Genomic DNA, 111,642 nt, shown 5'->3' on the forward strand with positions numbered 1-111,642 from the left:
ACTGGAGCGGGAGAAGAGTCTCGAACTCTCGACCTCAACCTTGGCAAGGTTGCGCTCTACCAACTGAGCTACTCCCGCGTCATCAACAACAGGCCAGCATTATAGAGGGATTACAGGGGCTGTCAACGGGCAATATCTGGTCTTTTGCAAAATATTTGGGGTCAGACCCTTTGGGACTCGGCGTCCCCGTCTGACCCCAGCTCTTGCGTTTGGGCTAAACACTTCAATGCAAGTTGCCGGCCTTTTCCTTGATCAGGGGCCATGCCAGGCGCAAATAATAAAACATCGACCACACCGTCAGCACGCAGGCGATCCACAGCAGCTTTTCGCCCCACACATGGGTATCGATCGCGCCGAAGATCACTTCGTGGTACAGCAGCAAGGGAATGGCCGTCATTTGCGCGGCCGTCTTGATCTTGCCGATCGAGCTGACAGCCACCGATTTCGAGGCGCCGATCTGCGCCATCCATTCGCGCAAGGCGGAAATCGTGATTTCGCGGCCGATGATGATGAAGGCCAGCACGGCATTGACACGATCCAGCTGCACCAGCACCAGCAAGGCGCCCGCCACCATCAACTTGTCGGCGACCGGGTCGAGGAAGGCGCCGAAGGCCGACGTCTGGTTCCAGCGCCGCGCAAGAAAGCCATCGAACCAGTCGGTGACGGCGGCAACAATGAAGACCAGGGTGGCGACCAGGTTCTGGTCGCCGTGCAGCAGCATCGATGGCGGCAGGTAAAACACGCCGACGACGAGCGGGATCAGGGCCACGCGCAGCCAGGTCAGGAGGATGGGAATATTAAAAGGCATAGGAAAGCAATCGGCCGACGGGTAAATTGAACATGAGGAAAGCGCCACTAGTCTACATGGCCCCAGGGTATTAGCCTAGTCCGGTTGCGGCAGCGCCGGGCCAGGCCATTTATTCATCAATGCAGCTGCTTGTAGATTTCTTCCGCCAGCTGCGTGGAAATCCCCTCCACCGACATCAGGTCCTCGACGCTGGCGTCGACCACGCCGCGCAAGCCGCCAAAGCGCGACAGCAGTTTCTGGCGGCGCTTGGCGCCGATGCCTTCAATCTCTTCCAGGCGCGAGGTCTGGCGCGTCTTGGCGCGCTTGGCGCGCATGCCGGTAATGGCAAAACGGTGCGCCTCGTCGCGGATCTGCGCGATCAGCATCAGGGCCGCCGATTCCTTGCCCAGTTCCTGCGGCGCGCGGCCATCGACGAACAGCAGGGTTTCCAGGCCCACCTTGCGCCCTTCCCCCTTGGCCACGCCGACGATCAGGCTGATATCGAGTCCCAGTTCGGCGAACACCTGGCGCGCCATTTCGATCTGTCCCTTGCCGCCGTCGATCAGCACCACGTCGGGCATCACGCCGTCGCCATTCGCCACCTTTTCGTAGCGGCGCATCAGGACCTGGCGCATGGCCGCGTAATCGTCGCCGGGCGTGATGTCGTTGATGTTGTAGCGCCGGTATTCGCCGTTCTGCATGGCGTGGTGGTGGAACACCACGCACGACGCCTGTGTCGCCTCGCCCTGCGTGTGGCTGATGTCGAAGCATTCCACGCGCAGGCTGTCGAGGTCTTCCGTTTCCAGGCGCAGGGCCTCGGCCAGCGCGCGCGTGCGCGACTGCTGCGAGCCCTGCTCGGACAGCAGGCGCGCCAGCGAAATCTCGGCGCCCTTCTGCGCCATCTCCAGCCACTGGCGGCGCTGCCCCTGCGGCTGGAAGATCAGGTTGATGCGGTGGCCGCACTGTTCCATCAGCGCCACCATCAGGGCCGGCTGGTCGAATTCGATATTCAGGATCAGGGTGCCGGGGATGAATTTTTCCGTGTAGTGCTGGGCCAGGAAGGCAGCCAGCACTTCCACCTCGATGGCTTCCTCGGCAATCGCCGCCGCATCGCTGAGCTGGCTGGGGAAATAGGCGCGGTCGCCCAGGTGGCGTCCGCCGCGCACCATGGCCAGGTTGACGCAGGCGCGCCCGCCCTGCACCAGCACGGCGAGGATGTCGACGTCGGCGTCGCCCGTCGTTTCCATGCTTTGCTGGTGCAGCACGCGCGACAGCGAGGCGATCTGGTTGCGCACCACCACGGCCTGCTCGAATTTCAGCTCGGCGGCAAACGCGTGCATCTTCTTTTCCAGGTCGGCCAGCACTTCGCTCTGGCGCCCGCGCAGGAAGCGCGCCGCGTTCTCCACGTCGTTTTTATACTCTTCCTTGCTGATCAGGTCCACGCAGGGCGCGCTGCAGCGGCCGATCTGGTGCAGCAGGCACGGCCGCGTGCGGTTCGCGTAGACGCTGTCCTCGCAGGTGCGGATGAGAAAAACCTTTTGCAGGATCTGCATCGATTCCTTGACGGCCCAGGAACTGGGAAACGGTCCGAAATACTGGTTTTTCTTGTCCACCGCGCCCCGGTAATACACCATGCGCGGCGCATCGCCGTTGGTGATTTTCAGATACGGATACGATTTATCATCGCGGAACAGGATGTTGTAGCGCGGCTGCAGCGCCTTGATCAGGTTGTTTTCCAGGATCAGCGCTTCCGCCTCGCTGTGCGTGACGGTCGTTTCCAGGCGCGCGATGCGCTCGACCATCATGGCGATGCGGGGACTGGCCAGGTTTTTCTGGAAATAGCTGGAGACGCGCTTTTTCAGGTCGCGCGCCTTGCCGACATACAAGACCTTGTCGGCGGCGTCGAAATAACGGTACACGCCGGGCAGGTTCGGCAGCTTGGCGACGGTGGCCAGCACCTGCGCGCGCGGGTCGGGTGGCGTTTCCGTGGAATTGAGGTCGGGTATTGCTTCGGTCATTGCTGGCTCTTAAATGGGGTCAGACCCGCCGGGTCTGACCCCGGCATCTGCCTGTTCCACGATCACGAACGCGACCGCATAGTCTTCTTCGTCGCTGATCGTCACTTGCGCGCTCAGGCGGTGCTGCGCCATGAATTCCGCCAGCACGCCGCTGCAGACGATCATCGGCTTGCCGCTGGGGTGGTTCAGCATCTGCGCGGCGGGCCACGTCATCGGCATGCGCAGGCCCAGGCCGATCGCCTTGGAAAACGCTTCCTTGGCGGCGAAGCGGGTGGCGAGAAAACGCACGCCGCGCACGGCGTTCTTGGCGCTGCGGGCGCGGAACTTGTCCAGCTCCTGCGGCCCCAGTATTTTCCTGGCGAAACGCTCGCCATGACGGGCCAGCGCCGCCTCGATGCGCGGGATCTTGCAGATATCGGTGCCGATGCCGTAGATCATGCTGCGCTCCCTTGTCAGGCGCGGTGGCCGATGCGTGTCGCCACCATGATGGCCTTCATTTCGCGCACGGCGTTTTCCCAGCCGACAAACACGGCATGCGCGACGATGGCGTGGCCGATATTGAGTTCAGCGATATCGGGAATCGCGGCGATCGCCTGCACATTGGTGTAATGCAAGCCGTGGCCCGCGTTGACTTTCAAGCCGCGGCCCACGCCGAACAGCACGCCCGCCTTGATGCGCTCCAGTTCCGCCAATTGCTCGGCGCCTTCGGTATCCGCATAGCGGCCCGTGTGCAGCTCGATCACCGGTGCGCCCAGTTCGGCGGCGGCGGCGATCTGCTGCTCGTCGGCATCGATGAACAGGCTCACGCGGATGCCCTCGCCTTGCAATTGTTTGACGGCCGCCTGCACTTCCTTGAAGTAGCGCACCACGTCGAGGCCGCCTTCCGTCGTCACTTCCGTGCGTTTTTCCGGCACCAGGCAGACGTCCGCCGGCCGGATGCGGCAGGCGAAGTCGAGCATTTCCTGCGTCACGGCCGCTTCCAAATTCATGCGCGTGAGCAATTGCGGCGCGATGGCGATCACGTCCGCATCCTTGATGTGGCGGCGGTCTTCGCGCAAATGCAGGGTGATGGCGTCCGCGCCCGCCTGTTCGGCCAGCAGGGCCGCGCGGATCGGGTCAGGATAGGCGGTGCCGCGCGCATTGCGCAAGGTGGCCACGTGGTCGATGTTGACGCCCAGGTCGATGACGGGGCCGGAAGGCTGCAAAAAGCTCATAAAGTGGTATCCATAGTGTGCCGCAGTCACCCAACAACTACAGCTGCATTAAATCGATCAGTATCTGGCGCGTATTCAAGGTGGCGCCGCCCAGCTGATGGGCCAGCAAAAAACGCATCAGCAGCTTGCTTTGCGCCTGCGTGGCCGCATCCGCATATTCTTCGCGCTCCATGTCGAGCAGGGTCTTGCCCGTGATCTTGGGCCAGACATCGGCGGCGCGGGCCGGGCGCGGCCCCCGCTCCGGGTCCACCACGTACACCTGCCCCGCCTCGACGGCCTGGCGCGTGCCCGTGCAGCGCGTCAGGTCCGCCGCCACGCCCGTTTCCTTGAGCAGGGCGCGCTCGAACTTGCGCAGCACGATGGGCGCCGGCTCATTGTGCGCCAGTTGATTCAAGGTGGCAACGTAGTGGTCGAACAGGACGGGGTGCGGATCGTCGCGCGCCAGCAGTTTCACCAGCAATTCGTTCAGATAAAAACCGCACAGCAAGGCCGTCTTTTCCAGCGGCAGCATGCCGCCCACCCATTCGGCGCCCGTCAAAATGCGCAGCTCGGATTTACCCGTCCAACCCGCTTGCAGGGGCTGGAAGGTCTGCAGCACGCCGCGCAACTGCGAATGGGGCCGCTTGGCGCCCTTGGCGACGAGCGCGATGCGGCCGTACTCGCGCGTAAACACGTCAACGATGAGGCTGGTTTCTTTATGCGGATAGCTGTGCAGCACGAAGGCTGGCTGGCCCGTGATGCGGCCGTCGCGCCCGGGCGGACGGCTGCGCCGTGGCGGCGCCGACGCGGGCGGTGCGGAAGGTGCGGCCGGCGGCGCGATGGCCGCCGGCGCGGGAACGACGACTGTGGCTGGCGCAGGATCGTGCAGCGCTGGCGTGGTGGTGCTCATGCGTGTGGCGTCGCCCCCGGGTTGCGGATTACTCGTAGCCGTAGGCGCGCAAGCCCGCCTCGTTGTCGGCCCAGCCCGATTTGACCTTGACCCAGATCTCCAGGTACACGGGGCCGCCGAACAGTTTTTCCATGTCCAGGCGGGCCTGGGTGGACACTTCCTTCAGGCGCGCGCCCTTGTTGCCGATAATCATGGACTTGTGCGTGTCGCGCTCGACGAGGATGGCGGCAAACACGCGGCGCAGATCGCCTTCCTGCTCGAATTTCTCGATCAGCACGGTGCTCGTGTACGGCAGTTCGTCGCCCACAAAACGGAACAGTTTTTCGCGCACGATTTCCGAGGCGAGGAATTTTTCGCTGCGGTCCGTGATGTCGTCGGGGCCAAAGATGGGCTGGTTTTCAGGCAAGAAGCGCTTGATCTCGTTCTGCAAGCCTTCCAGCTGGAAATGCAGCTTGGCGGACACGGGCACGATGGCGGCGAAGTCGCGCATGGCGGCGATCTTTTGCGCGAACGGCAGCAGCACGGCCTTGTCCTTGACGCGGTCGGATTTATTGATGACGAGGATGCACGGCACTTCCTTCGGCAGCAAATCCATCACTTGCTGGTCGGCCGGGCCGAACGTGCCCGCCTCGATCACGTACAAAATCACGTCCGAGGAAATCAGGGTGTTCGTGACGGTCTTGTTCAGCGTCTTGTTCAGCGCGTTCGAATGGCGCGTCTGGAAGCCCGGCGTATCGACGTAGATGAATTGCGCGTCCGGCACCGTCTGGATGCCCGTGATGCGGTGGCGCGTGGTCTGCGCCTTGCGCGAAGTGATGCTGACCTTCGCGCCGATCAGCACGTTCATCAGGGTCGATTTGCCCACGTTGGGGCGGCCCACGATGGCGATATAGCCACAGCGGAAGTTGTCGGGCATTTTGGTGGCTGTCATGCTAGTGTCGATTCTGTGTAGTGTGAGCGGCGATCGCCGGGCCAGCCGGGGCTGCCGCGTCGTCGCTCTGGATGGTGGCAATGCCGGCCAGCTTGAGCTGGGCGGCGCGCGGTTTGGGCTTGCGGCTGGCGGCAGGCGACTTCAACAGTGCCTGCTCGGCCACGTCCAGCGCCAGTTTGGCGGCGGCTTGCTCACCGGCGCGGCGGCTTCCGCCACGGCCGTAAACCTGGATATTCAATTTCGGCACCAGGCATTCGATCTCGAATTCCTGGCTGTGGGCGGCGCCGTGGGTGGCCACCACGTTGTACTGTGGCAGCGAAATTTTCTTGCTTTGCAAAAACTCCTGCAGCAGGGTCTTGGCATCCTTGCCCAGCGTCTGCGGGTCGACCGAGTCGAGGATGGGAATGTAGAAGGCGCGGATCACCGTGCTGGCGGCGTCGAAACCCGTGTCGAGGAAAATGGCGCCCAGCAAGGCTTCCAGGGTGTCGGCCAGGATCGATGGACGGCGGAAGCCGCCCGATTTCAATTCACCTTCGCCCAGGCGCAAAAATTGCGACAATTCCAGCTTTTGCGCGATTTCATACAGCGACTGCTGCTTCACCAGATTGGCGCGCAGGCGCGACAGGTCGCCCTCGTCGATGGCCTTGAAGCGTTCGTACAGGATGGAAGCGACCACGCAGTTCAGGATGGAGTCGCCGAGAAATTCCAGCCGCTCATTATGCAAACTGCTGTGGCTACGATGCGTCAAGGCTTGCTGCAACAGGCCAGCATCCTGGAACGTATAGCCTAAACGGGTTTGCAATAGCTGAAGATTCATTGTTGTTTCTGTATCATCTGAGTAATTCGGCTGGCCGCCGCGCGGGGAATCGGCGCGGCAACCATGGGCTGGCCTTGTAAGGACCAGGCCGGCTTGTTGCTTAGTGTATGCCGCCCACGCGCTTCGGATTGCTGAAGTTCATCCACACCAGGAAGGCCTTGCCGACGATGTTTTCGTTCGGCACGAAGCCCCAGTAGCGGCTGTCCGCGCTATTGTCGCGGTTATCACCCATCATGAAATAGTTACCTGGCGGCACCACGCACGTAAAACCGTCTTCGTTATAGTTGCAGGCGTCCTTGTGGGGGAAATCCTTCACTTCACGCAAGTTCAAGGTCGGAGCAGGTTCGTCGTTGAGGATGCGGTGGCTCACGCCCGTCAGGTTTTCTTCCAGCTGCTTGTGGTAGACGGTGCTTTCATCGTCCAGGTAATCGTCCAGCGGCGTGTACTGCACTTCCTTGCCGTTGACCGTCAAGCGCTTGTTTTCATAGGTGATTTTATCACCGGGCACGCCGATCACGCGCTTGATATAATCTTGCGACATATCCTTCGGGTACTTGAACACCATCACGTCGCCGCGCTGCGGGTCGTTCACTTCGATGATGCGCTTGTTGAGGATCGGCAGGCGGATGCCATACGTGAACTTGTTCACCAGGATCAGATCGCCCACCAGCAAGGTCGGCACCATCGAGCTCGACGGGATCTTGAATGGCTCGTACAGGAACGAGCGCAGGCAGAACACGAGGGCGATGACGGGGAAGAAGCTGCCCGAATACTCGACCCAGGTCGGCTGGCGCAACAGGGCCGCCTCGATGGCGGCACGGCTGCCGCCCGCATCGGACTTGATGCCTTCGGCCGACAGCTTGGCCTGGCGCGCGTCAAATTCCGCCAGGGCGCGGTCGGCCGCCTTGCGGCGCTGCTTGGACAGGTAAAACACGTCCAGGCACCAGACCAGGCCCGTCAGCACCATCAGCACGAACAGGATTAAAGCGAAATTTCCTAAGATCACTTGCAGGTTCATTTATCGTCCACTTGTAAAATTGCCAGGAATGCTTCTTGCGGGATCTCCACGGAACCCACTTGCTTCATGCGCTTCTTACCCGCTTTTTGTTTTTCCAGCAATTTTTTCTTGCGGCTGATATCGCCGCCATAGCACTTCGCCAGCACGTTCTTGCGCAGGGCTTTCACGTTTTCGCGCGAGATGATGTTGGCGCCGATGGTGGCCTGGATGGCCACGTCGAACATCTGGCGCGGGATCAGTTCGCGCATCTTGGCGGCCACCTGGCGGCCACGGTACTGGCTGTTCGAGCGGTGGACGATGATGGCCAGCGCATCGACTTTTTCGCTGTTGATCAGCATGTCGACCTTGACCACGTCGGCCGCGCGGTATTCCTTGAACTCGTAGTCCATCGAGGCATAGCCGCGCGACGTCGATTTCAGGCGGTCGAAGAAGTCCAGCACGATCTCGGCCATCGGCATTTCATAGACCAGCTTGACCTGGCGGCCGTGGTAGCTCATGTCCATCTGGATGCCGCGCTTGGCGATGCACAGCGTGATCACGGAGCCCACGTATTCCTGCGGCATGTACAGGTTGACGGTGACGATCGGCTCGCGCACTTCCTCGATGCGCGACGGGTCCGGCATCTTCGACGGATTGTCGACGTTGATCAGGGTGCCATCGCGCTGGATCACTTCGTACACCACGGTCGGCGCCGTCGTGATCAGGTCCATGTCGAATTCGCGCTCCAGGCGCTCCTGCACGATTTCCATGTGCAGCAAGCCCAGGAAGCCGCAGCGGAAGCCGAAGCCCAGCGCCTGCGACACTTCCGGCTCGTACATCAGGGCCGCGTCATTGAGTTTCAGTTTTTCCAGCGAGTCGCGCAGCGCATCGTACTGGTTCGCTTCCACCGGGAACAGGCCGGCGAACACCTGCGGCTGCACTTCCTTGAAGCCTGGCAATGGCTCGGCGGCAGGACGATTGGCCAGGGTCACGGTATCGCCCACTTTCGCGGCCTTCAATTCCTTGATGCCGGCGATGATGAAGCCCACCTGGCCCGCGGACAGTTGCGGCAGGGATTGCGAACGGGGCGAGAACACGCCGATGTCTTCCACCAGTTGCACCGAATCGGTGGCCATCAGGCGAATCTTGTCCTTCGGCTTCAGGGTGCCGTTGACCACGCGCACCAGCATCACCACGCCCACGTAGGAGTCGTACCACGAGTCGACGATCAGCGCTTGCAGCGGCGCATCCGGGTCGCCCTTCGGCGGCGGCACCTTGGCGATCAAGGACTCCAGCACATCCTGCACGCCCAGTCCCGTCTTGGCCGAGCAATGCACGGCGTCGGTCGCGTCGATGCCGATCACGTCTTCGATTTCGGCAATGGCGTTCGGCGGATCGGCGTTCGGCAAGTCGATCTTGTTCAGCACGGGCACCACTTCCACGCCCAGGTCCAGCGCCGTGTAGCAGTTGGCGACCGTTTGCGCTTCCACGCCTTGCGAGGCGTCGACCACCAGCAGCGCGCCTTCGCAGGCGGACAGCGAGCGCGACACTTCATAGCTGAAGTCGACGTGGCCCGGCGTATCGATCAGGTTCAGATTGTAGATCTGGCCATCGCGCGCCTTGTAGTGCAGGGCCGCCGTTTGCGCCTTGATGGTAATGCCGCGCTCGCGCTCCAGATCCATCGAATCGAGCACCTGCGCCTCCATCTCGCGGTCGGACAAGCCGCCGCACAATTGAATGATGCGGTCAGCCAGGGTCGATTTACCGTGGTCAATATGGGCGATGATGGAGAAGTTGCGTATGTTATTCATTAACTAATATATGTGCGAGTGACAACACTGCTTTAACAGGAATCAAGGGGATCATGTCCGGGCCAAACAGGGCCAGAACCGGGCGCCCCACTCATGATGAAAAAAGCGCTCCGAGCAGGACATCTGCATGCCCAGGCGAGCGCTTTTGAAGCGACAGAAGCTGCTGCCTCGGACAGTAGCTTTTTCGACCTCCCCATTTTACCGGATTTCAGAGTAGAAAGCCCGTCTTATGAGGCCGGCGCCGGGGCAAGGCGACAATTTTGCCTGTTTTCAGCACCAGAATGGTGCAATGCAGTGTCAATATTGGCGGTTATGCTACACCAGGCAGTGCCGCACGGCCGCCTCATCGAGAAAATAATGGCATAGCTCCGGTTGCGCCAGGTCGCCGAACAGCACCGGCACCAGCTCGTCGAAACGCGCCAGCAGCGAGGCGTCGGGCGAGGCATCGATATCGATGACGTCCACCGTAAACGGTTTTCCGGGCGGCTGCAGCAGGAGCAAGGCGTCCAGCATGTCCTGGCATAAATGGCAATAACTGCGGGAATAGAGGGTAAAGTGCATGGCGGGCAGGATACCGCATCCCGGCTGTGGCCGGAATGCGGGAGGATCACATGGTTACTTCGCCGACGGACGCAGGGCCACGAATTGCGCCACGTCACCACGGCGCACCAGTACGGCCGATGGCTTCTTCGGATCGAGCTTGGCCACCAGCGCGTTGAATTGCTTGGCATCTTTCACGGCAACATTGTTCAGTTGCAAGATCACGTCGCCAGGCTGCAAGCCGGCCAGGGCCGCCACGCCATCGGCGTCGTCCACTTGCACGCCCGCATCGATCTTCAGCTCCTGCTTCTTGGCTGCCGGCACGTCGCTCACTTTCAGGCCCAGCGCGTTGACGGCTTGCGCTTCCGGCTCCTTGGCGCCCTTCTTGGCCGTCTTGTCGCCTTCCAGCTCGACGACGGTGACAGGAATATCCTGCTGCGCACCCTTGCGCCACACGGTGACGGTGGACTTGCCGTTGACGGCGGCGCCACCGACCAGGCGCGGCAGGTCGGACGAGCGCTCGATGGGCGTGCCGTTGAATTTCAGGATGATATCGCCCGGCTTGATGCCCGCCTTGTCGGCAGGACCATCGGGCTCCACCATCGACACTTGGGCGCCCTTGGCGTTCGGCAAGCCCAGCGATTGCGCCACTTCCTTGCTGACTTCGCCAATCTGCACGCCGATACGTCCGCGCACCACTTTACCCGTCTTCTTCAGCTGCTCGCCCACGCGCATGGCTTCATCGATGGGCACGGCAAACGAAATGCCGTTATAGGCGCCGGACAAGGTGGCGATCTGCGAGTTGATGCCGATCACTTCGCCGCGCATATTGATCAGCGGACCACCGGAGTTGCCAGGATTGACAGCCACATCGCTCTGGATCAGCGGCAGGTAGTCGCCCGTATCGCGCGACTTGGCGGAAATAATGCCGGCCGTCACCGTATTTTCCAGGTTGAACGGCGAGCCGATGGCGATCACCCACTCGCCCACGCGGATCTTGTTCGAGTCGCCGATGGTCAGGCGCGGCAGGTTGCCGCCTTCGATTTTCAGCAGGGCCACGTCGGTGCGCGCATCGGCGCCGATCACCTTGGCCTTGAATTCGCGCTTGTCCGTCAGGGTCACGTACACCTCATCGGCGCCATCGACCACGTGCGCATTGCTCAGCACGTAGCCATCGGCCGAAATGATGAAGCCGGAACCGACGCCGCGCTGCACTTCCTGTTCCTGCGGCACGGCACGGCGGCCACCGCGCGGCGCCTGCTGGCGTGGCGTCGGCATGGCGCCACCAAAGAAGCGGCGCAGGAATTCCTGCATTTCCTGCTCGTCCTGGCCACCCATGCCGACCCCGGGGCCGCCCATTTTCAGGCGCTCGGTGGTGCGGATGTTCACGACGGCGGGGCCGACGGCGTCGACCAGGTCCGAGAAGTCAGGCAGTTTCACGGCAGGCACGGCCGCATGCGCTTGCGGCGCCAGGCCCAGCATGGTCGGGGCGAAAAAGACGCCAGCCGTACCGAACAATAAGGCGGAAAGCGTCTTCACTGAAAACGTCTTGCTGGCGACACACATGTTTTTTTTCATGGAAAGGATCTTTTCGAATATATAAACGGATCAAAACGCGGATCAGGCGAGTGCTTGCGTGCATGCTTCGCCGTCATCACGACCATCCCGGGGCGGACACACCTGGGCGCACGCATGGCAAACCATGCAACAATATATCGCAAAAGCAAGATATTGCCTGCATCTAGTGTCAATCGTGCAGAAGGCCGGTGTCAAGAGCGGAAGGGGAAGGTTAAGCCTCGCGTAAGGCAGGAAAACGCTCAGCGGCGCTGCGCCAGCGGCCCCGCCTCCAGCGGCTCGGGCAAGCCCGGCGGGACGATACTGCCGGAAACGGCCGCCAGCGCGCCATCGGCCGGCGGTATCGGGACATCGGCCAGGCGGCTGGCCAGCCTCGCGTCAAAGGTGGCGCTCAGTTCATGGCCGCACTGCTCCGACCGCAAGGCGTCGCCGATGCGCCGGTAGGCTTCCCAGGCTTGCCGTCCCGTCTCCGTGTCGAGGGCTGCAAACGCCAGTTCGAGCTCACTGGCCGCCAGCTCGCCATCGGCCAGGGCGGAAATAATCTCGTGCAATCGTGTGTGCGTGTCCATGATAGGCCCTGCCATGTCAAGAGGATCGGTGCGGAAACCGGGCGCAGCCATGCCAAACCCCATACTCATCAGATTACCAGCGCTTGTCAATCGGCATGTCCAGCAAGGGCTTCAATTTCTCCGCGATCACTTCGCGCGCGCGAAAAATGCGGCTGCGCACGGTGCCGATGGGACATGCCATGATCTCCGATATTTCTTCGTAGCTCAGGCCCTCGATCTCGCGCAGCACGATGGCCGTCCGCAACTCGATGGGCAGCACATCCATGGCCGCATTGACGGTCGCCGCAATCTGCTTGCTGGCCAACACCGATTCGGGCGTATTGTTGTCGCGCAACTTGTTGCCATCGTCGAAGGACTCCGCCTGTTCGGCATCGGCATCGCTGGACGTGGCGGCACGCCGCCCCTGGGTGACGAGATAATTCTTGGCCGTATTGATGCCGATGCGGTACAACCAGGTATAGAAGGCGGCCTCGCCGCGAAAATGGCGCAATGCCCGGTACGCCTTGATAAAGGTTTCTTGCACCACATCCTCGGCCTCCGCCGGGTCATGCACCAGGCGCGACACCAGGCGCATCAAGCGACGCTGGTATTTCGATACCAGGACGTCAAATGCCCGCTTGTCGCCCGCCTGCACCCGCTCGACCAGCAACTGGTCATACTCGCGCTCTGTCCTCACGCCCGATGTCCCTGTAGTCATGCAGCGTGGGCGCCTGTATGGATATAGAGTTGGCCCGCTGCAAGAAGTTCAGTGTTCGTCCCACTTTTATTCTTCCTCTCCCCGCGCCGCGATGGCCCGGCACGCCACGGCCAGCGGACGGAAGCCGGCACAGCCACGCCCCCGCTGCGCCAGCACGGCCACCCGCCGTCCATCACCGTTCGCCAGGCACAGCACCAGCAGCGATGGCCACAAAGTGGAGCCTGGCAGCAAGCGCAAGTCGGGCGGCACTGGCGGCGCTGGCGGCGCCGGCGGCGCTGGCGGCGCCGGCGGCGCCCGCCCGGCCTGCCCCGCAACGGCGGCGGCAAGGTCGTCGGGCACCGCGCCACGCTCCAGATATACCGCCAGCCGCAACTGGCCAACAGGCGAAATATCAAGCGCCTGCGGCTTTCTGCGCGAGCGCAGCAAAAGCAGCAACAGCACGCCGCCAGCCGCACTCAGCGCTGCACCGGGACAGCCCAGCGCATAAGCGCCGACCAGCTGGCCGGGAGCAGGCGCACTGCGCCACAGCCCGCACAAGGGCCAGGCGGCCAGCACGGCACACAGGCCCAGCGCCGCTTGCAAACAGCGCAAACAGACAGGCGTGCGAATGACCACCGAGACAGCGATTGACATACAACATGGGGAAAAAAGGCGCGCCGGCAACATGCCGGGCAAATTCAGGCACCAACGAACGTTGGCGCCGAATCAGCGCTCACTACGGTTTGACCGCAGCGAGCGCTTGAAAGTTCCTGCTTATTTCGCTTTACCGAAAATCAGCGTGCCATTCGTTCCGCCGAAGCCGAACGAATTCTTCACTGCATAATCGATCTTCATTTCACGCGCCGTATTGGCACAGAAATCGAGATCGCAAGCCGGATCCTGGTTGAAGATGTTGATGGTCGGTGGCGACACCTGATGGTGTACTGCCAGGACCGTAAACACCGCTTCCAGACCGCCCGCGCCGCCCAGCAAATGGCCTGTCATCGACTTGGTCGAGTTGACAACCAGATTCTTGGCATGCTCGCCGAAGGTGCGTTTGATGCCCATCACTTCCGCCACGTCGCCTTGCGGGGTCGACGTGCCGTGCGCGTTCAGGTACTGAATCTGATCCGGGTTCAAGCCTGCGTTGTTGAGGGCCGCGATCACCGATTTGCTGCCGCCGCTACCATCTTCCAGCGGCGAGGTCATGTGATAAGCATCTGCGCTCATCCCGAAACCATGCACTTCGGCATAGATCTTGGCACCACGGGCCACCGCGTGCTCGTACTCTTCCAGCACCATGACGCCAGCGCCCTCGCCCAGCACGAAGCCGTCGCGGTCGGTATCCCACGGACGCGATGCCGTTGCCGGATCGTCGTTGCGGGTCGACAAGGCGCGTGCCGAGGCGAAACCGCCCAGGCCCAGCGGCGACACGGTCGATTCAGCACCACCGGCGATCATGACGTCGGCATCGCCGTATTCGATCATGCGCGCTGCGGCACCGATGCTGTGCAAACCGGTGGTACACGCCGTAACGATGGCCAGGTTCGGGCCCTTCAGACCATATTTGATCGAAAGGTTGCCAGAGATCATGTTAATGATCGAGGCAGGCACGAAAAATGGCGAGATACGGCGCGGACCGCGCTTTTCGTACTCGGACTTGGTTTCCTCGATCAGCGGCAAGCCACCGATACCGGAACCGATGATGACGCCGATACGCTCGGCGTTCTCTTCGGTGACTTCCAGACCGGAGTCCTGGATCGCCTGGATGCCCGCAGCCATGCCGTAATGGATAAAGGTATCCATGTGGCGGGCTTCCTTACCGGAGATGTAATCTTCGATATTGAAACCTTTGACTTCACCGGCAAAATGCGTGGTGAATGGCTGTGCATCAAACTTGGTAATCGTGGCAATGCCGGATTTACCTTCAATGATTGCGCCCCACGCCTCGGCAATAGTATTGCCGACAGGTGAAACGCAGCCCAGGCCGGTGACAACAACACGACGGTTTTTAGAACGGCTCAAGCGATTCTCCTGAAGTCGGTCAAACAGGCTTAGGCCTTGACGTGTGCGGTGGCGTAGTCGATCGCCTGTTGCACGGTGGTGATTTTTTCAGCTTGCTCGTCAGGGATTTCCATTTCGAATTCGTCTTCCAGGGCCATGACCAGTTCCACGGTGTCCAGGGAATCGGCGCCCAGGTCGTCGACGAAGGAGGATTCGATTTTGATGTCTGCTTCTGCAACGCCCAGTTGCTCAGCGACGATTTTCTTAACGCGTTGTTCGATATCCGACATGTTATGGCTCCAAAGTGTGTGTTACGGAAAGTGCGCGCATTTTATCAGGTTTGCGCGTCCGAATACTAATTTCGGCGTCTGCTGCTAATTCGGCCGAAGCTGCTGCTAAAAGATGCGATTATAGACAAAAACGGCCTGTGAATCATGCCACAAACGGCCGCCCCGTCTACCTCTCACATCAATTCATGTACATTCCGCCATTCACGTGCAGGGTCGTGCCCGTGATATAGGCCGCTTGCGGCGAGGCCAAAAAGGCCACGGCGGCCGCCACATCTTCCGGCTTGCCCAGACGCGACAGGGGAATTTGCGTCAACAGCGCCGCGTGCTGCTCTTCGCTGAGCGCCTTGGTCATGTCGGTATCGATGAAGCCTGGCGCGATGCAGTTCACGGTAATGTTGCGGCTGCCGATTTCACGCGCCAGCGCGCGGCTCATGCCTTCCACGCCGGCCTTGGCCGCCGCGTAATTCATCTGCCCCGGATTGCCCGATGAGGCAACCACCGACGTGATATTAATGATACGCCCAGTTTTGGCTTTCATCATGCCGCGCAGTACGGCGCGCGACAGGCGCCCGACGGCCGACAGGTTCGTCGAGATGACGCTATCCCACTCTTCATCCTTCATGCGCATGGCCAGCTGGTCTTGCGTGATGCCCGCATTGTTGACCAGGATCGACAGGCTGCCATAGGTTTTCTGCACTTCGTCGACGACTTGCGCGCAGCGCGCCGCATCGGTCACGTTCAATACCACGCCCTTGCCCGTCACGCCTTCGGCGGCCAGGTAATCGCTGATGGCTTGCGCGCCGCTTTCCGAGGTGGCGGTGCCGACCACGGTGGCACCCTGCTTGCCCAGTTCGGTGGCGATGGCGCGGCCGATGCCGCGCGAGGCGCCCGTCACCAGCACGACTTGATTTGCTAAATTCATGAGTATCCTTAAAGATGGCTGGCGGCAGGCAGCGCTGCCCTGCCGCTTGCTGTTTACTTGAGCTGCGTCAAAATGCGTTCCAGCGATGCCTGGTCGACGATGGCGTCGCCCACCAGCACCGGATCGATGCGCTTGGCCAGGCCCATCAGGACCTTGCCCGGGCCGCATTCGATCACTTGCGTGATGCCGTCGGCGGCCACTTTCTGCATGGTTTCCACCCAGCGCACGGGGCTGGCCGCCTGGCGCACCAGCGCATCCTTGATGCCGGCCACATCGTTGACGATGGCCACGTCGACGTTGTTGATCAGGGCGATCTGCGGTGCCGAGAAATTCAGGCCGGCCATGTAGTCGCGCAGGCGGTCCGACGCGGGCTTGAGCAGCGACGAGTGGAATGGCGCGGAAACGGGCAATTTCATGGCGCGCTTGGCGCCCTTGGCCTTGGCCAGTTCGCAGGCGCGCTCGACCGCGGCCGTGTGGCCGGCGATAACCACTTGCGCAGGCGCATTGAAGTTGACGGGCTCGACCACCAGGGCCGGGTTTTCCGCCGCCGCGTCGGCGCACGCGGCGCGCACGTCGTCATCCGACAGGCCCAGCACGACAGCCATCGTGCCCTGCCCGACGGGCACGGCTTCCTGCATCGCTTGCGCGCGGAAACGCACCAGCGGCACGGCATCCTTGAAGTCGATGACGCCGGCGGCCACCAGCGCCGAGTATTCACCCAGGCTGTGGCCGGCAACGACGCTCGGCACAGGGCCGCCCGCCGCCAGCCAGGCGCGGTAGAACGCCACGGCCGCCGTCAGCATCACGGGCTGGGTATTCGTGGTCAGGTCCAGCTCTTCCTTCGGGCCTGCGGCGATCAGCTTGCCCAGGTCGAATTGCAGGGCGTCCGACGCTTCGGCCACGGTCTGGGCCACCACCGGGTTGCCGGCGAAGCCGTCGAGCATCGCAATCGCTTGCGAGCCTTGGCCTGGGAAAACAAATGCAAATTGTGTCATGGTGACTCCGTTTTTTTAATAGTATTGCGGGATTACATGCGCGCCAGCACGGCGCCCCAGGTAAAGCCGCCGCCCACGCCTTCCATCATGACGTTGTCGCCCTTCTTGACCCGGCCATCGCGCACGGCGATGTCGAGCGCCAGCGGGATCGAGGCGGCCGAGGTGTTGCCATGCTGGTCCACCGTGACGACCATCTTCTCCAGCGGCAAGCCGAGTTTCTTGGCCGTGCTGTTCATGATGCGGATGTTCGCCTGGTGCGGGATCAGCCAGTCGATCTGGTCCGAGGTCATGTTGGCGTGCGCCAGCGCTTCGTGCGCCACTTTTTCCAGCACGGACACGGCCAGCTTGAACACGGCCGGGCCATCCATGTACAGGAAGGCGCTGCCAGCCAGCGCGCCGCCGGCCAGGCTGCCCGGCACGCTGAGGATGTCCGAGTGGCGGCCGTCCGCGTGCAGCTTGGTGGCCAGGATGCCGGGATCTTTCGACGCCGTCATGACGATGGCGCCGGCGCCGTCGCCGAACAGCACGCAGGTGCCGCGGTCGTCGAAATTGAGGATGCGCGAAAACACCTCGGCGCCGATCACCAGCACGTTTTTATGCATGCCCGACTGGATGAAGCTGTCGGCCGTGGCCACCGCATACACGAAGCCGCTGCAGACGGCTTGCACGTCGACGGCGGCGCAGTTATTCGTGATGCCCAGCTTGTTTTGCACGATGCAGGCGGTGCTGGGAAAGCTGCCGAAGAAATCGGGGGTCGAGCTAGCGACGATGATCAGGTCCAGGTCGTTGCCGTTCAGGCCGGCCATTTCCAGGGCCTTCTTGGCCGCTTCCACGCCCAGGTCCGAGGAATTTTGCGACGGCGCCGCGTAATGGCGCGCCGAGATGCCGCTGCGCGAGACGATCCATTCATCCGACGTCTCGATGCCCTTGGCGGCGAGCTGTTCTGTCAAATCCTGGTTGGTGACGCGCTTCTCCGGCAAGTAACTGCCGGTACCGATAATTTTGCTGTAGATTTTGCTAAAAACAGTCATGCAATTACCCGTCCACTAAATGGTAGAGCTTGTTGATGTAGGTTCGTCCGGTACTGGCGTGCGCGGCATCAGCTCGGCGATCAGGCTGGCCAGGTGCGCTTGCACGTCGTTTTTTGCCGCATCAAAGGCGCGGCGCAAGGCCCATTCGAAGGAATAGGCATCGGCGCTGCCATGGCTCTTGAAGACGAGACCACGCAAGCCCAGCAGGCTGGCGCCGTTATAACGCGAAGGATTCAAGCGGTTGCCGATGGCTTTCAGGGCCCCGCGGGCGATCAGCGCGCCCAGCATGGTAATCGGATTGCGCTTGAATTCGGAAGTGAGCACGTCTTTCATGAAGCGCGCCAGGCCCTCGATGGCCTTCAGGGTCACATTGCCGACAAAGCCGTCGCACACGACGATATCGGTGGTGCCCTTGAAGATATCGTTGCCTTCCACGTTGCCGTAGAAGCTCAGCGCGCCGCGCTCGTGATCGGCCTGCAGCAGCTTCGAGGTGAGCTTCACCACTTCATTGCCCTTGATGTCTTCCGTGCCCACGTTCAGCAAGCCGATCGTGGGACGTTCGATGCCTTCCATGGCGGACACGAGCACGGAACCCATGATGGCGAACTGGTGCAGGTGGTGCGGTTCGCAATCGACGTTGGCACCCAGGTCCAGCATGTAGGTCGGGCCGTTCTTTTGATTCGGCAAGATGCTGCAGATGGCCGGGCGGTCGACGCCGGACATGGTTTTCAATACATAGCGCGACACGGCCATCAGGGCTGCCGTATTACCGGCGGAGACGGAGGCTTGCGCCACGCCGCTCTTGACCTGTTCGATGGCCACGCGCATGGACGAATCCTTCTTGCGGCGCAGGGCCACTTCCAGGGGGTCGTCCATGGTAACTTGTTCGGAGGCATGCAGTACCGACAGGCGCGGATGCGTGTCGGCTTTATGTTTTTTCAGTTCGGCACGGATCACGTCTTCCAATCCAACAAGGATCAGTTCGGCTTCAGGCTCATGTTTTACGAAGGAAATTGCTGCGGGGATAGTGACTGAGGGACCATGATCTCCGCCCATGCAGTCGATAGAAATTTTGATTGTCATTTGGTTTGATTCAGTACCGCTGCGGGCTTGCGGCAAGATGTGAATCGGACTGGAGCATACCAAGGCGGCATAGGTCACCACAGCTCTGGCAAGCTTGATTCAAAATGACGGTGTGCAAGATGAATTGCAGCCGATAAAAAAGAAGAAGCGGCGCCACGCCGAATAACCACGTAACACCGCTTTCATCTTACCCAACAAAAACGTCGATTACTCGTCGTTTTTGGTCTTCAGCACTTTACGGCCACGATAGAAGCCGTTAGGGCTGATATGGTGACGCAGGTGGGTTTCGCCGGTAACTGGCTCGACGCTCAATTGCGGCGCGACCAGGAAGTCGTGCGAACGGTGCATGCCGCGCTTGGAAGGGGTTTTCTTGTTCTGTTGAACTGCCATGATGACTCCTAATACATAAGTTCTAAAATTTTAGCACATTCGATTAGCAAATACATGCGAATCGAGTATCCCAGCGGCAAAGACTACCCGAAAATAGCCCGGACCGACATCGTTTATTACAATTACATTTCACTACACTTGCCATACTCGATTACTACACGCGTTTGACACGTTCTTTACTGGAAGCATCAACAACCTGCTGCGCGTCCCGCTATCGCCCCGGCGGCGCTCCGTACTTTCGTACGCTTGCGCTACTCAAGACGATATCGGGCCGCTCGCTACGGTTTTTGAGACCCCCTACAAACTACCACTACTTAACTTATTCTGGCTTCAAGTCTTTCAGTGCCGCGAACGGCGACTTCTTTTCAGTCTTGAGAGCATCGAGCTGCGCCGTATCGGGGCAGACGTCGTGTTTGGGTACCTGCGGCAGGGCCAGCAAGGCTTCATCTTCGATCAGGGCCGCGGCATCCATGCTGCGGCTGCCGACGATCACGTCGATCGTTTCATCGTTGATGATTTCTTCGATCTCGTCCGCATGCTCGTCATCCTTGCCCAGCATCAAAACAGTCGAAGAATCAATCGCGTAAGCATACGGAGTCAGGCAGCGCTGGCAAACCAGCTGAACGGTGCCGTTGACCGACAAGGTCAGTTGTGGGTAGCCCAGCTTGCTGGTGCCGCCGACGACCTTCCAGGCGATGTCGCCGGAAGCATCTGCACAATCCTTGGTCAACCGGGTCATTTCAGCGACAGGAGTTACACCCTCGCGGCTCCCGCTGATACGACAAAAATCAAAGGCGTCGATCACAAAAGCATTCATTGGTAGAAAATTTCCCCGGAAAACCTGCGATAATAACAGGGTTTTTAGCACCGAGTCAAAGGCTAAGCATCTTTTTTGACGCCATTATTGCCCTATTCGTGACACATTCATCAACATCGCCATGCCGCATGGAGCCTCATGGCACAGGCCCGGTGCCCTGGAACCACGTGACATTCCGCCGATATCGACCAACGCGGCCATGCCGGCCGCCATCCACTACCGAATGATACCAACTTCCGCCCCATTGCGCTTGATTCTTGCATCAAGCTCCAGCTATCGCAAGGAACTGCTGCAACGCCTGCGCCTGCCTTTCGAGGTGGCCGTGCCCAACCTCGACGAAAGCCCCCTGCCCGGCGAAAGCCCCAGCGCCACGGCCCTGCGCCTGGCGCAAGCGAAGGCGCAAGCCGTACTCGACCGCTTCCCTGGCAGCCTTGTCATCGGCTCCGACCAGGTCGCCACGCTGGACGGCGCGCAGATCGGCAAGCCGGGCACCCATGAGAACGCGCTGCGCCAGCTGCAGACCATGCGCGGCCGCCAGACCGTGTTCCACACGACCCTGTGCCTGCTCGATGGGCGCCAGACGCCCGCCGTGGCGCAGGTGGAAGACGTGCAAACCCGCGTCACCGTGCGCGACTTGCCCGATGCCGAACTGGACGCCTACCTGCGCATCGAGCAGCCGTACGACTGCGCCGGCAGCGCCAAGAACGAAGGCCTGGGCATCGCCCTGCTCGAATGCATCGCCACCACCGACCCCACCGCCCTCACGGGCTTGCCGCTGATTGCCCTCACCGGCATGCTGCGCAAGGCGGGCGTGGCGTTTTTTAAAATTTAACATACCCCTGACGGCAACATCTGGGGTCAGACCCGAAGGGGCTGACCCCGGCAGTTTGACGTTGGGGTACTAACATGACTGACTAAAACCCATGACCGGCACCCTGTACCTGATCCCCAACCACCTCGGCCTGTCCGACGGCGCCATCGACCCGCTGGCCCGCATCATTCCCGAACAGGTGCGCCACCTGACGTCGCAGCTCGATTATTTCGTCGCGGAAAACGCCAAGACGGCGCGCGCCTTCCTGAAATTGATCGGCAACCAGCATCCGCTGGCCAGGCCGCTGCAGGAAATCACCATTTCCGAACTCAATGTGAATACCCCGGCGCAGGCGCTGGCCGGCTTGCTGGCACCGCTGCTGGCGGGACGCGACGCGGGCCTGGTGTCGGAAGCGGGCGTGCCCGCCGTGGCCGACCCCGGCGCCGACCTCGTGCGCCTGGCGCACCAGCACGGCATTAAAGTGCGCCCGCTGGTGGGGCCGTCGTCGATCCTGCTGGCCGTCATGGCCAGCGGCTTGAACGGCCAGAGCTTCGCCTTCAACGGCTACCTGCCCACGGACGCGGCCCTGCGCGCCAAGCGCCTCAAGGAACTGGAAAGCCGTTCGCGCAATGAAAAGCAAACCCAGCTGTTCATCGAAACGCCCTACCGCAACGCCGCCATGCTCGAAGCGCTGGTGGCGCAATGCGCGCCATCGACCCTGATCTGCGTGGCCACCGACCTGAGCCTGGACACGGAAAGCGTGCAGACGTGGAATGGCGGGCAGTGGAAGAAACAATTGGCCGCCGGCAAGGCGCCGGACTTCCACAAGAAACCGACCGTGTTCTTGCTGTTGGGACAGTAAACGACAAACGCCACGAACATACTGCCGTGGCGTTTACTTTGCTCAACTACGATAATTACGACACCTGACAAAACCGTAGCGAGCGGAAGGGAGAGGTGGCTAAGAAGCGCAACCGTACTCAGTACGGGGGCGCCGAGCCGGTGAGCATCGCAGGCCGCCTATACCGACGCGCAGCAGGTTTGGTCAGGTGTCGTCAGACTCGCCGTGTTCCGGTATTCTTCTGTCCGCCCTTGCCGGTTTCCAATACAAACTTCGCGCCATCGTCGCGGCCCAGCACCTTCACCAGGTAGGGCGTGACTTCGCGCAGCATCGGCTCCAGCGTGTACGGCGGGTTCAAAATGAACATGCCGCTGCTGTGCAAACCGAAGCCGTCCGGCGACGGGGTATTCACCGTCAACGTCACGTGCAGCCAGTCCGAGCTGGGCAGTTGCTTCAGCTTGTCGGCGAACTGGCGCGATTCCATGCGCTGCAGCACCGGATACCAGACGGCGTACATGCCCGACGGGAAGCGCACGAGGGCGTCGGCCAGGGTGTCCTTGACCTTGCGGTAATCCATCTTGTCTTCGTACGGCGGGTCGATCAGCACCAGCGCGCGGCGCGATGGCGGCGGCAGCAGGGCTTTCAGGCTCTGGAAGCCGTCCGCCTTGGTGATGATGACGCGCTTGCCGCGCACGGTCGGACGCTCGCCCTGGGCCAGCGCATGCGCCTCGACCTTGCGGAAGTTGTCGGCCAGGATTTTCGCGTCGGCCGGATGCAGCTCGAACAGGCGCAAACGGTCTTGCTCGCGGCTCACCTTGTCGGCGCAGTACGGCGAACCGGGGTAGTAGCGCATCTTGCCGCTCGGATTCATTTCCTTGATCAGCTTCATGTACTCGGCCAGCGAGGCCGGCAAGTCCGTGCGGTCCCACAGGGGCGCGATGCCCGTTTCGTACTCGGCATTTTTCGAGGCATAACCGCCGTCGAGCGCATACACGCCCGCGCCGGAATGGGTATCGATATAACTATAGGCGGTATCTTTTTGATTCAGGTACTGCAACAACTGAATCTGCACATAATGCTTCAACACATCGGCGTGATTACCCGCGTGAAAAGCGTGGCGGTAACTCAACATAAGCTGGCTAATTCCATAATAAAAATAAACAAAGGCGGGAGCGCTGACACCGGGCAGGGCTTGAAAACAGACGGGAGAAGTCAGGCTGCGGGGCCAGGAAACAGCATGGACCAGCGTAATCAGCGCGCAATTACCAGCATTATCCACCAGAAAGGTGTATTACATCAAAAAACACGGATAAACGAGCTCATGCATTCTCGGGACTCGGGCGGCCGGGCGCGGTAGAATACGCGCATCGGGCGCCTGGCGCCCACCAGCCCTACTAATGTATACGACATGCACAGCCTGACCCTCACGACCGATAACCGCGCCGACGTCGCGGCAGCCCTGGCCGGCCCGCGCTGGACCGTGGCCTGCCTGTGCGCGCTGTGGTGCGGCACTTGCGGCACCTACCGCGCCACGTTCGAGGAACTGGCCGCGCGCCACCCGGACACCGTCTTCGTCTGGATCGACATCGAAGACCAGGCCGACGTGGTGGGCGAGCTCGACATCGAAAACTTCCCCACCCTGCTGATCCAGCACGAGGACAACGTCGCCTTCTTCGGCACCGTGCTGCCCGATGGCGGCCTGGCGCACCGCATGGTGCAGGCGCAGCAGGCGCTCGGCGCCGAGGAGCTGGCGCGGCTGTCGACCAGCACGCAGGAACGCCGCGACTGGCAGCGCGACTGCAACCTGCGCAATATGCTCGCTGCCACGCTGGCGCAGTAATTCTCAGGCCAGGCGCAGCGGCAGGCTGCGCAGCCGTTTCCCCGTCAGCTTGAACACGGCGCTGGCCACGGCCGGCGCGATCGGCGGCGTGCCAGGTTCGCCCACGCCTTCCGGATGTGCGGCGCTGGCGATGATGATGGTGTCCACTTCGGGCGTTTGCCCCATGCGCAGCACGGGATAGTCGTGGAAGTTGCTCTGCTCGACTTTGCCCTCCTTGAAGGTGATCTCGCCGCCCAGCGCCGCCGACAGGCCGAACAGCACGGCCGACTCCATCTGCTGGGCGATGATGTTCGGATTGACAGCGATGCCGCAATCGATGGCGCACACCACGCGCTGCACGCGGATCTCGCCGTTTTCCACCGACACCTGCGCCACTTGCGCAACGATGCTGCCAAACGACTGGTGCAGGGCCACGCCGTGCGCATGGCCCGGCGGCGCAGTGCCCGCCTTCGCCACCGCCGCATCGAGCACGGCCAGGTGGCGCGGATGGTTGACCAGCATGGCGCGGCGGAAGGCCACGCCGTCCTGCCCCGCCGCGTGGGCCAGTTCGTCGATGAAGCCCTCCTTGAAAAACGCGTTGTGCGAATGCCCCACGGAGCGCCAGTAGCCGATGGGAACAACGCTGTCGGCGATCACGTGGGCGATGCGCTGGTTGGCGATTTCATACGGCATGTCGAATTCGCCTTCGGCCGTGGTCTTGTCCGGCCCCGCGCCGGGCAAGCCGAAATTGCGCTGTAAAAACTGGTGCGTGATGGAGCCGCTGACGGATTGATTGTCCCAGGAAGCGATGCGGCCGTGCTCATCGAGGCGGGCCGTAAAGCGCGCCAGCGCGGCGGGACGGTACATATCGTGCTGCGTGTCCTGCTCGCGCGTCCACACCAGCTGCACCGGCGCGCCGTCGCACTGCAGCGCGATGGCCACGGCTTGCGCGACCATGTCCACTTCCAGGCGGCGGCCAAAACCGCCACCGAGCAGCAGCACCTCGATCGCCACGTCCTGCGCATCGACGCCGGCCACCTTTGCCGCCACGTCGACGGCGATGCCGGGCGCCTGCGTCGACACCCACAGCCTCACCTTGCCGTTTTTCACCTGCGCGGTGCAGTTGACGGGTTCCATGGCGGCGTGCGCGAGGAAGGGCGCGCGGTACTCGGCGCTGACCTGGCGCAAGCCCTGCACCGCCTTGCCTTCCACCTCGCCGCGGCGGTAATACACATGACCCGCTTCGCCATCGAGCAGGCGGGCAAACTCCGCATAGACGTCGGCGCTGGACAAGCCCGCTTGCGGGCCGGCCCGCCATTGCGTCGGCAGGGCGGCGGCCGCCTGTTTCGCGCGCCAGTACGTGTCGGCCACGACGGCCACACAGGAAACACCGCGCCGGCCCAGCGCCGGCGTCAGGTCCGCCACCTTTTTCACGCCGGGCATGGCCAGCACGGGCGCCGCCTCGAACGAGGCCAGCGTATCGCCGAGGCGCGGCGGCAGGTGCAGGGCCGCGTACAGCATGCCGGGCGGGCGCGCATCGATGCCGAAACGCGCGCTGCCATTGACTTTGGCCGGCGTGTCGCGGCGCGGCGCGGGCTGGCCGATCAGTTTGAAGTCCTTGGGGGATTTGAGCACGGGCGTGCCCGGATCGATGCCGGCGGCGCGCCGCGCCAGGCTGGCGTAGCTGGCGCGCCGGCCGTCCGGGTGGAGCACGGCGCCGTTTTCCGTGCGGCATTGCGCGGCCGGCACCTGCCACTGCGCGGCGGCCGCTTGCAGCAGCATGGCGCGCGCGGACGCTCCCGCCTCGCGCATGGGGCCCCAGCCATCCTTCACGCTCGACGAGCCGCCCGTGACGACCACGCCCAGTTCGCGCGCCGCCTTGGCCACCGTCCATTGCGCCAGCGCTTTTAAGCGGCCCTGGTCATCGGGGTGGAAAGGCAGGCTGTCCTTGAGCATGGCGACATTGCCGAAGATCTTGTCCATCGGCGCCTGGATCAGCCGGACGCTGGCCAGCGGCACGTCGAGCTCCTCGGCCACCAGCATCGGCAGGGCCGTCTGCACGCCCTGCCCCATTTCGCTGCGCGGCATGGCCAGCAGCACCGTGCCGTCGGCCCGGATGGCCAGCCAGCCGTTCAGGGCCACGGCGCCATCGGCCAGTGGCAGCGGCGCGCTGCCGTGCAGGCGCTGGCGCGGCGGCAGCACGCCCCAGCCCAGCACCAGGGCGCCCACGCCGGCCACGCCCAGACCCAGGCCGCCGAGCAGGAAACGGCGGCGCGATGTGGTTTTTTCTACGGCCATGGGAACTCCCTTAGTCAATCAGTCATCGATCCAGCGCTCCAGCATATCCTGCGCCAGCACCGGACGGCTATAAAAATAACCCTGCGCCAGCTTGCAGCCGTGGCGCAGCAGGAACGCCGCCTGCTCTTCCGTCTCCACGCCCTCGGCGATCACCGACAATTGCATGCTCTTGCCCAGCTGGATGATGGCGATCGCGATGGCTTCGTCGTTGACGTCCGTCGAGATATCCTTGATGAAGGAGCGGTCGATCTTCAAGGTTTGCACGGGCAGCTGCTTCAGGTAGGCGAGCGAGGAATAGCCGGTGCCGAAATCGTCGATGGCCAGGCCCACGCCGATGGCGTGCAAGTCGTTGATGAAGCCCAGCGCGTCGCCCGTGTTCATGATCACCGATTCCGTCACCTCCAGCTGCAGCCGCTGCGGTTCGAGTCCCGTTTCCTTCAGGATATCGGCCACCATGCCGGCGATGCTGCCCCGTTCGAACTGCTTCACGGACAAGTTCACGGCCATCTTCGGCACCCGCAGGCCCTGCGCCTGCCAGCGCATCATCTGGCGGCACGCTTCGTCGAGCACCCATTTGCCCAGCTGGTTGATGAAGCCGCTGTCCTCGGCCAGCGGAATGAAGCGCGCCGGCGGCACCAGGCCCAGTTCCGGGTGGTTCCAGCGCACCAGCGCCTCGACGCCGACCAGGCGGCCCGTGTCGATTTCCACCTGCGGCTGGTAAGTGAGGAAGATCTCGTTCTTCTCGATCGAGCGGCGCAAAAAGGTTTCCAGGCGCAGGCGCTCGACGCCCTCGCCCGTCATCGACGGCGCATAGAAGCGGTAGCCATTGCGCCCGCGCGCCTTGGCCTGGTACATGGCCACGTCGGCGTTACGGATCAACATGTTCAAGTCCAGCGCATCGTCCGGATACAGGCTGATGCCCACGCTGCAGGTGACGAACAGCTCGTGGCCGGCCACCGTGAACGGCTGCTCGAACATCGTCACCAGCTTTTCCGCCACCTGCGTCGCGCCATACTCGCCATCGATGCGCTCGAGCAGCACGATGAATTCATCGCCGCCCAGGCGCGCCAGGGTATCGCCCTCGCGCAGGCGCGCCGTCAGCTGGCCCGCCACCTTTTGCAGCAATTCGTCGCCCACGTGGTGGCCCAGGGTATCGTTGACGTTCTTGAAGCGGTCCAGGTCGATGAACAGGATGGCCAGCTGCTCCTGGTCGCGCCCGGCGCGCAGCAAGGCGTGCTGCAGGCGGTCGTGGAACAGCAGCCGGTTCGGCAGCGCCGTCAGCGGATCGTGGTGCGCCATGTGGTCGAGCTTTTCCTGCGACTCCTTGATCAGCGTGATGTCGCTGAACACGCCCACGTAATGGGTGCTGCCGGCGCGCGTGTCGCGCACGGCGCTGATGGTCAGCCACTCCAGGTAGACTTCGCCGTTCTTGCGCTGGTTCCAGATCTCGCCGCGCCAGAAGCCCGATGCCGCCAGTTCATCCCACAGGGCCTGGTAGAACGCCGCGTCGTGGCGCGCCGAGCGCGTCAGCGACGCGTGCCGGCCCAGCGCCTCCGCTTCGCTGTAGCCCGTGATCTGGGTGAAGGCGGGATTGATGGTGACGATGATGCCGTCCGCGTCGACCACCATCACGCCGTCGGCGATGTGTTCCAGCACGGTGGCCGACAGGCGCAGCTTTTCCTCGGCCTCCTTGCGCGCCGTGATGTCGGCGTACACCCAGATGCTGCCCTCGTTGGGCCGCTGCGGATCGAGCGCGCAGCCGCTGACGAGCGCCCAGAACAGGCTGCCGTCGCGGCGCTTGTACTGGCGCTCCTCGCTGAAGTCGCCGCCCGTGGCCAGCGCCGGGTACTGGCGTTCGCCCGCTTCCTCGAAATCGTAGGGATTGGTAAACACGATGGCCGTCGACTTGCCCATCATGTCGCCGGGGCCGTAGCCGAACAGGTCTTCGCAGCGGCGGTTGACGGAAATGATGCGGCGGTGGCGCACGAACATCACGCCGAACATGACGTTGTCGAGAATCGCGCTTTGCTCGGTGAGCAGCGCCTCGATGCGCATTTCGTGGTGCTTGCGCTGGCTGATGTCGGCGATGATGCCGTCGACCCAGGTCACGCCGTGCTCGCCCGCCTGCGGCTGGCCATTCTCGGCCACCCAGCGCTCGGTGCCGAAGGCGTCGACGATGCGGTATTCCAGCGCGTACGGCTGCACGTCGCGCACGGCCTGCTTGACGGCGCGGCGGTGTTCGCGGCGGTCTTCCGGGCAGATCAGGTCGGCCCAGGCGTGCGTGGTGCCGCGCATGAACTGGCGCGCCGAATAGCCGGCGATCTCCTCGATGGCATCGCTGACGAAGTCGATGGGACCGTCGGGCCGGTAGCGGAAGACGGCGCCAGGCACTTGCGTGACGATGGTGCGGAAGCGCTCCTCGCGCTGGCCCACGTCCTCGAACAGCTGGCGGATGGCGGCGCGCATCTGTTCGAGCTGGGCGGCCAGGCGTCCCAGTTCGTCGTTGCTGCCCGAGACCAGGCGCGTGTCGAAATCGCCGTGCGACAGGCGGTCGGAAAAACGCATCAGGCGGCGCAGCGGCTTGAGCAGGCGACGGTTCAGGAACAGCACGATCAGCGCCATCGACACGGCCAGCTGCGCGCCCAGCACGAAAATATACGACACCTGCTTTTCCCGCAGCTCCTGCTGGCTGCGCGCATCGTCCATCTCGACCACCACGTGGCCGATGCGTTCGCCGCGCACGAGGATGTCGCGCTCGGCCCGGTACAGATTGCCCACGGGGCGCTGCGGCGCCTGCAGGCTGATGAATTCCGTGTCGCCCTGCCCCACCACTTTTACCAGCAGCACGGCGCGGTCGCGCATCACCGATTCGACCAGCGAGTGGGCCGATTCCGCGTTCATGTTCCACAACGACTCCTGCATGCCCAGCGCCAGGATGTCGGCATTGCGCTGCAGCGCCTCGTTCAGGCTGGTGCGCGCCGACTGGCGTTCGTGCACGCCGACGAGCAGATAGCTGCCAATGATGGCAGGAATGACCAGGCCGCCAAACACCACCAGCAGCAGGGCGCCATAGATCGACGAGCCATACAGGGCGCTCAGGCCGGCACGCAGGCGTTGGTAGGGTGAGTTAGACATGCGGCAACAGGGCAACAGGGATCAGGCGAGCGATCATCGAGCTTTACGGGGGAATCTGGTGGACGGGGCGGGAAGAAACTTTTTCAAGAGCAATTATGCATGGAAGAAGCGGGAAAAGTCACCAATAAACACGCGCGGACAGTGACGTTGTGTCATATCGACAGGGCTGAAAAACCACACGCCGGACGGCATGCGGCGCGGGCGCCAGCAGAAAAGCGCGCGGCTTGCTATCATCGCGCCACTTCACCTAGAGGAACTACCATGACCTTCTCCATCTATTCCGCATCGATCCCCGTCTTCAAACAGATCCTGGGCAGCCTGACCGCCATCCTGGACAAGGCCGAAGCGCACGCGCAAGACAAGAAAATCGACCCGAACGCCCTGCTGCAATTCCGTTTGTTCCCGGACATGCTGCCGTTCGTGCGCCAGATCCAGATCGCCACCGACTTCGCCAAGGGCTGCGGCGCGCGCCTGGCCGGCGTGGCCGTGCCCCCGTACGAGGATAGCGAACAGAGCTTTGCGGAACTGAAAGCGCGCATCGTGAAGACCATCGCCTTCCTGGAAAGCCTGCCGCAGGCGGACATCGAGGGCAGCGAAACGCGCGCCATCACCACCGGCAGCGGCGAAAAGACCAAGCACTTCACGGGCCAGACCTACCTGTTCCACTACGCGCTGCCGCACTTCTTCTTCCACGCGACGACGGCGTACGACATCCTGCGCCACAACGGCATCGAAGTGGGCAAGAAGGATTTTATCGGCAGCTATTAATAGTTGACGCCAATGGCACCGGGGTCAGACCCTCGCGGCCGCCAACGCTGAGCTCTGCGTTAGCGTCCTTGGGGGTCTGACCCCAGCCTTTGCCGTTGGGTTAAATCAGGTATTCCGGCGCGGATACCCTTGCGAAAGAATCCGCACCCACACCACTTCCTTCTCTTCATCCGTCATCGACACCCAGTGGGCCACTTCCACCACCGTACGGCCACAGCCGCGGCAGATTTCATCGAAGGTGGTCGAGCAGACGGCCACGCAGGGCGTGTCAGGCCGCAGCGGCAATTCCTTGTCGGCCATCAGGCCACCTTCGGCAAGCCGAGCTGTTCCCAGCCTTCGATGCCCAGCTTTTCCAGCGTGGCGATATTCTTGTCAAAGATCTCGGACGCTTCCGGGAAGGCCTCGACGGCGCGCTCGATGCTGTCTTCGCGCAGCAGGTGCAGGGTCGGGTACGGCGAACGGTTGGTGTAGTTGCTGATGTCGTCCTCGAACGTTTCGGCAAACTGGTAATGCGGGTGGAAACTGGCGACCTGCAATTCGCCGGCCAGATGCATGTCTTCCACGGCCGCGTCGGCCACGTCGAGGAACTCGTTGTAGTCGAGGAAATCATTGAGGGTGTACGGGTGGATCAGCAGCGTCGTGTCGATCTGCTCGGGGTCCGTGTCGGCGAGGATTTGCAGCTCGTCCATCAGCAGCGCCGATAAATCTTCCGGATTGCTCGATTCGCACACCACGTAACGGATCTGCTTCTTGACGTGCACGGCCTTGGCGAACGGGCACAGGTTCAGGCCGATCACGGCCTTTTCCAGCCAGGCAACGGTATTGGCGATGATGACGGCGTTGTCGTCGTCGTGGCGCGGCGGGGTGTTCATATGCGTGCTCTCTATCTATCGGTAACGTGGCCGGCGCCTGAATGGCCGGCCCACCCCAAATTGTACGCACTCTTTGCGCAGTCTCATACCCGGCGTCCGCCAGCCTTGCGCCAGCATCGTCGCCATGTATGCTATAACAGCGGCCGAATCACGCAAAGGGCAAATTAAATTTGCAATAATTGCACTATTATCGAATGGAAACTTAGCTATTTCCGCCTATGTGCTGTCATCATGCTGACATAATTCTTGACTCCAGCATGTGGATATACGTACACTCGCTGCTGAATCATGGGTCTGTCCGATGTTTCTCCGACGACAACAATGGAACACTATGCACGAAAACTCCTTTAAATCTACCGTCCTGGCGGCGTTGGCCCTGGCGCTTGCGCCCGCCCTCAGCCAGGCGTACGAAGCCGGTGTTGAGAGCGATAACGCGCCAGTCGCCGCCACCACGCCCGCCCTGATCCCGATGACTCCCCAAGTCACGGCGAAACCCCCCACCCTCGACAACCGCCTGCAAAAGACCGACCGTCTGCTGAAAAATCTCAGCGACAATTCCGATCCGCTGCGCGAAGCCGACGTCTGGGGCCGCATCCGCAGCGGCTATGCGATTCCTGACATCAACAACCAGCTGGTGGCCAACCACGTCAACTGGTACGCCACCCGCCCCGACTACATCGCCCGCACCACGGCGCGCGCCTCGCGCTACATCTTCCACGTGGTGCAGGAACTGGAAAAGCGCGGCATGCCGACAGAACTGGCCTTGCTGCCGTTCATCGAGTCCGCCTTTAATCCACAAGCGTTCTCCAGCGCCAATGCGGCCGGCATGTGGCAATTCGTGCCCGCCACCGGACGCGACTTCAACCTCAAGCAAAACATGTTCAAGGACGAACGCCGCGGCGTGCTGGCCTCGACCGATGCGGCCCTGACGTACCTGCAGCGCCTGTATGACATGTTTGGCGACTGGCAACTGGCCCTGGCCGCCTACAACTGGGGCGAAGGCTCGGTGCAGCGCGCCATCAAGAAAAACCAGGCGCTGGGCAAGCCCACCGATTTCGAAAGCCTGGCCGACCTGATGCCGGCCGAAACGCGCAATTACGTGCCGAAGCTGCAAGCGGTGAAAAACATCATCGCCAATCCGGCCCAGTACGGCCTGACCCTGCCCGTCGTCGACAACCAGCCCTACTTCACGGCCATCGACAAGACCAGCGACATCGACATCACCGTCGCCGCCCAGCTGGCAGAACTGTCGATGGATGAATTCAAGGCCTTGAATCCGCAATTTAACCGCCCCGTCATCATCGGCGGCGAAAAGACCAAGATTCTGCTGCCGCAGGAAAACGCCGCCAAGTTCACCACCAACCTGGCGCAATGGGGCCATGCCTTGTCCAGCTGGACGACGCACAAGATCACCAACGCGCGTGAACGCATCGAGACGCTGGCGTCGAAATTCGGCACCACGGCCGACGTGCTGCGCCAGGCCAACAACATTCCCCAGCGCACCCGCCTGCGTGCCGGCTCCACCATCCTCGTGCCGAAAACCTCGGCCACGATGAACAAGGACATCACCCAGGAAATCGCCGACAGCGCCACCATGCTGCTGGAAGCGGACCGCCCTGAGCGGGCCGCGAAGGCCGTGCGCCATGCCGCCAAGGGCGGCAAGGTGCAGGCCGCGCCAATTTCCCTGGTGAAACCACGCATCCAGCGCGGCGGCGGCAACAGCCGTGCCAAGGCCCGCCATTGAGTACATCTGTCATGCGCTGCCGCGCGTCGTAATGTGCAGCCTGCGATGCCCACCGTACTGGAAGTACGGTGGCGCATCGCAGGCCAACGGCGGCGCCGAGCCTTGCTTGCGCGCGCTACGCTTCTGTCAGATGCCGCCAGGTCTGGCGCGTTACCAGCCTCGGACGTCCATCGGCCGCCACAGCTTTGCTGTCGCGGCCGCTTGCACATCCGCCCGACCCACCACCCCAGACAGGAGTCGTCATGGCTTTCTTGCAAGGCAAAAAAATCCTCATCACGGGCTTGCTGTCGAACCGCTCCATCGCCTATGGCATCGCCAAGGCCTGCCACCGCGAAGGCGCAAGCCTGGCGTTTACCTATGTGGGCGAACGCTTCCAGGAGCGCATCACGGAATTCGCGGCCGAATTCGGCAGCGAATTGGTGTTCGACTGCGATGTGTCCAGCGATGAACAGATCAGCGCCGTCTTCCGCGACCTGGCGCACCACTGGGAACACCTCGATGGCCTGGTGCACGCCATCGGCTTCGCCCCGCGCGAAGCCATCGCCGGCGACTTCCTCGACGGCTTGTCGCGCGACAGCTTCCGCATCGCGCACGATATTTCCGCCTACAGCTTCCCCGCCATGGCCAAGGCCGCCCTGCCCCTGCTGCATCCGGGCGCATCGGTGCTGACCCTGACGTATCTGGGCGCCGTGCGGGCCGTGCCTTACTACAACACCATGGGCCTGGCCAAGGCATCGCTGGAAGCGTCCGTGCGCTACCTGGCCGAATCGCTGGGTCCGCGCGGCATCCGCGCCAATGGCATCTCCGCCGGCCCCATCAAGACCCTCGCCGCTTCCGGCATCAAGGATTTCAGCAAGCTGCTGGGTTTTGTGGCCGAGCACGCCCCGCTGCGGCGCAACGTCACCATCGAGGAAGTGGGCAACACGGCCGCCTTCCTGCTGTCTGACCTGGCGTCCGGCATCACGGGCGAGATCACCTACGTCGATGGCGGCTTTTCGCACGTGATGGCGGTGAATCCCGAAGTAGAGTGAGACGGCGGCCGCGCGTGGATCATCCGCTGGCACCGGCGACGCGGCAAGGCGGCCATGCCCTGGCAGCGGCGCCGGCAACGCCGATGCTGGCCCACATCGCGGTCGAGCTCGACGCCTGGCGACACGCATGAACGTGCGGAAAACTACGTATCTTTACTGATTTCACATAGGAAACACGTGAAAAACGTGGTAGAACTTTCGTTTCCTCCCATTTAGGCAGTGCAAAATGGCGGCAAATACGGTATAGTGTCGTTGTGCGCTGCAATATGTTCCCTTGAAGCGATGGCAACACCGCAGTTATATGCACTACAAACTTAGCAGCTTCGCAAGCCTTAGCACATCCACAGGATGTCGCTTATAAAGCCCTCCCGCCTTGTGTGTCGCACCTGACACCGTCCCGGCGCAAAGCTTTTGTGCCGAAATTTCTTTCTAGTTGAGTCATTTCGTTTTGGTTGGCGTTGCTATTTTGCGTTCTGCTTTTTGCAAGAACGCTGATTTTCACGAAAGAAAAAGAATGACATTTGAATCCTTAGGCCTGCATCCGTCCATCCTCGCCGCTCTGACCGAATCGGGCTACACCGCGCCAACCGCGGTACAGTCGCAAGCGATTCCCGCCGCGATCGAAGGCCGCGACCTGCTGGTCTCGTCGCAGACCGGTTCGGGCAAGACCGCGGCATTCATGCTGCCGTCGCTGCACAAACTGGCCAGCGCCGAACAAAGCGCCGCCGGCAAGACGCCGAACCAGGAAATGCAAGCATCGCGCGCCCGCGGCGAGCGTCCACGCTTCAAGGCTGCCCAGCCAAAAATGCTGGTGCTGACGCCAACGCGTGAACTGGCCCTGCAAGTGACCACGAATACCGACAAGTACAGCACCGGCATCCGCCGCATCAAGGCTGTGTCGATCCTGGGCGGCATGCCTTACCCGAAACAGATGCAATTGCTGGCCAAGAATCCTGAGATTCTGGTCGCGACCCCTGGCCGTCTGATCGACCACATGGATTCGGGCAAGATCGACTTCTCGCAACTGGAAATCCTGGTGCTGGACGAAGCCGACCGCATGCTGGACATGGGTTTCATCGATGATATCGAAAAGATCGTCGAAGCGACACCGGAAGGCCGTCAAACCATGCTGTTCTCGGCAACCTTGGACGGCGTGGTCGGCAACATGGCCCGTCGCATCACGAAGAACCCGCTGGTCATCCAGGTGGCAAGCTCGAGCAACAAGCACGAAAACATCACCCAGCGCGTCCACTTCGTCGACGATCTGTCGCACAAGAATCGCCTGCTGGATCACCTGCTGCGCGACGAAACGCTGGACCAGGCTGTTGTGTTCACCGCCACCAAGCGTGACGCCGACACCATCGCCGACCGTCTGAACATCGCCGGTTTCTCGGCTGCCGCCTTGCACGGCGACATGCACCAGGGCGCGCGTAACCGCACCCTGGACGGCATGCGCCGCGGCCAGGTCAAGGTACTGGTCGCCACCGACGTTGCCGCCCGCGGTATCGACGTGCCAACGATCACCCACGTGTTCAACTACGATCTGCCGAAGTTCCCGGAAGACTACGTCCACCGCATCGGCCGTACCGGCCGCGCTGGCCGCAATGGCCTGGCCATCTCGCTGGTGAACCACGCTGAAGGCATGAACGTCAAGCGTATCGAACGCTTCACCAAGCAATTGATCCCGGTCAATGTCATCGAAGGTTTCGAGCCAAAGAAAACGGCATCGGCACCACGTTCGAGCGCCCGTCCAGGCGGCTGGAAACCAGGTGACAACCGCGGCGGCGCAAAACCAGGCCAACGCACGTTCAGCAAGCCGGGCGCACCACGCAAAGATGGCGCACCGAGCACCGGCGGCGGCTACAAGGGTTCCAACCCGCGCAGCACCGACGGCGCACGCCGCAGCTACGGCGACCGTTAATCACGGCGCCATGCCGCCAGCAGGCGGCAGGCAATAAAAAACGGCCACCAGATCGCTCTGGTGGCCGTTTTTTTAGGCTATGTCACCGTCAAGTGTGGGAATTCTCCCAGCGTTGCTTTCAGTAATGCTTCCGGCGAACGGATGCGCCGCGCATCGAGTATCCAGCGCCACCCCAGGTAGTTCGGCAGATAGTGGCTGGCGACACCATGAAAGCGCTGCAGCCAGCCGCGCAATCGGCTGTGGTAGGCATTCACATGCTGGACGTGGACAGCGCCGCGCACGCGGATGCCGGCGCGCACGGTGACGGCCTGGTGGCTGATGCCCGCCTCCCTGGCAAAGGGCGGATAGGCGGCATGGCCATGCGTCACCAGCAACACATCCTGATCCATCACGGGCCGCAAACAACGGTGCAGCTGCGCTTTCGTCAATTGCCCTCGGCCCGTGACGAACGCGAGCGTCTGCCCCGTGCGGTCGCGCGCCACCAGGACGCACTCGTGCTCACCGCAAATGCCGCGCAAGCGCGCGTGGCCGCCCCGGCGGCGCGCCGGACGCGTCAGGTGGCGCGCGCCCTTCTGCGACGCCAGCACATACAGTTCATCGGCCTCGGCAATGCCATGCAGGCAATGCGGCCGGTCCGTTGTGGCCAGGCTGAGAAAGCGGTGGCGCCAGCGAAATGTGGTGTTGCGGTGCACGCCCAGCTGGCTGGCCGCCTTGCGCACCGAGCAGGAGTCCAGCAGGCAATCGGCATAGTCCAGCCACATGGCTTTGTGGCGCAAATGCGCCAGCGGCGTGCCCGTCAGGGCATTGAAGGTGCGGCCGCAGGGTACGCAACGGTAGCGCTGCAAGCCGTGCGCGTGGCCATGCCGGTGCAGGTGCGCCGAATGACAGGCGGGACAGTGCAAGCGCTGCCGCGCCACGTTTTCCAGCAATGCCACCACCGCCGCTTCCTGCGGCGCGATGCCGCGCAGCAAGGCCATGCCAGCGCGGCGCTGGCGCACGCTCAATAGCGCGAATTGGGTCACGAAGGTTTTCCACTGCGCGGTTTGCATGCTGGGCTCCCTGTCTGCCTGGTGTACAGAGTCAGACAAGAGCGGCGGCATCAGATTCCCGGTGTTCCCCTATTTATCGATGACATAGCCTTTTTTTATGCCGATTGCGTTTACTTCTTCGACACCTTCTGGCGCGACAGCTTGCGCAGCTTGGCCTGCTCGAAGCGCGCATGCTGCTCCGGCGTCTCGAGCACCAGCGGCGGCACGGCCACGGGCTTGCGGTTGGCATCCACGGCCACCATCGTGAAATAGCAGCTGTTGGCGTGGCGCACCAGGCGCTGCTGGATATTTTCCGTCACCACGCGGATCCCCACTTCCATCGAGGTCGTGCCCGTGTAATTGATCGATGCCAGGAACGTCACCAGTTCGCCCACGTGGATAGGCTGCAGGAACATCACCTGGTCCACCGACAGGGTCACCACGTAGCTGCCCGAATAGCGGCTGGCGCAGGCATAGGCGACGCTGTCGAGGTATTTCAGGATGGTGCCGCCGTGCACGTTGCCGGAAAAGTTGGCCATATCGGGCGTCATCAGGACCGTCATCGTCAGTTCGTGGGCCGACCAGTTCATCGCGCTGTCCAAAGTGTTCTCCAAGGGGGAAATATAAAAAGGGTGGGGATGTGAAAACCGGCCCCAGGGGCCGGTTGCAGGGACAGGCTGCTACAGTCCCAGGGTATCGATATCGGCCAGCGAGTCGCGGCCCTTGTCGGAAATATCGTAGCCCTCGCCTTCGGCGCGCGCCACGATGTGGGCTTTCTTGCCCAGGAAATAGGCCACGTCCGTGTCCAGCTTGGTCAGCGGATCGGCAGCCACGGCGCGCAAGCCCATGATGCAGCGGCGCAGGAACAGCAGCTGCTGTGCCTTCTCGGTGATGGACAGACGGCCATCGCGGGCGTAGCTGAGCAGCTTCAGCCCGGACAGGCGCTTGGCATTGCGGGCAACGCAAGCGCTGGGGCGCTCGGTCTTGATGCCGCGTGCAACTTGCTCCAGCGCGTCATATTCATCGGTTGTTAATTTCTCGTTCTTCATTACTTTTCCATAAAAGGCCAGGTGTTCGGCCCCCATGGTACGCGCCCCGCTGCGCATCGGCAACAGGCAACGCAAATCTGCCGCCGCCCGCCCCATGGACGGGACGACGGAAATGCGCCAGGCTGGCGTTTATTTATAGCTGCGCAGCAGCAGCCAGGCCAGGCCGCAACCGGCCACGGCGCCTGCCAGCGCCAGCGCCGCCAGGTTTTTGCTGGTGATCACAGGGCGACGGCCCAGGTAAATTTTGTTATGCAAGGAATTGCCCATGATGGTCTCCTGTACAAGAATTTTTATGATGTCTCATTATAAGAACAGAATCGTGACAGCCGCATGACACACAGCAGTTAGCCTTTGATTTGTATCCAAGCGGCAACATTTATTGGTGTTTTTGTTGTTTAAATGGCGTGACCGGCGAACGGCACGCGCATTCCATTTCCACCTAGAAATAAAGCGTGCGCGCGGCAGCGGCGCGGCCCATGGGCGCCGCACACGCGCTCATGCAGCGCCGACACTCACGCCATTTTCACGGGCGGTGACGGTGGCGTCGGCTCCTCGACCGGCACGGGATCGATGTGCGGCGGCTGTTCCGACGGCGGCGTCAACGGATCGCCTTCCGGTGGCGGCGGAATATCGGGTTCGGGCGTGCTGTGTGCGCGCAACAGGGTATGACGGGACTGGATTGGCATGGTGACCTCCTTTGCCCCACTGTAGCCGATGCGGGGAAATCCTGGCGCCCGCCAGTGGCGCGATGCCGCGGGAACTAAACCGGCGGATGCCACTCCAACCTCGCAGCTACCCAATCAGGCAGGAGCACAGGCACTCCCTCATCCGTGGACCAATGGCGCGCAAAAAAATTCTATTCGTGGCCGAGGCCGTAACCCTGGCCCATGTCGGTCGCCCCCTGAGTCTGGCGCAAGGCCTGGACGAGGACACGTACGACGTGCATTTTGCCTGCGCCGATGGCTATGACTTCTGTTTCAAGCAGGCGCGCTTCCGGCGCTGGCGCATCGACAGCATATCCTCCCAACAATTCCTGCAAGCCTTGGCAGGCGGCAAACCTGTGTACACGGAAAGTACCCTGCAGGGCTACGTGGAAGACGACCTGCACCTGCTCAAGCGCGTCCGGCCCGATGTCGTGATCGGCGACTTCCGCCTGTCGCTGTCCGTCAGCGCCCGCCTGCAGCACATCCCCTACATCACCATCAGCAACGCCTACTGGAGTCCGTACGTGCGCCAGCATTACACGGTGCCCCGCCTGCCGCTGACGGAGGTGCTGCCCATCTGGCTGGCCAATGGCCTGTTCCGCCTGATCCGTCCGCTGGCTTTCGCCTCGCATGCCGTGCCCCTGAACCGCGTGCGCCGCCGGCGTGGCTTGCCATCGCTGGGAAGCGACCTGCGCCGCACTTATACGGATGCCGACCGCACCTTGTATGCCGACATTCCGCACCTGTTTCCACCACATGCCATGCCCGCCACGCACGACTACCTGGGCGCCGTCATCTGGGCGCCGCCGCTCGACTTGCCGGACTGGTGGCAGCGCCCTGAGCTGAGCAGTGGACGGCCCATCGTGTATGTCACCCTGGGCAGTTCCGGCCAGGGCCAGCTGCTGCCGCGTGTGCTGCGCGCGCTGGCGCCGCTGCCCGTGACCGTACTGGCCGCCACGGCCGGCACCGTCCGCGTCGACGCCGTGCCGCCAAACGCCTTTGTCGCCCCCTTCCTGCCCGGCGACGCGGCGGCGCGGCGCGCCAGCCTGGTCATTTGCAACGGCGGCAGCCCCACCAGCCAGCAGGCGCTGACGGCGGGCGTGCCCGTGATCGGCATCGCCGGCAACCTCGACCAGTTCCTCAACATGCACGGCATCGTGGGCGCCGGTGCCGGCCTGCTGCTGCGCGCCGACCGTTTCCAGGAAACCGCCCTGCGCCACGCCGCCACGCGCATGCTCGACGATGGACAGGCCCGGCTGGCGGCACGGCAACTGGCCGCCGCCTTTCGCGATTACCTTCCCGTGCCACGCTTGCTTGCGCATGTCAACGCCTTGCTGGGTCCGGCACCACACGGCGGCCAGGCTTGAGCAGTCGGCGTCGGCTTTTCTTACAGCGCGCCACGCAAGACCTGCATTACGTCAACAAAAGCACGCCAAGTCATTGATTTCAAACGCACCTCCTGCGTTGGCATGGAAGTCGCTTAGTACTGGCCATGAGCACCTGCCCACAGGACTCAGGCAAGACTTCCTGTCCCACTCACCACGAGGTAAGCAAAATGAAACTGTCTCATTTAAAACTGATCCCGGCGGCCGCGGCATTGGCCATGCTGTGCGCGGCCGGTAGCGCCCAGGCGGGCGCCTACGGCTACTCCTACAACAACATCTTTGGCCTGGTCATCGCCGTACCGACGGGCCAGATCACGGTAGCCAACAGCACCACCATCTCGCGCAGCACGGCGACGCTGAACGGCGTGAGCGTCATCAACGGCGGCGCCGGTTCGCTGGACGCACCGCGCGCCAACGTCGGCGCCGTCACCAAGGGCGAGAACGACTTCACGCAGCAAGGCCCGTCAGGCAACTATTCGCGCGGCGACGCGCAGATCGTCAGCACGCAGTTCCCTTCGTTCCCGCCCGGTTCCACCTCCACGCAAGCCGTGAACGTGGCCGAAGCCCATCTCGACGGCCCCGCCGGCACGGCCGACGCCTCCGGGCGCAACGGTTCGACCACGGGCTTCTCCGTCGATTTCGTCGTCGGTTCGCCCACTGCCACGCTGAGCTTTGACTTCCTGGCTTCGCCGTTCATGCAGGTCTTCCTGCAAAGCACGGTGGGCCAGCTGTCCACGGCGACGGCCAACCTGGTGGTCACCTTCACCATCACCGACGCGGCCGGCCTGACGGTGTTCAACTGGACGCCCGATGGCGTGGTCGGCTCGGGTATCTTCGGCGGCACGGAAAACACCGATGGCGCCAACCTGAACACCAGCCTGGCGACCAATTTCCTGACGCGCGGCAACCTGTTCACCTACGATCCTTCCGGTTGCGGCACGCCCACGGGCACGGGTGTCGGCACGGGTTGCGGCAGCAACTTCAGCTCCGTCAGCAATGCTTTAGCGGCCGGCAACTACACCTTGACCTTGAATGCGGTGGAAAGCGTGGATCTCGTGAAACAGGCGGTGCCGGAACCAGGCACGCTGGCCCTGCTGGGTCTGGGCCTGGCGGGTCTCGGCTACGCCCGCCGCCGCAAGGCCGCCGTCTGAACCAGGCAACAGGGGGGTATTTTCAGGCGAGGGAGTCTCCTCGCCTTTTTTATGCTGCAATCCTGTCGGTTTTCCTTACAGCGCGGCCGGCACCGTGCCAGGTGCCGCGACCCGGCAGGAGAAAGGAGTTTCATGACGCATTTTTCTTGCACCGGACTGGCAAAGGTCTTGCTGCCCATGTTGCTGCTGGCCAGCAGCGGCGCTGCCAGCGCCACCGCGTATGGTTATGCCTACACGAGCGTCTTTGGCCTGGTCATCAGCAACCCCACGGGGTCCACCTCATTGCTGAGCAACATCGATCTGTCGCGCACCACCGCCACCCTGAACGGTAGCAGCGTCATCCGTGGCGGCAGCAACGAGATCGACGCGCCGCAGGCGACGCGCGGCGCCGTCGGCAAGGGACAAAATGATTTTACGCAGCAAGGCTTCGGCAATGCCTCGTACGCACGCGGCGACGCGCAGATCGTCACCTCGCAGATTCCCCCGTTCCCGCCAGGTTCGACCAGCACGCACACGGTGAATGTGGCGGAAACCTTCCTGGCCGGCAATGGCAGCGCCGATGCCTCGGGACGCAATGGTTCCAGCACGGCCATGTCCGTCAATTTCGTCGTCGGCGAACCGGGCGCGACGCTGGCCTTCCAGTTCCAGGCCCTGCCCTACATGCAACTGTACCTGGACGCCCTGGCCGGCACGGGATCGGCGGCGACGACGAATATCGCCCTGACCTTTACCATCATCGATGAGAATGGCCAGATCGTCTTCAACTGGGCGCCCGACGGCAGCCTCGGCTCGGGCATCCTGGGCGGCACCGAACAGGCGGATGACGCCAACCTGAATACGGGCTACGCCCAGTCGCCATTGACGAGCGGCAGCGTGTTCACTTACGACCCCAGCGGCTGCGGCTCGCCCACCGGCACGGGGATCGGCACCACATGCGGCGGGCAGTACAGCGCCGTTACCGACAACCTGCTGGCTGGCAGCTACACCCTGGTGTTGAACATGCTCAACAGTTCCGAACTGGCGTATGTTCCCACGGCCACACCGATGCCGCTACCGGGCACCCTGCCCCTGCTGGCGCTGGGCCTGGCCATGCTGGCGGGGCTGACGCGGCGCCGCTGAAGCCACGCAGCCTCACTCGCCCGCCGTTGGCACGACCAGCAAGTCCGCCAGCGGACGGCGCAGCGAACGGGCCTGCGCCGCCGGCCCCGCGCCTATGCGGCCGAGAAACACGGCCCGATCAAACGCCGCGGCCCCCAGCACGGCCTGGCATTGCACGGCCAGCTCCTGCGCCAGCTCCTGCATGCCGTCCGTACGCGAAAACGCGCGCCGCTCGCGCACATAGCGGGAAAAAATCAGCGGCGTCAGTTCCGGCTGCATTTGCAGGCCCAGCTGCGTGGCCGTCAGCCAGAAGCGCTGCATGGCGCGTCCGGCCGCCACGTAGTCATCGGTGTGGCGCGGCGGCGCATCGGCCAGCAAGACGAAATGCGCGGCGCAAGACAGGCCCGGCAGCAAGTCCATCTGCAGCCGGGGTGCCACGGTACCGGCCAGCCAGGTATTGAAAAAATCCACGCGGCGCCAGCTTTGCATGACCCAGCGCATCAGCCGCGCCGTCATCGGGTCCACGCCCAGCGCCTGCTCCGGGATGCGGTCGGCGCTGTAGCGGGCGCCCCATTCGATCACGTCGCGGTGCACCTTGTGCGCTTCGGGCATGGTCAGGCGCAGCCGGGCATTGTCGAACATCAAACGCGCGCAGGCCAGACGCGCGCGCCAGCCTTCGAACCACTGCACCTGGTAGCCCGGCGGCAGGCAGTCCGCCAGCGCGGCCTTTTCGCTGGCGCGCAACTGGCGCGTGCTGAGCCGGCGCCGCTGCACGCTGCGGCGCGGCAGGAAGGTCGCCAGCGCGTCGGGCAGCATGCCGGGACTGTCGACAAAATACACATCAAACGTGGGCAAGGTATCGGGCATGGCCGTGCGCCGCCGCGCCTCCATGCGCAAGCCATGGCTGCTGGCCGCCAGCGCCATGCTTTCCAGCAAGGCGCCGAGCGACAGCTGGCTGGGATGGCCGTCGAGGTCGTACACGCAATGGCTGCGCGTATCGAAGCCATGTACCACGACATGGCGCGGATCGGCGATTTCAAAGCGCCACGGCTGCGTATTGTCACCGCTGGGGGCCCAGCGCGCCTGTTCGAGGATGTTTTCCAGCACAGAATCGATCTGCGCGATCTGCGGTGCTTGCGCCATTTATGCCCCCTGTGCGGCGCGGCGCCGCTTGATGATGGCCATCGCCAGCCGTTGCAGCGGATGGCGGTTGCCGCCTGGACGCCAGGTATGCACGAGCTTGTTGCGGTAGGCATCGAAATGCATGCCGTGCGGCGCCGCCATCACCTTGCCGCGTTTTAATAAAATCTTCAGCGCTTCGGTCGCGGCCGCACCCGCGCACAGCTGGCATCCCATGATGGTCGATGGGCCGCGCCGTTCCTTCAGGTTGATGGCGGACGGGTCGACGAGGTAGGGACCGTGCAAGCCGGCCGGCGCCAGACCGACGAGGAAGCGCAGGGCTTTTTCTTCTTCGGGCAAGTCGCCCCAACCAAAGTAGTCCTCGAACGTCATGCCGCCCGGCATGAAGTTAAGCACGGCCGTGCCCATGCCCAGCGGCGCGGCCGTGATGGCGGGAATGCCCAGGCGTGCGCAGCGGGCGAAGGTGGCCTGACGCGCGGGAAAGGCGAAGAAATCCAGACCGTCCACGTACAGGTCGACGCCGTCGAAAAATTCCGCCAGGTTGCTGTCATGGACGCCGTCGGGAAATAGCTTGATGTCCAGTTCGGGATTGATGTCCATCGCCATCTGCGCCAGCACGGCCGCCTTGGGCTGGCCCAGGGTGGACACCATGGCGCCCGCCTGGCGGTTGAAATTGGCGATATCGAAGGTATCGAAATCGGCGATGTGAAATGCGCCGATGCCCAGCCGGGCCAGGGTCAGCAAATGCACGCCGCCCACCCCGCCCATGCCGGCGATGGCCACGCGCTTGCCGCGCAAGCTGTCCTGCTCCGCTTGCGTGACCCAGCCCAGGTTGCGGGCAAATGCCGCGTGATAGGAAAAACCGTCCGTCATGCTCACCTCTTCTGTGCGTCCCTTGCGGACGAAGAAGGTTGGACAGGCGAGCTAGCAGTAAGTTCCCGCCGTGACAGAAAAAAATATCAGCGCGCCAGGCGCCGCGCGGCCGGCGCCGATGCCAGCGTGCCGACCTTGAACACGCTGACGATCTGCGCCAGCCCGGCCGCCTGCTCGTTCATCGCCTGCGCCGCCGCCGACGCCTGTTCCACCAGCGCCGAGTTTTGCTGCGTCATGTTGTCCATCTCGACGATGGCCTGGTTGATCTGCTCGATGCCCGCGCTCTGCTCGGCGCTGGCCGAGGAAATCTCGGCCACGATATCAGTCACGTGCTGCACGCTGGAGACCACCTTGTCCATCGTCTCGCCCGCCAGCGCGACGAGTTTTTCACCGGCGCCCACCTGTTCGGCGGAACTGTCGATCAATTGCTTGATCTCCTTGGCGGCCGCCGCCGAGCGTTGCGCCAGGTTGCGCACCTCGGTGGCCACCACCGCGAAGCCACGGCCCTGCTCGCCAGCGCGCGCCGCTTCCACGGCCGCGTTCAAGGCCAAGATATTTGTCTGGAAGGCGATGCCATCGATGACGGCGATGATGTCGCCGATCTTCTTCGACGAGGCATTGATGGCGCCCATGGTCTCGACCACCTGGCCCACCACGCCGCCCGCCTGGCTCGCCACTTGCGAGGCCGAAATGGCCAGCTGGTTGGCCTGGCGCGCATTCTCCGCATTCTGGCGCACGGTCGAGGTCATCTCTTCCATGGTCGATGCCGTTTCCTCCAGCGAGCCCGCCTGTTGTTCCGTGCGCGCCGACAGGTCGTGATTGCCGGAAGCGATCTCGCCCGATGCCGTGGAAATCGATTCCGCATCGGTGCGCACCTGGCTCACCAGATGCGCGAGGTTGTCGCGCATGGCCTTGATGGCCACCAGCAGGCTGGAGGTATCGCCGGGGTGCGTGTCGATGTGCGTCGTCAGGTCGCCCTGGGCGATCTGCGCGACGATGGCGGCCGCGTAATCGGGCTCGCCGCCGAGCTGGCCCAGGATGCGGCGCAGCATCAGGGCCGCCAAGGCGCCCACCACCAGCATCAGCGCTCCGCCGATGGCCAGCAGCACGCCCGCCTGGGCCCAGAACTTGTGGTTGATGTCATCGATATACGTGCCCGTGCCGATCAGCCAGTCCCACGGCGCAAATTTCACCACCGCATACATCTTCGCCACAGGCTCGGCCACGCCGGGACGCGTGCCGTCGGCCTGCACCAGGCCGATGCGGCTGTCGGCCAGCGCCGCGCGGTAGCGGTCGCCCGACTGCTTCATGTTCTTTTGCGGCACCCCTATGCGCGCCGCGTTCGGATGCACGTACAGCAAGTCCGTGCTGAAATCGCGCACGAAATAATACATCTCGTCCTTGACGAAGCTGCCGATGGCCAGCTTGGCTTGCTGCTGCGCCTGCTCACGCGTGAGCTTGCCGGACTGTTCCAGCGCATACGCTTTTTCCACCGAGGCATGGGCCAGCTCCACCAGCACCGTCAATTGCTCGACCCGCTCGGCCATCATGGTCTGGCGCAAGGAATACAGGGAGAAGGAAGCGATGAGGACGATACCCAGCAAGGTACTGAAACACAATAACAAAATGCGCGAACGGAGAGTCATGGGAACCTGAGTGGAGTAAAAATGGAATGAGTTGCCCGATAGAAATATTTTCAGAAAAGCAAAACGGGCGGCGCTACCGGGCTGTGCCCGGCAGGCACCGCCCGCTGTGAGTCTTGCTGGAGGATCAGGCCAAGGCTTCCTTGGCCGCCTCTTCCGGCGTCAAGCCGTCATAGAACTGATCGGTGAACCACTCGACCTGTTCCTCGATATGATCTTGCGCCTGCGCCACGGTGGCGCCGCCGGCGACGAGGAAGCCCTCGACCTCGATACACCAGTTGATCAGTTCCAGGGTTTCCGGATCGAGTTCTTCTTTCTTAGCCATCGTGCATCTTTCTGATTAATTTGCGGTATCACATCAACAACCGACAGTTTAACAGCTTCGCCATCCTGCCGGTCATTCCGCACCGCCCATCCGATTACTTGACAGCCACATTCTTGCGTTCCGGATACAGCACCACCTGCACATAGTTATCCATGTTCAGGTAGCGCTGCGCCGCCTGCTTGATGGCTTGCGGCGTGATGGCGCGCACGCGCTGCTCGAAGCGCAGGATGTGCGCGGGGTCGCGGCCCTGCGTCACGGAACCCATCAGCTGGCTCATCCAGTAGTTGTTTTCGCGCAGCGACTTTTGCTGGCGCGTGATCCAGTTCAGCTTGACCTTTTCCAGGTCGGCCGCCGCTGGCCCGTCCGACTTCATCTTGTTGATTTCGGCAAACGCGGCGGCGATCACCTTGTCCACGTTTTCCGGTCCCGTGGGCAAGTTCAACGCCACCGAATAATGGCCGTACGGATGCTGGCCCATGGCCGTCTCGAAACCGCCGCCATAGATCATGCTCATCTTTTCGCGCAGCACTTCGATGACTTTCAGGTTCAGCACCTCGCCCAGCGCCTGCAGGGTCAGCTTCTGCTCATCCGAGTACGCCGCGTTCCCATTGAAGGTGATGGAAATCGTGCTCTTCGGCTCGCTGCCCATGTAGACGTCTTTCTTGACGACGCCCGCCACGGGGCGCATGCCCACGTCGCGGTAGGCGTGCGCCACCTCGCCCACGGGCAAGGTGCCCAGGTAGCTGGCGATCAGCGGCTTGATCTTGTCGAGCTCGAAGCTGCCCGTGAAGATGAAGGTCATGTCGCGCGCGCTGGAAAAGCGCTGGTGGAAAATGTCGAGCGCCCTGTCCAGGTTCACCTTGTCGAAATCGGCCGCGCGCGGCACGCCATCGACGCGCGGATTATCGCCGAACGTGGCGTGCTGGACGGCATCGTAAAACACGGCTTCCGGCTGCGCCATGCTGTTTTTTGCCAGGTCCTGCTGCTTGCCGATGAAGGATTGGTACAGGCCCGCATCCTTGCGCAGGTTGTTGAAATACAAGCTCACCAGTTGCAGCATGGATTCCACGTCGGCGCTGCTCGACGAGCCGCCAAAGCCTTCGCTCAGCTCGCCCAGCGAGGCGCCCACGTTGACCGTTTTGCCGGCCAAGACTTTTTGCAAGTCCAGCGGCGCCAGGTCCTTCAAGCCCATGCTGCCGACGATGGCGCTGGCATAGCGGGCGTTATAGATGTCCGCGTCGCCGAACAGCGACTGGCCGCCGAAGCGTGTCGAGCCCATCAGCACCTGGTCATTCTTGAAGTCCGTCGGCTTGAGCAGCACGCGCACGCCGTTGCCCAGGGTCAGTTCCGTCACGCCGATGGCGCTATTCAACTTTTCCGAGACGATGCCGCCGCCCGCCGGCGGGCCATCCATCAGCTTGCTCGCAAAGACTTTTTCCACGCGCGGCGCGACCGTCTGCTGCTCGGCCCTGGCCACCGCATCGAGCAATTGCTGCTGCGTCGGCACCGTCGAGCTGGCATCCCCCGCCTTCGCTTCGGCGCCCATGAAGACGACAAGTTTCTTTTGCTGGTCGGGGATGACCTTGGCCACCGTCTCGTTGATCTCCTGCAAGGTGACTTGCGGCAAGAGTTCCTGCGCATACAGCAATTCATTGGCGATGCCGGGGATGGCTTCCTGCTCCAGGAAGTTGCGCGAATACTCGGCCACGAAACCGGCCGAATCGGACTTGTCGCGCTCGCTGTACGCGCGCTCGTAATTGCGCAGCATGTTCTTGCGCGCGCGGTCCAGCTCATCCTGGCTGAAACCGAAGCGCCGCGCCCGCTCGTCTTCCTGCACCAGCGCATCGACGGCCGGCTGCACCCCGCCCTTGCCCAGCAAGGCGTACGCACTGAACGATTCATAGCCGCGCACCAGCTTGCCCATGCTGCTGCCGCCCTGGATGAATGGCGGATCGGCCTGCTGCGACAATTCCTGCATGCGCGCGCTGAGCATCTGGCCATACAGGTTGTCGATCATCTGGCGGCGGTAGTCGGCGATGGTGACGGGCTCCTGCGCCGGGCGGATGGGGTAGCGGATGAACACGCTATCATCGGGCGCTTCCTTGTCCGTGATCACCAGCGCTTCCGTCTGCGCACGCTGCGGCACTTCCGCATACAGGCGCGGGCGCGGCTTCGCGGGATTTTTCAGCTTGCCGAAATGCTGGCGGATCATCGCTTCGGCCTGCTTCGGCTCCACATCGCCCACCACCATCACGGCCATCAGGTCGGGACGGTACCAATCCTTGTAGAAGCGCTTGATGGTGTCCGGCTTGAAGGTTTTCAAGATCGCTTCCTTGCCGATCGGCATGCGTTCCGCATAGCGCGAACCGTTCAGCAGCTTCGGATACAGCACCTTGTTCATGCGGTCGCTGGCGCCCTTGCCCAGGCGCGCCTCTTCCAGCACGATGCCGCGCTCGCTGTCGATGTCGGCCGGATTGAATTTCAAGCCATGCGCCCAGTCTTCGAGCACGAGGAAACCTTTTTCCAGGTTGCCCTTCTTGTTCGTCGGAATTGGCAGCACGTAGACGGTTTCATCGAAACTCGTGTAGGCGTTCAGGTCGGCGCCGAATTTCACGCCGATCGATTGCAGGTACGAAATCAGCTCATTGCGCTTGAAATGCGTGGAGCCATTGAAGGCCATGTGTTCCGTGAAATGCGCCAGGCCTTGCTGGTCGTCATCTTCGAGGATGGAACCGGCTTTGACCACCAGGCGCAATTCGACTTTCTGCGCCGGGCGGGCATTTTTCTTGATGTAATAGGTCAAGCCGTTCGGCAATTTTCCGACGGTAACTTCTGGTGCCAACGGCAGGGGGTCGCTCAAACGGATTTCCGCCTGGGCCATGCAGGCGCACGCCAGCAGGACGGCGCCCGACATCAGGCGTAATTTACTCAGCTTCATGTATTCTCAACGGTAAGATTCAGTAAGCGTACCTTACACCGAAATCCTGTTTCCGCAATTAAAAATAGCTTAGGGAAACTGGCGCTTCCCGGGCCAAATGCCGGAATAGCGTACTCGGCTGTGCCCTGCCGTCTTTTTTCATTTGTGCTAAAGTATTGCCGCCGGTCATGTGATCGGCACAACAATACGTCTTCGGGGCGGGGTGCGATTCCCCACCGGCGGTAAGACCGGCAACGGTCAAGCCCGCGAGCGCTTTCCGACAAGGATAGCCATTAGTAACCGTCGCGAGCAAGCTCACTATCGGCTTGAGTAGCGCAACTGTACGAAGGTGCAGTGAGCAACGCAAAGTCGAGAGTGGGTTGCGCAGCAGGTTAATAAGGCTATCCCAGGAAAGGTCAGCAGATCCGGTGTGACTCCGGGGCCGACGGTATAGTCCGGATGAAAGAAGATGTGCAGTAGTGTGATGTCCCATCGCCACGGCGATGCGGCCAGTTGCGTCTATTCGCTTGCCCTGTCGCGTTTTTCGCTGATGCGAGGAGCGTTTCACCATGTTAGTCAACAGCTATACCCTGCTTTCCAACGACCTTGAAGGTCGCGTCCAATCCGCCCTGGCCGCCATGCGCGCCGGCGTGCCCGTCATCCTGCTCGACGATTTCGACCGCGAAAACGAAGCCGACCTGATCCTGTCTGCCGAGAAACTCAGCAACGAAACCATGGCCCTCCTGATCCGCGAATGCAGCGGCATCGTCTGCCTGTGCCTGCCGACGGAGGTGGTCAGCGCGCTGGAATTGCCGCCCATGTCGCCCGACAACGGCAGCCGCTACGGCACGCCGTTCACCGTCTCCATCGAAGCGCGCGACGGCGTCACGACGGGCGTGTCGGCCGCCGACCGCGTCACCACCATCCGCGCCGCCATCGCGCCGAATGCCAAGCCGGCGGACCTGGTGCGCCCCGGCCACGTCTTCCCCCTGCGCGCCGCGCCCGGCGGCGTGCTGGAGCGCCGTGGCCACACGGAAGGCTCCGTCGACCTGTCGCGCCTGGCGGGCCTGAACCCGGCCGCCGTGCTGTGCGAGCTGATGAATCCGGACGGCACCATGATGCGCGGCGACGATATCGAGCGCTTCGCCGAACTGCATGGCATGCCCATTTTGACCATCGAAGAACTGGTGGAATGGCGCAGCAAGCACGGGCGATAAGGCATCAGGCGGCCACGGCCTTCGGCAGATGCACGTGGCGGTAGACGAGGCCTGCCGCCAGGCCGTACGCGGAGGCGATCGTCGCGTAGGCCAGCGGCAGGCGCAGCGACCAGTCGGGCAGCATGTGCAGGATGCTGCCGATCAGGGCCACGCCCACCAGCGCGCCGATTTGCCGGTTGGCGTTCAGGGCGGCCGCCGCGCTGTTCGCATGCCGCTTGCCGGCCACCCGCATCACGGTGGCCGTCATGGCGGGAATGGCGATGCCGATGGCGACATTCATCACGGCCGTGCCCAAGGCCAGCAAGACGTACGGCGTGGCGGGCCGCAAGGCCGTCAGCAGCAAGGCCATCACGGCGCCCACCAGCAAGCCGGCCAGCATCGGCCAGCGCGTGCCATAGCGCGCCGCGATATTGCCCGCCATGAAATTTCCCACCGTATATGCCGCCATCATGGGCAGCAGGCGCAAACCCGACTGCAAGGCATCGGCGCCGCCCGACTGCTGCAGGAACAGGCTCAATAAGAACAGCTGGCCAAACACGCAGAAATTGATCAGGAAACCCACGCCATTGGCCGCGCCGAAGCTGCTGCTGTGAAACAGGGCGCGCGGCAGCAGCGGATGACTGCCGCTGCGCTCGCGCCGCAGCAGCTGCACAGCGGACAGGACCGCCAGCGCCCCCGCCGCCAGCACGCCGGGCGACAGCCAGCCCAGCGCGGGACCTTCGATCAGCACGAAACTCAGGCCCGCCAACGCCAGCACGCCCAACGCATGGCTGAACAGCGACAGCTCGCGCGGCTGGCGCGCCGGCGCCACCAGCAGCAGCTGGGCCATGACGATGGCCAGCACGCCGATGGGCACGTTCACCCAGAAGACGCTGCGCCAGCCGAACTGGTGCACGAGGATGCCGCCGATCAGCGGACCGGACGCGCCCGCCACGCCCACCAGCGCCGACCAGGCGCCCAGCATGCGCGTGCGCACTTTTTCATCGTCAAAGCTGTGCGTCAGCAAGCTCAGGGAACTGGGCATGAACAGGGCCGCGCCCGCGCCCTGCAGCAGGCGCGCGGCCGTCAAACAATGTCCGTCGGGCGCGGCGCCGCACAGGATCGAAGCGAGCAGAAAGATGCCGAGGCCGCCCTGGTACACGGCTTTCGGGCCAAAGCGGTCGGCCAGCGCGCCGCCGGCCAGCAGCAGCGCGGCAAACGTCAGGGTGTAGCCGTCGACCACCCAGACCAGGCCCGTGAGGGGGATGGCCAGGTCGAGCGCGATATCGGACAGGGCCACGTTGACGGCCGTGACGTCGAGCATGGCCATGACGAAGCCGAACGCCAGGGTCAGCAGGATCAGGCCATTGGCGCGGCGCGAGGGAGTGACAGACATGATGGTTTCCTTGCAAAGGCAGCGGGGGCAGCCATTGTAGGAGCCTTGAATAATGCAGTAAACAGGCATAAACTCGGCGCACTGATGCAAAAATGCATCGCTGATCAGCATGGAGCGACAGGATGGACTGGGATAACGCGCGCATTTTTCTGGCCATCGGCCGGGCCGGCACCTTGCGCGGCGCGGCCGCCCTGCTGTGCATCGACCAGGCCACCTGCGGGCGCCGCCTGGCCGCGCTGGAAAGCTCGCTGGGCGCCACCCTGTTCCTGCGCACGCCGTCGGGCTACGTGCCCACGCCGGCCGGCGAACTGGCGCTCACCGCCGCCGAAGCCATGGAGCGGGCCGCCGACAAATTGCAGCGCGAGATGCAGGGCGTCGACAACCGCCTGTCCGGCCTGGTGCGCGTGGCCACCACCGACACCATGGCCAGCCATTTCGTCATCCGCGCCATGCAGCGGCTGCACGCGGCGCACCCGGACATCCGCATCGTGCTCAACGTGGCGCCCGCGCTGGCCAGCCTGACCCGGCGCGAAGCGGACCTGGCCGTGCGCGGCGTGCGCCCCACCGACCCGGACCTGATCTCGCGCCACCTCGTCAAGCGCAGCCTGGGCCTGTACGCCTCGCACGCCTACCTGGCCGAACGGGGCGAACCCGTGCGCGGCACGGCGCTGGCCGGGCACGACATCGTCATCTACCACCAGTCCGTGACGCCGCGCCATGCGGACAAGATCGCCGGCGAAGCCGTCGCCAATGCCCGGGTGGCCATGGAAGTGAATTCGGCCATGATGCTGCAGGAAGCCACGCGCGCGGGCCTGGGCGTGGCCGAGCTGGCCACGCACCTGGGCGATATCGACCCGCAGCTGGTGCGCATCTGGCCCGAGCGGGCGGAGCCGTACGACGTGTGGCTGGTCATGCACGCGGACCTGAACCGCTCGGCGCGGGTGCGCGCGGCGGCCGACGCCATCATCGACAGCGTGGGCAGCGCCAGCGCCGCCTGACAGGCCGCGCACAATAGTGTCGAAAAGAAACTTTCTTTTTGATAAGTCTGAAAAAACCCGCAACCCCGCCGCGCGCAGCCGCCGCCACCCGCCGCGGGATCCCTCAATCCCCCTGGAGAATTCTTATGCTTATCTGGCAAGGCTTCGGCATACTCGCCCCCCTCATCTGTTTGATCGTTGTCATGGCCGCACAGGCGCTGTTTGGCGTCACCCTGGGCGAGGCGTACACGAAGAGCCACGCCTGGCCCCTGGCGCTGGCCTTCCTGCTGGCAGCGGCCGCCAGCTGGTATGCGGGCGTGCGCCTGAACAGCGCGCCAGGACGCGAACTGATCGACCCGGCCACGCAGGAACGAGTGATCCTGCGCAAGCGCCACACCCTGTTCTGGATCCCGATGCAATACATCGCCGTGCTGATGGTCGTCATGGCCGGCTTCGCCCTGTTCGAATAAGCAGGCCTGCTCAGGCGCGCACGCCTGACGTGCCCGGCGGGCGGGCTGATGTTAAGATGCCATGATGACCCTTTCCGTCTCCCTCATCATCGGCATGCGCCGCCTGCACCGGGCCACCATGGCCTGGCTGGGCAGCTGGTGGCGCCTCGTGCATTTCGCCATCCTGGTGTTTTCGCTGGCCCTGTCGCCATCGAGCTATAACCGCGACAACCGCCCCATCCTCGCGCACCGGCTGGTGTCGAACACGGCGCCCAACCTCGTGTGGTTCAGCGTCGCCTGCGCGCTCGTCAGCCTGGTGCTGATACGCATCGTCGTCGTCAGCGCGCAAAGCTATGGCCTGTCGCGCTATGCGCTGGAAATGGTGGTGCGCGTGCTGGTGCTGGAACTGATACCGCTGACGGCCGCCCTGTTCGTGGCCCTGCGCCTGACCCTGCCCGACGGCATTGCGTTTGCGCAAATGCGCTCGTCCGGCGTGCTCGATACCATGCAGCGCCAGGGCGTCGACCTGCTGCGCCGCGAATATTTCCCGCGCGTGATGTCCGGCATCTTCGCCGTGTGGATGCTGGCCATCGTCAGCTGCGTCACCTCGCTGGTCCTCGCCTATCTCACCATCTACGGTTTCACGCCATGGGCCCTGCAAGGCTATACGCGCGTGGTGGGACAGATCTTCAATCCCGCCGTGGCGCTGATCCTGGTGCTCAAGGTGGTGTTCTTCAGCTTTGCCGTGGCGCTGATTCCGCTCGCCTCCTCGTACTACCCGGAAGAACTGAGCAAGCGCCGCGGACGCATCTGGGCCGCGCACGGCCTGTCCGAAATGCTGCGCCTGTTTTCCGTCATCCTGCTGATCGAAGTGGCCTCGCTGATGGGGAATTACTACTGATGCCCGCCCGCCGCCAGCGATCCCGATTCCACCCATACCAGAGCCAGAAGCCATGAGCCAGAACCAGCCCCCCACTCCCGACCAGGTCGACGTCACGGCGCCCGCCGGTCTCGCGCCGGACGCCGTCCTGCCCGCGCCGCCGCCCGTGCGCCACGCCGAACTGAAGGCGGCCATCCTGCTCGTCTTCATGTTCGTGCTGGTGGTCGGCTCCGTCGTCTACCTGATGTATGCGCGCGGCGCCTTCGAGGCCACGCAGACCCTGGTGCTGACGACCGACGATTCCGACGGCGTCGGCGTGGGCGCCGACCTGACGTTTTCCGGCTTTCCCATCGGCCGCGTGCAGCGCATCGAACTGGCGCCCGACGGCAAGGCCCGCGTCATCGTCGACGTGCCGAGAAAAGACGCGCACTGGCTGCGCACCAGCTCCATCTTCACGCTGGAACGGGGCATCGTCGGCGGCGCCAAGCTGCGCGCCTACAGCGGCATCCTGACCGATCCGCCGCTGCCCGACGACGCCACGCGCGACCTGCTGGTGGGCGACATGGCGGCGGAAATCCCGCGCCTGCTGTCGGCGGCGAAGGATTTGCTCAACAACGTGGCCAGCCTGACGGGCACGGATTCGGCGCTCGATGGCACCCTGCGCAATGTGCAGGCCGTGACGGGCAAGCTGAGCGGCCCTGGCGGCGCCATGGGTCTGCTGACGGGCGACGACAAGCAATCGCGCCTGCTGGTCGAACGCGCCAACGTCCTGCTGCATACGGCCGACCAGCTGGCGCGCCGCACCGACAGCCTGGTCGCCAACGCGGACACCCGCGTGTTCGGCGAGCAGGGCGTCATGACGGATGCGCAGGCCACCATCGTGCAGCTGAACGCGCTGCTGGCCGACACGCGCGCCAGCCTGAAAAAAGTCGACGCCGTGCTGGTCGAGGCGCAAGCCGTGGGCGCCAACGCCAGGGCCGCCACCGCCGACCTGGGGCCGCTGCGCGCCGACGTGGAAAGCAATCTGCGCAAGGTCGAGCAACTGGTCAATGAAATCAACCGCAAATGGCCGTTCAAGCGCAATCCGGAGATCAAGCTGCCATGAGAAAAATCAATCTCGCCCTGAATGCCTTGGCCATGGCCGCGCTGGCCGCCTGTTCCAGCGGCCCGCCCGTGCCGGACTGGAAAATGAATGCGCAAAGTTCGATCGAACGGTTCGAGGCGGCCTACCTGAATGGCAGCGTCCTGGTCGAGCAGACGGAGTTCCAGCGCGCGCGCGACCAGGTGGGCGCCACCGGCAAGATCGACCTGATCGCCCGCGTGGAACTGCTGCGCTGCGCCACGCGCGTGGCCAGCCTGGTCTTCGAGCAATGCGCGGGATTTGACGCGCTGCGCGCCGACGCCACGCCCGCCGACCGCGCCTATGCGAACTACCTGGCCGGCAAGGTGCAGGCTGCGGACATCGCCCTGCTGCCCGAGGCGCAGCGCGCCGTGGCGGGCGCCGGCGCGGACACGGCAGCCGCCAGTGCCGTGGCCGCCATCACCGATCCGCTGTCGCAGCTGGTGGCGGCCGGCGTGCTGCTGCGCTCGGGCCGCGCCACCCCGGCCCTGCTGGAGACGGCCGTGGCCACGGCCTCGGACCAGGGCTGGCGCCGGCCGCTGCTGGCCTGGCTGGGCGTGCAGCGCCTGCGCGCCGAACAGGCGGGCGACGCGCCGGAAGCCGAACGCCTCAGGCGGCGCATGGATATCGTCGAGAAAAGCGGCAAGCCGCTCTCGTCCTGACAGCACGCGGCAAGCCGGCCGCCCCGGCTTGAGGCATAATCAAGGCAGGCCGACAGCCGGGCCGCGCAGGCAGCGAGGTGTGACGATGCAATTTGAGGACTTCGACTTCTTTTCTTCCGATGCCAGGACGGTGGACGGCGGCACGCCCGCCGCCACGGCCGGGCGCCTGCAATACCTGCTCGACAACACCCCTTCCATCATCTATTGCACCGTGCCCAGCGGCGACTTCAAGATGACGTTTGTCAGCAACAATGCCTTGAACGTGCTGGGCTACCATCCGGACGAGATGGTGGCCGACCCGAACTTCTGGTTCGACCATATCCACCCCGACGACGCGCCCGGCATTTTTTCCAGCCTGGCGCAGATCTTCGTCGAAGGCGCGCGCGCCTACGAATACCGTTTCCGCGTGCGCGACGGCAGCTATCTGTGGATGCACGACAGCTTGCGCCTGGTGCGCGACGAGCATGGCGTGCCGTTCGAGGTGATCGGCTCGCTGACGGATATTACCGAGCGCAAGCGCATGGAGGCGATGCTGCAGGCGCGCGGCGAGGAGCAGCAACTCTTGATCAGCAAGCTGCAGGAGGCGCACGACCAGTTGCTGCAATCGGAAAAGATGGCCTCCATCGGCCAGCTGGCGGCCGGCATCGCGCATGAGATCAACAACCCGATCGGCTTCGTCAACTCCAACATGAGTTCGCTGCAAGGCTATGTCGGCACCCTGTTCGACGTGATCGCCCAGTATGAAGCGGCGATGCGCGAGGCGCCCGACGGCCCTGCCCTGGCCGCGCGCGTGACCCAGGTGCGCGGCCAGGCCGACCTGGCCTTCCTGCAGGACGACATGGTCGACCTGGTGCGCGAATCGATGGATGGCCTCAAGCGCGTGCGCGACATCGTGCAGGCGCTGAAGGATTTCTCGCACGTGGGCGAGACGGACTGGCAAGTGGCCAGCCTGCATGCGGGCCTGGACAGCACCCTGAACATCGTCAGCAACGAACTGAAATACAAGGCCCGCATCGAGAAACACTATGGCGAGCTGCCGCCGATACTGTGCCTGGCCTCGCAACTGAACCAGGTCTTCATGAACCTGCTCGTCAACGCGGGCCAGGCCATCAGCAGCGAAGGCGTGATCAGCATCCGCACGGGCCACGCGGGCGACTGGGTGTGGGTGGAAATCGGCGACACGGGCGCCGGCATCGCGCCCGAGCACCTGAACCGCATCTTCGAACCCTTCTTCACCACCAAGGCCGTCGGCAGCGGCACGGGCCTGGGCCTGTCCCTGTCGTACGGCATCGTCAACAAGCACGGCGGGCGCATCGAGGTGGCGTCCGCAGTGGGCCAGGGCACGCGCTTTACCGTGCACCTGCCGCTGCAGCCGCCCGCCGCCGCGAACGCCTAAGCGTCCTTCACGGGCGCATACACGCGGATGCCCAGGCGTCCGCCATTCTTGCCTTCGAAATCGAGCAGCTGGGCGATCACGCGGGCCGTCAGCACGTGTTCGGCCGCCAGCAGCATCAGGCCGTCGCGGCTGATCAGGTCGCGCGACAGCACCATGCCCGGCTCCAGCTGGCCCGACAGCACGGTCAGGTCGCGCGCCGGCGGCTCCGTCTCGTCCATGATGCTGCGGAAGGCCGCCACCACGGCCGGGTCGTAGCGCTTGCCGACGCTGTCGTAGATCAGCGTGCGGGCTTCCTCGGCGCGCAGGCTGCGCTGCACCATCGCGCCGATCTGCAAGCCGTCGTAGTCGGACGCCAGCGCCAGGATGCGCGCGCCCAAGGGGATGGCCAGGCCCACCAGGCCATCGGGAAAGCCGCCGCCATCGAAGCGCTCCAGCTGCGAGCGCAGGATGATGGACACGGCGCGCAACTCGTCGAGCGCCATCAGCAGCTGTTCCGCGCGCAGCGGATGCTTGCGGAAGGCGGCCAGCTGCTCGCCCGTCCAGGCGCTGGCCGGCAGTTCCAGCACGTCGTCGCTCAGGCTGAGCTTGCCGATATCCTTGAGCAAGGCCGCGATGAAGACGTCGCGCGCCTCCTGCCCTTCCAGGCCCAGCGCCTGGGCCAGCTTGCGCGACAGGTCCGCCACCCGGCGCGCGTGGCCGGCCAGCTTGCCGCCGCGCATTTCGATCAGGTTGGAAAACACCTTGATCGTCGTCACGAACGTGGCCTTCAGGCGCTCGTTGGCCGCCTGCACCTCGTCGTGCGACTGTTTCAGCTGCCGCGTGCGCTGCGCCACCTTTTCTTCCAGGCCGGCGTTGAGCGCCTTCAGCTGCGCGTTCTGGCTGGCCGTGAGCGCTTCCAGGCGCAGCTTCTCCTGCTCCAGCGCGCGCCGTTCCAGTGCATGCCGCACCACCAGCACGATGTCGTTCTCGTCCCACGGCTTGGTCACGTAGCGGTAGATTTCGCCCTGGTTGATGGCGTCGAGGATGGACTGAATGTCCGCGTAGCCCGTCAGCAGCAAACGCATGGTGGCGGGCCAGCGCTGGCGCACTTGGGCGAGGAATTGCGCGCCATCCATGTGCGGCATGCGCATGTCGGAAATGACCAGGTCCACCGCCTCGCTTTCCAGCAGCGCCAGCCCGGCCGCGCCGCCCTCGGCCGTCAGCACGCGATAGCCGTGCGGGCGGAACAGGCGCCGCAGCGAGGACAGGATATTCGGCTCGTCATCCACGCACAGGATGGTCGGCGGCGCTGCGGTGGTGCTGGTGCTCATGCTGTCCTGTTCATTGAAAGTCATGGGACGACGGCCTGCGCCTGGCGCACGGGCAAGGTGATGCGGAAGGTGGTGCCGCTGCCGGGTACGCTGCGCACATCGATGCGGCCATGGTGCTTCTGCACCGTGCTGTAGGCCAGCGACAGTCCCAGCCCCGTACCCTTGCCGACGGCCTTGGTGGTAAAAAACGGATCGAAAATGCGCGACAGGTGTTCGGGGGCGATGCCGGCGCCATTGTCCTCGACCTCGATCCAGACTTCCGCCGCGCTGTCGCTGCCCGTGCGCAGCACGATGCGGCCGCGCGCTTCGCCCATGGCATGGGCCGCATTGACGACCAGGTTCATGACCACCTGGTTCAGCTCGGAAGGCTGGCATTCGATATCGGGAATGTCGGCATACTGGCGCACCACGTCGGCCTTGTACTTGACCTCGTTGTTGACGATGTTCAGGGTGGTGTCGATGCCCTGGCGCAAGTCGGCCCAGACCCAGTCCTGGTGCGCGTCCGTGCGCGAAAAATCCTTCAAGTCCTGCACGATGCGGCGCACGCGCACGATGCCCTCCTTCGACTCGCCCATCAGCAGGGGAATGTCGGTGCGCAGGAAAGCCAGGTCGATCTGCTCGCGCAAGGCGCGCAGGCGCGCCGCCACCGCGGCGTCGGCGACGGCCGGCTCGGCGGCTTCGTAGGCGTCAAGCATGGCAAACAGGTCGTCCAGGTAGCCTTCCAGGGTGCCGACGTTGGAAAACACATAGCCAATCGGATTGTTGATCTCGTGCGCCACGCCGGCCGCCAGCTGGCCGATGGAGGCGAGTTTCTCCGACTGCAGCAGCTTTTGCTGCGCCAGCGACAGCTTGTTGTTCAATTCGGTCAAGGCCAGGTTGCGTTCACGCAGCTCCGTATCGGCGATTTCGCGCTGGCGGATATCGTCGGCCAGGCGCTCGTTCATCTCGGCCAGCTGGGCCGTGCGCCTGGCCACCAGGTGTTCCAGGTTGGCATGCGCCTTGCGCAGGGCGCTCTCGGCATGATGCCGTTCCGTCACGTCGCGCAAGGTTTCGATGGCGCCCACCAGCCGGCCATGCCCATCGCGCAGCGGCGCGGCCGTGAAATGCAGCCAGTGGCCGTCCAGGCCGATGTTGGCGAAGAAATCCTCCGCCTCATAGGCGCCCGGGATCACGGCGGACGCCTGCAGCTTGCCCTGGTACAGCTCGTTTTCGCCCAGCGCCATGTCGTCGGCCACCAGCAGGTCGGCCAGGCAGGCGCGCGGCTGGCGGTAAAACGCCTTCCAGTGGTTGCGCGTGCCCACCATGTCGGCGGCGGAATAGCCCAGCAGCTGCTCGCAAGCGCTGTTCCAGTGCGTCACCACATGATCCATGTCGATGGCAAAGGTGGCGACGGGATGGCCGTTGAAAAATGCCGACAGGGCGACCGCGTCGGATGGCGGGGGGACGTCCGGATGCGTGACCTTGCTCATGCCAGCATGATCCGCGACATTTCATCGAAGGTGCGCTCGGTCTGGCCGATCAGGGCAAACCAGGCGGCATCGCCGAGCGCAAACCGCTCCCAGCCCGTGGCCGACAAGGGCGGCACGAGCGCGTCTTCCAGGCCGGACAAATCGAGCCCATGGGCAATGGCATTGGCCATGTGCACCACCAGCGGCAAGCCGCCCCCGTCCAGCCGCTCGATAGCGTGATGGTCGGCAACGGCCTGCTGTATGGCGGCGGGAAATTTCCAGTAGGCGGCCAGGGCGCTGCCCACCTGCGCATGGTCGATGCCCATGACGGCCAGCTCGGCGTCCGCCATCTGGCAGTCATGCGCCTGGCGGTAGCCGCGGATCAGCGCATGCTCGGCGGGAAAGCGCGTCGCCAGCACCAGGGTGCCCAGGTCGTGCAGCAAGCCGGCCGTGAACGCCGTCTCCGGATTGACTTGCAGGTGCGGCGCCAGCAGGCGCGCCGCCACCGCCGTCGCCAGCGAATGGCGCCAGAAGGCGGAAAAATCGAAGCCGCCGCCGACCGGCGCGAAGCTGCCCGTCAGCGCGCATGCCGTGACCAGGGTGCGGATGCTGTGGAAACCCAGCACGGAAACGGCTTGCGGAATGCTGGTGACTTTCGACTGCATGCCGTAGAACGAGGAATTGGCGATGCGCAAGGTCTTCGCCGCCAGCGCCTGGTCCAGCTCGATCTTTTGCGCCAGCACGTGGACGTCCGTATCCTCCTGGTCTATGCTCGACAGCAGTTCCAGCACCACGGCCGGCAGCGCCGGCAGCTCCTGTATCTGCCGCACCAGTTGCTCATAGCTTGGCCCCGTCATGCGCCGCCTCCCTGCCGGTAGCGCTGCAGCAGGGCCAGCAACTGCGCGCCGGGGCCGTCGGGCGGCGTGGCGCGGAACAGCCACTGCAGGCGCGCGAGCTGGCGCGCGCGTTCGCGCTCGGCATTCTCCAGCGCGGCCGGGTCCGCCTCTGCCTCATCCTCGGCGACGACCGAACAACGCTCCACGCCGCGCCGCCGCAGGGCCGCCAGGTTGGCCGCCGTCAGGGTGGCGCCCTGCGCCAGCAGCACGGCGCCACCGGCGTCGCTGAGCGCCTGCGCCAGCAACATGCCTTCCTGCGCCTGTTCCAGCGCGATCTCGCGGCTGCCGCTATTCATGTCGGCGCTCCATGCCGCGTCAGCGTCAGCAGGCTGCCGCGCGACTGCGAATGGGTGCCCATCGAATGCATCGCCACGGCATACGGCTGACCGTTGATGGGGAGCAGGTGCTGGCCGCCCGCCTGGGCCGGCCCGGACGCGCCATCGAACAGCTGCGGCAGGACCAGCGCCGCCTCGTTGCCCAGCAGGGCCGCGCCCCGCTCGAACAGGTCCGCCGCCGCGGCATTGATGAAGGCGATCATGCCATCCTCGTCGAGTCCGATCACGGGCAGCGGCAGGAATTGCAGCACTTCGCGCGCAATGCCCAGGCTGACTTCATCCCGGCTGATCTGATGCTGCTGCTGGCGCACCAGTACCTGCATCGAGGCATTTGCCGCCGCCAGGGCCAGGTTGGCCTCGCGCAGCTGGGCATTGAGACGCGCATTGTCGTCGTCGATGCCCTTCAGGCGGAAGGCTTCGGCGATATGCTCGCGCAGCAGATGGTCTTCCCACGGCTTGGTGAGAAACTTGAAGATGGCGCCCTCGTTGACGGCATCCGTGACGGCCTGCAGCTCCGTGTAGCCCGACAGCATGATGCGTATGGTTTGCGGATACAGCAGCTTGGCCTTGCGCAGGAAATCGGCGCCCAGCATGCCGGGCATGCGCTGGTCCGAGACGATCACGTCGACGGCATGGCTGGCCAGCACCTCCAGGCCTTCCTGGCCGCTGCCGGCAGTCAAGATATGGTATTGGTCGCGCCGCAGCAGGCGCTTGAGCGAAGCAAGGATATTCTGTTCGTCATCGACCAGCAGCAGGGTGCGTGCGGGCGCGGGGGCACTGGCGGACATGGCGCCAGCGGTTGGCAGCGTGCGCTCATCGTGCAAATCCATCGGACCATCCTGTCGTCGCCGTGGCGACATCGGAGCATGCCTGGAAGGGAACACCGCACGCACCAGCCCGCGCGGCAACCTGCTTGCCTGAAACCTATTTAGCTACAACTCATTTACTTACAACTCACTTACCTAAAATTATACGACTAAATATTCCCTCGCGGCACCAATCTATGACAATGGCGCCGGCCTTCACGCGCCAGCCGGACACGGCATGTCGCGGTAGAACAGGAAGCCGCCCAGGCCGATCGCATCCGTATCGGCCTTGACGCCATACACCAGGGTGTTTCGCGCGCCATCGATGCGCAGCAGGTTCTTGTGCAGGACAATTTGCGCGTGCGACAGGGCCAAAGATGGCGTGGGCGCCAGCTGCAAGCGCAATTCGGACGTGGCGGGATCGTATGTCCAGCGGCCCGGATTGAAGAAGGCGAAGCCGCCATCGAAACGCAGGCTGCCATCCTTGAACTGGGTCAGGCAAATGCCGGGAAATTCACTGGGCGGGTTGTACCAGGTGGCGGCCACGGCAGGATTGGCCGGCGTCTTGCCCGGCATCTGCATGCCGGTCTTGTCCGCTTTGCCGCCCATGCCGGCGCAGCCGGCCAGCGCCAGCGCGCACGCCACGATGCTGGCGCGTGTGATGATCTTGATGTGCATTGCCGTCCCCTTGCTTTATAGAAACACAATCTTAAGGCGGGATGGCCGGCCGGACAAGCGGCCAGCGCACATAAGGCGAATTTAGTTCCCGTCAGCCGCGTCGGCCGCCGCCGCCCTGGCCGCCGCTTCGCGCAACTTGTCCTTCTTGCTCTTGCGCGCGCCCTTCACGCCACCGTTCACCGTATCCGTCACGGTGCTGACAGGCGTGGGCAGTGCCGTCGGTTCGAAGCCGGCCACCACTTCGCGCACGATGCGCAAATCGTTGCGGTTTTCGATCAGGCGGAAATGCGCTTCCGTATCGGCCGTGACGAAACTGATGGCCGTGCCGCTCTCGCCCGCGCGGCCCGTGCGGCCGATGCGGTGCGTGTAGTCGACGGCCGAGCGGGGCAAGTCGTAATTGACGACGGCCGGCAGGCCGGCGATGTCGATGCCGCGCGCGGCCACGTCGGTGGCCACCAGCACCTGCAGGCGGCAGGCCTTGAAGTCGGCCAGCAGCTGGCTGCGCGTGCCCTGGCTGAATTCGCCGTGGAAGGCGCCCACGTGCAGGCCCGCGCGCTGCAGCTTGTCGGCCACGTGTTCGGCCGCGTACTTGGTGGCGACGAACACCAGCACCCGCTCCCACTGGTGCTGCAGGATCAGGTAGCGCAACAGCTGCGTGCGGCGCGGCACGTCGACCGTGATGGCGCGCTGCACGATGTCGGGCTTGTCCTGCGGTTCGGACGCCACCTCGATGCGCACGGGCTCCGTCAGCAGGCTGTCGGCCAGCGCCTGCACGCTGTCGGGGAAGGTGGCGGAGAAAAACAGGTTTTGCCGCTGCTTGGGCAGCAGCGCGAGGATGGCGTTGATTTCCTCGCTGAAGCCCATGTCCAGCAAACGGTCCGCCTCGTCGAGCACGCACAGCTGCACGCCGCCCAGCTTGACGGCATTTTGCCGCACCAGGTCCAGCAGGCGGCCCGGCGTGGCGACGACGATATCGGCGCCGCCGCGCAGGTCCATCATCTGCGGATTGATCGAGACGCCGCCGAACAGCACGGAAATCTTCAGCTTGACGGGCAGTGGCTTGGCCAGCGCGTGCACGGTCTGTCCCACCTGCGCGGCCAGCTCGCGCGTGGGCACGAGGATCAGCGCGCGCACCTGGCGCGGACCAGACGCGGGCGCCATCAGCGCCTGCAGCAGCGGCAGCGCGTAGGCGGCCGTCTTGCCGGAACCCGTCTGCGCCGCGCCCAGCACGTCGCTGCCGCGCAGGATGGCGGGAATGGCGGCCGCCTGGATGGCCGTCGGCGCGGCATAGCCGGCCTTGTCGACGGCACGGACCAGGGCGGGAATCAGACCCAGTGAGGAAAATGGCATAGCGGCCTTCTTGTTATTGGTGCGTAAAGTGAGACCGGCCGCAATGTGCGGCCGGTCGGAATAGCGACAGTATAAAGCAGCCGGCTATTGCCTGGGCATTTGCAGCTTCGGGTAGCCGGCTTCATCGTAGCCCGGCATGCCGCGGCGAATCGCGTGCGAAAAGTCGGGGTCCTCGTTCGCCGCCCGCGCGCGCGCCGTGACGTGGCCGCCATCGCGCAGCTGCAGGAAGGTGAATCCCGGCACCAGGCCCTTGACGTCGAACAGGTAACGGTCCAGATAGCCGGAGGCCAGCAGGCGGTAGTCGACGGGCAGGCCCGGCACGATGCGGCGCACCATCTCGAAGACGATGGTGGTGCAGTTGGCCGTCAGGGTGTTGTAGAACTGGGGCGTGTTCTTCAGCGATTGCGCCTCGTCCAGGTAGGCCAGGAACAGCGAGCGCATGGCCGCCTTGGGCATCATCACGCGGTACAGGTGCATGTCCTCGCCGCGCGCATTCGTGCGCACGCGCAGGATATCGCGCTCGTCGGCCGCCACCAGGCTCATTTCAAAATGCTTGAAGAAGCCGCCGATGGCGGAAAAGCTCTCGCCCTTTTCCTTGCGGATCTCGATGGAAAACGTCAGGAAGCGCCCGTCGGCAAAGCCGAACGAGATCAGGGTATGGGCGATGTAGGGCCCCGTCCAGTACGACAGCGCCGCATCGACCGTGCGCAGTTCGTCGAGGTTGTAGCTGCGCCGCTCCCACTTGACCGTGTAATCGTCATCGCTGCGCCAGTCGAAATTGCGCACGTTCTCCAGGGTGACGATGCTGCCCCTGAGCGTGCCCGTGACATTGCGCGCCACGTCGTCGGCCCACACGCGCTGCTGCTTCGGCATGATCAGGCTCCACCACAGCAGCAGCAGGATAAAGCCGGCCGCATACGGCAGCAGCACGCGCGCGTCGCCGCGCGTCCACCACAGCGCGATGCTGGCCACGCCCAGCGCGCCCCACAGCAGGGCGCCGATTGCTTGCGCCGCCGTGCCGCCGGACAGCTGGTACCACAGCGCCAGCGCGCCCCACAGGGCGGTCAGCAGGAGAATCAGGGAAACGGCCATTTTGCCGAGGCTGGCCAACACGGAGCGGGCACGCAGTGATAAGAAAGTCATGCCCGATTATAAGGGCAAGCGCAGGAAGAGGTGCGTCCGGGCAAGCACTGCGGCAACCGGCCCTCGGCCGCACAGGCAATGCTTGCCTGCCAATTTATTTCATGAGAGCATGTTGCGAAAATAAAATGTATAGACAAGGTATCCTGTCACGGCAGCGCTGCCTTGCCGATTTCCGGAGACACCGTTGCAAGCCCCTTCCCTCTACGCCCTCGCCGGCAGCCTCAACTCCCTCTTCATCGTCGTCAGCCTGTATGGTTTATGGTCGCAGCTGCAAAAGATCTGGCGGCGCAAGCGCGATGCCGGCATCGGCGCCGGCAAGACGACGGAGATCCTCTCCATCAACCAGTTCAGCGTCAGCTTCCTCGCCTACTGCGCCTTCTTCGTCTATGGCTATTCGATCACGCCGTTCAACCACTACATCGTCTGGCCGCGCCTGGTCGCGTCGCTGATCGCGCTGGCCATCCTGTTTGAAATCGAGCGCGACCGCCGCAGCCTGGCGTCGCGCCATGCGCTGCTGGCCTGCGCGCTGCTGCTGGGCGCGGGCGTGGCGGGCCTGGCCTTCGGCCCCACGTTCACGGATGAAAAGCGCGTGATCTCGCAAAGCCTGATCGTCGCCGTCACCGTGCTGCTGGCGCAGGGCTATGCACACCAGATCCGCCTCATTTACCGGTCGGGCAGGACGGGCGCCGTGTCGTTAAAGATGAGCCAGTTCATCCTGGCGATGGATGCCAGCACCATCTTCTTCGCCTGCGTCATGGGGCTGGAAACGGGCTGGCCCCTGCTGCTGCTCGCCTGCGTCAGCGCCGCGACCAAGCTGGTCATCATGTGGCTGTTCCGCTGGGAGAAAACCAGTCCCGCCGCGCGCATGAAGCGGCTGGCGCCCGCCTGAGGCTAGAATGGCGGCATCGCCATCTTTGAAAACACCGCCATGCATGCCGCCATTCCCATCCTGCGCATCTTCTCGGAAGACAAGGCGCGCGAGTTCTACCTCGGTTTCCTCGGCTTTGCCCTCGACTGGGAACATCGCTTCGCGCCCACGGCGCCGCTGTACCTGCAAGTGACGCGGGGCGACCTGGTGCTGCACCTGTCCGAGCATTACGGCGACGCCACGCCCGGTGCCGCACTGCTGATCCCCGTCGACGACGTCGCCGCCCTGCACGCGGAGCTGCAGGCCAGGGATTACCCGTATGCGCGGCCCGGCATCCGCGACGAGGACTGGGGCCACATCCTGGAAGTGGCGGACCCGTTCGGCAACCGGCTGCGCTTCTGGCAAAAAAACTAGGCTATCGCCAACCGGTTGCTCAAATAGCCGGACAGCACCAGCTTGAATTCCGCCACCAGGTGCGCCCGTTCGGCAAGCTCAGCCTGCGACAGCAACGGGTTCAGGCTCTTCACCACTTGTAGCGCCACATTAGCCAAACGCAAGGCTTGCTCATCGGTGAGCGCCGGCTGCTTTTGCTGGAAGGCGCGGCCGAACCGTTCACGCAAGCGCTGGCGCGCGTCCGCGTCGCGACGGTAGTTCAGCGAAGCATTCAGGACGGCAAAATAGGCGGGCCGTTCAATCGTGAAGCCCACCATCAGATCGATGATGCGCTCGGACAATTCCAGCACGCTGAGCCGGTCCGCCTGCGCGATCAAGCCATCCCACAAACGCTCCATCTCATCGCCATACTGTGCCCGCAAGGCACGCACGATGGCGTCCTTGTTCGGGAAATACTGGTAGACGGCGCCGATCGACGAAGCGGAGCGGGCGGCGATCGCCGTCATGGTGGCGGCGTCGTAACCGACTTCGCCGATCAGGGCAGCGGCAGCGTCCAGCATGGTCTGCATGCGCAAGGTGCCGCGCTGCTGTTGCGGCGTGCGCCGGGCGGTTTTTGATGCGGAAATGATATCTGAGGACATCCTCAGATTATAGCGTATAATAATCTGAGGATGTCCTCACATATAGGAACTGACATGACTACCATGAACCCGATTTCGATTGACCCAACCATCACCGCGCTGGTGCTGATCGACCTGCAGCAGAGCAATGTAGCGCGGGAACTGGCGCCCCACTCCGCGCAACAAGTCGTCGCCCATAGCGCACAACTGGCCGAGGCCATGCGCCAGCGCGGCGGCACCGTGGTGTACGTCCGCGTGCTGATCAAGGAATTGCTGCCCCTGTCGGCCGACGTGGCGCTATCGCGCCCCGCATCAGCCCCACCGCTGCCGGAGAACGCAACCGACCTGGTGCCGGAAGCGGGCTGCCAGGAAGGTGATATCGTGATCGCCAAGCGCCAATGGGGCGCCTTCCAGGGCACCGACCTGGAACAGCAGTTGCGCCGCCGCGGCATCACTACCCTGGTTTTGGCCGGAATCGCCACCAACTTCGGCATCGAATCGACGGCGCGCGCCGCGACCGATCTCGGTTACGCCGTAGTTTTTGCCGACGATGCGATGAGCAGCCTGCGGGCCGACTTGCACGAATTTTCCATCAAGAACATCTTTCCCTTCATGGGCAAGGTACGCTCGACCGCCGACCTCCTTTCCTCATTGGCGGCCGATCCGGCTTGATGGCTATTCCGGGTGGCCAGTCTTACTGGCCCGTATTAGCGCTCACTGAGCGCGCGCATTTCCGCATACAGATTCGCCTTGCCCTCGAAGCCGATGCCGACCAGGTCCGGCATGGTGATGTGGCCATTCTCCACGCGCACGCCGTCGGGAAAACCGCCGAACGGCTGGAATAAATCCGGATACGATTCATTGCCGCCCAGGCCCAGGCCCGCCGCGATATTCAGCGACATCTGGTGGCCGCCGTGCGGGATGCAGCGGCTGCGCGACCAGCCGTGCTGGTGCAGCATGTCCAGGGTGCGCAGGTATTCCACCAGGCCGTAGCTGAGGGCGCAGTCGAACTGCAGCCAGTCGCGGTCGGCGCGCATGCCGCCGTAGCGGATCAGGTTGCGCGCATCCTGCATGGAAAACAGGTTCTCGCCCGTCGCCATGGGCTTGTCGTAATAGCTGCGCAGGGTGGCCTGCAGCTCGAAGTCGAGCGGATCGCCCGCCTCCTCGTACCAGAACAGGTCATATTCACGCAGCGCCTTGGCGTAGGCGATCGACGTATCGAGGTCGAAACGGCCATTCGCGTCCACGCACAGCTTCTGTCCATCCTGCAGCACTTCCATGATGGCGTCGATGCGGCGCAAGTCCTCGTCCAGCGAGGCGCCGCCGATCTTTTTCTTGACCACCGTGTAGCCGCGGTCGACATAGCTGCGCATCTCGTCCTGCAGGGCACTCAAGCTCTGGCCCGGGTAGTAATAGCCGCCCGCCGCATACACGAAGACTTTTTTGTCCGGCGCGCCCGTGCCGTGGCGTTCGGCCAGCAGCTGGAACAGGGGCTTGTTCTCGACCTTCGCCACGGCATCCCAGATGGCCATGTCGATGGTGCCGATGGCCACGGAGCGCTCGCCGTGGCCGCCCGGCTTTTCATTGGTGTACATGCAATCCCACACCTTGTGCGGATCGAGGTTGGCGCCGTCGTCCGTGACGAGCGAGGCCGGATCGGCGTCGAGGATGCGGGGAATGAAGCGCTCGCGCATCAGCATGCCCTGGCCGTAGCGGCCATTCGAATTGAAACCGTAGCCGACGACGGGCTTGCCGTCGCGCATCACGTCGGTGACGACGGCCACCAGGCTCAGGGTCATCTTCGTGAAATCGATGTAGGCGTTGCGGATGGGGGAAGAAATGGGGATGGTCTTTTCGCGGATCTCGACGATTTTCATGGGGGTCTCCTGGGGGTGAAAGCAAGGACACCAGCTTACCCGCGAATGGAAGTCGTATAATCGACTGCAATTTAAACCATTCTTCACTTCAGGTTAATAATGAAAAGCGACGCCACCACGGAAATGGCCTTCTTTGTGCTGCTGGCCAAGCTGGGCAGCCTGTCGGCCACGGCGCGCGAACTGGGCATCACGCCGCCCGCCGTCAGCAAGCGATTGGTGCTGATGGAACAGCGCCTGGGCGTGCGCCTGTTGAACCGCAGCACGCGGCGCATCAGCCTGACGGGTGACGGCGAAAGCTATCTGGCGCAGGCGCGGCAGATCCTCGACGACATCCGCGCCATGGAGGAGTCCTTGGCCAGCGGCAGCGCGGAACCGCGCGGGCTGCTGCGCGTGAACGCCACCCTGGGCTTCGGGCGCACGGTGATCGCGCCCCTGCTGTCGCAATTCGCCCTGCGCCACCCGCAGCTGGAAGTGCAGCTGCAGCTGACGGACAGCCCCATCAACCTGGTCGAGCAGGCGTATGACCTGGGCATCCGCTTCGGCGACCTGCCCGACACGCGCCTGTCGGCGCGGCGCATCATGTCGAACCGGCGCTTCCTGTGCGCCTCGCCCGCCTACCTGCAGGCGCACGGCACGCCGGCCACACCCGACGAACTGGCACGCCACCGCTGCATCGTGCACCGGCAAAACGACGACGCCTACGGCATCTGGCGCCTGAGCAAAGGCCGCGCCACGCAGACGGTGAAGGTGCGCGGCACGGTGGCCAGCAACGACGGCGACGTGGTGCTGGGCTGGGCTCTCGATGGCCACGGCATCCTGCTGCGGTCGGAATGGGACCTGGCCCGCTACCTCGACAGCGGCCGCCTGCGCGTGGTGCTGCCCGACTACACGCTGGCGCCGGCCGACCTGTACGCCTACTACCCCAGCCGCCACCAATTGCCCGCCAAAGTGCGCGCTTTTATCAATTTTCTCGGCCAGCGGTTGCAGCCGGACGGGGCCACGGCGGCCGAATCAGGTTAAACTACAATATTGCGATATGGCAATATTATGAGGGAGTAAGTTTTGCTAGTCATACTCGGATTTATCGTCGTGCTGTTTTCCGTCTTCGGCGGCTTCGCCATGCAAGGCGGCCACCTGGGCGCCCTGTTCCAGCCGCTGGAGCTGCTGATGATCGGCGGCGCCGCGCTGGGCACCTTCTTTGTCGGCAATGACGCCAAGGCCATCCGCGCCACGTTCGCCGCGCTGCCCACCCTGTTCCACGGTTCGCAGTACACGAAGGCGCGCTACATGGAACTGATGGGCCTGATGTATGAAATCCTCAGCAAGATCCGCAAGGAAGGCCTGATGTCGGTCGAGGACGATATCGACGATCCCTACCGCAGCCCCATCTTCGTGAAATACCCGTACACGCTCGGTGACGAGCACATCCTGGAATTCATCACCGACTATTTGCGTCTGATGGTGTCGGGCAATATGGACGCCTACCAGATCGAAAACCTGATGGATAACGAGATCGAGACGCACCATGAAGATGCGGAAATGCCGATCCAGACGATTTCGCAGCTGGCCGACGCCATGCCCGCCTTCGGCATCGTGGCCGCCGTGATGGGCGTGGTGCATACCATGGCCTCCGTCGGCTTGCCACCGGCCGAGCTGGGCGTGCTGATCGCGCAGGCGCTGGTGGGCACCTTCATCGGCATCCTGCTGGCGTACGGCTTCATCGCCCCGCTGGCCAGCTTGCTGCGCCGCAAGCACCATGAAACGGCGAAGATGTACCAGTGCGTGAAAGTCACCCTGCTGGCCAGCCTGAACGGCTACGCCCCGGCGCTGGCCGTGGAATTCGGCCGCAAGGTCATTTCCGCCACGGAACGCCCCTCGTTCAGCGAACTGGAAAACCACGTGCGGCAGGTGCGCACGAAGAACTGATACTGCATGTTTCACTTGCTCGGCGCGTCAGGCTTCCGGTGACGGCAGCGGATACGCCTGTGCGCTTCTGGCGGCTTGCTATCATTGGCGCGATGACCTTGTAACCAGCAGCCCGCGTAGTAGCAACTCCAAGGCAGCAACTCCCTCGATCAATCGCGCCGTGCCTTCGTCACCGTCTGCGATCCAGAACGCCGCTTCTGCCAGACTGCCGTAAATCAACGAAGCCAGTGCCCGTGGGCTGGCGTCCGCCACGATGCCTTGATCAATCAGCTCCTGGATAATGCCCTGCATCGACTCGACGCAATGGCGCTGCGAGTCCGGTGAGGCACCACCGAGGACCGCCCTGGCATCGCGTAAAACGATGCGCTGAATTTCCGGCTCCAGGGCCATCTCCAGATAGGCACGGCAGCGGCTGCGAAAACCTTCCCACAGATCGTCGGCGCGTTCGGAGATGGTTTGCAGGCGGCCATCCATTTCCGCGTCGATCTGTTCCACCACCGCGAGCAGCAAGCCCTTCTTGTCGCCAAAGTGGTGATACAGCGCACCACGCGTCAGCCCTGCCTGCGCGGTGAGGTCGTCCATTGATGTGTCGGCATAACCGCGCTCGCTGAACACTTTGCGAGCAGTGGCCAGCAACGATGCATGGGTTTCTTCCATTTCGGCACGGGTGCGGCGAACCATTGCTTTCTCCTTACATACGTAGCGCATGATTGTTTACATACAGTGCGTATGAATATATACTTATTCATACGCGATGTATGTATTATCACAGCGACCTGTCTCCATTGCAAGCAGGGCATGCCATTGCATCACAGCGACCCGAAGCCGCCGGATGCCGGCACACGCCATTTATCGAATGATCAAATGAAGGATATGAACCATGAGTACGTCTCCGAACGCTGCAGCAGAAACCGCTGTCCGTCACCCGTGGCTGGCGGTCACCGCCATAGGCATGGCCACCTTCTCGGTGGTGACGACGGAAATGCTCCCGGTCGGTCTGTTGACGCCGATTGCTGACACCCTGAACACCTCCACTGGAACCGCCGGCCTGATGATCTCGCTGCCAGCATTGCTGGCGGCCTTGTTCGCGCCGCTGGTCGTGATCGCATCGGCAAGCCTGGACCGGCGCAAAATTCTCTGTGGTTTGCTGAGTCTGTTAGTGATCGCGAACATTGCCTCGGCATTGGCACAAAACATGGCGTGGATGTTGGCTGCACGTGTTCTTGTCGGTTTTTGCATGGGCGGCATCTGGGCCATTGCCGGTGGCCTGGCGTCCCGCCTTGTTCCGGCTCCCTCCATCGGCCTGGCAACGTCGATTATCTTCGGCGGAGTAGCGATCGCTTCCGTGCTGGGCGTGCCGCTAGGCGCACAAATCGGCGACGTTGCAGGATGGCGCTGGGCCTTTGGCGCCATGGCACTGTTCAGCGGCCTGGTACTGGCGCTGCATCTGGCTGTCATTCCTGCCCTGCCCGCTGCCGGTTCGGCGACCTTGCGCCAATTCGGCAAGCAGTTGCGCAACCGGCAATTGCAAGCGGGGCTGCTTCTGACCCTGTTGCTGGTGACGAGCCATTTCGCGGCCTTCACCTTTGTGCGTCCGTTGTTGCTGTCAGTGTCGGGGTTTGATGCGCAATGGCTGGGTGCACTGCTGTTTTGCTATGGCTTCGCAGGCATCATTGGCAACTTCCTTGCCGGTGTCGTCGCGGTGCGGCGCACGGCGCCAACCATCATCGCTATCTCGGCTGGACTGCTGCTCACGCCGCTACTCTTCCTGGCGGTCGGCGACTCCAGCATCGGCGGCGGCGTGGTGTTGCTGGTTTGGGGACTGGCCTACGGCGGTGTATCGGTCGGCCTGATGACCTTGATGATGAAGGCGGCGCCCCGGGCCGTGGAGATAGTCGCCGCGCTGTATGTGGGCGTATTCAACGTTGCCATTGCGCTCGGGGCATGGGCCGGTGGACAAGCCGTCGACAGGCTGGGACTGTGCGCCAACCTCTGGCTCGCCGCAGGATTCGCCGCTGCTGCCTTGCTGCTGTCGTTCAGGATCAGCTTTGTTGAACACGCCATGAAAGCTGCCGACAAGCAGCTTGGCTCGGCAACGGATTGACGGCATACAGTCTGTCATGAAAGCTTCTGGCGCCCTGCCGTCGCTGGCGGGTTCCGCCCCGAAGCGGACGAAGCGTTTTCAATTCACTATGTATGCTCAACGTAAAACATCATTGGGTTCCGCCTGGAGTACGCGCTCAAAAGTCTCGCGGTCACGCGTCAAGAAAAACATATTGGGTGTGCCGGCGCCAAGGGCGTGCAATGGCTGTGTTTTCGTGATTTGCTCCCAGAAAGACGTGGTTGCATCGGACTCATCCAAGACCGAAAAACCGAAACGATTCACATAATTGCGCGTCGGGAAGTTCCGGGAGACTAAATCAAAGATGTACCATTCATCGAAGCCTGGCATGGGCAACTCTGCAGGCTGTGTAATTTCTGTGCTAATCGCCGTGACTCCATCGAAAAACCAACCTGCGATTAGTTCGTCCGAGGTTGGTATATATGGGCCACTGTCGCACGAGGTAATCGCTATTCGTTTTCCGCAGACTAGCTCGGGCACGCTTTGAAGGATGTCCGCCAGGGAGGGGTCCCAATCTTCCGACCATTGGATTACCCAATATCCATCTCGTTCTGAATTTTGCATTTTGTCGGGTCTCTACCGCTATCAATCAAAGTGTCAAATGAAAAAACTTTCAAGAGTGGCGGCTTCTGGCCGGTAGCGGCTGATGTGAAGCTAACTACTCGACTCTACCCAAATCGACTCTCCAGGATGATGCTCTCTTATGGTGTCAATCGCGCGCTGAAGTACTGCCTCGGTTACACCTTCAAGTGGATACGTGAAGCGAGATATATCGATATCTGTCTGCTCAGCGAAATCAGCATCCGTCACCGCGTCACAACCACACCATACGACTGCCCCAATGTCGCTTGCAACTTTGCAAATTTCACGAAATCCATTGGCGCTAATTGCAAGATAAATCATAAATCCTCGTGTAAATGAATGCCCGCTTCTGGCCGAACCCGGCCTTTCGGCCCAGGAAAGCAGGTTACCAGGGTGAAAAACTAGCGGCTGCATCGGCAAGCTGAATTCGCCCTGCTTTCACAAAAAAAGGGAGATCCAGCATCACGTCGATGTAGAGTGTCCTTGTCGCAGTCACAAGTCTCACGCGCTGTTTGAATTCAAGGGCTGGGTCGCGGCAAATGGCCGCAAGCGTAAGTTTGGACAAGCCAGGGCCGTAATCGGTATCGATTAGCGAGTTGAAATCTACAACACGCATTGCATGGTCGAGCTTCGATTCCCAATTCATGTCGGCAAGCAAATTTACGTTCATCGTATCGTTTTGGTTGATGAAGGGACAGTCCGCTCTTGGCCGCCTGGAGTCACTCTGCTGATGTCATTGGGGCTTCGCGGAGTATGACCCTGCTCGCCATCTGGTTCCAGCTAGCAGCCCGCCCTTGAAGAAATAACAGCTGTCCATACTCATCCATATTTGAATCTCGGTGAGTTAAGCGTAGCCATTTCTCATAAAATACGTCAAAGTCTTCCTGAGTCATTTGAGGTAAAAACTTGTCAGAGTAATCGAAGAGCGCAAGGAACTCAGTGTTAGACCGCAACGATATTGAGCACAATGGTTCAATGCCGAGCAAACCCATCAGCAACTCCAATTCGTCGTCACTGGCGAGCGTAACCGAGAAAAGCTCGGCACAGGCCGCCGCCATTAAGGCGTCAATAGACAACGACGCTGTTGCACTTGGTTCGTTTGACGATGCGAATAGATAGCTTTGAATTCTCGCCTCCACTACAGTTGAGATGATATCGATGTCCAGTAGTGCGTCTGCTTCTGGCCGGCAGCGGTCCGTGAGCATAACGAATTACCAAGCCAGAAAAGTCACACATCGTCACGCCAACGTGAATGTCCGCTTCTGGCAGCCGATAGCGGACGGTCAGAATGGCTCCGTGTACGAAGTTGTTACCTTCCTGATAAGCAAGAGCTTTTGTTCGCCGTGTCAAGTCTTCCCTCTGCCGTTTACGGTGCCGGCACCGTCTCATCCGGGCAGCTGACCTCTTCCTCTTGCGTATATAAAGTCATCGGCACGCGCTGGCCATCGACTTCCAGCTCGCGCACCTTCGGCGGCACCAGCTGGAATTCGCCCGCCTGCAGCTTCTCACGCAGGGGCTTGCAGCGCAGGGCGTCCGTGGGGATTTGCCCGCGCGCGGTCCAGCTGCCATCGTCCTTTTCCGCCAGCAGCACCGACGAGGCGCGCGGGTCGTTGCTGATCAGCAGCACTTCCTGCTTGCCGTCGCCATCGAAATCGAGCAGGTAGGCGTCGCACTGCTGCCCTGCCCGCTTCAGGCAGGCGGGCAGGCGCCAGGCCGGGCCCACCTGCGTCCAGTCCTGGCGCGTGAAGCTGTCCGGCAATTTCGCCGTCGCCGGACGCAGGGTCAGGTTGATCGACACGTCGCTCAGGGCGCCCGTCTCGTCGAGGCGGTTCTGGCGCTTGAGCATGGCCGTGGCGCGGGCCCGCACGGTGGCCGCGTCAGGTCCCGTCGTACGCGTGGCAAGTTCCTGCAACGCCGCCTGGCCATAGCGGGCGCCTTCGAAGCGCAGGTACTCAAAATCGAATTTATCCACGCCGACCTTGCCGCTGTCCAGGCGCGCCATCTGGCTGGCGACGGAGATGCGCGCCGGGTCCGCCAACGGCGAGAACAGGGCGAACAGCACCAGCAGGGTGACGAAAGCGGTGGCCACGTTGACATTGGCGATCAGGTGCAGCCAGTCGCCATACTTGCTGGCCGCCCAGGCATAACCGACGGCGTAGCAGGTGGCGACCAGCAGACAGGCGGCCGCGATCAGGCGGTCGGCCGTCCAGCCATGCGACATCACGCGCAAGGTCAGGGCGTAGATGGCGATGCCCACCACCCACGGCAGCAGCAGGCAGGCCAGCCGCGTGCCCAGGCGGATGCCGCGCGCCACGCCATGGCCCACTTCGCCATTCTGGAACGCCGCGTTGATCAGCACCACCAGCACGCCAGCCATGCCCAGCAGCACGGACGCCGCATGGCGCGTGGCCCACAGGCGCTCGAAGCCGATGAATGGCAAGGTCAGCAGGAAACCGGAGACCAGCACGGCGGCGATCGGCACCAGCCACGACAGCAGCACCAGCAGCAAGGTGCGGATGCCGCGCACGATGGACGGGCGCACGTCCGTGATGTGGATGGCAAAGGAAAAGGCGAAGCAGATGACGGGAATCACGAACCAGGCCTGGCCCAGCAATTTCTTCAGGAAGTTCAGCTTGATCAGCAGGAACAATTGCCCGCCCAGCCACAGCACCAGGCACAGGCCCAGCACAAACAGCAGGGAAAACAGCAGCTGGATGCCCAGCTTCCAGGCGATTTCAAAATACGTCGTGTAGCGGGCGATGCGCTTGCCATCCTGCGCGCTGGCCAGCACCAGCGCGTGCGCGATATAAAAGCCCACCACGCAAAAGCCGAACAGCTGGGCCGAGATGACGCGCAGCGGCGCGCCCGGCTTGTAATTGCCCCAGATGACGTGCTCGGCACCGCGTGCCACGTCGTGCCAGGCCAGCACGGCCATCACGACACTGGCGCCCGCCATCCACAGGGCAATGCGCTTCGCCGACATGTGGCCCAGGCTGGACACCAGCAGGATGGGCAGCAGCAGGCCGATCAGCATCAGCGGCCCCAGCAGGTACGCTTCCGTGGCGGGCCAGGCCTTGTCTTGCGACGCGCTGTACAGCCAGTACAGCAGCAAGCCTTGCAGCAGGCCCGTCACCAGACGCGTCACCGCGATGCGCGGCGCCACCACCGGATCGAGCAAAGCCATGTTTTTTCCAGCGGCGTCCTGCTGCATAGTCATTCCTTTATGAATCATTATTGCCGTTCATTGCTGTACGGCATACAGGCGCATTATTGCATTTCGTTATCGTCATCTCAACAACGATTCGTGCGCGGTGTCGCCCGTCGCACTCGCCGCGCGGCGCAATGGCAGGCTCTGCGCGAGGCCCCAGGCCAGTTCCGGCACGATGAACAGCCATAGCACGGGCTGGCCCGTGACCAGCAAGGCCCACGCCATCCAGGTGCTAAACAGGTAGCGGGCCGCCGCATCGAAACGGCCAAAGCGCGGCTGCGGATCGACGATGCGCAAGGCTGACCAGACCAGCACCACGCTGCCCAGCAAGCTGCTGATGAGCAAATGGAACGGCTGCATGGCGGGCAGCGGCACGCCGCCGAGAAGCACGTTGAGGCCGCTCAATCGCTCGCGCAGCAACAGGAACGTCCACGGTGTGGCGAAGGCGGCCGTCATGAGCACATCATAGATGGCACTGGCGCGCACCAGGCGGCGGAAGGTGGAAACGGACAACATGGCAACTCCTGTCGAGGGAAAGCGCCCATGATCGAGCTTGGAGTACACTCCATGGTCAAGCGTTTTATGAAAGAAAAATCAGCATGCAGATCGGCGAGATGGCGCAGGTGACGGGCTTGAGCCGCGACACCCTGCGCTTTTACGAAAAGCGCGGCTTGCTGCGCGCGCGCCGCGGGGCGAACGGCTACCGCGACTACCCGCCCGAGGCGGCCGACTGGCTGCGCTACCTGCGCACGGCGCAGCAGCTGGGCTTTACCCTGGCGGAGATCGAGGCCGACATGCCGCTGCTGGCCAGCGCCGACGACCCGGCCACGGCGCAGCTGCTGCGCGCGGCGCTGGCGCGCAAGCTGGGCGACATCGATGCGCGCATCGCGGGATTGATGCAGCTGCGCGGCGAACTGGCGCGGCGACTGGCGCCGCAGGTGGCGGCCTGTCCGCTGCGGGGGGACGGCCATGTGGGGAATTAAACTACTGCCGTGGCTGCTGTTGCTGGGCGCGGGCGGTGCGCAGGCCGCCGAACTGGCGTGCGGCGATTTCCTGTCCCAGCAGGGCAAGAAGCCCGCGTATCTCGTCTACCAGGGTTGCCAGCAGAACATGGAACGCCAGGACCAGCCCTTCGAAGCGCGCTACCACGTGGATGGCAAGCACGCCGGGCAGGCGGAAACCTATCTGCGGCGCACCCATGGCTTGCCCAAGCTCAAGCGCTACTGCTGCATGTGGGACAGTTCGCTGCATTCCTGGCGCGACCGGCGCACGGGCTACGCTTACACCATGTTCATGGCCACGGAAGAAACGCCGGTGCGCACGCGCGCCGCCTGGCCGCAGATCGAACGCTTTGTCGTGCAAGTCAATGGCTACGCGCAAGACCCGTAAACAACAAAAAACCGCCTGTGCAGGGCAGCAGGCGGTTTTGCTCGGTGGCAGCCCGGCTTACTTGGCGGCCTTGCGGCGGCGCAGGAAACCCATCAGGCCCAGGCCGGCCAGCAGCATGGCGTAGGTTTCCGGTTCCGGCACGGCGGCCATCACGGAAACGTTGTCGATCACGGCGCCCGAGTAATTGTCGAACGGCGTGCCGGCCTTGGCGGCGCTGGCAAACGACAGGGTCGCCAGGCCGGTGGAAGCGGCCGTGAAGCTCAGGGTATTGCTGTACAAGGTGTTCGAGGCGGAGGCCGTCGAATAGAAGTTCTGCGCCACGCCACCGAAATTGACAGCCACGCCCTGGCCTGCGGGACCGTTCGCATTGCGCGCCATGTCAAAGGCCAGGTGATACGTCTGGCCCGCCACCACATTGAAACTTTGCGACAGGAAACCCGGACCCGGCGTGCCCAGCATGTCGATGCTGTAGCCGTTGATGGCGTTGTAGGCATTGCGGATCAGGTCGACGGAAGTGGCGCCGACGGTCCAGCCCGTAATGGCGGACGAACCGCTGTTGACCACTTGAAAACCGCTGGCAAACGTAGAACCGGGCGCGACCGTCTCGAAGTCGCCATTCGTGATCAGGTTGACGGGAGTGGCGCTGGCGGTGCCTGCGGCGCTGGCACACAACAGGACAAGGACGGCGGCGATGCGAGTGGTTTTCATGGTTTGATTTCCTTGCCTTGTTGACATTAAAGTTACCTTAAGTGAAATCATATCCCAGCCTTGATAAAAGTCAAAGAACTTTGCAAAAATATATTCAATGTGGACAATTTGTAACGTTTCGCACTACCAGCACAGCCCAAAAAAAACGCGCCGGATGGCGCGTCGGGATTCCTGCGATGGCGGCTCAATCCAGTTCCTGGCGCGCCACCAGGATGCCGTCCGCATCGGCGTAGATCCAGTCGCCCGGCTGCACGGCCACGCCGCCGATCTCGATGCGCACGTCGCGCTGGCCGGCGCCCGTCTTGTTGCTCTTCCTTGGATGCGTGGCCAGGGCGCGCACGCCGATCTGGCAGACATTGATTTCCTCGCTGTCGCGGATGCAGCCGTGCACGACGATGCCGGCCCAGCCATTGCTTTCCGCCAGCACCCCCAACTGGCCGCCCACCAGCGCGCGGCGCAGGCTGCCGCCACCATCGATCACCAGCACATGGCCCTGCCCCGGCGTTTCCAGGGTGCTGCGCACGAGCGCGTTGTCTTCAAACACTTGCAAGGTCGTGGCGGGACCGCTGAAGCGCATGCGCTGGCCAAAAGAGCGGTACACGGGCGGCAATACCGCCAGGTTGCCGTCGTCCAGCATGGCCGCATAATCGTCGCACAGGTCGGTGGTGGCAAAAGTCATGCTCGCTCCAGGAATGATTGAAAGTTAGTATCGCATGGCAACGATTCTATGCCTTTTGCAGCGCCGCGGCACGTGTTTTCCCGCCCACGCCCACGGCCGTGGCGATCGCCAGCGCCTGAAAGACGCCGATGAAGACAAACAGCAGGGCTGGATGGTTGCCATCCATCAGCGCGCCGAAGAACAGCGGGCCGACGGCCAGGCCGCTGTCGAGGCCGGAATACACGACGCCATACACGCGCCCGGTGGCATTCTTCGGCGCCGCGGCGCGTATCATCAGGTCGCGCGATGGCCCCGCCACGCCGGAGGTCAGGCCGATGGCGCCCATCAGCACCACCGCGCCCCAGGCCGGCACGACGGCCATGCCCAGCAGCACGGCCAGCAGCGCGGCGGCGGAAAAGGCGATCGCCACGTTGCGGTCCGGCTGCTGGCTGCGCGCCCCCACCACGCCGCCGGCCAGCATGCCCACGGCCGAGGCCAGCATGTAGGCGGTATACGCGCTGGTGGCCAGCGCCAGGCTCATGCCGTACAGCTTGACCAGCGCCACGCTGGCGAAGCTCTGGATGCCGCCCAGGGCGATGGCGGTAATGAAGAAGAAGGCAAAGCACATCCACACGGCCGGCAGACGTAGAAAGTCCAGGGTGCCCTCGCCGCCGCCCGCCTGGCCTGGCGCCGCCTTTTTCACGGCTTCGGGGCGGATGGCGTGGCGGTTCAGGAACAGGACCAGCAGCACGCCGAACGGCAGCACGGCCGCGCACTGCAAGGCCACCCGCCAGTCGTAATGGGTGGCCACATACGTCATGAACATCGGCGCCAGGGCCCAGCCGATATTGCCGCTGATGCCATGCACGGAAAAGCCGTAGGCCACGCGCGCGGCCGAGACGCGCTGGTTGAGTATCGTGTAATCGGCGGGATGGAAGACGCTGTTGCCCACGCCGGCCAGCATGGCGCCCAGCATCAGGGCCGTGTAGCTGTGGGCGGTGGACAGGGCCAGCGCCGACACGCCCAGCAAAAACACGCCGGAAAACAGCACGGCGCGCGCGCCGAAGCGGTCGACGACAAAGCCGGCCAGCGCCTGCCCCACGCCCGAGATGATGAAAAACACCGTCATCAGCAAGCCCAGCTCCGCATACGACAAATGAAAGGCGGGCTTCAGCCAGACGAACAGGGCCGCCAGGATCAAATGGTAGAAGTGCGAGACGCCATGCGCCAGGCCCACCAGGCCGATGACGCGGGCATCGCTGCGCAGGCTGGGAAGTTCGGATGCCGAGTTAGTTGTTATCATGTCATACCCTGTCTTATACTGGTGAAGCTCAAGTGTATGCAAAATACCATCGTCTGTTTTCCGACAGAACGACATAATTTATCGAATTAAGGCCAAGCTGATGGGTGTACCTATCCTCCACCATACCCGCATGTGTCCGCCACGGGAAGCGCCCAGCGCCTCCATTCCCGTGACCATGATCGCGCGCGACCTGCAACCCGATGAATTTCTCTTGCCGCACACGCATCCATGGGGCCAGGTCACGATGGCCCTCGAAGGCGTGCTGCGCATCACCGCCAACAACAGCAGCTGGGTATTGCCGCCCATGCGCGCCATCTGGATCGCGCCGAACGTGGAGCATGCCGTCACGATACTGGAAAAAACCCGCTTGCGCCCCCTGTGCATCCATGCCGCCCGCGCGCCATTCACGGGCCGCGACTGCAAGGTGCTGGAAGTGTCGGGACTGCTGCGCCAGCTGATCATGGCGCTGGAACAGCTCGATCCAGGGCAGGAGCCGGCGCGCGAGGCGCTGCTGGCCGAGCTGATCCTCGATGAATTGAAACGCTCGGCCACGCGCCCCATCCGCGTTCCCTTGCCTGGCGACAAGCGCCTGAAAAGCCTGTGCGACAGCCTGATCGACAAGCCCGGCTCGAACCTGACCCTGGAACACTGGGCGCAAATGGCCGGCGCCTCGGAGCGGACCCTGGCGCGGCTGTTCGAACGGGAATTGGGCATGAGTTTTGGCCAGTGGCGCCAGCAGGTGCGCCTGGCCCACGCGGCGCCCATGATCGCGCGCGGCGTGCCGCTGTCGCAGGTGGCCGAAGAACTGGGCTACGCCAGCCAGTCGGCCTTTTCCGCCATGTTCAAGAAGACCTTCGGCAGTTCGCCCTCGGCATTTTTCGCGCAGGGCAACAGAATGTAAGCAACGGCAAAGCGCGCCGATACAGCGCTCAGGGCAAGGCGCAGCGCCGCAGACAGTACGCCAGTACGGCAAGGCGGTGCAACGCGGCCATGGGCGCTTTAGCGGTGCGCTCAACTGGAAAGCGCACCGATACGGCGCTCAGGGCAAGGCGCAGCGCCGCAAACAGTACGCCAGTACGGCAAGGCGGTGCAACGCGGCCATGGGCGCTTTAGCGGTGCGCCCTTAGGCCATGAAGTCGAAGAGGGAATTCTTGCCGGTATACCCCGGCAAGGCCGAATTCGTACCCATCTGTTCCTGCGCCGAATACGCTTTCACCAGCGCCTGTGCCTGCGCCGTGAGGGCCTTGGCCAGCACGGCTTTCTTGTTGGTCAGGGTGGTGATGTCCTTGCCGACCGTCTGCACTTCCTTGCGGATGATGCTCGTCTCGCCCATCAGCTCGCCGATCTTGCTGGCGAACTGGTCCGCCACGCCCTTGCCGTTATTGGTAAACAGCTTGCTGACGGCATCGGGATCGGCGTCGATGGCGGCCTTGAGTTTTTTCTCGTCCAGTACCAGCTCGCCGCTCTTGCCCAGGGTCACGCCCGCACTGCCGAGGACGGAGGCCGGCACGCCCGTGCTGGCCGTGCGCAACACCTGTTCCATCTGCGAACGCACCTGGCCCAGGGCCGTATCCGATTTCAAGTCGCCCTGCTGCAGGCTCTGCAATTTGGCATTGAGGTCGTTGTAGGCCGTGACGAAGCTGGCCACGTTGCTGGCGATCTGGCTGCTGTCCTTGGCGATGACCAGGTCGGTCGTGCCCTTTTTCTTCAATTCGATGGTGGCGCCCTCGATGGCCGTCGTCAGGGTATTGCTGGCGCTCTTGATGTCCTTGCCGTCGACGGTCAGCAGGGCATCTTGCGCGGCCGCCGTCTGCTGCATGCCCTTGCCCGCGCCCGGCGCATACGCCAGCAGATTGCTGACGGCCGCGTCGCCGGACACGCTGATGCGCATGCTGCTGTCGGCGCCGCTCTTGCCGTTCAGGGCCAGCGAATAGCCATCGGGGCCTTTGACCACGCTCGCGTCGATGCCCTGCTGTTTCAGCGCGGCGGCGATGCCATCCAGGCTATTGTTGCTGCTGTCGATGGTCAGCGAGATGATCTTGCCGCTGCCCGCCGTAAATTGCTTGCCATCGGCCGTGCCCACCTCGATCTTGACGAGCGCCGGCGCGCCCGTGCCGATCGCCGCGCTCGACGATTTCTGCGCGCCGCTCTGCAGCGTCTGCCCCTGCGCCAGTTGCTTGACGTTCAGTTCGTAACTGCCGCTGGCGGCCTTGTCGGTGGTGGTGGCGCTGAGCACATCCTTGGCGCTGGGCGTGGCCGAGGTGGCCAGACCGCTGCCGGCCATGTTCTTGGCCACGGTCTGGAATTTCGCCAGCGCCGATTGCAGCTGGCCCAGGCCCGAGAATTTGGCCTGGTCGCGCGCCAGGCTGGCGTTGAGCTTGACCACGCCCGTGTTCTGCGACTGCATCTGGCGCTCGACCTTGGCATACACGTCGGCCGAAACATTGCCCTGCGTGGTCTGCTGCGTGTTGTTGGTAAAGGCCCTGCTGTTGATGGTCGAATTAAACATGGTGGCTTTTCATCCGGTGAGGGTGTGCGCCCACGGATCAGGCTTGACCGTGCGCCGCGTCTACAAGAGATGAGGCGGCAAGCGCGCAAGGCGCGGCAGCGTCGTCTCCACTGATTGACAATTATGCAGCATGGCTAAAAGATCAAAACAGTGAGCAGAGCCATGTTTACCGCCGTGCTAATGTGTTTGCACCATTTTAGCGCATTTCAACAGCGCTTGAACCAGGAGCATGGCCAGGCGCCTTGCCGAAGCCAGCCCTTCCGGCACCGTGGCGCCGGGGCAAGGGACAAGGGACAAGGGTCAAGACAAGGACGCCATGGCGGTTTCCAGGCCCCCTTAGCGCACCCTTAGCGCATAAACTTCGAGATGGCGCTGCTGACGGCCATGTCCACGTTCATGAACGTCAGCCCCACCTTGAAGCCGGCGCTGCTGAAAATGCAGTGCGACACGGACGTGCGCGCTTCAATGATATGCGCCTTGCCATCATAAAACAGCTCGAACAGCACCTTGCCCTGCTTGCCTGCCGGCACCGGATCAGCGATCACGGCGGACATGCCGCCCGGTCCCACATCGAGGGTGCGCGCCGCCACCGGTCCCGCGCCATCCATCACCAACATTGCCTTGGCACGCAATATCTTGCGTGCGCCCTGCCTTTGCTCTACTGACACTGTATTCCGCTTCTCTATCGATTCATTGTCCATGCGAATTCACCAGGCGAATTCATCGGACAAATATTATAGTTCCAAACGGAAATTTTGTTTGACTTGTCTCAAACTTGGCATTTAAACCATACCAACTCTTACTCCAGGTCGCGCAATTTGTTGAACGCTTCGTCGATGCGCTCCACGCCGATGACCTTGAGGCCTTCGATGACTTGCTTGGGCAAGTTGGACTTGGGCACCACGGCCAGGGTAAAGCCCAGCTTGGCCGCTTCGCGCAGGCGCTCCTGGCCCCGTGGCGCGGGACGGATTTCACCGGCCAGGCCCACTTCGCCAAACACCACCAGTCCCCGTGGCAGCGGCTTGTTGCGCATCGACGAGTTAATCGCCAGCAAGACCGCCAGGTCGGCCGCCGGTTCCGTAATTTTGACGCCGCCGACGGCGTTGATGAAGACGTCCTGGTCGAAGGCGGCGATGCCCGCATGCCGGTGCGCCACGGCCAGCAACATGGCCAGGCGGTTTTGCTCCAGGCCGACGGACAGCCGGCGCGCATTGGGCAGGTGGCTGGTATCGACCAGCGCCTGGATTTCCACCAGCAAGGGCCGCGTGCCCTCCTGCGTCACCATCACGCACGAGCCTGGCACCTGATTGTCGTGCTGCGACAGGAACAGGGCGGACGGATTCGACACGCCCTTCAAGCCCTTTTCCGTCATGGCGAACACGCCCAGTTCATTGACGGCGCCGAAACGGTTCTTGATGGCGCGCACCAGGCGGAAACTGGAATGGGCGTCGCCTTCGAAATACAGCACCGTGTCGACGATGTGCTCGAGCACGCGGGGACCGGCCAGCGCGCCCTCTTTCGTCACGTGGCCCACCAGAATGATGGTCACGCCCGTCTGCTTGGCCGCGCGCGTGAGCTGGGCCGCGCATTCGCGCACCTGCGCCACGGAACCGGGCGCCGAGCTGAGGGCGTCCGAATACACGGTCTGGATCGAGTCGATCACCACCACTTCCGGTTTTAAATCGGCCAGGGTGGCGAGGATCTTTTCCAGCTGGATCTCGGCCTGCAATTTGAGTTCCTTGGCGTCGATGACGAGGCGCTTGGCGCGCAGGGCGATCTGCGCGCCCGACTCCTCGCCGCTCACATACAGCACGCGCTTGTGGTGCGACATGTTCGCCAGCGCCTGTAGCAGCAGGGTCGACTTGCCGATGCCGGGGTCGCCGCCGATCAGCACGACGCCGCCCGCCACCATGCCGCCGCCCAGCACGCGGTCGAATTCCTCGATGCCCGTGCCGAAGCGGGGCACGTCGATGGCGTCGATATCGTCGAGCGACAGCACGGGCGCCGTCTGCGCCAGCGACATGTGCTGCGGATTCGAATAGCGGTTGTTGCCGCCCGTCTCGGGCAGGGTTTCCACCATGGTATTCCACTGGTTGCACGAGGTGCACTGCCCCATCCATTTGTTGCTGACGGCGCCGCAATCGCTGCAGGTGTAGATGGTCTTGACTTTTGCCATGGTGTACTTTGCCCGGGTAAAATGAAAATGCTGTTTATATATACAGTAGATTCACAGTATATACAAACAAGGCGGCAAGGTCACGCCTCGATCACGGGCACGCGCGGCGCCAGTGCGCACATCAGCTCGTAGCCGATGGTGCCGGCGGCCAGCGCCACCTCGTCGATCGGCATGCCCCGCCCCCACAAGGTGACAGCGCTGCCGACTCTGGCGTTGGGCACGTGGGTCAGGTCGACCATCAGCATGTCCATCGACACCCGGCCGATCAGCCCCGTGCGCACGCCGTCGACCAGCACGGGCGTGCCTTCGGGGGCGTGGCGCGGATAGCCGTCCGCGTAGCCGCAGGCCACCACGCCCACCTTGATATTGCCGGCCGCTTCGTAGCGGCTGCCGTAGCCGACCACCTCGCCGGCGGCGATATCCTGGATGCCGATAATCTGGCTGCGCAAGGTCATGCTGGGCAGCAAATCGAATGCCTGCGCCGAGGTGCCGCCCGGCGCGCCGCTGGGCGTGCCGCCGTACAGCATGATGCCGGGCCGCACCCAGTCGCTGTCGAGGTGGTGCAGCAGCAAGCCGGCCGAATTGCACAGGCTGCGCGGCAACGGCGTGCCGATGCTGGCGGCGCCGGCCTCGAAGCGCAGCATCTGCTGCGCCAGGGGCAGGCGCGTGGGCGCCGCCTCGTCGGCATTGGCGAAATGCGTCATCAGGGTGATGGTGCCGATATGCGGCATGGCGCGCAGGCGCGCATAGGCGCCGGCCACGGCGTGCGGCGTGAAGCCCAGGCGGTTCATGCCCGTATTCATTTTGAGGTGCACATCGATGGCGTGCGGCAGGCGCGCCGCCGCCAGCATGGCGATCTGCTCTTCGCAATGCACGCTGCCGTTCAAGCCATAGTGCGCCATGACGGGCAAATCGCTGGCGTCGAAAAAACCTTCCAGCAGCAAGATGGGCTTGGTCCAGCCCAGTTCGCGCAAGCGCACGGCGTAATCGACTTCGACCAGCGCCAGGCCATCGGCCGCGGCAAAGCCGCGCATGGCCCGTTCCAGGCCATGGCCATACGCGTTCGCCTTGACGACGGCCCACACCCTGGCGCCGCGCGCGCAGGCGCGGGCACGCGCCAGATTATGTTGCATGGCATCGAGATGGATGCTGGCGATGAGTGGCCTGGGCATAAGCGTGCTTCACGGCGAGTGGGAAAGCCGTATTTTACCGGATGCACAGGTCGCGGACACGGCAGGCGCGCACGATCGTGTACACATGACAGCATTTATAAAATGTTCACATGTATGTGTATTTTTCTACGGCAGAAAAATTAAGCTCCGCTTAGGCAAGAGGATGCAAAGCAGCCCCGTCCAAACTTGGGGTTTGCCGTTTTTTCGTGGTATAAAGCAAGCCAGATATGATTTCAGGCATTCCAGAATGAATCGTGGTTTTTATACCATCATGGCGGCGCAGTTCTTTTCCTCGCTGGCAGATAACGCCCTCTTTTTTGTCGCCGTCGATTTATTGGTGTCCATGAAATCCCCGGCGTGGATCACGCCGCTGCTTAAACTGTCGTTCGTGCTGTTCTACGTGCTGTTGGCCGCGTTTGTCGGCGCCTTCGCCGATGCGCTGCCAAAAGGCAAGGTCATGTTCATCGCCAACATGGTCAAGATCTTCGGCTGCGCCCTCGTCTTCTTCCACGTGCATCCGCTGCTGGCCTACGCCGTCGTCGGTTTTGGCGCGGCCGTGTATTCGCCCGCCAAGTACGGCATCCTGACGGAATTGCTGCCGCCGGAAAAACTGGTGGCGGCGAATGGCTGGATCGAAGGCTTGACCGTCACGTCCATCATCCTCGGCACCGTCATGGGCGGCGCGCTCGTCAGCGGCCACGTGTCCGACATGCTGCTGTCCATCGACATTCCCCTGATCGACACGGGCATCACCAGCAAGACGGAAGCGGCACTGTGCGTGGTGGTCGGCATCTATGCCCTGGCCACGCTGGCCAACCTGAAGATTCCCGACACGGGCTGCGTGTATCCGCACCAGGAACGCAATCCTATCAAACTGATTTCCGATTTTGCCAATTGCTATTCCATCCTGTGGAAAGACAAGCTGGGCCAGATCACCCTGGCCGTGACGACCCTGTTCTGGGGCGCCGGCGCCACCTTGCAGCTGATCGTGCTGGAATGGGCCAAGCAATCGTTGAACATGCCGTTCGACAAGGCCACCAGCCTGGTGGGCGTGGTCGCCATCGGCGTGGCCGCCGGCGCCGTGCTGTCAGCCCGCTTCATTCCGCTGCGCAAATCGCTGACCGTCATTCCGCTGGGCATCGCCATGGGCGTGATCGTCATGATGATGACGCAAGTGCATTCCGTGTGGATCGCCTACCCGCTGCTGATATTGATCGGCGCCCTGTCCGGCTTCTTCGTCGTGCCGATGAATGCCCTGCTACAACACCGCGGCCACGTGCTGATGAGCGCGGGCCACTCCATCGCCGTGCAGAATTTCAATGAGAACCTGTCGATTCTCACCATGCTGGCCGTGTATTCCATCATGATCCGCTTGCACCTGCCGCTGAACATCATCATCACCCTGTTCGGCCTGTTCGTCGCCGGCACCATGTTCGCCATCATGCGCAAGCACAAGCTGAACCAGGCCGAGCACGACAATCTGTCGCTGATTGGCGAGCAAAAACACTAACCCCAAGCAAGGACTGGGGTCAGACTTTAAAGTCTGACCCCGGATTTCGTTTTGGGTTCAGAGTCTTAAATCGGCAACACACCAGCCAGCCGCCGCGCGGCAGCCTGCTCCGTCCAGTCAGGCGGCACGACAAACCCGCGCGTGCGCTCCACTTCCCAGCCTTCGATATTGTCCACCGATGCGACGAGCACCGGTTGCGCCAGATCAAATAACTGCGCGCGCAAGGCATCGGCATCCAGCACCTGCGCCTCGCGTCCCTTGTACGGTGCCAGCCATTGCAGGCGCGGCAGCACGACATAGCGCTGCGCAGGCAATTGCGCAGGCGTGCACCAGAAACCGTGTCCATGTTCTTGGGAAATGCCGTCCATGCCGGGCGCGGTGCCGAGGGCATAAAACAGCCAGCCCTTGATCAAGGCCTGCGCCGCGCGCACGGGCTGCGCCAGCAGGCTTTGCGCGGCCGGGTGGCGCGACAGGGCCAGTTGCTTGTCGAGAATCTTGCGCATCTTCAAGCCCAGGGTGTCGGCCAGGTTGGGGCCGATCAAGTGGTGGAAGTGGCCGGGATCGGGCGCCCCTTCCAGCAGGTAAAACTTGGTGGCGAATTCCCAGTGCAACAACTCACGCTCGTCGCGCAACAGGAAATCGAACTCGCCCACCGTGTCGTTGCGGTTGACCTGCACTTGCAGGCCGTGCGCTTGCAGCAAGCCCTGCTGCTCAAAATAAAAGGCCAGCAGCTTTTCAGCGTACAGGCCCAGGCGGGAATAGAATTTGGGCCCCAGGGCCAGGTCCAGCGGCGACGGGTCAAGCTGCAACGAGTCCAGCCACGCCGCCACGGCAGGCGTGACGCAAGGCAAGCTGGCGATGCGCCCGCCCCAGTGGGCACTCGCAGGGTCCAGCAAGTCGGGCGAATCGAGCAGCCAGGCCAGCGCCCGCACGCGGGGGTGCGTCAAATGCCCCCAGCGGCGTTCGAAGCGGGCCTGGAAGGTAGCGACGGCCGTCTCAATCACCGTGCGCGCTTTTCGCCAGGCACAAATCAGCCCAGGCGCGCGCCTTGGCCTTGCCCGTCTGGTCCTGCAACAACATTTCCGGATGGAAGGTGGCGATCAGCGAGGCATTGCCCAGCTGGCGCACGGTGCCCCGTACGGGTTTCTCGCCCGGATGGATGCCGGCGGCGGCCATCGAACCCAAGGTGACGATGGTGCGCGGCTGCAGCAGGGCCAGTTCGCGGTCAAAGTACGGGCGGCAGGCGGCCGATTCCGCTTCGGTGGGCAAGCGTTCCTGACCCGCCTCGTCGAGCGGACGGCATTTCAGCAGGTGGGTGATATACACATCGCTTGCCGCATCGACATCGATGGCTTTCAGCATATTGTCGAGCAACTGGCCCTGCTCGCCCGGCAAGGCGCGCCCTTCCCGCTCTTCCAGGCGCGACGGGCTGCTGGCCAGCATCAGCCAGGCGCCCTGGCGGTCGCCACGGCCCATGACGACGCCCTTGCGCGTCTTGCACAAGTCGCAGCGCGCGCATTTCGCCACGGCCGCCGCCAGGCCATCCCAGTCGAGGGCGGCGATATCGGCGTCGCTGAGCTGTTTGGCGGGCGGCGGCGCGGGCGCGTCGTCGAACCAGGCCGTGTCGTCGGACGCGGCGGCGGGGATTGGCGCCGCTTCCGGCGCCTTGGCAACGGCGATGGGCGCCGCAACTTCGACGGCGTTCAGTTCAACAACAACGTCCGGCACGGGGGCGGAGGCAGGTGCGGGCACCGCGACCGGCGCAGCGGCGGCGGCCTCAAGCTCCACAGGCTGGACCGGCTCGACTTCGAGGGCTTCAACGGCCTCGGCCGCACCACCCTGACGCAGGCGCCACAGCGGCCCCACGCCCATTTCATCGAGGAAAACGGCGCTGCGGCTCATAAGGTATAACGCATCACGATGGCGTCCTCACGTTGCGAATCGGCGGCCGGATAATATCCCTTGCGCCGGCCGATCTGTTCAAATCCATAACGCTGGTAAATATCGAGCGCGCGCACGTTCGACGGGCGCACTTCCAGCAGCATCGATTCCATGCCCAGCTGGCGCGCGCAGGCGCAGGACTGGTTCAGCAGGAAGCGGCCCAGTCCCTGGCCCTGGATGGCGCCGTCGACGGCCACGTTGAGCAGGTGCGCCTCGTCGACGACCAGCATCAGCAAAAAGTAACCGAGCAAGGTGCCGTCCACGTCGCGCAAGACCCAGGCCGGGTAGCCGCTCTTGAGCGAATCGACGAAGTTGCCATGCGTCCAGGGATGCGGATACACGCGCTGTTCCAGCGCCAGCACCTCAATCAGGTCCGCTTCCCGCATCGGCTGATAGTCGAGGCGCAGCAAGTCCCAGCCGGCGGCATTGTCCTGGCCCGCCACGCTCATTGCACGGACTCCGCTGCGGCCTTGGCCCGTTGCATGTCGAGGCGCTCGGCAGTGGTATAGGCGATCTTGTTGCGCAAATACAAAGGCTGCGCCTCGGCCGCCGTCACGCACTGGCCGGCCGCAAAGGCGATGCGCGCCAGCTGCGCCACCTGCACGGCATGCGGCATGATGGCGGCATCGGCCGTGGCGGCGCACGGCAGCGCGGCCAGCGCTTCGGCATAGGCACTAAAACCGTTGCCGCAGCCCATAACTTCGCCTTGCGGCGCCACGCCGGCGGGCGCGCTCAGGGCCGGCGGCAGGACGGCCTGCAAGCCATTTTGGTAGTCGTATTGCGCCCAGTACACCTCGCCCATGCGCGCGTCGAGCACGGTCACGATGCGCTGCGCGCCGTGGGCCTGGTGGCAGGCCAGCGCCATGGCGTCGAGGGTCACGACGGGCACGACGGGCAGCCTGGCGCCGTAGGCCAGGCCTTGCGCGATGCCGCAGGCCGTGCGCACGCCCGTAAACGAGCCGGGGCCGGAGCCGTAGGCGATGGCGTCGACGTCGGCCAGGGTCACGCCCGCTTCGGCCAGCAATTCCTGCACCATGGGCAGGATCGACTGGGAGTGGGTGCGCACGCCCGACGAGGCGCGGGACAGGACGGCGTCGCCGCGCAACAAGGCGCAAGAGGCGAGTTCGGACGAGGTTTCAATAGCAAGCAGGGTGGGAAGTAAGGTAGACATAGCGTATTTTACCCTGCCGCGCCACAGTGCGGCACTCCCCGGCGCGGCAGGCCGTGGCACGCCAGAGGGGCCGGCAAGCGATACCGGCCGCCGGCCGCTTGCACAGTCCATGCGCGAGGACGGCTATAATAAAAGGCTACGCCGATTGTTTGACCTGCGTCATTGCGCCACGTCTGGCCACGCCTGGCAACCGATCCGCGACACTTTCACCCCACTCTTGCCCTGGTCCGTTCCGTGAATCCACTTCTTGCTAAACTGCAACCATACCCGTTTGAAAAGCTGCGCCAGCTGTTTGCTGGCGTGACGGTCAATCCCGATTACACGCCCATCAGCCTGGGCATGGGCGAACCCAAGCATCCGACGCCGGCCTTCATCGAGCAGGCGCTGGTCGACAATATCCACGGCCTGGCCAGCTATCCGACCACCATCGGCTCGGAAGCCCTGCGCGGCGCCATCGCCGGCTGGCTGGAGCGCCGCTACGGCATCCCCAAGCTCAATCCTGCCACGCAGATCCTGCCCGTGAACGGGTCGCGCGAAGCGTTGTTTGCGCTGGCGCAAACGGTGATCGATCCATCGGCCGGCTCGCTGGTGATCAGCCCGAATCCGTTCTACCAGATCTATGAAGGCGCGGCCTACCTGGCCGGCGCCGAACCGTATTTCGTCAACTCCGACCCCACGCGCAATTTCGGCTGCGACTACGACAGCGTGCCCGCCTCCGTGTGGGAAAAAGTGAAACTGCTGTTCCTCTGTTCGCCCGGCAACCCGACGGGCGCCGTGCTGACCCTGACGGACTGGGAACATTTGTTCGCCCTGTCCGAGCGTTATGACTTCGTCATCGCCGCCGACGAGTGCTATTCCGAGATCTACCACGGCGATACGCCACCGCTGGGCGCGCTGCAGGCGGCGCACATGCTGGGCCTGTCCACGGTCGAGCGCCCGTATGCGCGCCTGGTGGTGTTTTCCAGCCTGTCGAAGCGCTCGAACGTGCCGGGCATGCGCTCGGGCTTCGTCGCCGGCGACGCCGAAGTGCTGAAAAAATTCCTGCTCTACCGAACCTACCACGGCGGCGCCATGAGCCCTGCCGTGCAGGCGGCCTCCGTCGCGGCCTGGAACGACGAAACCCATGTCGAGGAAAATCGCGCCAAGTACCGCGCCAAGTTCGACGCCATCACGCCGCTGCTGCAAGCGGTGATGGACGTGCAATTGCCGGACGCCGGCTTCTACCTGTGGGCCGACGTCAGCCGCACGGGACTGTCCGACACCGAATTCGCGCAACGCCTGTACGCCGAATATAATGTCACGGTCTTGCCTGGCAGCTACCTGGCGCGCGACGCGCACGGCATCAATCCGGGCCGCAACCGCATCCGCATGGCCCTCGTGGCCGAGACGGCCGAAGGGCTGGAAGCGGCGTTGCGCATAGTAAAATTCTGCCAGCAGCTTTCCGCATCCGCATCAACCAACTAAATGAATAAGACATCATCATGAGCCAACAACTGCAAACCATCATCGACCAGGCCTGGGAAAACCGCGCCGAGATCAATCCGCGCAACGGCACGGCCGAACTGCGCGACGCCGTCTCCCACGTCATCAATGGCCTGGACAACGGCAGCATCCGCGTGGCGGAAAAGACCTCGGGCGACTGGGTCGTCAACCAGTGGGTCAAGAAAGCCGTGCTGCTGTCGTTCCGCCTGGAAGACAACGTCGTCCTGCCATCGGATGGCACGATGCAGTTCTACGACAAGGTGCCGACCAAGTTCGCCAACTACACGGCAGAAGACTTCGCCAAGGGCGGCTTCCGCGTGGTGCCGCCCGCCGTTGCCCGCCGCGGCAGCTTCATCGCCAAGAACGTCGTGCTGATGCCGTCCTACGTCAACATCGGCGCCTACGTCGATGAAGGCGCCATGGTCGACACCTGGGCCACCGTCGGTTCCTGCGCGCAGATCGGCAAGAACGTCCACCTGTCCGGCGGCGTCGGCATCGGCGGCGTGCTGGAACCGATGCAAGCGAACCCGACCATCATCGAAGACAACTGCTTCATCGGCGCCCGTTCGGAAATCGTCGAAGGCGTGATCGTCGAGGAAAACTCGGTCATCTCGATGGGCGTGTACATCGGCCAGTCGACCAAGATCTACGACCGCGCCACGGGCGAAGTGACGTATGGCCGCGTGCCGGCCGGCTCCGTCGTGGTCTCGGGCAACCTGCCTTCGGAAGACGGCAAGTACTCGCTGTACTGCGCCGTGATCGTCAAGCGCGTGGATGCCAAGACCCGTGCCAAGACGGGCATCAACGAACTCTTGCGCGGCATTTGATGACACTTCTGTAAACCTGCTGCGCTGCCCACTATCGGGTTTCCGTTGCTCACTGTACTAACTGTACAGTTCCGCGACTCGACCCGATATTGAGCGTGCTAGCTACGGTTTGCAGAGGCGTCGTGACGCACGAAAAAATCATGTCCTGCCATCCGGCGGGACATTTTCATTTCCAGAACGCAACTTCAATCGTCGCGCTGTCCCCTCCCATCCTGTCCTATACTGGATGGCATGAATACTCCTCCCGTCTTGATCGTCGGCGCCGGGCCTACCGGCCTCATGCTTGCCCTGCGCCTGGCGCGCCATGGCGTCGATTGCCGCATCATCGATAAAAACAGCGGCCCCGGGCAGGCGTCGCGGGCCATGGCCGTGCATGCGCGCACCCTGGAGTTTTACCAGCAGCTGGGTTTTGCCGACGAGCTGGTGCAGTTGGGCATCAAGATCAACGCCATGCACATCCACGAGGGCGGCGAGGAACTGGTGAAGCTGCCGCTGGGCGAGATCGGCGAAGGCCTGAGCCCCTACCCTTTCGTGCTGAGCCTGCCGCAGGACGAGCATGAACGCTTCCTCATCAGCAAGCTGGCGGCCGCCGGCGTGCACGTGGAATGGAACGTCACGCTGGACCTATGGACGCAGGACGATAGCGAAGTGCAAGCCATTCTGCTCAAGGATGGCGAACGTCAATATTGTACCTATGACTATATTTGCGGCTGCGACGGTGCCCGCAGCAAGGTGCGCGAGATCGCCGGCTTTGACTTTTCCGGCGGCACCTACGACCACCTGTACTACGTGGCCGATGCCAAGGTCGCCGGCAGCAACACGGATTTGCACGCGCACCTGGGCGCGAACGCGTTTGCGCTGATGTTGCCCGTGCGCACCAGCGGCATGCAGCGCCTGATCGGCATCCTGCCCGACCGTCCCGATGGCGCGCCCGCGCCCGTCTTTGACGATGTGCGCGGCGAGGTGGAAAGCCTGCTGGGCATCCAGGTCGAGCACGTGAACTGGTTTTCCACCTATAAGGTGCACCACCGGGTGGCGGGGCAATTCCGCGAGCGGCGCTGCTTCATTCTCGGCGACGCGGCCCACCTGCACAGCCCGGTTGGCGGCCAGGGCATGAACACGGGCCTGGGCGACGCCGTCAACCTGGCCTGGAAACTGGCGCAAAAGCTGCGCGGACAAAGCAACGACGCCCTGCTCGACACGTATGAAAGCGAACGCATCGTGTTCGCCCGCAAGCTCGTCGCCACCACCGACCGCGCCTTCCAGGCCATCGTCGCGCAAGGGATGGCCGGGCAATTCCTGCGCCGCTGGCTGGTGCCGCGCGCGCTGCCCTTCCTGTCCGGCTTCGAACGGGCGCGCCGCCTGCTGTTCCAGACCGTGTCGCAAATCCAGATCAAGTACGAGGACAGCGCCCTGTCCGCAGGCTACGCGGAACACTTGCGCGGCGGCGACCGCCTGCCGTGGTTCTCGGACGGCACGCAAGACAATTTTATCGCCCTGCGCAGCATGGATTGGCAATTGCACATCTATGGCGAAGCGGCGCCCGAGCTGCTGGACGAAGCGCGCGTGCTGAAACTGCCCGTGCATTGCTACACCTTCAACGTCGCCGCCAAGCTGGCCGGACTGGGCCGCGACGCGGCCTATCTCGTGCGTCCCGACGGCCACATCGCGCTGGCCCTGCACCTGCAGGAAAGCGGCGCCCTGCGCGCCCTGGCCTTGCGGCTGGGCCTGCATTTTGGCCCGCAAGAGATGGGCAAGACGGCGCCCCGGCCGGTGTAGGGGAATACGGGGCCGTGTTGCACTGCCGCATCGGCTGCGCATCGACTGTATAATGGCGGCTACCATCGCATATCGTGCCGGCGCAAGCGCCGCGCTCAAGCGAACCGCATTCATTCCCCGTTAGCCCGACCACTATGACCATTACACTCTACGGTATCCCGAATTGCGATACCGTCAAAAAGGCCCGCACCTGGCTGGCCGCGCAGCAGCTCGATTTCACCTTCCACGACTTCAAGAAGCAGGGCCTGGAACGCGCCACCGTCGAGGCGTGGCTGCGGCAATTGCCGTGGGATGTGCTGGTCAACAAGAAAGGCACGACCTGGCGCGCCCTGTCCGACGAGCGCAAGGCGTCCATCGTGGATGCGGCCAGCGCGCTGGACCTGATGCTGGAAAACCCATCCATCATCAAGCGACCCGTGCTGGACAAGGATGGAAAGTATAGCGTGGCGTTTTCCGATGCCCAGTACAAGAGCATTTTTTCAGTTTAAACCCGACACCTGCAAAGCCGGGGTCGTACGGGGACGCCGAGTCCCAAGGGTACGACCCCGCTCCACACCATGACCACCTCCAAAACCCTCGCCCTGACCGAAAAACTGATCGCCCTGTCCTCGGTCACGCCCGACGACAAGGGCTGCCAGCAGCACCTGATCGACATCCTGACGCCGCTGGGCTTCGTCTGCGAGACGATCCAGTCGAACGACGTCACCAATCTGTGGGCACGCCGCGGCACCACCTCGCCCGTGTTCGTCTTCGCCGGCCATACGGACGTGGTGCCGACCGGCCCCGTCGAGCAATGGCGCTCGGAACCGTTCATTCCCACGCAACGCGACGGCAAGCTGTACGGCCGTGGCGCGGCCGACATGAAGACCTCGATCGCCGCCATGGTGGTGGCCTGCGAGGAATTCATCGCCGCCACGCCCGGGCACACGGGCTCCATTGCTTTTTTGATCACCAGCGACGAGGAAGGCCCTGCCACGGACGGTACCGTCATCGTCTGCGACAAGTTGCAGGCGCGCGGCGAGCAGATCGACTATTGCCTCGTCGGCGAGCCGACCTCGAGCGCGCAGCTGGGCGACATGATCAAGAATGGCCGTCGCGGTTCCCTGTCGGGCCGCTTGACGATCAAGGGCGTGCAAGGCCATATCGCCTACCCGCACCTGGCGAAAAACCCGATCCACGAAGCGGCGCAGGCGCTGGCCGACCTGGTCGAGGAAAAATGGGACGCGGGCAACGAGTATTACCTGCCCACCTCGTGGCAAATGTCCAACATCAACGCGGGCACGGGCGCCAATAACGTCATTCCAGGCGACATGGTGATCGATTTTAACTTCCGCTTTTCCACGGCCAGCACGGCCGAAGGCTTGCAGGAACGGGTGCACGCCATCCTCGACAAGCATGACTTGCAGTACGACTTGCAGTGGACCCTGAGCGGCCTGCCCTTCCTCACGCCGCGCGGCACCTTGTCCGATGCGCTGTCGTCCGCCATCCTGGAAGAAACGGGCCTCACGACGGAGCTGTCGACCACGGGCGGCACCTCGGATGGCCGGTTTATCGCGCAAATCTGCCCCCAAGTGATAGAATTCGGGCCGCCCAATGCCAGTATTCACAAGATCGACGAGCACATCGAACTGCGCCACATCGATCCCCTGAAGAATATTTACCGGCGCACGCTGGAGCATTTGCTGCCCGCCTGAAGCAGAATACCGAGGCCCGTCACGGCGGGCCAGAACACCGTCTTTTCGAGAATGCCATGACCCCGAACCCGTTTTCCACGCCACGCGACCTGCTGCGCTACGCCGTTACCCGTTTCAACACCGCCAAGCTGTTTTTCGGCCACGGCAGCGCCGAAGCGTTCGATGAAGCCGCCTACCTGGTCCTGCACACCCTGAAATTGCCGCTCGACCGCCTGGAACCCTTCCTCGACGCCAAGCTGCTGCCGTCGGAAGTGGCCAGCGTGATGACCGTCATCGACCGCCGCAGCATCGACCGCGTGCCGGCCGCCTACATCACCAAGGAAGCGTGGCTGGGCACGTACAACTTCTACGTCGACGAGCGCGTGATCGTGCCGCGTTCCTTCATCGCCGAACTGATCCCGGAATATTTCTCGCCATGGGTGCCGGAACCGGACGCCGTGGAAAACATCCTGGAACTGTGCACCGGCTCGGGCTGCCTATCGATCATGATGGCCGACGCCTTCCCGAACGCCAGCGTCGACGCCGTGGACATTTCCGCCGACGCGCTGGCCGTGGCCAAGCGCAACGTCGACACCTACAAGCTGCAGGACCGCGTGCACCTGATCGAGTCGGACCTGTATGCCAACGTGCCGGCCAAGAAATACGACCTGATCATCAGCAACCCGCCATACGTGAATTCCGCCTCGATGGGCGCCCTGCCCCAGGAATACCTGGCCGAACCGCAGATCGCCCTCGACGGCGGCAGCGATGGCATGGACCTGGTACGCAAGATCATCGCCGGCGCGGCCGAACGCCTGACGGACGACGGCATCCTGATGATTGAAATCGGCAACGAACGCGCCTACGCGGAAGCGGCCTTCGGCGAGCTGGGCCTGACCTGGCTGACGACCAGCGCCGGCGACGACATGGTGTTCCTGCTGACGGCCGAGCAGTTGAAGCTCGCCTAATTGACTACCGGGGTCAGACCCGCCGGGTCTGACCCCAGCCTCTACAAAGAAAAAAATGATACGTTTCCTACAAGTAAGCCTGATGCGCGGCATCAAACCGTTGCTCGAACAAGTCGATGTCACCCTCAATCCGGGCGACAAGATCGGCCTGATCGGCGCCAATGGCGCGGGCAAGTCGAGCCTGTTCGCCATGATGCGTGGCGAATTGCACCCTGACCAGGGCGAGATCGATTTCCCCGCCAAATGGCGCGTGGCTTACGTGGCGCAGGAAACCCCGCCGCTGGACCGTGCCGCGCTCGACTACGCCATCGACGGCGACGTGACCCTGCGCAAACTCGAAGCGGAACTGGCGCGCCTGGAAGCGGAACCGGCGACGTCGGAAAACGGCATCGCCATCGGCGAGATCTACAGCGCGCTGGCCGACGCCGACGCGTATACCGTGCAGTCGCGCGGCGAGCAGTTGCTGCTGGGCCTGGGCTTTACCCTGGACCAGATGCAGCAACCGGTCGCCAGCTTCTCCGGCGGCTGGCGCATGCGTTTGAACCTGGCGCAAGCGCTGATGTGCCCGTCCGACCTGCTGCTGCTCGATGAACCGACCAACCATTTGGACCTGGACGCCATCATCTGGCTGGAAGACTGGCTGAAACGCTACGCCGGCACCTTATTGATCATTTCCCATGACCGCGACTTCCTCGACGAAGTGGTCAACGTCGTCGTGCACATCGACGAGCGCAAGCTGAAGCGTTATTCGGGCAACTATTCGAGCTTCGAGCGCCAGCGCGCGGCGCAGATGATCCTGGCCGCCGGCGCGCTGGAAAAGCAGCAGCGCAAACGCGCCCACCTGGAATCGTTCGTCAACCGCTTCAAGGCGCAAGCCTCGAAGGCCCGCCAGGCGCAAAGCCGCATGAAGGCGCTGGCGAAGATGGAAGAACTGGCGCCGCTGCGCGCCGCCGCCGAATTCTCGTTCGAATTCCGCGAGCCGCTGTCGGCCCCGAATCCGCTGCTGGTGATGGAAGACGTCGACGCGGGCTACAAGATCGAAAACGAAGCGACGGGCGAGATCACGCACAAGACCATTGTCAACGGCATCAAGTTTTCGCTGCAGATCGGCCAGCGCATCGGCTTGCTGGGCCAGAATGGCGCCGGCAAATCGACCCTGATCAAGACCATCGCGGGCGAACTGATGCCTTTGACGGGCGACGCCACCCTGGGCAAGGGCCTCAACATCGGCTACTTCGCCCAGCACCAGGTGGAAATGCTGCGCCACGACGAATCGCCGCTGTGGCATCTGTCGAAGATCGCGCCGACCACGCGCGAGCAGGAGTTGCGCAACTTCCTGGGCGGCTTCAACTTCCCCGGCAACATGGTGACCAGCTCGATCGCGCCGTTCTCGGGCGGCGAAAAAGCCCGCCTGGCGCTGGCCCTGATCGTCTGGCAGCGTCCGAATTTGCTGCTGCTCGATGAACCGACCAACCACCTGGATCTGGAAACGCGCGAAGCGCTGACGGAAGCGCTGGCGCAGTTCGAAGGCACCCTGGTCGTCGTGTCCCATGATCGCCATTTGCTGCGCGCCACCACGGACGAATTCATCATCGTCGCCGACGGCAAGCTGCAGCCGTTCGACGGCGACCTGGACGACTACAAGGACTGGCTGTTCAAGACCAAGCTGGGCAAGGGTACCGATGTGCTGCCGGCCGCCGGCAAGGCCAACAAGACGGACTTCCCCGTAACGTCGTCCGTCCCTGCACCGGCCGCCGCCCCTGCCGCGCCCGTGCGCGACAAGCGCAAGGAAGCGGAAGAACGCCAGAAAACGGCCGCCCTGCGCAAGCCGATCGAAAACAAGATCAAGCGCCAGGAAGAGCAGATCGCCAAGCGCAACGCGCAAAAGGCGGAAACGGACGCCAAGCTGGGCGAGCCGACCATCTATGACGCGGCCAACAAGGCCAAGCTGAAGCAATTGCTGGCCGACCAGACCTTCTTCACCAAGGACCTGGCGCAGCTGGAAGCGGAATGGCTGGAGTTGCAGGACCAGCTGGAAAAATTAGCTTAACACGCAACACAAAGACGACTTCCGGGTCGTCTTTTTTTTAGGCCGCCTGCATGGGACTGGCGCTGCGGATCGCCATCAGGCGATCGATGTCGACGAGGATCAGCCGGCGTCCGGCCACCTTGCCCAGGCCCAGCAGATAGTCGGCCTCGGCCTCGCCCAGGCCCGGCACGGCGGCGATATCGCCGTCCGCCAGGGTGACGATATCGGTGATGCCGTCGACCACCATGCCCATCACGCCATTGCTCAACTGCAGGATGATCACGTCGGTGGAGGGATCGGGCGCGCCGCGGGCGCTGCCGAACGCGGCGCGCATGTCGACGATGGGGATGATCATGCCGCGCGAGACGGCCACGCTGTGCAGCACTTCCCCTTCCGAGGAAAAGCGGTCGAGTTCCTTGAGTGGACGCAATTCGCGCACGCAGCGGTAATCGAGGCCATATTCGAGCCCCCCCAGCCGGAAGCTCAGGTACTGCGTCGGATATTGCACGGAGACAGGTTCCGCCGTTCCTGCGGCGCCAGGCGGTGTCGTGGGCTGCATGGTGTTCCTTTCATCCGGTGAGCGCTGCCAGGATGCGCAGTGGCGCAACGATGCAACTTTGGCCTCATGCTAACGGGCATCGTGACAGCCAGCGTTGAGAAACATCAACCTTCCCGGAGGACATCAGCGCATGCCCGTGCGCCCTTGCGCCGGCGCAGGGCCAGCGTCTTGCCTTACAATAGCCGTATCGTTTTTCCACAGGCAGGCCATGCAACACCTCGTCAACCCCGCTGAAGTTGAATTCTCCGCCATCCGCGCCCAGGGCCCGGGCGGCCAGAACGTCAACAAGGTGTCCAGCGCCATCCATCTGCGCTTTCCCATCGCCGCCTCGTCGCTGCCGGAAGCGTACAAGGAGCGGCTGCTGGCCCTGCGCGACAGCCGCATCAGCAAGGATGGCGTGCTGGTGCTCAAGGCGCAGCAGTCGCGCAGCCAGGAGCAGAACAAGGAGGAAGCCTTGCGGCGCTTGCAGGAAATCATCGACAGCGTGACCTTCCTGCCCGCCGTGCGGCGCGCCACCAAGCCCACGCGCAGCTCGCAGCGGCGCCGCCTCGACAGCAAGAGCACGCACAGCGTGCTGAAACAGTCACGCGGCAAGGTGACCGACTAAAGGCCTGGCCACAGCTGCCGCGCGACGGTTGTGCCTGGCATCTACGGCGGCTGGTAGGTCCACTCCAGGCTGCCCGTACTGGCGGCAAACACGGGCTGCGTGGCCGGCGTGGCGCTGCGCAACAGCGCCTTGATCTCTTTCGGCGGCCGGTCGTAGACCTTGGCGGAGCCAGGCGGCACGACCATCGCGCGCACCGTCGTTTCGCCATCGACCAGGCCCAGGGTGCAGCGCGACTGGCTCGCCATTGCCTGCCGCTCCACGCGCAATTGCGCCGCCAGCGCCAGCATCTGCGCCTGCGAAATTTCAGACTGTTTCACGTCCAGCCGCAGCCGTGCCACTTCCTTGAGCACCGGCGCGATGCGCGCGGCCAGCTTGTCGTACTGCACTTGCTGCGCCGGCTGCAGCTGCAATTCCCCGCGCCGCAGCTGGCCCGCCAGCAGCAAATAATTGCGCACCTCGGGCAGTTGCGCGATGGCATCGATTTCCTGCTGGCGCTTGTGCTGCATCTGCAGCAATTGCGCCGCCTTCGCCAGGCTTTCGGCGATCTGTTGCTCCAGCGCGCTCAGGTCGGGCACCAGCGGAAACACCAGCATTTCCACCTGCTTGCGCGGACCGGCGCTGCCGATGCGGATGGTGCGCGCCGCCACGGCGCAGCCTTCGGCCAGCTCGATGACGACCTCGTCGGCGATAATCTCGCAATTGCTGGCCTGGTCGATCACCACGCGCGTGCCGGCGATGACGCAGCTTTCCGCGCGCTGCAAGCGCACTTCGCCGCTCAGCGCCTGCACCACGGAACCGGACGCCACGCCCGCGACGCGCACGTCGCCATGCTCATTGAAGGCGGCGCCACCCACCAGGTTGCGCTCCAGCAGGATCAGTCCGCCATGCGAGTGCAGATGGCCGTACACGTCGCCATGGATGGTGATGTCGCTGCCGTCGACCAGGCGCTGTTCCTGCACCTCGCCAAATTCCTCGTAGGCGGCGCGCAGCTTCAGGTTGCCCGTGGTGCGGCTGCTGACGCCTTCGCGGCTGACGATCTTGCTGTCGATGGAAATCTTGCCGTGCTCATCGACATTCACATAGCCATCCACGCTGGCCACCAGGAAGTCGCCATCGCTGTAGCGTTCCACCTGCGTGCCGGCGCCCGCCACCGAGGCCAGTTCCAGCGCCAGCGGCGCCGGGGGCGGCAGCACGTTGCCGGCCAGGTCATAGCCGGGCAAGCCTGGCGCGCCCGGCAACAGGCGCAGCAGGCGCGCGTGCTTCTTGACTTGCGGAAAGCGGTTCTTGAAGCTGAGCAGGTCGAGGCGGCCATCGGGCCGTTCGCGCGGCGCATCGTCGCGGTGGATGCCTTGCGACACTTCGACCAGCTGGGCGTCGCGTCCCGGCTGCGGCGCCAGCGCGCGCGCCACCGTGATGCGCTCGGCCTTGCCCGCGTCAAGCAAGGCGCGCACGGCCAGGCTGTCGAGACCGTAACGCACGCCCTTGCCCCACAGGTCGGCCACCAGCTCGTCAAATTCTCGGCGCGCCGGCACCTGGCCGTCTGCGTCAGGCAGCAATGCTTCGAAATAAAACTCGGCGCTGTCGCCGCGGATCTTGACTTGCTTGTAGAGCAAGCGGCGCTGCGGCGGAAACGGCGCCACGCGGGTGGCGATGCGCAGCAAGGCGTCGCCCCTGGGGGCGCTGCGCGGCACGGGCGCATGGAACAGGGTCAACAGGAACAGCGCGTAATCAAGGCCGGCCAGCAATTGCCCGGACTGGAACAGCTGCTCGACGGCGGCGCGCAGCTGCGCCGGCGCCAGCGACAAATCCAGGAACACCCCCTCGTCACGCTGCAGCAGGCCACGCGGCAAGCCGCCAGCCTGGTTCGCGTCAGGAACGGGTGTGTCGTCGTCGCTCACCGCTTGCCCTCCAAAACAGGATTCAGAGAATTGCTTCAGTGCATGGGAACAATATCACGGGGCGCGGCGGCGTGCCGGATTCAGCAAAAAAGGCGGCGCCGACGTGAAAGCAGGGCCAATGCACGCATGGGCCCTGTTTCGGATGGGATGGGAAATACTCAGCGGCGCGGCGGATTCGAGTAAATATCCTGGCCCACTTCATTGATCTGGCGGCGCAGGTCGCGGCGCTCGTCGGGCGTCATGCGGCCCGTGCGGCGCGCCGCATCGCCGCCATCGCCGTTGCGGCGCTGCTCTTCGGCGCGCGTGTCGAAGCTGCGTGCGTCACGCTGTTCGCGCAGTCGCGTATCATTGCTATTGCTGCGCTGTACCTGCTCATAGCGCTGGGCCTGCAATTGCTGCTGGTCGTCACGGCGCGGCGGCGGCTGGTTTTGCGCCTGCGCCAGGCTGGTCGAGAGTATGCAGCACGCGGCCAATACGGACAGCATGGACGACGTTGCGCGAGCGGCAATCGCTGCGCCGGGAGCGGGGTGAATTTTTTTAGTAAAGATATTCATTGAGTTCCTCTTCCGCGATGCCGTATACACTTAAAGCTGATTTCCACTGTGGCCCCAGTGTATGATGCTTTACACGGTGCAGTAAGAGTAATTGGGTAAAGTTTGTAACAGTTTGTAATGGGTCGCCACAGCCCCTTGTGGGTGCCGCGCGAGGCGTTACTATAGCAACCAATATAAGATAACACGACACCTTAAATGACCACAACCTCCACTTCCGGCAGCAATACAACAACGCAATCCATCCACGGCCATCAGGCCAAAATCATGGTAGTGGATGACGATGTGCGCCTGCGCGATCTGCTGCGCCGCTATCTGACCGAACAGGGATTCAATGTCTTTACGGCCGAGAGCGCCACCGCGATGAACAAGTTGTGGCTGCGCGAGCGCTATGACTTGCTGGTGCTCGACCTGATGCTGCCGGGCGAAGACGGCCTGTCCATCTGCCGCCGCCTGCGCGGCGCGGGCGACCAGACGCCGATCATCATGCTGACGGCCAAGGGCGAGGATGTGGACCGCATCGTCGGCCTGGAAATGGGTGCCGACGATTACCTGCCGAAGCCGTTCAATCCGCGCGAACTGGTGGCCCGCATCGGCGCCGTATTGCGCCGCAAGGGCCCCGATGAAATCCCGGGCGCGCCGTCGGAAACACCGCAAACCTTCGAGTTCGGCGACTTCGTGCTGGACCTGGGCACGCGCACCTTGAAAAAGAATGGCGAAACGGTGCCCCTCACAACGGGCGAATTTTCCGTATTGAAAGTGTTTGCCCGCCATGCGCGCCAGCCGCTGTCGCGCGAAAAACTCATGGAACTGGCGCGCGGACGCGAATACGAAGTCTTCGACCGCAGCCTGGACGTGCAAATCTCGCGCCTGCGCAAACTCATTGAGCCAGATCCGTCGAGCCCGCTATTCATCCAGACCGTGTGGGGCCTCGGCTACGTCTTCATTCCGGACGGACAGCCGCGCTGATCGCTGGCGAGGCATGATGAAGCTTGTTCCCGATATCAGCCTGGCGCGGCTGAAAAGCGGCCTGTTCTGGCGCACCTTTTTGCTGCTCGGCACCCTGACCTCGGTCAGCATGATCACCTGGATCGGCATGATTTCCGTCGTCCAGCGCGAGCCGCAGGCGCAGCAGATTTCCGCCCAGATCATTTCCGTCGTCACCATCACGCATGCGGCGCTGACGCACTCGGCGCCCGAACTGCGCCGCGAGCTGCTGTTCGACCTCGTCAGCAATGAAGGCATCCGCATCTTCTCGCTGGAAGAGGACGACCGCATCGACCCGCCGCCCGACAATTACCTGATGCCCGAGATCGAGGCGCTGGTGAAAGCCAAGCTGGGCAAGGACACGCGCTTTTCCGCGCGCGTCAACGGCGTGGCCGGTTTCTGGGTCAGCTTCAAGATCGACGATGACGAATACTGGCTGATGCTGGACCGCGACCGCTTGCGCGGCCTGACGGGCTTCCAGTGGCTGGGCTGGGCCAGCCTGGTGTCGCTGCTGTCGCTGCTGGGCGCGGCCATCATTTCCAGCCTGATCAACCTGCCCCTGTCGCGCTTGACGGCCGCCGCGCGCGACATCGCCAAGGGCAAGCAGCCCGCGCCGCTGCCGGAAAAGGGACCGATCGAAATCATCGAGGCGAACCGCAGCTTCAACCAGATGGTCGACGACTTGAAACAGGTGGAGTCGGACCGCGCCGTGATCCTGGCCGGCATTTCGCACGACCTGCGCACGCCGCTGGCGCGCATGCAGCTGGAAGTGGAAATGGCCAACCTGTCGGACGAGGCGCGCGAAGGCATCCAGTCCGATATCGGGCAAATGGACGCCATCATCGGCCAGTTCCTCGATTACGCCAAGCCGACGGAAACATCGAGCTTCACCGACGTCGACCTCAGCGGCTTGCTGAACGAGATGGCGCGCGAAGCGATGCGCCTGCCCGACGTGAAACTCACGGCCGACATCGCCGACGGCGCGCATGCGATGGGCAACCCCACGGATCTGCGCCGCGTGCTGAACAACCTGATCGAAAATGCGCGCCGCTATGGCAAGACGCCGGGCAGCGACGTCACGGAAATCGACATCGCCTGCCACGTGCGCACCAGCCATGGCGCGAAAAAAGTGATTATCGAGGTGCAGGACCACGGCACGGGCGTGCCGGCGGAAAAGATCGAGCAATTGATGAAGCCATTCACGCGCCTCGACACGGCGCGCGGCCAGGCGAATGGCGCCGGGCTGGGCCTGGCCATCGTCGACCGCGTGCTGCTGCGCCACGGCGCGGAACTGCAGGTGCGCAACCGCGAAGGCGGCGGCCTGGCGTTCCAAATCAGCCTGCCGGCTGTATAAATGGCGTAGCTCAGTGGCGTAACTAAGTGGCGTAACTAAATGACGTAGCGGCGCAGGTCGGCTTGGCGCAAAGCGTGCAAGCCGACGCCACCAGCGGCCTTGGCCAACGATGCAACCATGTTGTCGGATTACGCGCGGCAAGGCCTCGCCAGTCCGACCGACGCCACCCGACGCCGGCTCCGGCGCCAGCGCCGCCCAACCGCGCTCAGGCCGACGCCTGCTCCGGCGTCAGCAATTTATTCATCAGCAATTCCGTCGCCCCATAGCCGTACAGGGAATCGCTTTCCATGCCTGGCGTGTCGAAGGGGATCGATTCCTCGCGGTCCAGCTTGGCCGGGTCCGCGTCCGCATAGCTGGCGCGCCAGGCGCGCTGCAGCGATTCATTGCGGCGGATAAAGGCCGGCATGGGCCAGGCGTCGCGCTCCCAGTGGCGGCTGTCGCCCAGCAGGGGCCAGCGCTCGTTGAGCAGCGCCATGTCGCCCGTGCGCAAGCGGCGCACGGCCTGCTCGGGCCGCAAGCCTTCCAGCTCTTCCAGCGCAGGCAAGCTGTCGCGCTTCGGTCCGAACATATACGCCAGCATGATGCGCCCGGCAGGCGCCGTCCGCGCCACCACGCCGACGGCATAGCCGCCGCCCGGCAGGGGCACGGCAAACCAGCTGCCTTCTCGGTATGGTAATGATTTCATCTCTGCAAACTCCCCCAAAATCGTGTTCGGGGCACAGTCTACGCGAAACAAAGGCCGTGTGGCGTATGGTACGCCACAGCAACAAACCAGGAATGACGATGCTTTACGTTATTTTTTCATCGTAATGGTACTGCGCCACGATGGGTCCCGCCTTGAACAGCGCCTCCTTCATTTCCTTGTCCAGGCGCGCGTCGCGGCGGCGCATCCATTCGAGCAGCATGGACATTTCGCGCCGGCTGGTATCGCCCGCATGCGCCAGCACGCGGCGCAGTTCCGGGTCCGTGCATGCTTCGAAGCGCTGGCTGTTCAAGTCCAGCGCCTGCAGCGCGGCGATGGTGGCGCCGATGGCGCGGTGCATGTCCAGCGCGGTGGCGGGCAAGTCGGATTCTTCCAGTGGGACGGTGGTCATGCGGATTCCTTCGCGCAGTGAGAGTGGCATTGGCTGCATTCTCCACCGCGCGGGCGAAAAGCTCAAGCGCCCACGACACGTTTCCACCCGTTCGGCCATAATCATGGCTCGGCATTAGCCTACACAGCGGGAGCCCCATGTTCAATTTCGACTTTTACAATCCAACGCAAATTCTCTTTGGCCAGGGCCAGATCGCCGCCATCACGGCCCTGATCCCGCCCGGGGCCCGAGTCCTCATGACCTACGGCGGCGGCAGCATCAAGCAGAACGGCGTCTATGACGAAGTCAAGGCGGCGCTGGCCGGCCATACCGTGCTGGAATTTGCCGGCATCGAACCCAATCCCAGCTATGAAACCCTGATGCAGGCCGTGGCCCTGGTCAGAAGCGAGCGCATCGATTTCCTGCTGGCCGTCGGCGGCGGCTCCGTGGTCGATGGCACCAAGTTCATCGCCGCGGCCGCCCTGCATGAAGGCGAGGCCTGGGACATCCTGGCGAAAGGCGGCAAGATCGTCGAGGCCGCCCTGCCCTTCGGCACGGTCCTGACCTTGCCGGCCACGGGCTCGGAAATGAATGGCTCGGCCGTGATCACGCGCAAGGCCACGCAGGAAAAGCGCTCGTTCATGAGCCGCAAGGTGTATCCGAAATTTTCCGTGCTGGACCCGTCGAAGACATTCACCTTGCCGCTACGCCAGGTGGGCAATGGCGTCGTCGATGCCTTCGCGCATGTGATGGAGCAATATTTGACCACCCCCGTCAACGCCTCGGTGCAGGACCGCTTCGCCGAAGGCATTTTATTGACCCTGATCGAGGAAGGGCCGAAAGCGCTGTCGCAGCCCGATGACTATGACGTGCGCGCCAACGTGATGTGGAGCGCCACGCTGGCCTTGAACGGCCTGATCGGCGTGGGCGTGCCGCAGGACTGGTCCACGCACGCCATCGGCCACGAATTGACGGCCTTGTACGAGCTCGACCATGCGCAGACCCTGGCCATCATCCTGCCCAGCATGCTGCGCGTGCGCAAGCAGGCCAAGCGCGCCAAGCTGCTGCAATACGCGGCCCGCGTGTGGGGGCTCGACGGCGGCGACGAGGATGGCCGCATCGAGGCGGCCATCGCCCGCACCGAGTATTTCTTCCGCCACATGGGCGTCAAGACGCGCCTGGCCGACTATGGCCTGAACCATGCCAGCGTGGACGCCGTCGTCGCCGCACTGGAAGCGCACGGCATGACGGCGCTGGGCGAACAGCGCGACATCACGCCGGAAGTGAGCCGCAAGGTGCTGGAACTGAGTCTGTAGTTTCGACCTGCAGTGTTGTAAAACGGTCGGCCGGGTGGGACAGCCGGCCGTGGTTCATGCTAAGCTATCAATTCGCTAGGGGTCCTGGAGCAGTCATCCGGGTGAGAGATACCCTTCGTACCTGATCTGGATAATGCCAGCGAAGGAAAGCGCAAAGTACCTCCCTCCTTTGATAGCTCCTGCGTTGGCGCCAGCCGAACAAGCAGCCTGCCGTGCTCTTTCCAGAGACGGCTTGAACCACGAGCAATCTATGTCCACACCGAATTTATCTGTTTCTGTACTGACCCTGGCCATCCTGCACGCGTTTGCCGCGCCCGCCCTGGCCGCGAGCGACGCCGCCGATGCCGCCGCCGAGCCCCAGGCCAAGGCCGAGGCGCAAAGCATGGCCGAAGTGGTCGTCACGGCCAGCAAGGCGCCGGCCGCCAAGCGCGCCTCCGTCGGCGGCTTCAGTGATGCGCCGCTGCTGCAGACGCCGGCCGCCGTCACCGTCATCGGGCAAAAGGAAATGCAGGACCTGCAAATCCGCAACCTCAGCGATGCCGTCAAGCTCGACGCCAGCATCAACGAGTCGTACAACGCCGTCGGCTATGCGGAACAATTCACCATCCGCGGCTTCAAGCTCGACACCAATTCCAGCTACCGCAAGGATGGCGTGGCCATTCCCGGCGACACGCAAATTCCGCTGGAAAACAAGGAACGCATCGAAGTGCTGAAGGGCCTGGCCGGCCTGCAGGCGGGCGTGGCCGCGCCGGGCGGCGTGATCGACTTCATCGTCAAGCGTCCGACGAACACGCCGCTGCGCACCGTCACCGTGGAAGCGCGCGAGCGGGGCACCCTGTACGGCGCCGTCGACCTGGGCGGCCGCCTGGAAGACACGCGCTTCGGCTACCGAGTCAACGTGGCGGCCGAGCGCCTGCGCTCCTACATCCAGGGCGCCGACGGCAACCGCAAGTTCATTTCCGGCGCCTTCGACTGGCAGATTTCCCCGCAAGCCTTGCTGCAACTGGACGCCGACTACCAGGACAAGGCGCAAGTGACGGCGCCCGGCTTCCAGCTGCTGAGCAACGGCAGCCTGCCGGCCAACGTCAGCGCCGACACCATGCTCAACAAGCAGCCCTGGACGCATCCGGTGGAAACCGTTACCAGCAACCTGGGCCTGCGCTTCCAGTACGCCTTCAACGACGACTGGCATGCCACCTTGTCGGCCAACCAGCACTCGTTCAAGCGCGACGACTACACCGCGTATCCATATGGCTGCAGCCCGGAAGGCTGGGCACCCGTCTTCTGCAGCAATGGCGATTTCTCCGTGTGGGACTTCCGCAGCCTGGGCGAGACGAAAAAGCCGCTGAGCGCGCAAGCCATGATCCAGGGCAAGTTCGCCACGGGCAGCCTGCGCCACGAATTCACGGCCGGCGTATCGTATTTCAACCGCAAGGACCGCGCCGGCAAGTACGTGTATGACGAAGTGGGCATCAGCAATATCTACCGCCCCGTCATCGTCGCCCCGTCGGATGGCGTCACGGGTCCCGTGCGCCTGGTGCGCAACGACAAGGAAACGTCCGTCTTCGTGCAGGACATCGTCAGCCTGGCGCAAAACTGGAAACTGCATGGCGGCGTGCGCCATATCGATGTCGACGGCTATCAGTACGTGCTGAAGGCCGACACGGAAATCCGCGCCAGGCACGACTTCCTGCTGCCGAACGTGGCGCTGGTGTATAACCCGCAAGATAATATCGCCGTGTATGCGTCGTATTCGCAGGGCATGGAACACGGCGGCACGGCCGACCGCTACGCCAACAACGCCAACGTGGAATTGACGCCGAGCCGTTCGAAGCAGATCGAACTGGGCGTGAAGGCGGACCTGACGCCGGACTTCATGGTCGCCGCCAGCCTGTTCCAGATCCGCAAGGGCCTGGAATTCAACCAGTACCTCGACAGCAGCCAAACCACGTACAACTTCGTGCGCGCCGGCCAGGCCCAGCACCGTGGCCTGGAACTGTCGGCCCAGGGCAAGGCTTCCGCCAACCTGAACCTGGGAGCGTCCGTCACGGCCCTGAACAGCCAGCAGTCGGCTACCGGCAGTGCCGAGTACGATGGCAAGCGCGTGCCCAACGTGCCCGCCTTCAAGGCGGCCGTGCGCGCCGACTACGCCGTTCCGCAGGTGGCGGGCTTGAGCGTGAACGGCAGCTGGGAATATGCGGGCAAGAAGGCGTTTGAAAACAACAATACCACCTTCGTGCCCTCGTACAGCGTGTTCAACCTGGGCGCCGCCTGGGCCACGCGCCTGGCCGGCACGCCCGCCGTGCTGCGCGCCACCGTCAACAACGTGACCGACAAGTTCTACTGGCGCGACGTGACGCCGGAAGCGGGCGGCTACCTGTTCCCCGGTGCGAGCCGGACCTTCAAGGTCTCGGCGCAGTTCGACTTTTAATTAAGTTGGCGTAAAGGCAGGCGCCGCATCGCGCGCCTGCCGCAGCAAGGGTGCCGCCTGCGCCAGGCGCGCGTCCAGGCTGTCGTGCAGCACATGGTAGACAATGCCGCGCGCGTCGAGTTCCTCGAGCAGCAAGCGATAGATCAGCTGGCGCACGGCTTCCGACTCGCGCTGCAAGCCGTCGGCCACCCACGGGCTGTCGGGCGCCGTCACCAGCGTCACATCGTAGTGCGTGGCGTCGGCCAGCGCCGCCAGTTGCGCATCGGCACCGGCGAAGTAGTGGCGGCTGTAGACCACCGTCATCAACGGCGTCGTGTCGCAAAACAGGAAGTCCCGCGCATGGACTGCGGCGGCCGCCTCGCGTTCCACTTGCGTGCGCGCGATGCCATACTGGTCGGCGGCGACGGGCACCCTGCCCTGCGTCTCGACGAATTCGCGCAAATACTCAGGCACCCAGACGGTGCCGTAGCGCTCGGCCAGGGCGGCCGCCAGGGTCGACTTGCCCGACGACTCCGCGCCCAGGATCGCCACGCGCACGCAGCGCGTCATCACTTGAGGACCATGGCGTCAGGGGCGGCCGGCGCGGATTTTTTCCACGCCAGCAAGCCGATGATGGCCATCACGACAAAGAATCCATACAGCACGGCCGTCAGGGTCAGGCCCTTGTGCAGGTACAGCCACACATACAGCACGTCGACGACGATCCAGGCGATCCAGTTTTCCAGTTTCTTGCGCGACAGCAGGAACTGTCCCACCAGGCTGCCGGCCGTGAGGAAACCATCGGCATGGGGCACGTCCGTGTCCGTCGTCGTCAGCAGCCAGGCGATGAGCAGGAAGCCGGCCAGCCAGCCCGCGGCGCACGCCAGCCAGCCGCGGCCATCGAGGCGCGTGACGGGCAAGGTCTTGCCGCCGCTGACGGGGTGCAGCCATTGATACCAGCCCCAGAACGAGACGCTGATGAACAGCAGCTGCAAGGCCATGTCGCCATACAGGCGCGACTCGAAAAACACGAAACCGTAGGCGG

At 63.5% G+C, this 111,642-nt stretch carries 111 protein-coding genes, 1 tRNA gene and 2 riboswitches (1 of these 114 only partly in view); of the genes, 39 read left to right on the plus strand and 73 right to left on the minus strand.

Translation table 11 applies throughout. The annotated features are described in order from the left end of the window. Window positions 1–2 precede the first annotated feature (2 nt). From BM193_RS01290 to BM193_RS01400, 23 genes are all read right to left on the minus strand, one after another. A tRNA-Gly gene (locus BM193_RS01290) sits at window positions 3–78 on the minus strand. Between the two features lie 145 nt (window positions 79–223). Beyond that, on the minus strand, window positions 224–808 hold the full coding sequence (pgsA, locus tag BM193_RS01295) for a CDP-diacylglycerol--glycerol-3-phosphate 3-phosphatidyltransferase (RefSeq protein ID WP_034749601.1): 585 nt from the start codon (window positions 806–808) through the stop codon (window positions 224–226). A gap of 116 nt (window positions 809–924) precedes the next feature. Next, window positions 925–2,805 (minus strand): excinuclease ABC subunit UvrC, encoded by a 1,881-nt coding sequence (gene uvrC, locus BM193_RS01300; RefSeq protein ID WP_092832192.1) that lies wholly within the window; start codon window positions 2,803–2,805, stop codon window positions 925–927. Between the two features lie 9 nt (window positions 2,806–2,814). Continuing rightward, window positions 2,815–3,243 carry a holo-ACP synthase gene (acpS, locus tag BM193_RS01305; protein WP_092794690.1) on the minus strand — a complete coding sequence of 143 codons (429 nt, stop codon included), beginning with the start codon at window positions 3,241–3,243 and terminating at the stop codon, window positions 2,815–2,817. Window positions 3,244–3,257: 14 nt separating this feature from the next. Then, window positions 3,258–4,019: a pyridoxine 5'-phosphate synthase gene (gene pdxJ, locus BM193_RS01310; protein ID WP_092794692.1), complete on the minus strand. Its 762-nt coding sequence runs from the start codon at window positions 4,017–4,019 to the stop codon at window positions 3,258–3,260. A 37-nt stretch (window positions 4,020–4,056) separates the two neighbouring features. Next, window positions 4,057–4,908 carry a DNA repair protein RecO gene (gene recO / locus BM193_RS01315; protein ID WP_092794695.1) on the minus strand — a complete coding sequence of 284 codons (852 nt, stop codon included), beginning with the start codon at window positions 4,906–4,908 and terminating at the stop codon, window positions 4,057–4,059. A 28-nt stretch (window positions 4,909–4,936) separates the two neighbouring features. After that, window positions 4,937–5,839 carry a GTPase Era gene (era, locus tag BM193_RS01320; protein WP_034749612.1) on the minus strand — a complete coding sequence of 301 codons (903 nt, stop codon included), beginning with the start codon at window positions 5,837–5,839 and terminating at the stop codon, window positions 4,937–4,939. A 1-nt stretch (window position 5,840) separates the two neighbouring features. Then, a complete protein-coding gene (gene rnc, locus BM193_RS01325; RefSeq protein ID WP_092794698.1) occupies window positions 5,841–6,656 on the minus strand; it encodes a ribonuclease III in 816 nt (271 codons plus the stop codon). A gap of 100 nt (window positions 6,657–6,756) precedes the next feature. Further along, window positions 6,757–7,674 carry a signal peptidase I gene (gene lepB / locus BM193_RS01330; protein ID WP_092794701.1) on the minus strand — a complete coding sequence of 306 codons (918 nt, stop codon included), beginning with the start codon at window positions 7,672–7,674 and terminating at the stop codon, window positions 6,757–6,759. Next, window positions 7,671–9,464: a translation elongation factor 4 gene (gene lepA, locus BM193_RS01335; RefSeq protein WP_092794704.1), complete on the minus strand. Its 1,794-nt coding sequence runs from the start codon at window positions 9,462–9,464 to the stop codon at window positions 7,671–7,673. Before lepA ends, lepB begins: the two co-directional genes overlap by 4 nt. A gap of 315 nt (window positions 9,465–9,779) precedes the next feature. Continuing rightward, window positions 9,780–10,025 carry a glutaredoxin family protein gene (locus BM193_RS01340; RefSeq protein WP_092794708.1) on the minus strand — a complete coding sequence of 82 codons (246 nt, stop codon included), beginning with the start codon at window positions 10,023–10,025 and terminating at the stop codon, window positions 9,780–9,782. 54 nt (window positions 10,026–10,079) lie between these two features. Further along, the gene (locus tag BM193_RS01345) at window positions 10,080–11,582 is read right to left on the minus strand and encodes a DegQ family serine endoprotease (protein WP_092794711.1); all 1,503 of its coding nucleotides are present in this window, start codon (window positions 11,580–11,582) and stop codon (window positions 10,080–10,082) included. Between the two features lie 239 nt (window positions 11,583–11,821). Continuing rightward, window positions 11,822–12,148: a sigma-E factor negative regulatory protein gene (locus tag BM193_RS01350; protein WP_092794714.1), complete on the minus strand. Its 327-nt coding sequence runs from the start codon at window positions 12,146–12,148 to the stop codon at window positions 11,822–11,824. Between the two features lie 73 nt (window positions 12,149–12,221). After that, the gene (gene rpoE / locus BM193_RS01355) at window positions 12,222–12,845 is read right to left on the minus strand and encodes an RNA polymerase sigma factor RpoE (RefSeq protein WP_171985072.1); all 624 of its coding nucleotides are present in this window, start codon (window positions 12,843–12,845) and stop codon (window positions 12,222–12,224) included. A gap of 66 nt (window positions 12,846–12,911) precedes the next feature. Then, on the minus strand, window positions 12,912–13,478 hold the full coding sequence (locus BM193_RS01360) for a hypothetical protein (RefSeq protein ID WP_139175987.1): 567 nt from the start codon (window positions 13,476–13,478) through the stop codon (window positions 12,912–12,914). A gap of 120 nt (window positions 13,479–13,598) precedes the next feature. Next, entirely contained in the window at window positions 13,599–14,849 is a 1,251-nt protein-coding gene (gene fabF, locus BM193_RS01365; protein ID WP_071322906.1) for a beta-ketoacyl-ACP synthase II, read from the minus strand. Window positions 14,850–14,878: 29 nt separating this feature from the next. Beyond that, window positions 14,879–15,118 (minus strand): acyl carrier protein, encoded by a 240-nt coding sequence (gene acpP, locus BM193_RS01370; protein WP_008449912.1) that lies wholly within the window; start codon window positions 15,116–15,118, stop codon window positions 14,879–14,881. A 178-nt stretch (window positions 15,119–15,296) separates the two neighbouring features. Further along, the gene (fabG, locus tag BM193_RS01375) at window positions 15,297–16,040 is read right to left on the minus strand and encodes a 3-oxoacyl-ACP reductase FabG (RefSeq protein WP_092794721.1); all 744 of its coding nucleotides are present in this window, start codon (window positions 16,038–16,040) and stop codon (window positions 15,297–15,299) included. Between the two features lie 53 nt (window positions 16,041–16,093). Beyond that, a complete protein-coding gene (fabD, locus tag BM193_RS01380) occupies window positions 16,094–17,035 on the minus strand; it encodes an ACP S-malonyltransferase (protein WP_092794724.1) in 942 nt (313 codons plus the stop codon). A gap of 32 nt (window positions 17,036–17,067) precedes the next feature. After that, entirely contained in the window at window positions 17,068–18,066 is a 999-nt protein-coding gene (locus BM193_RS01385) for a beta-ketoacyl-ACP synthase III (protein WP_092832194.1), read from the minus strand. Between the two features lie 15 nt (window positions 18,067–18,081). Beyond that, a complete protein-coding gene (gene plsX, locus BM193_RS01390) occupies window positions 18,082–19,149 on the minus strand; it encodes a phosphate acyltransferase PlsX (protein WP_092794731.1) in 1,068 nt (355 codons plus the stop codon). Between the two features lie 207 nt (window positions 19,150–19,356). Next, a complete protein-coding gene (rpmF, locus tag BM193_RS01395) occupies window positions 19,357–19,539 on the minus strand; it encodes a 50S ribosomal protein L32 (protein ID WP_010399517.1) in 183 nt (60 codons plus the stop codon). 319 nt (window positions 19,540–19,858) lie between these two features. Beyond that, on the minus strand, window positions 19,859–20,356 hold the full coding sequence (locus tag BM193_RS01400; protein ID WP_092794734.1) for a YceD family protein: 498 nt from the start codon (window positions 20,354–20,356) through the stop codon (window positions 19,859–19,861). A gap of 223 nt (window positions 20,357–20,579) precedes the next feature. Here BM193_RS01400 and BM193_RS01405 point away from each other — a divergent pair, with 223 nt between their 5' ends. Both BM193_RS01405 and BM193_RS01410 read left to right on the plus strand, forming a co-directional pair. After that, the gene (locus tag BM193_RS01405) at window positions 20,580–21,188 is read left to right on the plus strand and encodes a Maf-like protein (protein ID WP_092794737.1); all 609 of its coding nucleotides are present in this window, start codon (window positions 20,580–20,582) and stop codon (window positions 21,186–21,188) included. A 91-nt stretch (window positions 21,189–21,279) separates the two neighbouring features. After that, entirely contained in the window at window positions 21,280–22,029 is a 750-nt protein-coding gene (locus tag BM193_RS01410) for an SAM-dependent methyltransferase (RefSeq protein ID WP_092794740.1), read from the plus strand. 193 nt (window positions 22,030–22,222) lie between these two features. Here the strand turns inward: BM193_RS01410 and BM193_RS01415 are convergent, their stop codons facing one another. Continuing rightward, the gene (locus BM193_RS01415) at window positions 22,223–23,140 is read right to left on the minus strand and encodes a 23S rRNA (adenine(2030)-N(6))-methyltransferase RlmJ (protein ID WP_092794743.1); all 918 of its coding nucleotides are present in this window, start codon (window positions 23,138–23,140) and stop codon (window positions 22,223–22,225) included. A 276-nt stretch (window positions 23,141–23,416) separates the two neighbouring features. Between BM193_RS01415 and BM193_RS01420 the strand changes: the two genes are divergently transcribed. Continuing rightward, window positions 23,417–23,848 carry a thioredoxin family protein gene (locus tag BM193_RS01420; RefSeq protein WP_092794746.1) on the plus strand — a complete coding sequence of 144 codons (432 nt, stop codon included), beginning with the start codon at window positions 23,417–23,419 and terminating at the stop codon, window positions 23,846–23,848. 3 nt (window positions 23,849–23,851) lie between these two features. Here BM193_RS01420 and BM193_RS01425 read toward each other — a convergent pair whose 3' ends face one another. Together BM193_RS01425 and BM193_RS01430 are read right to left on the minus strand one after the other, a co-directional pair. Then, window positions 23,852–26,125 (minus strand): xanthine dehydrogenase family protein molybdopterin-binding subunit, encoded by a 2,274-nt coding sequence (locus BM193_RS01425; protein ID WP_175533119.1) that lies wholly within the window; start codon window positions 26,123–26,125, stop codon window positions 23,852–23,854. Window positions 26,126–26,143: 18 nt separating this feature from the next. Further along, window positions 26,144–29,260: an EAL domain-containing protein gene (locus BM193_RS01430; RefSeq protein WP_092794749.1), complete on the minus strand. Its 3,117-nt coding sequence runs from the start codon at window positions 29,258–29,260 to the stop codon at window positions 26,144–26,146. Window positions 29,261–29,521: 261 nt separating this feature from the next. On the opposite strand from BM193_RS01430, the gene BM193_RS01435 reads away from it, so the two are divergent. Beyond that, window positions 29,522–30,028 (plus strand): DUF1993 domain-containing protein, encoded by a 507-nt coding sequence (locus tag BM193_RS01435; RefSeq protein ID WP_092794751.1) that lies wholly within the window; start codon window positions 29,522–29,524, stop codon window positions 30,026–30,028. A 105-nt stretch (window positions 30,029–30,133) separates the two neighbouring features. On the opposite strand, the gene BM193_RS01440 is transcribed toward BM193_RS01435, so the two are convergent. Both BM193_RS01440 and BM193_RS01445 read right to left on the minus strand, forming a co-directional pair. Continuing rightward, window positions 30,134–30,328 carry a DUF1289 domain-containing protein gene (locus BM193_RS01440; protein ID WP_092794754.1) on the minus strand — a complete coding sequence of 65 codons (195 nt, stop codon included), beginning with the start codon at window positions 30,326–30,328 and terminating at the stop codon, window positions 30,134–30,136. Further along, complete coding sequence (locus tag BM193_RS01445; RefSeq protein ID WP_092794757.1) at window positions 30,328–30,900, minus strand: DUF1415 domain-containing protein; 573 nt, start codon at window positions 30,898–30,900, stop codon at window positions 30,328–30,330. Before BM193_RS01445 ends, BM193_RS01440 begins: the two co-directional genes overlap by 1 nt. A 331-nt stretch (window positions 30,901–31,231) precedes the next feature. On the opposite strand from BM193_RS01445, the gene BM193_RS01450 reads away from it, so the two are divergent. The 3 genes from BM193_RS01450 (at window position 31,232) to BM193_RS01460 (ending at window position 35,596) form a co-directional block, all read left to right on the plus strand. Then, the gene (locus BM193_RS01450; RefSeq protein WP_092832196.1) at window positions 31,232–32,644 is read left to right on the plus strand and encodes a transglycosylase SLT domain-containing protein; all 1,413 of its coding nucleotides are present in this window, start codon (window positions 31,232–31,234) and stop codon (window positions 32,642–32,644) included. Window positions 32,645–32,886: 242 nt separating this feature from the next. After that, complete coding sequence (gene fabI, locus BM193_RS01455) at window positions 32,887–33,675, plus strand: enoyl-ACP reductase FabI (RefSeq protein ID WP_092794763.1); 789 nt, start codon at window positions 32,887–32,889, stop codon at window positions 33,673–33,675. A gap of 514 nt (window positions 33,676–34,189) precedes the next feature. Next, entirely contained in the window at window positions 34,190–35,596 is a 1,407-nt protein-coding gene (locus BM193_RS01460; protein ID WP_071322891.1) for a DEAD/DEAH box helicase, read from the plus strand. 77 nt (window positions 35,597–35,673) lie between these two features. On the opposite strand, the gene BM193_RS01465 is transcribed toward BM193_RS01460, so the two are convergent. The 5 genes from BM193_RS01465 to BM193_RS28650 form a co-directional block, all read right to left on the minus strand. Continuing rightward, a complete protein-coding gene (locus BM193_RS01465) occupies window positions 35,674–36,645 on the minus strand; it encodes an IS1595 family transposase (RefSeq protein WP_092832198.1) in 972 nt (323 codons plus the stop codon). 110 nt (window positions 36,646–36,755) lie between these two features. Continuing rightward, window positions 36,756–37,214 (minus strand): acyl-CoA thioesterase, encoded by a 459-nt coding sequence (locus tag BM193_RS01470; RefSeq protein WP_034750191.1) that lies wholly within the window; start codon window positions 37,212–37,214, stop codon window positions 36,756–36,758. A 90-nt stretch (window positions 37,215–37,304) separates the two neighbouring features. Beyond that, window positions 37,305–37,673 carry a hypothetical protein gene (locus BM193_RS01475; RefSeq protein ID WP_092794769.1) on the minus strand — a complete coding sequence of 123 codons (369 nt, stop codon included), beginning with the start codon at window positions 37,671–37,673 and terminating at the stop codon, window positions 37,305–37,307. Between the two features lie 129 nt (window positions 37,674–37,802). Continuing rightward, the gene (locus BM193_RS28645) at window positions 37,803–37,940 is read right to left on the minus strand and encodes a hypothetical protein (RefSeq protein ID WP_170840448.1); all 138 of its coding nucleotides are present in this window, start codon (window positions 37,938–37,940) and stop codon (window positions 37,803–37,805) included. Window positions 37,941–38,185: 245 nt separating this feature from the next. Next, complete coding sequence (locus BM193_RS28650) at window positions 38,186–38,359, minus strand: hypothetical protein (protein WP_175533120.1); 174 nt, start codon at window positions 38,357–38,359, stop codon at window positions 38,186–38,188. 176 nt (window positions 38,360–38,535) lie between these two features. Between BM193_RS28650 and BM193_RS01480 the strand changes: the two genes are divergently transcribed. The 3 genes from BM193_RS01480 (at window position 38,536) to BM193_RS01490 (ending at window position 42,032) form a co-directional block, all read left to right on the plus strand. After that, window positions 38,536–39,744 (plus strand): glycosyltransferase, encoded by a 1,209-nt coding sequence (locus tag BM193_RS01480; protein ID WP_254785778.1) that lies wholly within the window; start codon window positions 38,536–38,538, stop codon window positions 39,742–39,744. 188 nt (window positions 39,745–39,932) lie between these two features. Further along, window positions 39,933–40,913, plus strand: a complete 981-nt coding sequence (locus BM193_RS01485; protein ID WP_092794772.1) for an EDSAP-1 family PEP-CTERM protein — start codon at window positions 39,933–39,935, stop codon at window positions 40,911–40,913. 132 nt (window positions 40,914–41,045) lie between these two features. After that, complete coding sequence (locus BM193_RS01490) at window positions 41,046–42,032, plus strand: EDSAP-1 family PEP-CTERM protein (protein ID WP_254785780.1); 987 nt, start codon at window positions 41,046–41,048, stop codon at window positions 42,030–42,032. Window positions 42,033–42,044: 12 nt separating this feature from the next. On the opposite strand, the gene BM193_RS01495 is transcribed toward BM193_RS01490, so the two are convergent. The 5 genes from BM193_RS01495 to BM193_RS01515 all read right to left on the minus strand — a co-directional run bounded on the left by BM193_RS01495 (window position 42,045) and on the right by BM193_RS01515 (window position 48,930). After that, the gene (locus tag BM193_RS01495; RefSeq protein ID WP_092794775.1) at window positions 42,045–43,154 is read right to left on the minus strand and encodes a nitroreductase family protein; all 1,110 of its coding nucleotides are present in this window, start codon (window positions 43,152–43,154) and stop codon (window positions 42,045–42,047) included. After that, window positions 43,155–44,024, minus strand: coding sequence for a ThiF family adenylyltransferase (locus BM193_RS01500; protein WP_092794776.1), 870 nt, complete (start codon window positions 44,022–44,024; stop codon window positions 43,155–43,157). A gap of 86 nt (window positions 44,025–44,110) precedes the next feature. Beyond that, window positions 44,111–45,670, minus strand: coding sequence for a methyl-accepting chemotaxis protein (locus BM193_RS01505; protein ID WP_092794779.1), 1,560 nt, complete (start codon window positions 45,668–45,670; stop codon window positions 44,111–44,113). Window positions 45,671–45,794: 124 nt separating this feature from the next. Continuing rightward, window positions 45,795–45,992 (minus strand): hypothetical protein, encoded by a 198-nt coding sequence (locus tag BM193_RS01510; protein ID WP_010399555.1) that lies wholly within the window; start codon window positions 45,990–45,992, stop codon window positions 45,795–45,797. Between the two features lie 94 nt (window positions 45,993–46,086). Then, a complete protein-coding gene (locus BM193_RS01515; RefSeq protein ID WP_092794781.1) occupies window positions 46,087–48,930 on the minus strand; it encodes a M16 family metallopeptidase in 2,844 nt (947 codons plus the stop codon). Window positions 48,931–49,114: 184 nt separating this feature from the next. After that, window positions 49,115–49,384: riboswitch (FMN riboswitch) on the plus strand. A gap of 94 nt (window positions 49,385–49,478) precedes the next feature. On the opposite strand from BM193_RS01515, the gene ribB reads away from it, so the two are divergent. Then, complete coding sequence (ribB, locus tag BM193_RS01520; protein WP_092794784.1) at window positions 49,479–50,126, plus strand: 3,4-dihydroxy-2-butanone-4-phosphate synthase; 648 nt, start codon at window positions 49,479–49,481, stop codon at window positions 50,124–50,126. Window positions 50,127–50,130: 4 nt separating this feature from the next. Here the strand turns inward: ribB and BM193_RS01525 are convergent, their stop codons facing one another. Further along, window positions 50,131–51,501, minus strand: coding sequence for an MFS transporter (locus BM193_RS01525; RefSeq protein ID WP_092796945.1), 1,371 nt, complete (start codon window positions 51,499–51,501; stop codon window positions 50,131–50,133). 122 nt (window positions 51,502–51,623) lie between these two features. Here BM193_RS01525 and BM193_RS01530 point away from each other — a divergent pair, with 122 nt between their 5' ends. The 6 genes from BM193_RS01530 (at window position 51,624) to BM193_RS01555 (ending at window position 56,985) form a co-directional block, all read left to right on the plus strand. Beyond that, complete coding sequence (locus tag BM193_RS01530) at window positions 51,624–52,499, plus strand: LysR family transcriptional regulator (RefSeq protein ID WP_092794786.1); 876 nt, start codon at window positions 51,624–51,626, stop codon at window positions 52,497–52,499. Between the two features lie 125 nt (window positions 52,500–52,624). Further along, window positions 52,625–52,948 carry a hypothetical protein gene (locus BM193_RS01535; RefSeq protein ID WP_092794789.1) on the plus strand — a complete coding sequence of 108 codons (324 nt, stop codon included), beginning with the start codon at window positions 52,625–52,627 and terminating at the stop codon, window positions 52,946–52,948. A gap of 61 nt (window positions 52,949–53,009) precedes the next feature. After that, on the plus strand, window positions 53,010–53,828 hold the full coding sequence (locus BM193_RS01540) for an MlaE family ABC transporter permease (RefSeq protein WP_092794791.1): 819 nt from the start codon (window positions 53,010–53,012) through the stop codon (window positions 53,826–53,828). A 52-nt stretch (window positions 53,829–53,880) separates the two neighbouring features. Then, entirely contained in the window at window positions 53,881–54,912 is a 1,032-nt protein-coding gene (locus tag BM193_RS01545) for an MlaD family protein (RefSeq protein ID WP_092794794.1), read from the plus strand. Further along, window positions 54,909–55,589 (plus strand): hypothetical protein, encoded by a 681-nt coding sequence (locus tag BM193_RS01550; RefSeq protein WP_092794797.1) that lies wholly within the window; start codon window positions 54,909–54,911, stop codon window positions 55,587–55,589. The genes BM193_RS01545 and BM193_RS01550 overlap by 4 nt, the downstream gene beginning before the upstream one ends. Before the next feature lie 85 nt (window positions 55,590–55,674). Next, window positions 55,675–56,985 carry an ATP-binding protein gene (locus BM193_RS01555; RefSeq protein ID WP_092794799.1) on the plus strand — a complete coding sequence of 437 codons (1,311 nt, stop codon included), beginning with the start codon at window positions 55,675–55,677 and terminating at the stop codon, window positions 56,983–56,985. Here the strand turns inward: BM193_RS01555 and BM193_RS01560 are convergent. From BM193_RS01560 to BM193_RS01595, 8 genes are all read right to left on the minus strand, one after another. Beyond that, window positions 56,982–58,319 (minus strand): response regulator c-di-GMP phosphodiesterase, NosR family, encoded by a 1,338-nt coding sequence (locus BM193_RS01560; protein ID WP_092794802.1) that lies wholly within the window; start codon window positions 58,317–58,319, stop codon window positions 56,982–56,984. The genes BM193_RS01555 and BM193_RS01560 overlap by 4 nt on opposite strands. Then, window positions 58,316–59,764, minus strand: coding sequence for an ATP-binding protein (locus BM193_RS01565; protein ID WP_092794804.1), 1,449 nt, complete (start codon window positions 59,762–59,764; stop codon window positions 58,316–58,318). The genes BM193_RS01560 and BM193_RS01565 overlap by 4 nt, the downstream gene beginning before the upstream one ends. Beyond that, window positions 59,761–60,600, minus strand: a complete 840-nt coding sequence (locus BM193_RS01570) for an HDOD domain-containing protein (protein WP_092794806.1) — start codon at window positions 60,598–60,600, stop codon at window positions 59,761–59,763. The genes BM193_RS01565 and BM193_RS01570 overlap by 4 nt, the downstream gene beginning before the upstream one ends. Continuing rightward, window positions 60,597–60,935, minus strand: a complete 339-nt coding sequence (locus BM193_RS01575) for a hypothetical protein (protein ID WP_092794809.1) — start codon at window positions 60,933–60,935, stop codon at window positions 60,597–60,599. The genes BM193_RS01570 and BM193_RS01575 overlap by 4 nt, the downstream gene beginning before the upstream one ends. Then, the gene (locus BM193_RS01580) at window positions 60,932–61,804 is read right to left on the minus strand and encodes a response regulator (protein WP_092794812.1); all 873 of its coding nucleotides are present in this window, start codon (window positions 61,802–61,804) and stop codon (window positions 60,932–60,934) included. Before BM193_RS01580 ends, BM193_RS01575 begins: the two co-directional genes overlap by 4 nt. A gap of 192 nt (window positions 61,805–61,996) precedes the next feature. Then, window positions 61,997–62,458: a hypothetical protein gene (locus BM193_RS01585; RefSeq protein ID WP_092794815.1), complete on the minus strand. Its 462-nt coding sequence runs from the start codon at window positions 62,456–62,458 to the stop codon at window positions 61,997–61,999. 81 nt (window positions 62,459–62,539) lie between these two features. Further along, window positions 62,540–63,808, minus strand: a complete 1,269-nt coding sequence (locus BM193_RS01590) for a DEAD/DEAH box helicase (RefSeq protein WP_092794818.1) — start codon at window positions 63,806–63,808, stop codon at window positions 62,540–62,542. An 84-nt stretch (window positions 63,809–63,892) separates the two neighbouring features. Then, window positions 63,893–64,951 (minus strand): Lnb N-terminal periplasmic domain-containing protein, encoded by a 1,059-nt coding sequence (locus BM193_RS01595; protein WP_175533121.1) that lies wholly within the window; start codon window positions 64,949–64,951, stop codon window positions 63,893–63,895. Window positions 64,952–65,135: 184 nt separating this feature from the next. On the opposite strand from BM193_RS01595, the gene BM193_RS01600 reads away from it, so the two are divergent. Next, entirely contained in the window at window positions 65,136–65,840 is a 705-nt protein-coding gene (locus BM193_RS01600) for a hypothetical protein (RefSeq protein WP_092794825.1), read from the plus strand. Window positions 65,841–65,861: 21 nt separating this feature from the next. Further along, complete coding sequence (locus tag BM193_RS01605; RefSeq protein WP_302847639.1) at window positions 65,862–66,233, plus strand: glyoxalase superfamily protein; 372 nt, start codon at window positions 65,862–65,864, stop codon at window positions 66,231–66,233. Here the strand turns inward: BM193_RS01605 and BM193_RS01610 are convergent. Further along, on the minus strand, window positions 66,230–66,853 hold the full coding sequence (locus BM193_RS01610) for a TetR/AcrR family transcriptional regulator (RefSeq protein ID WP_092794831.1): 624 nt from the start codon (window positions 66,851–66,853) through the stop codon (window positions 66,230–66,232). The genes BM193_RS01605 and BM193_RS01610 overlap by 4 nt on opposite strands. 63 nt (window positions 66,854–66,916) lie before the next feature. Here BM193_RS01610 and BM193_RS01615 point away from each other — a divergent pair, with 63 nt between their 5' ends. Beyond that, window positions 66,917–67,504 carry an isochorismatase family protein gene (locus tag BM193_RS01615; RefSeq protein ID WP_092796947.1) on the plus strand — a complete coding sequence of 196 codons (588 nt, stop codon included), beginning with the start codon at window positions 66,917–66,919 and terminating at the stop codon, window positions 67,502–67,504. Window positions 67,505–67,539: 35 nt separating this feature from the next. Here the strand turns inward: BM193_RS01615 and BM193_RS01620 are convergent, their stop codons facing one another. Next, a complete protein-coding gene (locus BM193_RS01620; protein ID WP_092794833.1) occupies window positions 67,540–68,709 on the minus strand; it encodes a mandelate racemase/muconate lactonizing enzyme family protein in 1,170 nt (389 codons plus the stop codon). A 99-nt stretch (window positions 68,710–68,808) separates the two neighbouring features. On the opposite strand from BM193_RS01620, the gene BM193_RS01625 reads away from it, so the two are divergent. Both BM193_RS01625 and motA read left to right on the plus strand, forming a co-directional pair. After that, complete coding sequence (locus tag BM193_RS01625; protein WP_092794836.1) at window positions 68,809–69,729, plus strand: LysR family transcriptional regulator; 921 nt, start codon at window positions 68,809–68,811, stop codon at window positions 69,727–69,729. A 42-nt stretch (window positions 69,730–69,771) separates the two neighbouring features. Further along, a complete protein-coding gene (motA, locus tag BM193_RS01630; RefSeq protein WP_092794839.1) occupies window positions 69,772–70,635 on the plus strand; it encodes a flagellar motor stator protein MotA in 864 nt (287 codons plus the stop codon). An 81-nt stretch (window positions 70,636–70,716) separates the two neighbouring features. Here motA and BM193_RS01635 read toward each other — a convergent pair whose 3' ends face one another. Continuing rightward, the gene (locus BM193_RS01635) at window positions 70,717–71,316 is read right to left on the minus strand and encodes a TetR/AcrR family transcriptional regulator (RefSeq protein ID WP_092794841.1); all 600 of its coding nucleotides are present in this window, start codon (window positions 71,314–71,316) and stop codon (window positions 70,717–70,719) included. Between the two features lie 199 nt (window positions 71,317–71,515). On the opposite strand from BM193_RS01635, the gene BM193_RS01640 reads away from it, so the two are divergent. Further along, window positions 71,516–72,739: an MFS transporter gene (locus BM193_RS01640; RefSeq protein WP_092794844.1), complete on the plus strand. Its 1,224-nt coding sequence runs from the start codon at window positions 71,516–71,518 to the stop codon at window positions 72,737–72,739. A gap of 96 nt (window positions 72,740–72,835) precedes the next feature. Here the strand turns inward: BM193_RS01640 and BM193_RS01645 are convergent, their stop codons facing one another. The 5 genes from BM193_RS01645 to BM193_RS01665 all read right to left on the minus strand — a co-directional run bounded on the left by BM193_RS01645 (window position 72,836) and on the right by BM193_RS01665 (window position 77,063). Beyond that, window positions 72,836–73,321: a hypothetical protein gene (locus BM193_RS01645; protein WP_092794846.1), complete on the minus strand. Its 486-nt coding sequence runs from the start codon at window positions 73,319–73,321 to the stop codon at window positions 72,836–72,838. Window positions 73,322–73,724: 403 nt separating this feature from the next. Further along, window positions 73,725–74,009 (minus strand): hypothetical protein, encoded by a 285-nt coding sequence (locus BM193_RS01650; protein ID WP_092794850.1) that lies wholly within the window; start codon window positions 74,007–74,009, stop codon window positions 73,725–73,727. A gap of 49 nt (window positions 74,010–74,058) precedes the next feature. Beyond that, a complete protein-coding gene (locus BM193_RS01655; RefSeq protein WP_139175991.1) occupies window positions 74,059–74,544 on the minus strand; it encodes a hypothetical protein in 486 nt (161 codons plus the stop codon). A 161-nt stretch (window positions 74,545–74,705) separates the two neighbouring features. After that, window positions 74,706–76,523 (minus strand): DUF4153 domain-containing protein, encoded by a 1,818-nt coding sequence (locus tag BM193_RS01660; protein ID WP_092796949.1) that lies wholly within the window; start codon window positions 76,521–76,523, stop codon window positions 74,706–74,708. Window positions 76,524–76,625: 102 nt separating this feature from the next. Further along, entirely contained in the window at window positions 76,626–77,063 is a 438-nt protein-coding gene (locus tag BM193_RS01665; protein WP_092794856.1) for a hypothetical protein, read from the minus strand. 83 nt (window positions 77,064–77,146) lie between these two features. On the opposite strand from BM193_RS01665, the gene BM193_RS01670 reads away from it, so the two are divergent. Both BM193_RS01670 and BM193_RS01675 read left to right on the plus strand, forming a co-directional pair. Continuing rightward, entirely contained in the window at window positions 77,147–77,530 is a 384-nt protein-coding gene (locus BM193_RS01670; RefSeq protein ID WP_092794858.1) for a MerR family transcriptional regulator, read from the plus strand. Beyond that, window positions 77,517–77,936 (plus strand): DUF4952 domain-containing protein, encoded by a 420-nt coding sequence (locus BM193_RS01675; protein WP_092794861.1) that lies wholly within the window; start codon window positions 77,517–77,519, stop codon window positions 77,934–77,936. Before BM193_RS01670 ends, BM193_RS01675 begins: the two co-directional genes overlap by 14 nt. A gap of 57 nt (window positions 77,937–77,993) precedes the next feature. On the opposite strand, the gene BM193_RS01680 is transcribed toward BM193_RS01675, so the two are convergent. From BM193_RS01680 to BM193_RS01690, 3 genes are all read right to left on the minus strand, one after another. Next, the gene (locus BM193_RS01680) at window positions 77,994–78,644 is read right to left on the minus strand and encodes a choice-of-anchor C family PEP-CTERM protein (protein WP_092794864.1); all 651 of its coding nucleotides are present in this window, start codon (window positions 78,642–78,644) and stop codon (window positions 77,994–77,996) included. A 184-nt stretch (window positions 78,645–78,828) separates the two neighbouring features. After that, complete coding sequence (gene rraA, locus BM193_RS01685) at window positions 78,829–79,323, minus strand: ribonuclease E activity regulator RraA (protein WP_092794867.1); 495 nt, start codon at window positions 79,321–79,323, stop codon at window positions 78,829–78,831. Window positions 79,324–79,369: 46 nt separating this feature from the next. Further along, complete coding sequence (locus tag BM193_RS01690) at window positions 79,370–80,605, minus strand: MFS transporter (RefSeq protein ID WP_092794870.1); 1,236 nt, start codon at window positions 80,603–80,605, stop codon at window positions 79,370–79,372. A 100-nt stretch (window positions 80,606–80,705) separates the two neighbouring features. Here BM193_RS01690 and BM193_RS01695 point away from each other — a divergent pair, with 100 nt between their 5' ends. After that, a complete protein-coding gene (locus tag BM193_RS01695) occupies window positions 80,706–81,506 on the plus strand; it encodes an AraC family transcriptional regulator (protein ID WP_175533122.1) in 801 nt (266 codons plus the stop codon). A 222-nt stretch (window positions 81,507–81,728) separates the two neighbouring features. Here BM193_RS01695 and fliD read toward each other — a convergent pair whose 3' ends face one another. The 4 genes from fliD to alr form a co-directional block, all read right to left on the minus strand. Next, on the minus strand, window positions 81,729–83,114 hold the full coding sequence (gene fliD, locus BM193_RS01700; RefSeq protein ID WP_092794875.1) for a flagellar filament capping protein FliD: 1,386 nt from the start codon (window positions 83,112–83,114) through the stop codon (window positions 81,729–81,731). Window positions 83,115–83,461: 347 nt separating this feature from the next. After that, window positions 83,462–83,815 (minus strand): PilZ domain-containing protein, encoded by a 354-nt coding sequence (locus tag BM193_RS01705; protein ID WP_092794878.1) that lies wholly within the window; start codon window positions 83,813–83,815, stop codon window positions 83,462–83,464. A gap of 98 nt (window positions 83,816–83,913) precedes the next feature. Beyond that, complete coding sequence (gene radA / locus BM193_RS01710; RefSeq protein ID WP_092794880.1) at window positions 83,914–85,290, minus strand: DNA repair protein RadA; 1,377 nt, start codon at window positions 85,288–85,290, stop codon at window positions 83,914–83,916. An 80-nt stretch (window positions 85,291–85,370) separates the two neighbouring features. Further along, window positions 85,371–86,462, minus strand: a complete 1,092-nt coding sequence (gene alr, locus BM193_RS01715) for an alanine racemase (protein WP_092794883.1) — start codon at window positions 86,460–86,462, stop codon at window positions 85,371–85,373. 247 nt (window positions 86,463–86,709) lie between these two features. On the opposite strand from alr, the gene lplT reads away from it, so the two are divergent. Beyond that, complete coding sequence (gene lplT, locus BM193_RS01720; protein WP_092794885.1) at window positions 86,710–87,972, plus strand: lysophospholipid transporter LplT; 1,263 nt, start codon at window positions 86,710–86,712, stop codon at window positions 87,970–87,972. Between the two features lie 65 nt (window positions 87,973–88,037). Here the strand turns inward: lplT and BM193_RS01725 are convergent, their stop codons facing one another. Genes BM193_RS01725 through tsaB form a run of 4 tightly spaced genes read right to left on the minus strand, consistent with a single transcriptional unit; the run spans window position 88,038 to window position 91,084 of the window. Further along, complete coding sequence (locus BM193_RS01725) at window positions 88,038–88,973, minus strand: DUF1853 family protein (protein WP_092796951.1); 936 nt, start codon at window positions 88,971–88,973, stop codon at window positions 88,038–88,040. Beyond that, window positions 88,969–89,874 (minus strand): uracil-DNA glycosylase, encoded by a 906-nt coding sequence (locus BM193_RS01730; RefSeq protein ID WP_092794888.1) that lies wholly within the window; start codon window positions 89,872–89,874, stop codon window positions 88,969–88,971. Before BM193_RS01730 ends, BM193_RS01725 begins: the two co-directional genes overlap by 5 nt. Continuing rightward, window positions 89,871–90,362: a ribosomal protein S18-alanine N-acetyltransferase gene (rimI, locus tag BM193_RS01735; RefSeq protein ID WP_092794890.1), complete on the minus strand. Its 492-nt coding sequence runs from the start codon at window positions 90,360–90,362 to the stop codon at window positions 89,871–89,873. The genes BM193_RS01730 and rimI overlap by 4 nt, the downstream gene beginning before the upstream one ends. Further along, entirely contained in the window at window positions 90,359–91,084 is a 726-nt protein-coding gene (gene tsaB, locus BM193_RS01740; protein ID WP_092794894.1) for a tRNA (adenosine(37)-N6)-threonylcarbamoyltransferase complex dimerization subunit type 1 TsaB, read from the minus strand. Before tsaB ends, rimI begins: the two co-directional genes overlap by 4 nt. A gap of 234 nt (window positions 91,085–91,318) precedes the next feature. Here tsaB and dapC point away from each other — a divergent pair, with 234 nt between their 5' ends. From dapC to BM193_RS01775, 7 genes are all read left to right on the plus strand, one after another. Beyond that, window positions 91,319–92,548: a succinyldiaminopimelate transaminase gene (dapC, locus tag BM193_RS01745; RefSeq protein WP_092794896.1), complete on the plus strand. Its 1,230-nt coding sequence runs from the start codon at window positions 91,319–91,321 to the stop codon at window positions 92,546–92,548. Between the two features lie 17 nt (window positions 92,549–92,565). Further along, window positions 92,566–93,393 (plus strand): 2,3,4,5-tetrahydropyridine-2,6-dicarboxylate N-succinyltransferase, encoded by an 828-nt coding sequence (gene dapD / locus BM193_RS01750; RefSeq protein ID WP_070223998.1) that lies wholly within the window; start codon window positions 92,566–92,568, stop codon window positions 93,391–93,393. A gap of 231 nt (window positions 93,394–93,624) precedes the next feature. Continuing rightward, window positions 93,625–95,172, plus strand: coding sequence for an FAD-dependent oxidoreductase (locus BM193_RS01755; RefSeq protein WP_092794899.1), 1,548 nt, complete (start codon window positions 93,625–93,627; stop codon window positions 95,170–95,172). A gap of 134 nt (window positions 95,173–95,306) precedes the next feature. Then, complete coding sequence (locus BM193_RS01760) at window positions 95,307–95,660, plus strand: ArsC family reductase (RefSeq protein ID WP_092794903.1); 354 nt, start codon at window positions 95,307–95,309, stop codon at window positions 95,658–95,660. A 69-nt stretch (window positions 95,661–95,729) separates the two neighbouring features. Continuing rightward, window positions 95,730–96,866: a succinyl-diaminopimelate desuccinylase gene (dapE, locus tag BM193_RS01765; RefSeq protein WP_092794905.1), complete on the plus strand. Its 1,137-nt coding sequence runs from the start codon at window positions 95,730–95,732 to the stop codon at window positions 96,864–96,866. A 56-nt stretch (window positions 96,867–96,922) separates the two neighbouring features. Next, on the plus strand, window positions 96,923–97,813 hold the full coding sequence (gene prmB / locus BM193_RS01770) for a 50S ribosomal protein L3 N(5)-glutamine methyltransferase (RefSeq protein WP_092794908.1): 891 nt from the start codon (window positions 96,923–96,925) through the stop codon (window positions 97,811–97,813). Between the two features lie 55 nt (window positions 97,814–97,868). Next, window positions 97,869–99,863, plus strand: a complete 1,995-nt coding sequence (locus BM193_RS01775; protein WP_092794910.1) for an ATP-binding cassette domain-containing protein — start codon at window positions 97,869–97,871, stop codon at window positions 99,861–99,863. 37 nt (window positions 99,864–99,900) lie between these two features. On the opposite strand, the gene BM193_RS01780 is transcribed toward BM193_RS01775, so the two are convergent. After that, a complete protein-coding gene (locus tag BM193_RS01780) occupies window positions 99,901–100,401 on the minus strand; it encodes a chemotaxis protein CheW (protein WP_092794913.1) in 501 nt (166 codons plus the stop codon). 208 nt (window positions 100,402–100,609) lie between these two features. Here BM193_RS01780 and arfB point away from each other — a divergent pair, with 208 nt between their 5' ends. Further along, window positions 100,610–101,008: an alternative ribosome rescue aminoacyl-tRNA hydrolase ArfB gene (gene arfB, locus BM193_RS01785; protein ID WP_034749850.1), complete on the plus strand. Its 399-nt coding sequence runs from the start codon at window positions 100,610–100,612 to the stop codon at window positions 101,006–101,008. Between the two features lie 41 nt (window positions 101,009–101,049). Here arfB and BM193_RS01790 read toward each other — a convergent pair whose 3' ends face one another. Together BM193_RS01790 and BM193_RS01795 are read right to left on the minus strand one after the other, a co-directional pair. Beyond that, a complete protein-coding gene (locus tag BM193_RS01790) occupies window positions 101,050–102,906 on the minus strand; it encodes a flagellar assembly protein A (protein ID WP_092794915.1) in 1,857 nt (618 codons plus the stop codon). Window positions 102,907–103,064: 158 nt separating this feature from the next. Beyond that, entirely contained in the window at window positions 103,065–103,391 is a 327-nt protein-coding gene (locus BM193_RS01795; RefSeq protein WP_092794917.1) for a hypothetical protein, read from the minus strand. A 333-nt stretch (window positions 103,392–103,724) separates the two neighbouring features. On the opposite strand from BM193_RS01795, the gene ompR reads away from it, so the two are divergent. Continuing rightward, window positions 103,725–104,426, plus strand: a complete 702-nt coding sequence (gene ompR / locus BM193_RS01800) for an osmolarity response regulator transcription factor OmpR (protein ID WP_223278807.1) — start codon at window positions 103,725–103,727, stop codon at window positions 104,424–104,426. 13 nt (window positions 104,427–104,439) lie between these two features. Then, window positions 104,440–105,798: a sensor histidine kinase gene (locus BM193_RS01805; RefSeq protein WP_092794919.1), complete on the plus strand. Its 1,359-nt coding sequence runs from the start codon at window positions 104,440–104,442 to the stop codon at window positions 105,796–105,798. Between the two features lie 205 nt (window positions 105,799–106,003). Here BM193_RS01805 and BM193_RS01810 read toward each other — a convergent pair whose 3' ends face one another. After that, complete coding sequence (locus tag BM193_RS01810) at window positions 106,004–106,483, minus strand: Imm26 family immunity protein (protein WP_092794921.1); 480 nt, start codon at window positions 106,481–106,483, stop codon at window positions 106,004–106,006. Between the two features lie 103 nt (window positions 106,484–106,586). Then, complete coding sequence (locus tag BM193_RS01815; protein ID WP_254785783.1) at window positions 106,587–106,892, minus strand: ferritin family protein; 306 nt, start codon at window positions 106,890–106,892, stop codon at window positions 106,587–106,589. A 137-nt stretch (window positions 106,893–107,029) separates the two neighbouring features. On the opposite strand from BM193_RS01815, the gene BM193_RS01820 reads away from it, so the two are divergent. Together BM193_RS01820 and BM193_RS01825 are read left to right on the plus strand one after the other, a co-directional pair. Then, window positions 107,030–108,187: an iron-containing alcohol dehydrogenase gene (locus tag BM193_RS01820; RefSeq protein ID WP_092794922.1), complete on the plus strand. Its 1,158-nt coding sequence runs from the start codon at window positions 107,030–107,032 to the stop codon at window positions 108,185–108,187. 67 nt (window positions 108,188–108,254) lie between these two features. Beyond that, window positions 108,255–108,352: riboswitch (TPP riboswitch) on the plus strand. Between the two features lie 85 nt (window positions 108,353–108,437). After that, entirely contained in the window at window positions 108,438–110,618 is a 2,181-nt protein-coding gene (locus BM193_RS01825) for a TonB-dependent siderophore receptor (protein ID WP_092794924.1), read from the plus strand. Here the strand turns inward: BM193_RS01825 and BM193_RS01830 are convergent, their stop codons facing one another. Next, window positions 110,619–111,167 carry an AAA family ATPase gene (locus BM193_RS01830; protein ID WP_092794925.1) on the minus strand — a complete coding sequence of 183 codons (549 nt, stop codon included), beginning with the start codon at window positions 111,165–111,167 and terminating at the stop codon, window positions 110,619–110,621. Continuing rightward, window positions 111,167–111,642: the 3' portion of a nicotinamide riboside transporter PnuC gene (pnuC, locus tag BM193_RS01835; RefSeq protein ID WP_092794927.1), read on the minus strand. It continues 136 nt past the right edge of the window; only the last 476 of its 612 coding nucleotides appear in the window; the start codon falls outside the window, past its right edge; its stop codon occupies window positions 111,167–111,169. Before pnuC ends, BM193_RS01830 begins: the two co-directional genes overlap by 1 nt.

Source organism: Janthinobacterium sp. 344, from assembly GCF_900112025.1.
Classification (GTDB): Bacteria; Pseudomonadota; Gammaproteobacteria; order Burkholderiales; family Burkholderiaceae_D; genus Janthinobacterium.

Excerpts from the sequence above, each read along its gene's own strand:
- lepB (WP_092794701.1), bottom strand. The coding sequence starts at position 7,674 with ATGAACCTGCAAGTGATCTTAGGAAATTTCGCTTTAATCCTGTTCGTG.
- BM193_RS01500 (WP_092794776.1), bottom strand. The coding sequence starts at position 44,024 with ATGACGGACGGTTTTTCCTATCACGCGGCATTTGCCCGCAACCTGGGC.
- BM193_RS01550 (WP_092794797.1), top strand. The coding sequence starts at position 54,909 with ATGAGAAAAATCAATCTCGCCCTGAATGCCTTGGCCATGGCCGCGCTG.
- BM193_RS01695 (WP_175533122.1), top strand. The coding sequence starts at position 80,706 with ATGGGTGTACCTATCCTCCACCATACCCGCATGTGTCCGCCACGGGAA.
- BM193_RS01420 (WP_092794746.1), top strand. The coding sequence starts at position 23,417 with ATGCACAGCCTGACCCTCACGACCGATAACCGCGCCGACGTCGCGGCA.
- BM193_RS01340 (WP_092794708.1), bottom strand. The coding sequence starts at position 10,025 with ATGCACTTTACCCTCTATTCCCGCAGTTATTGCCATTTATGCCAGGAC.
- BM193_RS01675 (WP_092794861.1), top strand. The coding sequence starts at position 77,517 with ATGTGGGGAATTAAACTACTGCCGTGGCTGCTGTTGCTGGGCGCGGGC.
- BM193_RS01540 (WP_092794791.1), top strand. The coding sequence starts at position 53,010 with ATGATGACCCTTTCCGTCTCCCTCATCATCGGCATGCGCCGCCTGCAC.
- BM193_RS01350 (WP_092794714.1), bottom strand. The coding sequence starts at position 12,148 with ATGGACACGCACACACGATTGCACGAGATTATTTCCGCCCTGGCCGAT.
- BM193_RS01530 (WP_092794786.1), top strand. The coding sequence starts at position 51,624 with ATGGACTGGGATAACGCGCGCATTTTTCTGGCCATCGGCCGGGCCGGC.
- BM193_RS01435 (WP_092794751.1), top strand. The coding sequence starts at position 29,522 with ATGACCTTCTCCATCTATTCCGCATCGATCCCCGTCTTCAAACAGATC.
- BM193_RS01680 (WP_092794864.1), bottom strand. The coding sequence starts at position 78,644 with ATGAAAACCACTCGCATCGCCGCCGTCCTTGTCCTGTTGTGTGCCAGC.
- BM193_RS01545 (WP_092794794.1), top strand. The coding sequence starts at position 53,881 with ATGAGCCAGAACCAGCCCCCCACTCCCGACCAGGTCGACGTCACGGCG.
- BM193_RS01775 (WP_092794910.1), top strand. The coding sequence starts at position 97,869 with ATGATACGTTTCCTACAAGTAAGCCTGATGCGCGGCATCAAACCGTTG.
- BM193_RS01655 (WP_139175991.1), bottom strand. The coding sequence starts at position 74,544 with ATGCTCACGGACCGCTGCCGGCCAGAAGCAGACGCACTACTGGACATC.
- BM193_RS01640 (WP_092794844.1), top strand. The coding sequence starts at position 71,516 with ATGAGTACGTCTCCGAACGCTGCAGCAGAAACCGCTGTCCGTCACCCG.
- BM193_RS01570 (WP_092794806.1), bottom strand. The coding sequence starts at position 60,600 with ATGACGGGGCCAAGCTATGAGCAACTGGTGCGGCAGATACAGGAGCTG.
- BM193_RS01415 (WP_092794743.1), bottom strand. The coding sequence starts at position 23,140 with ATGTTGAGTTACCGCCACGCTTTTCACGCGGGTAATCACGCCGATGTG.
- acpS (WP_092794690.1), bottom strand. The coding sequence starts at position 3,243 with ATGATCTACGGCATCGGCACCGATATCTGCAAGATCCCGCGCATCGAG.
- BM193_RS01555 (WP_092794799.1), top strand. The coding sequence starts at position 55,675 with ATGCAATTTGAGGACTTCGACTTCTTTTCTTCCGATGCCAGGACGGTG.
- fliD (WP_092794875.1), bottom strand. The coding sequence starts at position 83,114 with ATGTTTAATTCGACCATCAACAGCAGGGCCTTTACCAACAACACGCAG.
- BM193_RS01815 (WP_254785783.1), bottom strand. The coding sequence starts at position 106,892 with ATGACCACCGTCCCACTGGAAGAATCCGACTTGCCCGCCACCGCGCTG.
- ompR (WP_223278807.1), top strand. The coding sequence starts at position 103,725 with ATGGTAGTGGATGACGATGTGCGCCTGCGCGATCTGCTGCGCCGCTAT.
- BM193_RS01560 (WP_092794802.1), bottom strand. The coding sequence starts at position 58,319 with ATGACTTTCAATGAACAGGACAGCATGAGCACCAGCACCACCGCAGCG.
- alr (WP_092794883.1), bottom strand. The coding sequence starts at position 86,462 with ATGCCCAGGCCACTCATCGCCAGCATCCATCTCGATGCCATGCAACAT.
- BM193_RS01345 (WP_092794711.1), bottom strand. The coding sequence starts at position 11,582 with ATGAAAAAAAACATGTGTGTCGCCAGCAAGACGTTTTCAGTGAAGACG.
- dapE (WP_092794905.1), top strand. The coding sequence starts at position 95,730 with ATGACCACCTCCAAAACCCTCGCCCTGACCGAAAAACTGATCGCCCTG.
- BM193_RS01400 (WP_092794734.1), bottom strand. The coding sequence starts at position 20,356 with ATGAATGCTTTTGTGATCGACGCCTTTGATTTTTGTCGTATCAGCGGG.
- BM193_RS01780 (WP_092794913.1), bottom strand. The coding sequence starts at position 100,401 with ATGCAGCCCACGACACCGCCTGGCGCCGCAGGAACGGCGGAACCTGTC.
- rpoE (WP_171985072.1), bottom strand. The coding sequence starts at position 12,845 with ATGACTACAGGGACATCGGGCGTGAGGACAGAGCGCGAGTATGACCAG.
- era (WP_034749612.1), bottom strand. The coding sequence starts at position 5,839 with ATGACAGCCACCAAAATGCCCGACAACTTCCGCTGTGGCTATATCGCC.
- BM193_RS01490 (WP_254785780.1), top strand. The coding sequence starts at position 41,046 with ATGACGCATTTTTCTTGCACCGGACTGGCAAAGGTCTTGCTGCCCATG.
- BM193_RS01575 (WP_092794809.1), bottom strand. The coding sequence starts at position 60,935 with ATGAATAGCGGCAGCCGCGAGATCGCGCTGGAACAGGCGCAGGAAGGC.
- BM193_RS01795 (WP_092794917.1), bottom strand. The coding sequence starts at position 103,391 with ATGCTGTCCGTATTGGCCGCGTGCTGCATACTCTCGACCAGCCTGGCG.
- BM193_RS01440 (WP_092794754.1), bottom strand. The coding sequence starts at position 30,328 with ATGGCCGACAAGGAATTGCCGCTGCGGCCTGACACGCCCTGCGTGGCC.
- BM193_RS01460 (WP_071322891.1), top strand. The coding sequence starts at position 34,190 with ATGACATTTGAATCCTTAGGCCTGCATCCGTCCATCCTCGCCGCTCTG.
- BM193_RS01410 (WP_092794740.1), top strand. The coding sequence starts at position 21,280 with ATGACCGGCACCCTGTACCTGATCCCCAACCACCTCGGCCTGTCCGAC.
- plsX (WP_092794731.1), bottom strand. The coding sequence starts at position 19,149 with ATGACAATCAAAATTTCTATCGACTGCATGGGCGGAGATCATGGTCCC.
- BM193_RS01760 (WP_092794903.1), top strand. The coding sequence starts at position 95,307 with ATGACCATTACACTCTACGGTATCCCGAATTGCGATACCGTCAAAAAG.
- recO (WP_092794695.1), bottom strand. The coding sequence starts at position 4,908 with ATGAGCACCACCACGCCAGCGCTGCACGATCCTGCGCCAGCCACAGTC.
- BM193_RS01820 (WP_092794922.1), top strand. The coding sequence starts at position 107,030 with ATGTTCAATTTCGACTTTTACAATCCAACGCAAATTCTCTTTGGCCAG.
- BM193_RS01485 (WP_092794772.1), top strand. The coding sequence starts at position 39,933 with ATGAAACTGTCTCATTTAAAACTGATCCCGGCGGCCGCGGCATTGGCC.
- radA (WP_092794880.1), bottom strand. The coding sequence starts at position 85,290 with ATGGCAAAAGTCAAGACCATCTACACCTGCAGCGATTGCGGCGCCGTC.
- BM193_RS01510 (WP_010399555.1), bottom strand. The coding sequence starts at position 45,992 with ATGGCTAAGAAAGAAGAACTCGATCCGGAAACCCTGGAACTGATCAAC.
- BM193_RS28645 (WP_170840448.1), bottom strand. The coding sequence starts at position 37,940 with ATGGGCAATTCCTTGCATAACAAAATTTACCTGGGCCGTCGCCCTGTG.
- BM193_RS01755 (WP_092794899.1), top strand. The coding sequence starts at position 93,625 with ATGAATACTCCTCCCGTCTTGATCGTCGGCGCCGGGCCTACCGGCCTC.
- BM193_RS01450 (WP_092832196.1), top strand. The coding sequence starts at position 31,232 with ATGCACGAAAACTCCTTTAAATCTACCGTCCTGGCGGCGTTGGCCCTG.
- pgsA (WP_034749601.1), bottom strand. The coding sequence starts at position 808 with ATGCCTTTTAATATTCCCATCCTCCTGACCTGGCTGCGCGTGGCCCTG.
- rraA (WP_092794867.1), bottom strand. The coding sequence starts at position 79,323 with ATGACTTTTGCCACCACCGACCTGTGCGACGATTATGCGGCCATGCTG.
- prmB (WP_092794908.1), top strand. The coding sequence starts at position 96,923 with ATGACCCCGAACCCGTTTTCCACGCCACGCGACCTGCTGCGCTACGCC.
- rnc (WP_092794698.1), bottom strand. The coding sequence starts at position 6,656 with ATGAATCTTCAGCTATTGCAAACCCGTTTAGGCTATACGTTCCAGGAT.
- BM193_RS01495 (WP_092794775.1), bottom strand. The coding sequence starts at position 43,154 with ATGGCGCAAGCACCGCAGATCGCGCAGATCGATTCTGTGCTGGAAAAC.
- BM193_RS01625 (WP_092794836.1), top strand. The coding sequence starts at position 68,809 with ATGAAAAGCGACGCCACCACGGAAATGGCCTTCTTTGTGCTGCTGGCC.
- BM193_RS01805 (WP_092794919.1), top strand. The coding sequence starts at position 104,440 with ATGATGAAGCTTGTTCCCGATATCAGCCTGGCGCGGCTGAAAAGCGGC.
- BM193_RS01810 (WP_092794921.1), bottom strand. The coding sequence starts at position 106,483 with ATGAAATCATTACCATACCGAGAAGGCAGCTGGTTTGCCGTGCCCCTG.
- BM193_RS01665 (WP_092794856.1), bottom strand. The coding sequence starts at position 77,063 with ATGTTGTCCGTTTCCACCTTCCGCCGCCTGGTGCGCGCCAGTGCCATC.
- fabD (WP_092794724.1), bottom strand. The coding sequence starts at position 17,035 with ATGACACAATTTGCATTTGTTTTCCCAGGCCAAGGCTCGCAAGCGATT.
- BM193_RS01670 (WP_092794858.1), top strand. The coding sequence starts at position 77,147 with ATGCAGATCGGCGAGATGGCGCAGGTGACGGGCTTGAGCCGCGACACC.
- BM193_RS01430 (WP_092794749.1), bottom strand. The coding sequence starts at position 29,260 with ATGTCTAACTCACCCTACCAACGCCTGCGTGCCGGCCTGAGCGCCCTG.
- BM193_RS01585 (WP_092794815.1), bottom strand. The coding sequence starts at position 62,458 with ATGCACATCAAGATCATCACACGCGCCAGCATCGTGGCGTGCGCGCTG.
- BM193_RS01565 (WP_092794804.1), bottom strand. The coding sequence starts at position 59,764 with ATGAGCAAGGTCACGCATCCGGACGTCCCCCCGCCATCCGACGCGGTC.
- BM193_RS01475 (WP_092794769.1), bottom strand. The coding sequence starts at position 37,673 with ATGAAGAACGAGAAATTAACAACCGATGAATATGACGCGCTGGAGCAA.
- BM193_RS01690 (WP_092794870.1), bottom strand. The coding sequence starts at position 80,605 with ATGATAACAACTAACTCGGCATCCGAACTTCCCAGCCTGCGCAGCGAT.
- ribB (WP_092794784.1), top strand. The coding sequence starts at position 49,479 with ATGTTAGTCAACAGCTATACCCTGCTTTCCAACGACCTTGAAGGTCGC.
- BM193_RS01425 (WP_175533119.1), bottom strand. The coding sequence starts at position 26,125 with ATGGCCGTAGAAAAAACCACATCGCGCCGCCGTTTCCTGCTCGGCGGC.
- tsaB (WP_092794894.1), bottom strand. The coding sequence starts at position 91,084 with ATGTCTACCTTACTTCCCACCCTGCTTGCTATTGAAACCTCGTCCGAA.
- fabI (WP_092794763.1), top strand. The coding sequence starts at position 32,887 with ATGGCTTTCTTGCAAGGCAAAAAAATCCTCATCACGGGCTTGCTGTCG.
- BM193_RS01580 (WP_092794812.1), bottom strand. The coding sequence starts at position 61,804 with ATGGATTTGCACGATGAGCGCACGCTGCCAACCGCTGGCGCCATGTCC.
- fabG (WP_092794721.1), bottom strand. The coding sequence starts at position 16,040 with ATGAATTTAGCAAATCAAGTCGTGCTGGTGACGGGCGCCTCGCGCGGC.
- rimI (WP_092794890.1), bottom strand. The coding sequence starts at position 90,362 with ATGAGCGTGGCGGGCCAGGACAATGCCGCCGGCTGGGACTTGCTGCGC.
- BM193_RS01830 (WP_092794925.1), bottom strand. The coding sequence starts at position 111,167 with ATGACGCGCTGCGTGCGCGTGGCGATCCTGGGCGCGGAGTCGTCGGGC.
- arfB (WP_034749850.1), top strand. The coding sequence starts at position 100,610 with ATGCAACACCTCGTCAACCCCGCTGAAGTTGAATTCTCCGCCATCCGC.
- BM193_RS01385 (WP_092832194.1), bottom strand. The coding sequence starts at position 18,066 with ATGACTGTTTTTAGCAAAATCTACAGCAAAATTATCGGTACCGGCAGT.
- BM193_RS01470 (WP_034750191.1), bottom strand. The coding sequence starts at position 37,214 with ATGAACTGGTCGGCCCACGAACTGACGATGACGGTCCTGATGACGCCC.
- BM193_RS01730 (WP_092794888.1), bottom strand. The coding sequence starts at position 89,874 with ATGAGCCGCAGCGCCGTTTTCCTCGATGAAATGGGCGTGGGGCCGCTG.
- BM193_RS01635 (WP_092794841.1), bottom strand. The coding sequence starts at position 71,316 with ATGGTTCGCCGCACCCGTGCCGAAATGGAAGAAACCCATGCATCGTTG.
- pdxJ (WP_092794692.1), bottom strand. The coding sequence starts at position 4,019 with ATGAGCTTTTTGCAGCCTTCCGGCCCCGTCATCGACCTGGGCGTCAAC.
- lepA (WP_092794704.1), bottom strand. The coding sequence starts at position 9,464 with ATGAATAACATACGCAACTTCTCCATCATCGCCCATATTGACCACGGT.
- dapD (WP_070223998.1), top strand. The coding sequence starts at position 92,566 with ATGAGCCAACAACTGCAAACCATCATCGACCAGGCCTGGGAAAACCGC.
- BM193_RS01825 (WP_092794924.1), top strand. The coding sequence starts at position 108,438 with ATGTCCACACCGAATTTATCTGTTTCTGTACTGACCCTGGCCATCCTG.
- uvrC (WP_092832192.1), bottom strand. The coding sequence starts at position 2,805 with ATGACCGAAGCAATACCCGACCTCAATTCCACGGAAACGCCACCCGAC.
- BM193_RS01465 (WP_092832198.1), bottom strand. The coding sequence starts at position 36,645 with ATGCAAACCGCGCAGTGGAAAACCTTCGTGACCCAATTCGCGCTATTG.
- BM193_RS01360 (WP_139175987.1), bottom strand. The coding sequence starts at position 13,478 with ATGTCAATCGCTGTCTCGGTGGTCATTCGCACGCCTGTCTGTTTGCGC.
- BM193_RS01650 (WP_092794850.1), bottom strand. The coding sequence starts at position 74,009 with ATGAACGTAAATTTGCTTGCCGACATGAATTGGGAATCGAAGCTCGAC.
- BM193_RS01535 (WP_092794789.1), top strand. The coding sequence starts at position 52,625 with ATGCTTATCTGGCAAGGCTTCGGCATACTCGCCCCCCTCATCTGTTTG.
- rpmF (WP_010399517.1), bottom strand. The coding sequence starts at position 19,539 with ATGGCAGTTCAACAGAACAAGAAAACCCCTTCCAAGCGCGGCATGCAC.
- BM193_RS01660 (WP_092796949.1), bottom strand. The coding sequence starts at position 76,523 with ATGGCTTTGCTCGATCCGGTGGTGGCGCCGCGCATCGCGGTGACGCGT.
- BM193_RS01610 (WP_092794831.1), bottom strand. The coding sequence starts at position 66,853 with ATGTCCTCAGATATCATTTCCGCATCAAAAACCGCCCGGCGCACGCCG.
- BM193_RS01505 (WP_092794779.1), bottom strand. The coding sequence starts at position 45,670 with ATGACTCTCCGTTCGCGCATTTTGTTATTGTGTTTCAGTACCTTGCTG.
- BM193_RS01645 (WP_092794846.1), bottom strand. The coding sequence starts at position 73,321 with ATGCAAAATTCAGAACGAGATGGATATTGGGTAATCCAATGGTCGGAA.
- BM193_RS01445 (WP_092794757.1), bottom strand. The coding sequence starts at position 30,900 with ATGAACACCCCGCCGCGCCACGACGACGACAACGCCGTCATCATCGCC.
- BM193_RS01705 (WP_092794878.1), bottom strand. The coding sequence starts at position 83,815 with ATGGACAATGAATCGATAGAGAAGCGGAATACAGTGTCAGTAGAGCAA.
- BM193_RS01525 (WP_092796945.1), bottom strand. The coding sequence starts at position 51,501 with ATGTCTGTCACTCCCTCGCGCCGCGCCAATGGCCTGATCCTGCTGACC.
- BM193_RS01515 (WP_092794781.1), bottom strand. The coding sequence starts at position 48,930 with ATGAAGCTGAGTAAATTACGCCTGATGTCGGGCGCCGTCCTGCTGGCG.
- BM193_RS01590 (WP_092794818.1), bottom strand. The coding sequence starts at position 63,808 with ATGCCATTTTCCTCACTGGGTCTGATTCCCGCCCTGGTCCGTGCCGTC.
- lplT (WP_092794885.1), top strand. The coding sequence starts at position 86,710 with ATGAATCGTGGTTTTTATACCATCATGGCGGCGCAGTTCTTTTCCTCG.
- BM193_RS01620 (WP_092794833.1), bottom strand. The coding sequence starts at position 68,709 with ATGAAAATCGTCGAGATCCGCGAAAAGACCATCCCCATTTCTTCCCCC.
- BM193_RS01405 (WP_092794737.1), top strand. The coding sequence starts at position 20,580 with ATGATACCAACTTCCGCCCCATTGCGCTTGATTCTTGCATCAAGCTCC.
- acpP (WP_008449912.1), bottom strand. The coding sequence starts at position 15,118 with ATGTCGGATATCGAACAACGCGTTAAGAAAATCGTCGCTGAGCAACTG.
- BM193_RS01595 (WP_175533121.1), bottom strand. The coding sequence starts at position 64,951 with ATGACTTTCTTATCACTGCGTGCCCGCTCCGTGTTGGCCAGCCTCGGC.
- BM193_RS01615 (WP_092796947.1), top strand. The coding sequence starts at position 66,917 with ATGAACCCGATTTCGATTGACCCAACCATCACCGCGCTGGTGCTGATC.
- BM193_RS28650 (WP_175533120.1), bottom strand. The coding sequence starts at position 38,359 with ATGCCAATCCAGTCCCGTCATACCCTGTTGCGCGCACACAGCACGCCC.